86 protein-coding genes are annotated in these 87,406 nt (G+C 50.3%); 51 read left to right on the top strand and 35 right to left on the bottom strand.

The window, feature by feature from the left end; all coding sequences use genetic code 11:
• Nucleotides 1–126: 126 nt before the first annotated feature.
• Both DMX12_RS17170 and DMX12_RS17165 read right to left on the bottom strand, forming a co-directional pair.
• On the bottom strand, nucleotides 127–1,332 hold the full coding sequence (locus DMX12_RS17170; RefSeq protein ID WP_110678891.1) for a transporter associated domain-containing protein: 1,206 nt from the start codon (nucleotides 1,330–1,332) through the stop codon (nucleotides 127–129).
• 9 nt (nucleotides 1,333–1,341) lie between these two features.
• Nucleotides 1,342–2,151 carry an inner membrane protein YpjD gene (locus DMX12_RS17165; protein WP_009683440.1) on the bottom strand — a complete coding sequence of 270 codons (810 nt, stop codon included), beginning with the start codon at nucleotides 2,149–2,151 and terminating at the stop codon, nucleotides 1,342–1,344.
• A gap of 42 nt (nucleotides 2,152–2,193) precedes the next feature.
• Between DMX12_RS17165 and DMX12_RS29325 the strand changes: the two genes are divergently transcribed.
• The 13 genes from DMX12_RS29325 (at nucleotide 2,194) to DMX12_RS17105 (ending at nucleotide 12,441) form a co-directional block, all read left to right on the top strand.
• Nucleotides 2,194–2,355 (top strand): hypothetical protein, encoded by a 162-nt coding sequence (locus DMX12_RS29325; RefSeq protein WP_156089071.1) that lies wholly within the window; start codon nucleotides 2,194–2,196, stop codon nucleotides 2,353–2,355.
• Between the two features lie 170 nt (nucleotides 2,356–2,525).
• Complete coding sequence (ffh, locus tag DMX12_RS17160) at nucleotides 2,526–3,902, top strand: signal recognition particle protein (protein WP_009683441.1); 1,377 nt, start codon at nucleotides 2,526–2,528, stop codon at nucleotides 3,900–3,902.
• A gap of 247 nt (nucleotides 3,903–4,149) precedes the next feature.
• The gene (gene rpsP / locus DMX12_RS17155; RefSeq protein ID WP_008094480.1) at nucleotides 4,150–4,401 is read left to right on the top strand and encodes a 30S ribosomal protein S16; all 252 of its coding nucleotides are present in this window, start codon (nucleotides 4,150–4,152) and stop codon (nucleotides 4,399–4,401) included.
• 5 nt (nucleotides 4,402–4,406) lie between these two features.
• Nucleotides 4,407–4,943: a ribosome maturation factor RimM gene (gene rimM, locus DMX12_RS17150; protein WP_009683442.1), complete on the top strand. Its 537-nt coding sequence runs from the start codon at nucleotides 4,407–4,409 to the stop codon at nucleotides 4,941–4,943.
• A gap of 3 nt (nucleotides 4,944–4,946) precedes the next feature.
• Nucleotides 4,947–5,699, top strand: a complete 753-nt coding sequence (trmD, locus tag DMX12_RS17145) for a tRNA (guanosine(37)-N1)-methyltransferase TrmD (RefSeq protein ID WP_003252146.1) — start codon at nucleotides 4,947–4,949, stop codon at nucleotides 5,697–5,699.
• Between the two features lie 42 nt (nucleotides 5,700–5,741).
• Nucleotides 5,742–6,092 carry a 50S ribosomal protein L19 gene (rplS, locus tag DMX12_RS17140; protein ID WP_003252148.1) on the top strand — a complete coding sequence of 117 codons (351 nt, stop codon included), beginning with the start codon at nucleotides 5,742–5,744 and terminating at the stop codon, nucleotides 6,090–6,092.
• 95 nt (nucleotides 6,093–6,187) lie between these two features.
• The gene (locus DMX12_RS17135; protein ID WP_009683444.1) at nucleotides 6,188–6,595 is read left to right on the top strand and encodes an acyl-CoA thioesterase; all 408 of its coding nucleotides are present in this window, start codon (nucleotides 6,188–6,190) and stop codon (nucleotides 6,593–6,595) included.
• Nucleotides 6,596–6,766: 171 nt separating this feature from the next.
• On the top strand, nucleotides 6,767–7,663 hold the full coding sequence (xerD, locus tag DMX12_RS17130) for a site-specific tyrosine recombinase XerD (protein WP_029888037.1): 897 nt from the start codon (nucleotides 6,767–6,769) through the stop codon (nucleotides 7,661–7,663).
• Between the two features lie 152 nt (nucleotides 7,664–7,815).
• Nucleotides 7,816–8,559, top strand: a complete 744-nt coding sequence (locus tag DMX12_RS17125) for a DsbC family protein (protein WP_110678889.1) — start codon at nucleotides 7,816–7,818, stop codon at nucleotides 8,557–8,559.
• Between the two features lie 82 nt (nucleotides 8,560–8,641).
• The gene (locus DMX12_RS17120) at nucleotides 8,642–9,946 is read left to right on the top strand and encodes a homoserine dehydrogenase (RefSeq protein ID WP_009683447.1); all 1,305 of its coding nucleotides are present in this window, start codon (nucleotides 8,642–8,644) and stop codon (nucleotides 9,944–9,946) included.
• Nucleotides 9,947–10,114: 168 nt separating this feature from the next.
• The gene (thrC, locus tag DMX12_RS17115) at nucleotides 10,115–11,524 is read left to right on the top strand and encodes a threonine synthase (protein ID WP_110678888.1); all 1,410 of its coding nucleotides are present in this window, start codon (nucleotides 10,115–10,117) and stop codon (nucleotides 11,522–11,524) included.
• 177 nt (nucleotides 11,525–11,701) lie between these two features.
• A complete protein-coding gene (locus DMX12_RS17110) occupies nucleotides 11,702–12,091 on the top strand; it encodes a response regulator transcription factor (protein WP_110678886.1) in 390 nt (129 codons plus the stop codon).
• A 68-nt stretch (nucleotides 12,092–12,159) separates the two neighbouring features.
• Entirely contained in the window at nucleotides 12,160–12,441 is a 282-nt protein-coding gene (locus DMX12_RS17105) for a DUF3509 domain-containing protein (RefSeq protein WP_110678884.1), read from the top strand.
• Nucleotides 12,442–12,793: 352 nt separating this feature from the next.
• On the opposite strand, the gene DMX12_RS17095 is transcribed toward DMX12_RS17105, so the two are convergent.
• Nucleotides 12,794–13,669, bottom strand: a complete 876-nt coding sequence (locus tag DMX12_RS17095) for a TIGR02285 family protein (RefSeq protein WP_110678880.1) — start codon at nucleotides 13,667–13,669, stop codon at nucleotides 12,794–12,796.
• Between the two features lie 20 nt (nucleotides 13,670–13,689).
• Nucleotides 13,690–14,889: a CaiB/BaiF CoA-transferase family protein gene (locus DMX12_RS17090; protein WP_110678878.1), complete on the bottom strand. Its 1,200-nt coding sequence runs from the start codon at nucleotides 14,887–14,889 to the stop codon at nucleotides 13,690–13,692.
• 131 nt (nucleotides 14,890–15,020) lie between these two features.
• Between DMX12_RS17090 and DMX12_RS17085 the strand changes: the two genes are divergently transcribed.
• The 3 genes from DMX12_RS17085 (at nucleotide 15,021) to DMX12_RS17075 (ending at nucleotide 18,746) form a co-directional block, all read left to right on the top strand.
• On the top strand, nucleotides 15,021–15,563 hold the full coding sequence (locus DMX12_RS17085; protein ID WP_009683453.1) for a YaeQ family protein: 543 nt from the start codon (nucleotides 15,021–15,023) through the stop codon (nucleotides 15,561–15,563).
• A gap of 8 nt (nucleotides 15,564–15,571) precedes the next feature.
• The gene (recJ, locus tag DMX12_RS17080; protein ID WP_110678876.1) at nucleotides 15,572–17,281 is read left to right on the top strand and encodes a single-stranded-DNA-specific exonuclease RecJ; all 1,710 of its coding nucleotides are present in this window, start codon (nucleotides 15,572–15,574) and stop codon (nucleotides 17,279–17,281) included.
• 358 nt (nucleotides 17,282–17,639) lie between these two features.
• On the top strand, nucleotides 17,640–18,746 hold the full coding sequence (locus DMX12_RS17075; protein WP_110678874.1) for an NADH:flavin oxidoreductase/NADH oxidase: 1,107 nt from the start codon (nucleotides 17,640–17,642) through the stop codon (nucleotides 18,744–18,746).
• 193 nt (nucleotides 18,747–18,939) lie between these two features.
• Here the strand turns inward: DMX12_RS17075 and DMX12_RS17065 are convergent, their stop codons facing one another.
• The 5 genes from DMX12_RS17065 to ydcS all read right to left on the bottom strand — a co-directional run bounded on the left by DMX12_RS17065 (nucleotide 18,940) and on the right by ydcS (nucleotide 24,425).
• A complete protein-coding gene (locus tag DMX12_RS17065) occupies nucleotides 18,940–20,364 on the bottom strand; it encodes a gamma-aminobutyraldehyde dehydrogenase (protein ID WP_110678872.1) in 1,425 nt (474 codons plus the stop codon).
• 17 nt (nucleotides 20,365–20,381) lie between these two features.
• Nucleotides 20,382–21,188 (bottom strand): ABC transporter permease, encoded by an 807-nt coding sequence (locus DMX12_RS17060; RefSeq protein ID WP_110678870.1) that lies wholly within the window; start codon nucleotides 21,186–21,188, stop codon nucleotides 20,382–20,384.
• On the bottom strand, nucleotides 21,178–22,089 hold the full coding sequence (locus DMX12_RS17055) for an ABC transporter permease (protein ID WP_110678868.1): 912 nt from the start codon (nucleotides 22,087–22,089) through the stop codon (nucleotides 21,178–21,180). Before DMX12_RS17055 ends, DMX12_RS17060 begins: the two co-directional genes overlap by 11 nt.
• Nucleotides 22,086–23,123 (bottom strand): ABC transporter ATP-binding protein, encoded by a 1,038-nt coding sequence (locus DMX12_RS17050; RefSeq protein WP_054881187.1) that lies wholly within the window; start codon nucleotides 23,121–23,123, stop codon nucleotides 22,086–22,088. Before DMX12_RS17050 ends, DMX12_RS17055 begins: the two co-directional genes overlap by 4 nt.
• 150 nt (nucleotides 23,124–23,273) lie before the next feature.
• Nucleotides 23,274–24,425: a putative ABC transporter substrate-binding protein YdcS gene (gene ydcS / locus DMX12_RS17045; protein WP_009683462.1), complete on the bottom strand. Its 1,152-nt coding sequence runs from the start codon at nucleotides 24,423–24,425 to the stop codon at nucleotides 23,274–23,276.
• Nucleotides 24,426–24,582: 157 nt separating this feature from the next.
• Here ydcS and DMX12_RS17040 point away from each other — a divergent pair, with 157 nt between their 5' ends.
• The 15 genes from DMX12_RS17040 (at nucleotide 24,583) to DMX12_RS16970 (ending at nucleotide 40,893) form a co-directional block, all read left to right on the top strand.
• Nucleotides 24,583–25,266, top strand: coding sequence for a tellurite resistance TerB family protein (locus DMX12_RS17040; protein WP_054890355.1), 684 nt, complete (start codon nucleotides 24,583–24,585; stop codon nucleotides 25,264–25,266).
• Between the two features lie 272 nt (nucleotides 25,267–25,538).
• Nucleotides 25,539–27,161, top strand: a complete 1,623-nt coding sequence (locus DMX12_RS17035) for a methyl-accepting chemotaxis protein (protein ID WP_110678866.1) — start codon at nucleotides 25,539–25,541, stop codon at nucleotides 27,159–27,161.
• Nucleotides 27,162–27,166: 5 nt separating this feature from the next.
• Nucleotides 27,167–27,673, top strand: a complete 507-nt coding sequence (locus DMX12_RS17030) for a chemotaxis protein CheW (RefSeq protein WP_009683465.1) — start codon at nucleotides 27,167–27,169, stop codon at nucleotides 27,671–27,673.
• The gene (locus tag DMX12_RS17025; protein WP_110678864.1) at nucleotides 27,670–28,944 is read left to right on the top strand and encodes a protein-glutamate O-methyltransferase CheR; all 1,275 of its coding nucleotides are present in this window, start codon (nucleotides 27,670–27,672) and stop codon (nucleotides 28,942–28,944) included. Before DMX12_RS17030 ends, DMX12_RS17025 begins: the two co-directional genes overlap by 4 nt.
• Complete coding sequence (locus DMX12_RS17020) at nucleotides 28,941–29,606, top strand: chemotaxis protein CheW (RefSeq protein ID WP_054890352.1); 666 nt, start codon at nucleotides 28,941–28,943, stop codon at nucleotides 29,604–29,606. Before DMX12_RS17025 ends, DMX12_RS17020 begins: the two co-directional genes overlap by 4 nt.
• Nucleotides 29,603–31,933, top strand: a complete 2,331-nt coding sequence (locus DMX12_RS17015) for a hybrid sensor histidine kinase/response regulator (protein WP_110678862.1) — start codon at nucleotides 29,603–29,605, stop codon at nucleotides 31,931–31,933. Before DMX12_RS17020 ends, DMX12_RS17015 begins: the two co-directional genes overlap by 4 nt.
• A complete protein-coding gene (locus tag DMX12_RS17010; RefSeq protein WP_110678860.1) occupies nucleotides 31,930–32,943 on the top strand; it encodes a chemotaxis response regulator protein-glutamate methylesterase in 1,014 nt (337 codons plus the stop codon). Before DMX12_RS17015 ends, DMX12_RS17010 begins: the two co-directional genes overlap by 4 nt.
• 51 nt (nucleotides 32,944–32,994) lie before the next feature.
• Nucleotides 32,995–33,999, top strand: coding sequence for a Wsp signal transduction system regulator diguanylate cyclase WspR (wspR, locus tag DMX12_RS17005; RefSeq protein WP_054890349.1), 1,005 nt, complete (start codon nucleotides 32,995–32,997; stop codon nucleotides 33,997–33,999).
• Nucleotides 34,000–34,127: 128 nt separating this feature from the next.
• Nucleotides 34,128–35,223, top strand: a protein-coding gene (gene prfB / locus DMX12_RS17000; RefSeq protein ID WP_110678858.1) for a peptide chain release factor 2 whose coding sequence is annotated in 2 segments (ribosomal slippage) — nucleotides 34,128–34,199 and nucleotides 34,201–35,223 — 1,095 coding nt in all. Because the reading frame shifts where the segments join, the coding sequence is not laid out codon by codon here.
• Between the two features lie 92 nt (nucleotides 35,224–35,315).
• On the top strand, nucleotides 35,316–36,818 hold the full coding sequence (lysS, locus tag DMX12_RS16995; RefSeq protein ID WP_009686998.1) for a lysine--tRNA ligase: 1,503 nt from the start codon (nucleotides 35,316–35,318) through the stop codon (nucleotides 36,816–36,818).
• Nucleotides 36,819–36,968: 150 nt separating this feature from the next.
• A complete protein-coding gene (locus DMX12_RS16990; RefSeq protein WP_009686997.1) occupies nucleotides 36,969–37,685 on the top strand; it encodes a TetR/AcrR family transcriptional regulator in 717 nt (238 codons plus the stop codon).
• A gap of 28 nt (nucleotides 37,686–37,713) precedes the next feature.
• Nucleotides 37,714–38,262 carry a hypothetical protein gene (locus DMX12_RS16985; RefSeq protein WP_029888050.1) on the top strand — a complete coding sequence of 183 codons (549 nt, stop codon included), beginning with the start codon at nucleotides 37,714–37,716 and terminating at the stop codon, nucleotides 38,260–38,262.
• 93 nt (nucleotides 38,263–38,355) lie between these two features.
• A complete protein-coding gene (locus tag DMX12_RS16980) occupies nucleotides 38,356–39,675 on the top strand; it encodes a flavohemoglobin expression-modulating QEGLA motif protein (protein ID WP_154211460.1) in 1,320 nt (439 codons plus the stop codon).
• A complete protein-coding gene (locus DMX12_RS16975) occupies nucleotides 39,647–40,570 on the top strand; it encodes an alpha/beta hydrolase (protein ID WP_110678857.1) in 924 nt (307 codons plus the stop codon). Before DMX12_RS16980 ends, DMX12_RS16975 begins: the two co-directional genes overlap by 29 nt.
• Nucleotides 40,567–40,893, top strand: a complete 327-nt coding sequence (locus DMX12_RS16970; protein WP_009686993.1) for a hypothetical protein — start codon at nucleotides 40,567–40,569, stop codon at nucleotides 40,891–40,893. Before DMX12_RS16975 ends, DMX12_RS16970 begins: the two co-directional genes overlap by 4 nt.
• 64 nt (nucleotides 40,894–40,957) lie before the next feature.
• On the opposite strand, the gene DMX12_RS16965 is transcribed toward DMX12_RS16970, so the two are convergent.
• Both DMX12_RS16965 and DMX12_RS16960 read right to left on the bottom strand, forming a co-directional pair.
• A complete protein-coding gene (locus tag DMX12_RS16965) occupies nucleotides 40,958–41,749 on the bottom strand; it encodes an OmpA family protein (RefSeq protein ID WP_009686992.1) in 792 nt (263 codons plus the stop codon).
• Between the two features lie 50 nt (nucleotides 41,750–41,799).
• On the bottom strand, nucleotides 41,800–42,213 hold the full coding sequence (locus DMX12_RS16960; protein WP_009686991.1) for a DUF4398 domain-containing protein: 414 nt from the start codon (nucleotides 42,211–42,213) through the stop codon (nucleotides 41,800–41,802).
• 448 nt (nucleotides 42,214–42,661) lie between these two features.
• Here DMX12_RS16960 and DMX12_RS16950 point away from each other — a divergent pair, with 448 nt between their 5' ends.
• From DMX12_RS16950 to DMX12_RS16940, 3 genes are all read left to right on the top strand, one after another.
• Nucleotides 42,662–44,572, top strand: a complete 1,911-nt coding sequence (locus tag DMX12_RS16950) for a recombinase family protein (protein ID WP_110678855.1) — start codon at nucleotides 42,662–42,664, stop codon at nucleotides 44,570–44,572.
• A gap of 436 nt (nucleotides 44,573–45,008) precedes the next feature.
• Nucleotides 45,009–45,857 (top strand): AAA family ATPase, encoded by an 849-nt coding sequence (locus DMX12_RS16945; protein ID WP_110678853.1) that lies wholly within the window; start codon nucleotides 45,009–45,011, stop codon nucleotides 45,855–45,857.
• A gap of 14 nt (nucleotides 45,858–45,871) precedes the next feature.
• Entirely contained in the window at nucleotides 45,872–46,264 is a 393-nt protein-coding gene (locus tag DMX12_RS16940) for a hypothetical protein (protein WP_110678851.1), read from the top strand.
• A gap of 66 nt (nucleotides 46,265–46,330) precedes the next feature.
• Here the strand turns inward: DMX12_RS16940 and DMX12_RS16935 are convergent, their stop codons facing one another.
• Nucleotides 46,331–46,750 carry a hypothetical protein gene (locus tag DMX12_RS16935; protein WP_146226847.1) on the bottom strand — a complete coding sequence of 140 codons (420 nt, stop codon included), beginning with the start codon at nucleotides 46,748–46,750 and terminating at the stop codon, nucleotides 46,331–46,333.
• 248 nt (nucleotides 46,751–46,998) lie between these two features.
• On the opposite strand from DMX12_RS16935, the gene DMX12_RS29320 reads away from it, so the two are divergent.
• Nucleotides 46,999–47,286, top strand: coding sequence for a hypothetical protein (locus DMX12_RS29320; protein ID WP_156089070.1), 288 nt, complete (start codon nucleotides 46,999–47,001; stop codon nucleotides 47,284–47,286).
• A gap of 496 nt (nucleotides 47,287–47,782) precedes the next feature.
• Here the strand turns inward: DMX12_RS29320 and DMX12_RS29140 are convergent, their stop codons facing one another.
• The 9 genes from DMX12_RS29140 to DMX12_RS29115 form a co-directional block, all read right to left on the bottom strand.
• Nucleotides 47,783–48,604 (bottom strand): hypothetical protein, encoded by an 822-nt coding sequence (locus DMX12_RS29140; protein WP_014860551.1) that lies wholly within the window; start codon nucleotides 48,602–48,604, stop codon nucleotides 47,783–47,785.
• A gap of 92 nt (nucleotides 48,605–48,696) precedes the next feature.
• A complete protein-coding gene (locus tag DMX12_RS29135; protein ID WP_146226846.1) occupies nucleotides 48,697–49,830 on the bottom strand; it encodes a hypothetical protein in 1,134 nt (377 codons plus the stop codon).
• Nucleotides 49,831–49,843: 13 nt separating this feature from the next.
• Entirely contained in the window at nucleotides 49,844–50,458 is a 615-nt protein-coding gene (locus DMX12_RS16920) for a hypothetical protein (protein WP_110678845.1), read from the bottom strand.
• A 13-nt stretch (nucleotides 50,459–50,471) separates the two neighbouring features.
• A complete protein-coding gene (locus DMX12_RS29130; protein WP_135007159.1) occupies nucleotides 50,472–51,053 on the bottom strand; it encodes a hypothetical protein in 582 nt (193 codons plus the stop codon).
• A gap of 98 nt (nucleotides 51,054–51,151) precedes the next feature.
• Nucleotides 51,152–51,808, bottom strand: coding sequence for a hypothetical protein (locus DMX12_RS29125; RefSeq protein WP_014860553.1), 657 nt, complete (start codon nucleotides 51,806–51,808; stop codon nucleotides 51,152–51,154).
• Nucleotides 51,809–51,937: 129 nt separating this feature from the next.
• Nucleotides 51,938–52,105 carry a hypothetical protein gene (locus tag DMX12_RS29315; protein ID WP_156089069.1) on the bottom strand — a complete coding sequence of 56 codons (168 nt, stop codon included), beginning with the start codon at nucleotides 52,103–52,105 and terminating at the stop codon, nucleotides 51,938–51,940.
• Nucleotides 52,102–53,886, bottom strand: coding sequence for a zincin-like metallopeptidase domain-containing protein (locus tag DMX12_RS16915; protein WP_014860554.1), 1,785 nt, complete (start codon nucleotides 53,884–53,886; stop codon nucleotides 52,102–52,104). The genes DMX12_RS29315 and DMX12_RS16915 overlap by 4 nt, the downstream gene beginning before the upstream one ends.
• A gap of 160 nt (nucleotides 53,887–54,046) precedes the next feature.
• Nucleotides 54,047–54,400 carry a hypothetical protein gene (locus DMX12_RS29120; RefSeq protein WP_128573685.1) on the bottom strand — a complete coding sequence of 118 codons (354 nt, stop codon included), beginning with the start codon at nucleotides 54,398–54,400 and terminating at the stop codon, nucleotides 54,047–54,049.
• A gap of 188 nt (nucleotides 54,401–54,588) precedes the next feature.
• Nucleotides 54,589–56,994, bottom strand: coding sequence for a hypothetical protein (locus DMX12_RS29115; protein ID WP_135007160.1), 2,406 nt, complete (start codon nucleotides 56,992–56,994; stop codon nucleotides 54,589–54,591).
• A gap of 416 nt (nucleotides 56,995–57,410) precedes the next feature.
• On the opposite strand from DMX12_RS29115, the gene DMX12_RS16910 reads away from it, so the two are divergent.
• From DMX12_RS16910 to DMX12_RS16890, 6 genes are all read left to right on the top strand, one after another.
• Nucleotides 57,411–57,944 carry a hypothetical protein gene (locus tag DMX12_RS16910; RefSeq protein WP_014860556.1) on the top strand — a complete coding sequence of 178 codons (534 nt, stop codon included), beginning with the start codon at nucleotides 57,411–57,413 and terminating at the stop codon, nucleotides 57,942–57,944.
• 105 nt (nucleotides 57,945–58,049) lie between these two features.
• Nucleotides 58,050–58,745 carry a hypothetical protein gene (locus DMX12_RS29110; RefSeq protein WP_135007161.1) on the top strand — a complete coding sequence of 232 codons (696 nt, stop codon included), beginning with the start codon at nucleotides 58,050–58,052 and terminating at the stop codon, nucleotides 58,743–58,745.
• Nucleotides 58,746–58,779: 34 nt separating this feature from the next.
• Nucleotides 58,780–59,307 (top strand): hypothetical protein, encoded by a 528-nt coding sequence (locus tag DMX12_RS16905; protein WP_110678843.1) that lies wholly within the window; start codon nucleotides 58,780–58,782, stop codon nucleotides 59,305–59,307.
• Entirely contained in the window at nucleotides 59,304–60,089 is a 786-nt protein-coding gene (locus tag DMX12_RS16900) for a hypothetical protein (protein ID WP_014860558.1), read from the top strand. The genes DMX12_RS16905 and DMX12_RS16900 overlap by 4 nt, the downstream gene beginning before the upstream one ends.
• Nucleotides 60,090–60,122: 33 nt before the next feature.
• Nucleotides 60,123–60,899: an N-6 DNA methylase gene (locus DMX12_RS16895; RefSeq protein ID WP_014860559.1), complete on the top strand. Its 777-nt coding sequence runs from the start codon at nucleotides 60,123–60,125 to the stop codon at nucleotides 60,897–60,899.
• Between the two features lie 96 nt (nucleotides 60,900–60,995).
• On the top strand, nucleotides 60,996–61,367 hold the full coding sequence (locus DMX12_RS16890; RefSeq protein WP_014860560.1) for a hypothetical protein: 372 nt from the start codon (nucleotides 60,996–60,998) through the stop codon (nucleotides 61,365–61,367).
• Nucleotides 61,368–61,409: 42 nt separating this feature from the next.
• Here DMX12_RS16890 and DMX12_RS16885 read toward each other — a convergent pair whose 3' ends face one another.
• Nucleotides 61,410–63,995 (bottom strand): hypothetical protein, encoded by a 2,586-nt coding sequence (locus tag DMX12_RS16885; RefSeq protein WP_146226845.1) that lies wholly within the window; start codon nucleotides 63,993–63,995, stop codon nucleotides 61,410–61,412.
• A 215-nt stretch (nucleotides 63,996–64,210) separates the two neighbouring features.
• On the opposite strand from DMX12_RS16885, the gene DMX12_RS29105 reads away from it, so the two are divergent.
• Nucleotides 64,211–64,597: a hypothetical protein gene (locus DMX12_RS29105; RefSeq protein WP_135007163.1), complete on the top strand. Its 387-nt coding sequence runs from the start codon at nucleotides 64,211–64,213 to the stop codon at nucleotides 64,595–64,597.
• A 51-nt stretch (nucleotides 64,598–64,648) separates the two neighbouring features.
• Here the strand turns inward: DMX12_RS29105 and DMX12_RS16875 are convergent, their stop codons facing one another.
• Together DMX12_RS16875 and DMX12_RS29100 are read right to left on the bottom strand one after the other, a co-directional pair.
• Nucleotides 64,649–65,383: a hypothetical protein gene (locus DMX12_RS16875; RefSeq protein ID WP_014860563.1), complete on the bottom strand. Its 735-nt coding sequence runs from the start codon at nucleotides 65,381–65,383 to the stop codon at nucleotides 64,649–64,651.
• A gap of 418 nt (nucleotides 65,384–65,801) precedes the next feature.
• The gene (locus DMX12_RS29100; RefSeq protein WP_135007164.1) at nucleotides 65,802–66,176 is read right to left on the bottom strand and encodes a hypothetical protein; all 375 of its coding nucleotides are present in this window, start codon (nucleotides 66,174–66,176) and stop codon (nucleotides 65,802–65,804) included.
• 219 nt (nucleotides 66,177–66,395) lie between these two features.
• Here DMX12_RS29100 and DMX12_RS29095 point away from each other — a divergent pair, with 219 nt between their 5' ends.
• On the top strand, nucleotides 66,396–68,516 hold the full coding sequence (locus DMX12_RS29095; protein ID WP_177411272.1) for a hypothetical protein: 2,121 nt from the start codon (nucleotides 66,396–66,398) through the stop codon (nucleotides 68,514–68,516).
• Nucleotides 68,517–68,525: 9 nt separating this feature from the next.
• Nucleotides 68,526–69,044: a hypothetical protein gene (locus DMX12_RS16865; protein ID WP_110678833.1), complete on the top strand. Its 519-nt coding sequence runs from the start codon at nucleotides 68,526–68,528 to the stop codon at nucleotides 69,042–69,044.
• Nucleotides 69,045–69,052: 8 nt separating this feature from the next.
• Here DMX12_RS16865 and DMX12_RS16860 read toward each other — a convergent pair whose 3' ends face one another.
• The 4 genes from DMX12_RS16860 to DMX12_RS29090 are packed head-to-tail and all read right to left on the bottom strand — an operon-like array spanning nucleotide 69,053 to nucleotide 71,274.
• A complete protein-coding gene (locus tag DMX12_RS16860) occupies nucleotides 69,053–69,739 on the bottom strand; it encodes a hypothetical protein (protein ID WP_014860565.1) in 687 nt (228 codons plus the stop codon).
• Nucleotides 69,720–69,875: a hypothetical protein gene (locus DMX12_RS29310; RefSeq protein ID WP_156089068.1), complete on the bottom strand. Its 156-nt coding sequence runs from the start codon at nucleotides 69,873–69,875 to the stop codon at nucleotides 69,720–69,722. The genes DMX12_RS16860 and DMX12_RS29310 overlap by 20 nt, the downstream gene beginning before the upstream one ends.
• Nucleotides 69,872–70,702 carry a hypothetical protein gene (locus tag DMX12_RS16855; RefSeq protein WP_014860566.1) on the bottom strand — a complete coding sequence of 277 codons (831 nt, stop codon included), beginning with the start codon at nucleotides 70,700–70,702 and terminating at the stop codon, nucleotides 69,872–69,874. The genes DMX12_RS29310 and DMX12_RS16855 overlap by 4 nt, the downstream gene beginning before the upstream one ends.
• Nucleotides 70,699–71,274: a hypothetical protein gene (locus DMX12_RS29090; RefSeq protein ID WP_128573687.1), complete on the bottom strand. Its 576-nt coding sequence runs from the start codon at nucleotides 71,272–71,274 to the stop codon at nucleotides 70,699–70,701. The genes DMX12_RS16855 and DMX12_RS29090 overlap by 4 nt, the downstream gene beginning before the upstream one ends.
• Nucleotides 71,275–71,531: 257 nt before the next feature.
• Here DMX12_RS29090 and DMX12_RS29305 point away from each other — a divergent pair, with 257 nt between their 5' ends.
• Entirely contained in the window at nucleotides 71,532–71,708 is a 177-nt protein-coding gene (locus DMX12_RS29305; protein ID WP_156089067.1) for a hypothetical protein, read from the top strand.
• Between the two features lie 22 nt (nucleotides 71,709–71,730).
• Here the strand turns inward: DMX12_RS29305 and DMX12_RS16850 are convergent, their stop codons facing one another.
• The 3 genes from DMX12_RS16850 to DMX12_RS16845 are packed head-to-tail and all read right to left on the bottom strand — an operon-like array spanning nucleotide 71,731 to nucleotide 75,609.
• On the bottom strand, nucleotides 71,731–74,325 hold the full coding sequence (locus DMX12_RS16850; protein ID WP_014860568.1) for a relaxase/mobilization nuclease domain-containing protein: 2,595 nt from the start codon (nucleotides 74,323–74,325) through the stop codon (nucleotides 71,731–71,733).
• Nucleotides 74,322–75,215, bottom strand: a complete 894-nt coding sequence (locus tag DMX12_RS29085) for a hypothetical protein (protein WP_014860569.1) — start codon at nucleotides 75,213–75,215, stop codon at nucleotides 74,322–74,324. Before DMX12_RS29085 ends, DMX12_RS16850 begins: the two co-directional genes overlap by 4 nt.
• A gap of 7 nt (nucleotides 75,216–75,222) precedes the next feature.
• Nucleotides 75,223–75,609 carry a hypothetical protein gene (locus DMX12_RS16845; protein WP_110678826.1) on the bottom strand — a complete coding sequence of 129 codons (387 nt, stop codon included), beginning with the start codon at nucleotides 75,607–75,609 and terminating at the stop codon, nucleotides 75,223–75,225.
• 642 nt (nucleotides 75,610–76,251) lie between these two features.
• Between DMX12_RS16845 and DMX12_RS29080 the strand changes: the two genes are divergently transcribed.
• The 5 genes from DMX12_RS29080 (at nucleotide 76,252) to DMX12_RS16830 (ending at nucleotide 83,642) form a co-directional block, all read left to right on the top strand.
• A complete protein-coding gene (locus DMX12_RS29080; RefSeq protein WP_128573690.1) occupies nucleotides 76,252–76,593 on the top strand; it encodes a hypothetical protein in 342 nt (113 codons plus the stop codon).
• Nucleotides 76,590–79,601 carry a hypothetical protein gene (locus DMX12_RS29075; protein WP_146226843.1) on the top strand — a complete coding sequence of 1,004 codons (3,012 nt, stop codon included), beginning with the start codon at nucleotides 76,590–76,592 and terminating at the stop codon, nucleotides 79,599–79,601. The genes DMX12_RS29080 and DMX12_RS29075 overlap by 4 nt, the downstream gene beginning before the upstream one ends.
• 178 nt (nucleotides 79,602–79,779) lie before the next feature.
• Nucleotides 79,780–80,502: a hypothetical protein gene (locus DMX12_RS29070; protein WP_146226842.1), complete on the top strand. Its 723-nt coding sequence runs from the start codon at nucleotides 79,780–79,782 to the stop codon at nucleotides 80,500–80,502.
• A gap of 66 nt (nucleotides 80,503–80,568) precedes the next feature.
• Nucleotides 80,569–82,863: an SdpI family protein gene (locus tag DMX12_RS29065; protein WP_146226841.1), complete on the top strand. Its 2,295-nt coding sequence runs from the start codon at nucleotides 80,569–80,571 to the stop codon at nucleotides 82,861–82,863.
• A gap of 401 nt (nucleotides 82,864–83,264) precedes the next feature.
• Nucleotides 83,265–83,642 (top strand): hypothetical protein, encoded by a 378-nt coding sequence (locus DMX12_RS16830; RefSeq protein WP_110678819.1) that lies wholly within the window; start codon nucleotides 83,265–83,267, stop codon nucleotides 83,640–83,642.
• Here the strand turns inward: DMX12_RS16830 and DMX12_RS16825 are convergent.
• From DMX12_RS16825 to DMX12_RS29050, 4 genes are all read right to left on the bottom strand, one after another.
• Nucleotides 83,639–84,385 (bottom strand): hypothetical protein, encoded by a 747-nt coding sequence (locus tag DMX12_RS16825; protein WP_146226840.1) that lies wholly within the window; start codon nucleotides 84,383–84,385, stop codon nucleotides 83,639–83,641. The genes DMX12_RS16830 and DMX12_RS16825 overlap by 4 nt on opposite strands.
• A 184-nt stretch (nucleotides 84,386–84,569) precedes the next feature.
• Nucleotides 84,570–85,010 carry a hypothetical protein gene (locus tag DMX12_RS29060; protein ID WP_146226839.1) on the bottom strand — a complete coding sequence of 147 codons (441 nt, stop codon included), beginning with the start codon at nucleotides 85,008–85,010 and terminating at the stop codon, nucleotides 84,570–84,572.
• Between the two features lie 139 nt (nucleotides 85,011–85,149).
• Nucleotides 85,150–85,773 (bottom strand): hypothetical protein, encoded by a 624-nt coding sequence (locus DMX12_RS29055; protein WP_146226838.1) that lies wholly within the window; start codon nucleotides 85,771–85,773, stop codon nucleotides 85,150–85,152.
• Between the two features lie 325 nt (nucleotides 85,774–86,098).
• On the bottom strand, nucleotides 86,099–86,527 hold the full coding sequence (locus DMX12_RS29050; RefSeq protein ID WP_146226837.1) for a hypothetical protein: 429 nt from the start codon (nucleotides 86,525–86,527) through the stop codon (nucleotides 86,099–86,101).
• Nucleotides 86,528–87,046: 519 nt separating this feature from the next.
• Here DMX12_RS29050 and DMX12_RS29045 point away from each other — a divergent pair.
• Nucleotides 87,047–87,301, top strand: coding sequence for a hypothetical protein (locus DMX12_RS29045; RefSeq protein WP_146226836.1), 255 nt, complete (start codon nucleotides 87,047–87,049; stop codon nucleotides 87,299–87,301).
• Nucleotides 87,302–87,406: the final 105 nt, after the last annotated feature.

The raw sequence follows: 87,406 nt of genomic DNA, 5'->3' as shown, positions 1-87,406 counted from the left end.
GGCGGGCACTGTTCAGGGTGTGGAAGCAGGACCGCGGGGCGTGTCAGTGGGGCGGACTGGCCGTGAAACGCCGGGTGCGGGTAGCAGGCGTGGCGGCGGGGCTGGGTAAGCGTGGGGCGAGTATAGCTAGCGCGCCAGGGTCCACACCAGTACCTTGCTGGCACAATTGTCCTCGGTTTCGAGGATCTCCAGGCGATAGCGGCCGATCTTCAGGCAAACGGCACTTTCGGGAATGCTTTCCAGTGCTTCGGTCACCAGGCCGTTCAGGGTTTTCGGCCCACCGTCGCAGGGCAGGTGCCAGCCCAGGCTGCGGTTGATTTCACGCAGCGAGGCAGTGCCATCGATGACGAATGTGCCATCGGGCTGCGGATGCACGTGCGGGTTTTCCAGGCTCTGTTCGTCTTCGAACTCGCCGACGATTTCTTCGAGAATGTCTTCCAGGGTGACGATACCCAGCACTTCGCCGTACTCGTCCACCACCACACCCAGGCGCCGTTGCTGTTTGTGGAAGTTCAGCAGTTGCATTTGCAGCGGTGTGCTTTCGGGCACGAAATACGGCTCGTAGCAGGCCCCGTGCAGCGCCTCCAGGGTCAACTCGGCCTTGGGCAGCAAATGGCTGATCAGCTTGGTGTTGAGGATCGCCTCAACCTGGTTGATGTCGTTGTGGTACACCGGCAGGCGGGTGTGGCGGCTGACGATCAGCTGTTCGATGATGCGCTCGATCGGCTCGTCGAGGTTGATGCCGTCCACTTCGCTGCGCGGCACCAGGATGTCGTTGACGGTGACCTTGTCCAGCGCCTGCAGGCCGTCGAGCAGGCCGTTGCGGGGCGCTTCGTGGCGCTCGTTCTCATCCGGGTCGTCATCTTCCTGCGGGTGCAGGGGCACTGCCGCTGGTTGCGCGCGGAACGGGCGCAAGATCAGTTTGGCGCAGCCGTCGAGCAGGCAGGCGAACGGCTGCAGCAGCGTGAGCGGCGCTTTCAGCAGGCTTACGCCCAGGCCGGCCAGTGCTTGCGGGTTGCGCCGCGCCAGGCGCCGCGGCAGGAACTCGGCAAACACGAGCAAGGCCACGGCAGCGGCCAGCCCGGCCAGCCAGAAACCGTGCTCGCCGTCGTAGCGCTGCCCGACCAGGCACGCCAGGCCCAGGACCAGCAGTTTGCCGAGGCTGGCGCACAGCACCAGCGCCTGGGCGGGCAACGCTGGCTGGCCATCATCGCCACTGCGTAGCGCGCTAGTGAGTTGCAGGCGCGCAACGTCCACAGCGGTGAACAGCGCTGCCCAGAGCAGCGCCAATGCCAGCGTGACCAGTAGCGGTGCGTACGGCAGGGTGTCCATGGGTGGCCGTCAGATATGCAGAATGAATTCGCGAACCAGCTTGCTGCCGAAATAGGCCAGCATCAGCAGGCAGAAACCGGCCAGCGTCCAGCGAATGGCCTTGTGGCCGCGCCAACCCAGGCGGGTTCGCCCCCACAGCAGCACGCTGAATACGACCCAGGCAACGCAGGCCAGCAAGGTCTTGTGCACCAGGTGCTGGGCGAACAGGTTTTCGAGGAACAGCCAGCCGGAGATCAGCGACAGCGACAGCAGGCACCAGCCGGCCCAGAGGAAGCCGAACAACAGGCTTTCCATGGTTTGCAGCGGCGGGAAGTTGCGGATCAGCCCGGACGGGTGCTTGTTCTTCAGCTGCCGGTCCTGCAGCAGCAGCAGCAGCGACTGGAACACGGCAATGGTGAACAGCCCGTAGGCCAGGATCGACAACAGGATGTGCGCAAGAATGCCCGGCTCCTCGTCGATCAGTGGCACCGTGCCGGGTGGCGCGAACTGCGCCAGCAAGGCCGTTACTGCGCCCAGCGGGAACAGCAGCACCAGCAGGTTTTCCACCGGTATGCGCAGGCAGGCGAGCAGGGTCAGGGCAATCACTGCCACGGCGATCAGGCTGGCTGCGCTGAAGAAGTCCAGGCTCAGGCCCAGTGGGGTGATCAACTGGAAGAACAGTGCGCCGGCCTGGGCCAGCACCGCAACGGCACCGAGCAGGCCGAGCAGGCGCTTGTCGGCCTTGCGGCCCTGGGCGAGGTATGAGCCCTGGTAGATGGCCGCTGCTATATAAAGGCCGGCGGCGATCAGGTTGGGGATGAGGCTGGGTGAGGAGAACATAAGTCCTGATTGGCGAGCCTTAAAGAGACGGAGTTTGGCATAGTGAGCTGCAAGCTGGAAGCTGCAAGCCTGAAGCGGGGGGCTTTAAGCGGCAAGCTTCAAGCGGCAAGCTTCAAGCTTCAAGCTTCAAGCTTCAAGCTTCAAGCGGCAAGCTTCAAGAAAAAGCAGCCATTCCGCGCATCGGCTCTTGCTTGTAGCTTGTAGCTTGTAGCTTGTAGCTTGTAGCTTGCCGCTTGCCGCTTGCCGCTCGGAAGCCAAGGTGGGCGCCGCCGCCGCACTTCGCTATAATCGCCGCCTTGCTGTGCCTGGCGGGTATGCTTTTCCCTGCAGGCGCCTGACAAACCTCGGCTTTTACTGGGCCTGAAAGGATCACCATGTTCGAAAACCTGACCGACCGCCTGTCACAGACGCTGCGCCACGTCACCGGCAAGGCCAAGCTGACTGAAGACAACATCAAGGACACGCTGCGCGAAGTGCGCATGGCCCTGCTCGAGGCCGACGTCGCCCTGCCGGTGGTCAAGGATTTCGTCAACAGCGTCAAGGACCGTGCGGTCGGCACCGAAGTGTCGCGCAGCCTCACCCCGGGCCAGGCGTTCGTCAAGATCGTGCAGGCCGAGCTGGAAAGCCTCATGGGCGCGGCCAACGAAGACCTGGCGCTCAATGCCGCCCCGCCTGCCGTGGTACTGATGGCCGGCTTGCAGGGCGCCGGCAAGACCACCACCGCTGGCAAGTTGGCGCGCTTCCTCAAGGAGCGCAAGAAAAAGAGCGTGATGGTGGTGTCCGCCGACGTCTATCGCCCGGCGGCGATCAAGCAGCTGGAAACCCTGGCCAACGACATCGGTGTCACCTTCTTCCCGTCCGACATCAGCCAGAAGCCGGTGGCCATTGCCGAAGCGGCCATCCGCGAAGCCAAGCTCAAGTTCATCGACGTGGTCATCGTCGACACCGCCGGCCGCCTGCACATCGATGCCGACATGATGGCCGAGATCAAGGCGCTGCACGCTGCGGTCAAGCCGATCGAAACCCTGTTCGTGGTCGACGCCATGACCGGCCAGGACGCCGCCAACACCGCCAAGGCCTTTGGCGAGGCGCTGCCGTTGACCGGCGTGGTACTGACCAAGGTCGACGGTGACGCCCGTGGCGGTGCTGCGCTGTCGGTGCGTGCCATCACCGGCAAGCCGATCAAGTTCATCGGTATGGGTGAAAAAACCGAGGCCCTCGAGCCGTTCCACCCCGACCGCGTGGCCTCGCGCATCCTGGGCATGGGCGATGTGCTCAGCCTGATCGAGCAGGCCGAGCAGACCATCGACAAGGCCAAGGCCGACAAGCTGGCCAAGAAGCTGAAGAAGGGCAAGGGCTTCGACCTCGAAGACTTCCGCGACCAGCTGCAGCAAATGAAGAACATGGGCGGCCTGGGTGGCCTGATGGACAAGCTGCCGAGCATCGGCGGGGTCAACCTGTCGCAGATGGGCAACGCCCAGGGCGCGGCCGAGAAGCAGTTCAAGCAGATGGAAGCGATCATCAACTCCATGACCCCGGCCGAGCGCCGCGACCCTGACCTGATCAGCGGTTCGCGCAAGCGCCGTATCGCCCTGGGTTCCGGTACCCAGGTGCAGGACATCGGCCGGCTGATCAAGCAGCACAAGCAGATGCAGAAGATGATGAAGAAGTTCTCTGCCAAGGGCGGCATGGCCAAGATGATGCGCGGCCTGGGCGGTATGCTCCCGGGCGGCGGCATGCCCAAGCTGTAACACATATTCCGGGTGCCTGCCTTTCGTCGGGCAGGCGCCCAGAACCCCCGCCATGGCGGGGCAACGGCCGCGAATTTCGCGGCGCAACCGGCAAATCTGGACGGCGGGGCGGTGCCTTGCCGAAAAAGTCATTTGCAAATGTCCGTGTATTCCCCGAGAATATGCGGCCTTTTGGGCACCCGTGTGCCTATTTGGCATTCAGATTTGCAGTAAAAACTGCAACACCGACTATAGGAACGATGTTCACATGGTAACCATTCGTCTGGCCCGTGGCGGCTCGAAAAAGCGCCCATTCTACCACCTGACCGTGACCAACTCGCGTAACGCCCGTGACGGCCGTTTCGTTGAGCGCGTTGGCTTCTTCAACCCGATCGCATCGGGCGCCGAAGTCAAGCTGTCGGTCAACCAGGAGCGCGTCACCTACTGGCTGAGCCAGGGCGCACAGCCGTCTGAGCGCGTTGCTCAGCTGCTGAAGGACGCTGCCAAGGCCGCTGCCTGAAACGTATGAACGCGACGCCAGAAAAGGCTGACGACCTCATCGTCGTTGGCAAGATTTTTTCGGTTCACGGCGTTCGCGGCGAGGTGAAGGTGTATTCCTTTACCGATCCGATTGAAAACCTGTTGGATTATCCGCGCTGGACGCTTCGGCACGAAGGCAAGGTAAAGCAGGTCGAGCTGGTCAGCGGTCGTGGCTCCCAAAAGGGCCTGGTCGTGAAACTGAAAGGCCTCGATGATCGTGATGAAGCCCGGCTTCTGAGTGGTTACGAAATCTGCATTGCGCGGAGCCTTTTGCCCAACCTGGCTGCCGACGAGTACTACTGGTACCAGTTGGTGGGTCTGAAGGTCATCAACCAGGACGAACACCTGTTCGGCAAGGTCGATCACCTGTTGGAGACTGGCGCGAACGATGTAATGGTGGTCAAGCCCTGTGCGGGCAGCCTGGATGATCGCGAGCGGCTGTTGCCCTATACGGAGCAATGCGTGCTGGCAATCGACCTGGAAGCAGGCACGATGCGGGTTGAGTGGGACGCGGATTTCTAAACGATGGGTAACCTTCGCGTAGATGTCATCACGTTGTTCCCCGAGATGTTCTCGGCCATCACGGAGTACGGCATTACCAGCCGCGCGGTGAAACAAGGGTTGCTTCAGGTGACTTGCTGGAACCCGCGGGACTACACCACAGATCGTCACCACACGGTAGATGATCGGCCGTTTGGCGGTGGTCCGGGCATGGTGATGAAAATCAAGCCTCTGGAAGATGCACTGGTTAGCGCCAGGCAGGCAACCGGAGCTGCGGCGAAGGTGATCTACCTTTCGCCACAAGGCCGCAAGCTGACTCAGCAAGCGGTCAAAGGCCTGGCCGAACAGGAGTCGTTGATCCTGATCGCCGGTCGTTATGAGGGCATCGACGAGCGCTTTATCGAGGCTCATGTCGATGAGGAGTGGTCGATTGGTGACTATGTGCTTTCCGGTGGCGAGCTGCCGGCCATGGTACTGATCGATGCGGTTACGCGGCTGCTGCCCGGAGCTTTAGGGCATGTGGACTCGGCGGAAGAGGATTCCTTTACCGACGGTCTGCTTGATTGCCCGCACTACACCCGGCCTGAGGTGTATGCGGATCAGCGTGTTCCCGACGTGTTGCTAAGTGGCAACCATGCACACATCCGGCGTTGGAGGATGAAGCAGTCCCTTGGTAGGACCTTCGAACGACGCGCCGATCTTCTGGAAAGTCGCTCGCTTTCTGGAGAAGAGAAGAAGCTGCTCGAGGAATATCTCCGCGAGCGGGACGATAGTTAAACGTATCGATGGTGGATCGCGTATCCATCTTAGGAGCACAGCATGACCAACAAGATCATCCAGCAGCTCGAAGCCGAGCAGATGAGCAAGGAAATCCCGACCTTCGCGCCAGGCGACACCGTTGTCGTTCAGGTTAAAGTGAAGGAAGGTGAGCGTTCCCGTCTGCAGGCGTTCGAAGGCGTCGTTATCGCCAAGCGTAACCGCGGTCTGAACAGCGCCTTCACCGTGCGCAAGATCTCCAGCGGCGTTGGCGTAGAACGTACCTTCCAGACCTACAGCCCGCAAATCGACAGCCTGGCCGTGAAACGTCGTGGTGACGTGCGTAAAGCCAAGCTGTACTACCTGCGCGACCTGTCCGGCAAAGCCGCTCGCATCAAGGAAAAACTGTCCTGAGTACAGTTTGCCCGGTGGCCGAGGCCGCCTAGCGAGAGAAAAGCAGCCTTCGGGCTGCTTTTTTGCTTTTTCAACCTTCAGAAGATGGAATTGCGATGACTACCCGAGACCAGGAAATTCAGCGCCGCACCGAACTGTCGGTTACCCGCGTGACCAAGGCGGTGTTCCCCAACACCACCAACCACCACAACACCCTGTTCGGCGGTACTGCGCTGGCCTGGATGGACGAGGTGTCGTTCATCGCTGCCACGCGCTTCTGCCGCCTGCCGCTGGTGACCGTGTCCACCGACCGCATCGACTTCAAGCACCCGATCCCGGCCGGCTCGATCGTCGAGTTGGTGGGCACGGTGATCAAGGTCGGCAACACCAGTTTGCAGGTGCAAGTGGATGTGTTCGTAGAAAACATGTACCTGGACGGCCGTGAGCGTGCGATCCATGGGGTGTTCAGCTTTGTCGCCATCGACGAGGACAAGCGCCCGGTGCCGGTTTTGCCCCAGGCCTGAGTTCTTCTGCACTGGCCCTTTCGCCGGCGCGCTCGCTTCTACAAGCCATGCAAAGCATTCAAAGCCTGTGCAGGCCCTGTGGGAGCGGGCGTGCCCGCGAAGAGGCCGGTACAGACAACCCCCAGGCTGCTGTGAAACACTAGCCCCATCTCCAACACCCAGCAGCCCTGAATGCCCGCCCTAGACCACCCCCTGATCGACCAGTTCCTCGACGCCCTGTGGCTTGAGAAAGGCCTGTCCGACAACACCCGCGTGTCCTACCGCAGTGACCTGGCCCTGTTCAACGGCTGGCTGCATGAGCGCTCCGTGGCGCTGCCCGACGCTGGCCGCGACCTGATCCTCGACCACCTGGCCTGGCGCCTGGAGCAGGGCTACAAGCCGCGCTCCACGGCACGTTTCATCTCCGGCCTGCGCGGCTTCTTCCGTTACCTGTTGCGGGAAAAGCTGGTGGCCATCGACCCGACCTTGCAGGTCGACATGCCGCAACTGGGCAAGCCTTTACCCAAGTCGCTGTCCGAAGCGGACGTCGAAGCCCTGCTGCAGGCCCCGGACCTGGGCGAGGCCATCGGCCAGCGTGATCGCGCCATGCTCGAAGTGCTGTACGCTTGTGGTCTGCGCGTCACCGAACTGGTCAGCCTGGCCCTCGACCAGGTCAACCTGCGCCAGGGCGTGCTGCGGGTCATGGGCAAAGGCAGCAAAGAGCGCCTGGTTCCCATGGGCGAAGAAGCCGTGGTATGGCTGGAGCGCTACCTGCGCGGTGGCCGTGCCGAACTGCTCAATGGCCGCCCCAGTGATGTACTGTTCCCCAGCCTTCGCGGCGAGCAGATGACCCGCCAGACCTTCTGGCACCGCATCAAGCACCATGCCCGCGTGGCCGGTATCGACAAGCCGCTGTCCCCGCATACGCTGCGCCATGCCTTTGCCACCCATTTGCTCAACCATGGCGCCGACCTGCGCGTGGTGCAGATGCTGCTGGGCCACAGCGACCTGTCGACCACGCAGATCTACACCCATGTGGCCAAGGCTCGCCTGCAACAGTTGCACGCCCAGCACCACCCGCGTGGATGAATGTTTTTCATGTTCCGCCGACCGGTCCTTGCCAGGCCCTTCACCAGCAGCGTGATGTGGTAGGCTTGGGCGGTTTGCACCAAGGGCCGCACGCTCACCGCTCTTTTTCGCCGGTGGCGCCCTCCGGTCCCTGTCCGCCTTCAGGAGTTCCCATGCGCGTGACCCAGTTTTTCGCCGCCGCCGCGTTGGCGCTGGCCAGTACCTTTGCGCTTGCCGCGGCAACCGACAGCAATGCCGGTGCCGAGCAGGCCATCCGTAAATCACTGCAAAACCTCGAGCTGGAAGTACCCGTGGAAAGCGTGGCCAGCAGCCCGCTGAACGGCCTGTACGAAGTCACGCTCCAGGGCGGCCGGGTGCTCTACGCCAGCGCCGATGGCCAGTTCGTGATGCAGGGGTATCTGTTCCAGATCCAGAACGGCAAGCCGGTCAACCTTACCGAAAAAACCGAACGCCAAGGCGTGGCCAAGCTCATCAACGGCATTCCAGCCGCCGAGATGGTGGTTTATCCTGCCAAGGGCGAAACCAAGTCGCATATCACCGTTTTCACCGACACCACCTGCCCGTACTGCCACAAGCTGCACGCCGAAGTGCCTGAACTGAACCGCCGCGGTATCGAAGTGCGCTATGTCGCCTTCCCGCGCCAGGGCCTCGGTTCGCCGGGTGACCAGCAATTGCAGGCGGTGTGGTGCTCCAGCGACCGCCGCGCGGCGATGGACAAAATGGTCGAAGGCGAGGAAATCAAGGCGGCCAAGTGCGCCAACCCGGTCGGCAAGCAGTTCCAGCTGGGCCAGTCGATCGGTGTCAACGGCACGCCGGCCATCGTGCTGGAAAGCGGCCAGGTCATTCCGGGCTACCAGCCGGCACCACAGGTCGCCAAGCTGGCACTGGCCAAGTAATCCAATTCAGTACGCCGTCGTCATGGGGTGACGGCATGTTTCACGGTCGGCAAGGTGCCGGCCGTTCAATGGGGAGTTCACAGTGAAACCGGTCAAAGTAGGCATCTGTGGGTTGGGGACCGTCGGTGGCGGAACCTTCAATGTACTTCAGCGCAACGCCGAGGAGATTGCCCGTCGTGCCGGGCGCGGTATTGAAGTGGCACAGATCGCCATGCGCTCGCAGAACCCGAACTGCCAGATTACCGGTACCCCCATTACCGCTGATGTGTTCGACGTTGCGAGCAACCCCGAGATCGACATCGTCATCGAGCTGATCGGCGGCTACACCATCGCCCGCGACCTGGTGCTAAAGGCCATCGAGAACGGCAAGCACGTGGTCACCGCCAACAAGGCGCTGATCGCCGTGCACGGCAACGAAATCTTTGCCAAGGCCCGCGAAAAAGGCGTGATCGTCGCCTTCGAAGCGGCCGTGGCCGGCGGCATCCCGGTGATCAAGGCCATCCGTGAAGGCCTGTCAGCCAACCGCATCAACTGGCTGGCCGGCATCATCAACGGTACCGGCAACTTCATCCTCACCGAAATGCGCGAGAAGGGCCGGGCCTTCCCCGATGTGCTGGCCGAAGCGCAGGCGCTGGGCTACGCCGAAGCCGACCCTACCTTCGACGTCGAAGGCATCGATGCTGCGCACAAGCTGACCATCCTCGCCTCCATCGCGTTCGGCATTCCGCTGCAGTTCGACAAGGCCTACACCGAAGGCATCACCCAGCTGACCACCGCTGACGTGAACTACGCCGAGGCCCTCGGCTACCGCATCAAGCACCTGGGCGTGGCCCGGCGCACCGCGGAAGGCATCGAGTTGCGCGTGCACCCGACCTTGATCCCCGCCGACCGCCTGATCGCCAACGTCAACGGCGTGATGAACGCCGTGATGGTCAACGGTGACGCCGCAGGTTCGACCCTGTACTACGGTGCCGGTGCCGGCATGGAGCCAACCGCCTCGTCGGTGGTTGGCGACCTGGTCGACGTGGTCCGTGCCATGACCTCCGACCCGGAAAACCGCGTACCGCACCTGGCCTTCCAGCCCGATTCGCTGTCGGCCCACCCGATCCTGCCGATCGAAGCCTGCGAGAGCGCCTACTACCTGCGTATCCAGGCCAAGGATCACCCAGGCGTGCTGGCCCAGGTGGCCAGCATCCTTTCCGAGCGTGGTATCAACATCGAGTCGATCATGCAGAAGGAAGCCGAGGAACAGGACGGCCTGGTACCGATGATCCTGGTCACCCACGGCGTGGTCGAGCAGCGCATCAATGATGCCATCGTCGCCCTGGAAGCCCTGCAGGACGTGGTCGGCAAGGTTGTGCGCATTCGCGTCGAGCAGCTCAACTAAGCGGCAAGCCTCAAGCTGCAAGCTGCAAGAAAGGCAGTGCAGTGTTGAGGCTTCGAATAGAGTTAATTCGCGGCAAGGGCGAGACGCAAGGCACAAGAGCAACGCCGTTCGGCTTTTTCTTGTCGCTTGCAGCTCGAAGCTTGCCGCTCAAACCAAAGGTTTGCACCCATGCGCTATATCAGTACCCGCGGCCAGGCACCGGCCCTGAATTTCGAAGACGTGCTGCTGGCTGGCCTGGCCAGTGACGGCGGCCTGTATGTGCCGGAAAACCTGCCACGTTTCACCCAGGAAGAAATCGCTTCGTGGGCCGGCCTGCCGTACCACGAACTGGCCTTCCGGGTCATGCGCCCGTTCGTTGAAGGCAGCATCGCCGACGCCGACTTCAAGAAGATCCTCGAAGAAACCTACGGCGAGTTCGCCCACGCAGCGGTGGCCCCGCTGCGCCAGTTGAACGGCAACGAATGGGTACTCGAGCTGTTCCACGGCCCAACCCTGGCGTTCAAGGACTTTGCCTTGCAACTGCTCGGGCGCCTGCTCGACCACGTGCTGGCCAAGCGCAACGAGCGCGTGGTGATCATCGGCGCCACCAGTGGTGACACCGGCTCCGCGGCCATCGAAGGCTGCCGCCGTTGCGACAACGTCGACATCTTCATCCTGCACCCGCACCAGCGCGTGTCGGAAGTACAGCGGCGGCAGATGACCACCATTTTCGGTGACAACATCCACAACATCGCCATCGAAGGCAACTTCGACGATTGCCAGGAAATGGTCAAGGCCAGCTTCGCCGACCAGTCGTTCCTCAAGGGCACCCGCCTGGTGGCCGTGAACTCGATCAACTGGGCGCGCATCATGGCCCAGATCGTCTACTACTTCCATGCCGCCCTGCAGTTGGGTGGGCCGTCGCGTTCCGTGGCGTTCTCGGTGCCGACCGGCAACTTTGGCGACATTTTTGCCGGCTACCTGGCGCGCAACATGGGCCTGCCGGTCAGCCAGCTGATCGTGGCCACCAACCGCAACGACATCCTGCACCGCTTCATGAGCGGCAACCAGTACGTCAAGGAAACCCTGCACGCCACCTTGTCGCCGTCGATGGACATCATGGTGTCGTCCAACTTCGAGCGCCTGCTGTTCGACCTGCACGGCCGCAACGGTGGCGCAATTGCCGAACTGATGGCCAACTTCAAGCAGGGTGGCGGCTTCAGCGTCGAGCAGGACCGCTGGACCGAAGCCCGCAAGCTGTTCGATTCGTTGGCCGTCAGCGACGAACAGACCTGCGAGACCATCGCCGAGGTGTTCGCTGCCACTGGCGAGGTCCTCGACCCGCACACCGCGATCGGCGTCAAGGCCGCCCGTGAGTGCCGCCGCAACCTGGACACGCCGATGGTGGTGCTGGGTACCGCGCACCCGGTCAAGTTCCCTGAAGCGGTAGAAAAGGCCGGTGTGGGCAAGGCACTCGAGCTGCCGGCGCACCTCAGCGACCTGTTCAGCCGTGAGGAGCGTTGCACGGTGCTGGCCAATGACCTGAAAGCGGTACAGGGCTTTGTCAGCCAGCATGGCAACCGCGGCAAGCCATTGTAATGGCTGTGCCTGGGGCTGCTGCGCAGCCCCGTCGCGATACAAGGCCGCTCCTGCAGGCAACCGCGTTGGCTTCAGCTGACGCGGTATAGCCAGTTCCCGCAGCTTAATCAGAATCATCCTATTCAGGCGGCATTCACCAGCGCCTAAATTAGCCGGTCCTCCCATCAGGAGCGGCTCATGCACCAGACCGTCGTGTTGATTCATCAGGCACGCCCATCGCACCAGATCCTGCTGCACCAGGCCCTCAACGCGCAGGGCGTGTTCGCTGTGCGCATCAGCGCGACCACCGCTGAACTGGATGCCCGCCTTGGCGCCGAACGCCGCCCAGACCTGCTGATTCTCGACCACGCCATGCCAACCAGGGCCGGCCGTGCCCTGCTCGCACGTCTGGCCCAGGCCCGTGCCCTGTTGTTCGTCGGCCAGCCTGCGCCGCAGCGTTTCGACCTGGCCCAAGAGGCGCGCAATCAAGGCCTGTGGGTACTCGCCGAGCTGCCCTGGCCGTTGTCGATGCCGCGCCTGCAGCGCGCCCTGCAGACGCTGCAGGCGCGGCATCGACAAGGGCCATAGCAAGGCGAACTTTCCGCTGTGCCCGCGGGTCAGTTGCTCTATATCCCACCACGCAGCGAGTGAACCGGATGGAAAGAATCTGCAGCCTGCTCAACGATGCACTGAGCCCTTATCAGACCCACCTCGGCGTTGCCGATGCCAACGGTAATCGCCAACTCACGGTTCAAGGCGGCCTCACGGGGGTGACCTTGCAGCGCACTGTCAGTGAGCGCCAGTTACAGGAACACCGCCTGTTGATCGACCTGGTGGATGGTTTGCACCGTGACCTGCAGATAGCCGAGGGGCGGCTGCAGCCTTGCGTGATCGCTGCGCTGCAACAATGCCAGCAACCGCAGGGAACCTTTGCCTAAAGGATTCATCTGACACAGTAGGGGCAGCCAGCCAGCGCTTTGCTCCGGCGCTGGCAAAACTGCCACGGGAAGTCCTCAAGGGCTTTCGCTTGACCCCGGGCGTCCTTCCCCAGCGCCCGGGGTTTCTTTTTTCTGGGTTCTCTACCGGCCCTGTCGCGCCGCGGACTCAATTCGTAAGCGCGACGCGGCCTGTGTGGGAGCGGGCGTGCCCGCGAACAACGGCGTAGCCGGTGCCAGCCACCGCGCTGGATTTTTCGCGGGCATGCCCGCTCCCACAAAGTCCCCGCTAAATCAATAAGTTATGCAATTTTCTCTGGAGCTGGCTTGCCCGCGACAGGGCCGGTGCAGGCATTTAATGTGCTTCGAAGAAACGCTTGCTTTCTTCCAGGTAGTTTCTGCGCGAGACCGGATCCAGCCAGTGGGCATACAGCCCAGGCAGCACGTCCCGTCGCAACGCAAGCAGCAACTGGTCGATATGCGCCACTGCCGCGCGCCCCAGTTCGCTGTCCGAGCACCCCACGTGCAGAAACTGGTAGCGCTCCACCCCCTGCACTGGATAAAACTGATAATCGGCCAGCGCGGCGCCTTGCTGCTGGATCAGGTAACGCACCTCAGGCCAGTAGCCGAGCACCAGGCGCAGGCGCCCCAACTGCTGCATCTGCAGCAGGTTGGCGGTGGCTTCGTTACCGTAATGGCGGCTGAGCACAGTGTCTGGCAGCTGGCGCAAAATGCTGTCGATCTGCAGGCCATAACTGCGTTCGGCAACGACCCCGAGTTTCAGTGCGGTTTTGCTCAGCAGGCCATGCAGGTCTACCTGCTGGCCCTGCAGATAGGGGGCCACCAGTGCCTGGCTTTCCTTGCGGCCCACCAGGCCGCCACTGAGCACGCCCAGGGAGGGCAGGGAGAACTGCACATATTCCTCACGTTGGGGTGTCCACAGCAGCGTCGGGTCGCAGGTGAAGGTGTTGCGGTCCTGCAGCATCTGGATTCCGCGGGCACGGGTGACGCGCTGGATGGCGTGGTCGTACTCGGGCATCTGCGCAATCAACAGGGGCAGCAGTTGGTCGATTACCCCTCGGCCTTGCTCCGGGCCGTCGAAAATGGTGAATGGTGGCAGGTCACGCACCAGCCAGAACAGGCGTTCCTTGGCAATGGCAGGGTGCAGCAGCAATGCGGCCATCAGCCCGCAAAGCAGGACCAGCGGGCGTAGGCGGCGGGCGGCGCGCATGCGGCCGGGCTGCGCCTGGTTCAGACCGTGCCTGCGGCGCGCAAGCTGGCGATGGCCGCCGCGTCATAGCCAAGGCTGGCCAGCAGTGCCTCGGTGTGCTCGCCAAGGGCCGGGCCCACCCATTCGCTCGAACCTGGGGTTTCCGACAGCTTGGGCACGATGCCAGGCATCTTGAATGGCTTGCCGTCGGGCAGCTTGGCCTGGAGGAACATTTTCCGAGCCAGGTACTGCGGGTCGCTGAACATGTCCTCGGCGGAGTAGATCCGGCTGGCCGGGACCTCGGCGGCGGTCAGCACCTGCATCAGCGTTTCCAGCGGCAGGCTGTTGGCCCAGCGGTCGATCACCCCGTACAGCTCATCCCGGCGAAGGTCGCGGCCATCGTTGCTGGCCAGGCTTGGGTCGTCAGCCAGGTCGGCACGCCCGATGGCCTGCATGAAGCGCTTGAAGATCGCATCGCCGTTGGCGCCGATCTGTACATGCTTGCCGTCGGCGCTGGTGTGGATGGAGGAGGGGGTAATGCCGGGCATGATGTTGCCGGTGCGTTCACGGATAAAACCGAATACATCGAATTCCGGGACCATGCTTTCCATCATGGCGAAGATGGCTTCGTACAGCGCTACGTCCACCACCTGGCCCTGGCCGCCGTTGACCTCCCTGTGGCGCAGCGCCATCAGCGCGCCGATAACGCCCCACAAGGCGGCGATCGAGTCGCCGATCGAAATGCCGGTGCGCACCGGTGGCCGGTCGTCGAAGCCGGTGATGTAGCGCAGGCCGCCCATCGACTCGCCTACGGCACCAAAACCTGGTTGGTCCTTCATTGGCCCGGTCTGGCCAAAGCCCGACAGGCGCACCATGACCAGCCCAGGGTTGAGCGCATGCAGCACATCCCAGCCCAGGCCAAGCTTTTCGAGCACGCCCGGGCGGAAGTTCTCGATCAGGATGTCGGCGTCGGCCAGCAGCCTTTGCAATACCTCGCGGCCTTCGGGGTGTTTCAGGTTGAGGGTCAGCGACTGCTTGTTGCGCGCCTGCACGAACCACCACAGGGAGGTGCCTTCGTACAGCTTGCGCCACTTGCGCAGCGGGTCGCCGCCATCGGGCGACTCGACCTTGACCACCTCGGCACCGAATTCGGCGCAGATGCGCGAGGCGAATGGCCCGGCGATCAGTGTGCCGAGTTCGACAACTTTGAGGCCGGCGAGGGGTTTGCTGGGCGTCGACATGGGGCATCCGTGGCAGTTGGGCAGAGCGGTGGTTTTATCACACGGCGGTTGCGCCGGGTACTGCCGCGGCGCATGGCGAGTGCGGATGGGTTAGACTGTGCGACTTTTCTTTTGCACGAAGCCCGTCGACCATGGCCCAGCCGTCCACCACCTACAAGTTCGAACTGAATCTCACCGATCTTGACCGTAACGTCTACCAAAGCGTCAAGCAGACCATCGCGCGCCACCCTTCGGAAACCGAAGAGCGCATGGCGGTGCGGTTGTTGGCCTACGCGCTCTGGTACAACGAGAACCTGTCGTTCGGCCGTGGCCTGTCGGATGTAGATGAGCCGGCACTGTGGGAAAAGAGCCTGGACGACCGCGTGCTGCACTGGATCGAAGTGGGCCAACCCGATGCCGAGCGCCTGACCTGGTGCTCGCGGCGCACCGAACGCACCAGCCTGCTGGCCTATGGCAGCCTGCGCGTGTGGGAAGGCAAGGTGGTCAGCGCGGTCAAGAACCTCAAGAACCTGAACATCGCCGCAGTGCCGCAGGAGGTGCTGGAAACCCTGGCCGCCGACATGCCGCGCGCCATCAAGTGGGATGTGATGATCAGCGAAGGTACGGTCTTCGTTACCGACGACCGTGGCCAGCACGAAGTGCAACTGCAGTGGCTACTGGGTGAGCGTGGCTGAAGCAACCCATGCGTATCGAACCTCGCCCCCTGCCTGCGACCCTGCCTTTTCTGGGTAACCTGCCACCCTTGCTCACCCGTTTGTATGCCGCACGCGGCGTGCAAAGCGAGGCCGAACTGGACAAAAGCCTTGCGCGGCTGCTGCCGTATCAGCAGCTCAAGGGCATCGAGGCCGGCGTCGACCTGCTGGTCGCTGCCATAGACCAGCGCCAGCGCATTCTCATTGTCGGCGACTTCGACGCCGACGGTGCCACCGCAAGTACGGTTGGGGTGCTGGGCTTGCGTTTGTTGGGGGCAGCCCATGTCGATTACCTGGTGCCCAACCGTTTTGAATACGGTTACGGCCTGACGCCTGAAATCGTCGAAGTTGCCTTGCAGCGCCAGCCGCAGTTGCTGATTACCGTGGACAACGGCATTTCCAGCGTCGACGGGGTGGCCGCTGCCAAGGCCGCTGGGCTGAGAGTGCTGGTGACCGACCATCACTTGCCAGGCGAACAACTGCCCGATGCCGACGCCATCATCAACCCCAACCAGCCGGGTTGCAGCTTCCCGAGCAAGGCGCTGGCCGGGGTCGGTGTCATCTTCTATGTGCTGATGGCCCTGCGCGCGCGGTTGCGCAGCCTGGGCCGCTACGCGACACAACCCCAGCCGAACATCGGTGAACTGCTCGACCTGGTCGCCCTGGGCAGCGTGGCCGATGTGGTGCCGCTGGATGCCAACAACCGCATCCTGGTGCACCAGGGCCTGGAGCGCATCCGTGCCGGCCGTGCCCGCCCGGGCTTGAAGGCCATTCTTGAGGTGGCCCGCCGCGATCACCGGCGCATCACCTCCACCGACCTGGGTTTCATTCTTGGCCCACGCCTGAATGCTGCCGGGCGCCTGGACGACATGAGCCTGGGCATCGAATGCCTGCTGTGCGAAGACCCGGCGCTGGCCCAGGACATGGCGCAGCAGTTGGATGACCTGAACCAGGACCGCAAGTCCATCGAGCAAGGCATGCAGCGCGAGGCGCTGGCCCAGCTCAAGGACCTGCCGGTCGAGTCGATGCCTTACGGCTTGTGCCTGTTCGATGCCGACTGGCACCAGGGCGTGATCGGTATTCTGGCGTCGCGGCTGAAGGAGCGTTACCACCGGCCGACCATTGCCTTCGCCGATGCAGGCGCTGGCATGCTGAAGGGCTCGGCGCGTTCTGTGCCAGGGTTCCATATTCGCGATGCGCTGGATGCCGTGGCGGCGCGCCACCCGCAATTGATCAGCAAGTTCGGCGGCCACGCCATGGCCGCTGGCTTGTCGTTGCCAGAGGCAAATTTCCCGGCCTTTGCCGAGGCTTTCGACGAAGAGGTACGGCGCCAGCTGCGTGAAGACGACCTGACCGGGCGCCTGCTGTCCGACGGCAGCCTGGCGGTGGAAGAATTCCACCTCGATCTGGCCAAGGCGCTACGCAATGCCGGGCCATGGGGCCAGCATTTCCCTGAGCCGCTGTTTCATGGCGTATTCCAGTTGGTGGAGCAGCGCGTGGTGGGCGAGCGGCACTTGAAGGTGGTACTGAAGAGCGAGTGTGGCTCGGTGCGGCTGGATGGCATTGCCTTCGGCATCGACCGCGACGTATGGCCGAACCCGACGGTGCGCTGGGTCGAGTTGGCGTACAAGCTGGATGTGAACGAGTTTCGGGGCAATGAAAGTGTGCAGTTGATGATTGCCCACATGGAGCCGCGTTGACCCTGTAGGAGCGGCCTTGTGTCGCGATGGGCTGCAAAGCAGCCCCAGGTTGTCAGCATATATGCACAAGTCCAGGCTTTCAGCACAGCTGCAAAAACCCAGGCTTTCAGCACATTTACACAAATTGTCGGGGCTGCCTTGCAGCCCATCGCGACACAAGGCCGCTCCTACAAGGCCCATGTGCCAATGAAGGCGGCAGCGGCCGGCCACAGGCGTCTGTAAACAACTTGCCCAAAATCCCATGGAACCTTCCCCCCAGGCATTCTGGTCTAGTCTGAAGTATGACCGGACCCAGGCCAGGGACGTGCTATTGAGTGTCCGGGCCGGATCACCATTGGAGTTCTTGGGAGGTGCCCTCATGAGCCTGCTGCTCGAGCCTTACACCCTGCGTCAACTGACGTTGCCCAACCGCATCGCCGTTTCGCCGATGTGCCAGTATTCTGCAGCCGATGGCCTGGCCAACGACTGGCACCTCGTCCACCTGGGCAGCCGCGCGGTGGGTGGCGCGGGCCTGGTGATCACCGAGGCCGTGGCGGTTACCGCCGATGGCCGCATCACCGCCGAAGACCTTGGGTTGTGGGCGGACGCACAGATCGCCCCGTTGCAACGCATCACCCGCTTCATCACCGCCCAAGGCGCCGTGCCCGGCATCCAGCTGGCGCACGCCGGGCGCAAGGCCAGTACCTACCGCCCCTGGCTGGGCAAGCACGGTAGCGTCAAAACCGAGGAGGGTGGCTGGCAGCCGGTCGGGCCCTCGAAGATTGCCTTCGACCCGCAACATACAACGCCACGCGAGCTGACCTTGGGCGACATCCAGGAGGTGGTCGGTGCCTTCGTTGCCTCGGCCGAGCGCGCGTTGCAGGCCGGCTTCAAAGTGCTCGAGGTTCACGCCGCCCATGGCTACCTGCTGCACCAGTTCCTGTCACCGCTGAGCAACCAGCGGCGTGACGAATACGGCAGTTGCTTCGAAAACCGCATCCGCCTGACCCTGCAGGTGGTGGAAGCGGTGCGCAAGGTATGGCCTGCCGAATTGCCCCTGTTCGTGCGGGTATCGGCAACCGATTGGGTGGAAGACGGCTGGAACCCGGATGAAACCGTCGAACTGGCCCGGCGCCTGCGTAACCTGGGCGTCGATTTGATCGACGTGTCCTCTGGCGGCACTTCGGTCAACGCCGAAATACCCACCGGCCCCGGCTACCAGACCCGTTTCGCCGAGCGCGTGCGCAAAGAGTCTGAAATTGCCACCGGCACCGTGGGCATGATCACCGAACCTGCGCAGGCCGAGCATATCCTGCGTACCGGCCAGGCCGACCTCATCTTCCTTGCCCGCGAACTGCTGCGCGACCCTTACTGGCCGCTGCATGCCGACGACGACCTGGGCGGTAACAAGGCCACCTGGCCGGCGCAGTACCAGCGCGCTACCAGCCGGGCCAACCCGATTCATGAGTCGGATCTGCGCGACTGATTCTGAAGGCGCGGCCTTGTGGGAGCGGGCGTGCCCGCGAACACCGGCGCAGCCGGTGCCAGACACCGCGTCGCCTGCTTCGCGGGCAAGCCCGCTCCCACAATGAATCGCGCAGGCTTTTCAGATTTTGGGAAAGACAGTTGCTCCTACCTTGAACGCGGTTGAGCGGACCCAGCGTGACCGAGCAAGATAATCAATGCTTGATCATCACATGCCGCACACAGGTGTAGTCCTCCACCCCATATATCGACATGTCCTTGCCATACCCCGAGTGTTTCTGCCCGCCGTGGGGCATTTCACTGACCAGCATGAAATGGGTGTTCACCCAGGTGCAGCCATATTGCAGGCGTGCGGCCAGGCGGTGGGCGCGGCCGGTGTCGCGGGTCCAGACCGAGGAGGCCAGGCCGTAGTTGGAGTCGTTGGCCCATTCCAGCGCCTGCGCTTCGTCGCTGAAACGGGTTACCGACACCACCGGGCCGAACACTTCGTTGCGCACGATCTCATCATCCTGCAGGGCGTCGGCCAGCACCGTCGGCTCGAAAAAGTACCCATCGCCCTCGATTGCCTTGCCACCGGTCACCAGGCGAATGTGCGGCTGGGCGATGGCGCGCTGTACCAGGCCGGCGACCTTGTCGCGGTGCTGGGCGCTGATCAGCGGCCCCAGCTCGGTGCCCTCGGCTTCCTGCAGGCCGGGCTTGATGCTGGCTACCGCTTCCCCCAGGCGCTCGACGAAGCGCTCATAGATACCGGCCTGCACATACAGGCGGCAAGCCGCCGTGCAGTCCTGGCCGGCGTTGTAGAAACCGAAGGTGCGAATACCCTCGATCGCGGCATCGATGTCGGCATCATCGAACACCAGGACTGGCGCCTTGCCGCCCAGCTCCATGTGCATGCGCTTCACGCTGTCGGCGGTGGCGCTGATGATATGGGCGCCGGTGGGGATCGAGCCTGTCAGCGACACCATGCGGACCTTGGGGTGCGTAACCAGTGGGTTGCCGACCGTCTGGCCACGGCCAAACAGAATGTTGAGCACCCCGGCCGGCAGCAGGTCCTTGGCCAGTTCCCCCAGGCGCAAGGCGGTCAACGGGGTCAGCTCGGAGGGTTTGATCACCACCGTGTTGCCGGCCGCCAGGGCCGGGGCGATCTTCCAGGCCAGCATCATCAGCGGGTAGTTCCACGGTGCAATCGAGGCCACCACGCCCAAGGGGTCGCGACGGATCATCGACGTGTGGCCCGGCAGGTATTCACCTGCCGCCGAGCCGCCCAGGCAGCGCGCCGCACCGGCGAAAAAACGAAACACGTCGGCAATCGCCGGAATTTCGTCGTTGCGCGCGGCACTCAAGGGTTTGCCGCAGTTCTGCGATTCCAGCCGAGCCAGTTCATCGCCATGCGCCTCAATGGTGTCTGCCAGGTTCAACAACGCCTGGGCGCGGTCCTTGGGGCTGGTTTGCGACCAACTGTCGAACGCATGGTCAGCGGCACGCACGGCGCTGTCCACCTGGGCTTCGCTGGCTTCGTTGATCTGCGCCAGGGCGGTGCCCAGCGCCGGGTCGAGCACGGTCCAGGTCGGGCCTTGGCCGGCGACCAGTTGGCCATTGATCAGCATCTGCGTTTGCATCGGGTACTCCTCCAGGGTCATTTGCCAATGCCCGCAACGCTGTCGCCGCCACGGGTCAGGTAATAGGCGCCAAGGATCGGCAGCATGGTCACCAACATCACCAGCATGGCTACCACATTGGTCACCGGCACGTCGCGCGGCCGGCTGAGCTGGTTGAGCAGCCAGATCGGCAGGGTGCGTTCGTGGCCCGCGGTGAAGGTCGTGACAATGATCTCATCGAACGACAGGGCAAAGGCCAGCATACCGCCGGCCAGCAGTGCCGAGCCGAGGTTGGGCAGGATGATGTAGCGAAAGGTCTGCCAGCCATCGGCACCCAGGTCCATGGAGGCCTCGATCAGGCTGTGCGAGGTGCGCCGCAGGCGGGCGATCACATTGTTGTAGACGATCACCACGCAGAATGTGGCATGGCCGACCACGACGGTGAACACCCCGGGTTCCACGCCCAAGGTCTTGAACTCCGAGAGCAGGGCGATGCCGGTGATGATGCCGGGCAGGGCGATGGGCAGGATCAGCATCAGCGATATGGCCTCTTTGCCGAAAAAGCTGCGCCGGTACAGTGCGGCCGATGCCAGTGTGCCGAGCACCAGGGCGATCAGGGTCGCCAGGCAGGCGACCTGCAACGACAGCTTGATCGCGTCCAGCACATCGGTGCGGGCGAAGGCCACGGCAAACCACTTCAGGGTAAACCCCGTGGGCGGGAAGCTGAATGCTGCGTCTTCGGTGTTGAAGGCGTACAGGAAGATGATCAGGATCGGGAAATGCAGGAACAACAGCCCGCCCCAGGCCGCCAGGCGCAACCCTACAGAGGCTTGTTCAGAGTGCATCGAAGGCCCCCAGGCGCTTGACGATCGACAGGTACAGCGCAATCAGCACGATCGGCACCAAGGTAAATGCCGCCGCCATCGGCATGTTGCCAATCGCTCCTTGCTGGGCATAGACCATGCTGCCGATGAAGTAGCCGGGTGGGCCCACCAGCTGCGGCACGATGAAGTCGCCAAGGGTAAGCGAGAAGGTGAAGATCGAGCCGGCGCCGATACCGGGGATCGACAGCGGCAGTATCACCTGCATGAAGGTTTGCCCGGGGCGTGCGCCAAGGTCTGCCGAGGCCTGCAACAGCGACGGCGGCAAGCGCTCCAGCGAGGCCTGGATCGGCAGGATCATGAACGGTAGCCAGATGTACACGAACACCATGAAGCGCCCCAGGTGCGAGGTCGACAGCGTGCTGCCGCCCACGCCTGGCACCGTCAGCACGGCTTGCAGCAGCGCATCCAGGTGCAGCTGGTGGACGAACCACTGGGCCACCCCTCCCTTGGCCAGCAGCAGGGTCCAGGCGTAGGTCTTGACGATGTAGCTGGCCCACATGGGCATCATCACGGCGATATAGAAAAATGCCTTGGTCTTGCCGTGGGTGTAGCGCGCCATGTAGTAGGCGATGGGAAACGCCAGTACCGCGCTGGCCAGTGACACCGCCACCGCCATGCACAGGGTACGCAGGATGATGTCGAAGTTCGACGGGTTGAACAGCGCGGCGAAGTTGCCCAGGGTCAGGTCCGGGGTGACCGCCATGGTGAAGTCGTCGAAGGTGTAGAAACCCTGCCACAACAGGTTCAGCAACGAGCCCAGGTAGATGGCGCCGAACCAGGTCAGTGGCGGGATCAGCAGCAGGGCCAGGTACAGGTTGGGGCGCCGGTACAACACATCGGCCAGGCCTCGGAGCGCGCTCATGGCAATGGCCCAGCGCTTTCCTGCAGCACGGTCATCGCTTCGCGCGGCCAGTGCGCCTGCACCCGCTGCCCGGGCTGCCAGGCCTGGGGCTGTGCCTGCCAGCGGTCGTTGGCCTGGGTTACCGCCAACAGTTGGCCATTGTCCAGTTGCAACTCGTAACGAGTGGCGCTGCCCTGGTACTGCACATCGCGCAGCAGGCCGCTGACCTGGACCTCGTGGCTGGTGACCACCGGGTCGCCCAGGCGGATGTGCTCAGGGCGGATGGAAAACGGCGCCGGGTGGCCGTTGAGCGCCCTCGCCAATTCGCCACGCATCACGTTGGACGTGCCGACAAATTCGGCGACGAAGGTGGTGGCGGGTTTCATGTAAAGATTGCGCGGGGTGTCGACCTGTTCGATGCGGCCGCGGTTGAACACCGCGACCCGGTCCGACATCGACAGTGCCTCGGTCTGGTCATGGGTGACGAAGATGAAGGTGATGCCTAGCTGGCGTTGCAGCTTTTTCAGCTCGCCCTGCATCTGTTCGCGCAGCTTGAGGTCCAACGCGCCCAGCGGCTCGTCCAGCAGCAGCACGCGGGGCCGGTTGACCAGTGCCCGCGCCAGGGCCACACGCTGGCGCTGGCCACCCGAAAGCTGCGCCGGCTTGCGCGCGCCGTAGCCGGCCAAGGCGACCATGGCCAGGGCTTGCTCGGCACGGCTGTGGCGTTCGGCCTTGGCCACGCCTTTCACTTTCAAGCCATAGGCGATGTTGTCGAGCACGTTCATGTGCGGGAACAACGCGTAGTCCTGGAACACGGTATTGACGTCACGCTGGTAGGGCGGCACGCCGGCAGCTTCCAGGCCGTGGATACGGATCGAGCCGCTGCTTGGCTGCTCGAAGCCGGCGATCAGGCGCAGGCAGGTGGTCTTGCCGGAGCCGGACGGGCCGAGCATGGAGAAGAACTCCCCATCGCTGATGTCGATGCTGACCTGGTCTACGGCCTTGACCTCGCCGAAGCTACGGGAAACCTGAGTGAACTGGACGGCTAGGGGCATGCGTGGGCTCCGGGCATCAGTGTTTCTCCTGTGCCGGCCTCTTCGCGGGCGCGCCCGCTCCCACAGGTATTGCACAGCCCTCGAGGCCGGTGCCCTACCTGTGGGAGCGGGCATGCCCGCGAAGAGGCCGGCACAGGAATTCAGGCAACCTCAGCGCCCACCCATGATCGCAATGTAATCTTGAGTCCAGCGGCTATACGGCACGAACTTGCCACCCTGGGCCTGCGGGGTTTTCCAGAAGGCGATCTTGTCGAAGTTGTCGAAGCCGTTGGTCTTGCAACCCTCGGCGCCGAGCAACTCGCTGCCACTGCAGGCTGCCGGCACCGCCGGCAACGAGCCGAACCAGGCGGCCACGTCACCCTGGACCTTCGGCTGCAGCGACCAGTCCATCCATTGGTAGGCGCAGTTGGGGTGCTTGGCATCGGTGTGCAGCATGGTGGTATCGGCCCAGCCGGTAGCGCCCTCCTTGGGGATGGTCGACGCCACGGGCTGGTGCTCGGCCTTCAGGCCATTGACCATGTAGCCCCACGAACTGGAGGCGACCACGCCTTCGTTCTTCACGTCGCTCATCTGCACTGTGGCGTCGTGCCAGTAGCGGTGGATCAGCGGTTGCTGTTGGCGCAGCAGTTCGAGCACCGCCTGGTATTGCGTCTCGGTCAGTTCATACGGGTCCTGGATGCCCAGTTCGGGCTTGGCCGACTTCAGGTACAGCGCCGCGTCCGCGATGTAGATCGGCCCGTCATACGCCTGTACGCGGCCTTTGTTCGGCTTGCCATCGGGCAGGTCCTGCGGCACGAACACCACGCCCCAGCTGGTCGGTGCCTGCTTGAACGTGTTGGTGTTGTACAGCAGCACGTTCGGCCCCCACTGGTACGGGGTGCCATAAACCTGTTTGTCGACCACATACCAGCCACCGTTCTGCAGGCGCGGGTCGATGTTTTTCCAGTTGGGGATCAAGGCGGTGTTGATCGGTTGCACCCGTTTGCCGGCGATCAGCCGTAACGAGGCATCGCCCGAGGCGGTAACCAGGTCGTAGCCCCCCTTGGCCATCAGGCTGACCATTTCGTCCGAGGTGGCAGCGGTTTTCACGCTGACCTTGCAGCCGGTTTGCTGTTCGAAGCCGGTCACCCAGTCATACGCCTTGTCGCTTTCACCGCGCTCGATGTAGCCGGGCCAGGCGACGATGTCCAGGCGCCCTTCGCCAGGCCCCAGGGCCTTGGGCGGTTCGGCGGCCAGCAGGCCGGTACTGGCCAGCACGGCACAGGTGGTGGCGCCGAGCAATGCGGTCTTGTGCACGGGCATGGGTGTTCCCTCTTGTTGGAGATTGTGGTCGCGGCAGTGGTCGAGTCTAGTTGGCTTTTTGCCAGTCAATGCAACATCCAGAAGCAAATCCGCGCATGGTCCTTTACCGGGCAGGCCTTACTCTGGCGGATGACTTCCCATGCCTGGAGACTTGCACATGAACACCCGTGGCTTGCTGGACCAACTGCTCAAATCTGGCCAGGAGTTGCTGAACAAATCCTCTGCTTCCGGCAAACCCGGCGCTGGCGCCAGCGGGCTGGGCGGCCTGTTGTCCGGGGCCGGTGGTGGCTTGCTGGGCGGTGGCGCACTGGGCGTGCTGCTGGGCAACAAGAAGGCGCGCAAATATGGGGGCAAGGCCCTGACCTATGGTGGCCTCGCGGCCCTCGGGGTGCTGGCCTACAAGGCCTACGGCAACTGGCAGGCGCGCCAGCAGGTGGCTGCCAGCGAGCCGCAGACGGTCGACCGCTTGCCGCCGGCCCAGGTCGAGCAGCACAGCCAGGCGGTGTTGCGGGCGCTGGTGGCTGCGGCCAAGTCCGACGGCCATATCGACGAACGCGAACGGGCGCTGATCGAAGGTGAGTTCACCCGCCTGGACAGCGACCGCGAGTTGCAGCATTGGCTGCACGCCGAACTGAACAAGCCGCTGGACCCGGCTGAAGTCGCCCGCGCCGCACAGACGCCCGAGATGGCTGCCGAGATGTACCTGGCCAGCATGATGATGGTCGACCAGGAAAACTTCATGGAGCGCGCCTACCTCGATGAGCTGGCCCGCCAGTTGCGTCTGGACCCGGGTTTGCGCCAGGAGTTGGAGAGCCAGGTGCGGTTAGCCGCAGGCCAGTAAGCGACGCGGTCCTTGTGGGAGCGGCCTTGTGTCGCGAAAGGGCTGCGCAGCAGCCCCAAAGATTTTAGCTTCGCCGCATGAAATGCCGGGGCCGCTGCGCGGCCCTTTCGCGACACAAGGCCGCTCCCACAAACGAAGCGACTTTTCCATGATGGGCTCCGTCCATTAGCGGGGATGCCAGGTTACCCCACATTTCACCCGCAAAAGCGTAAGGCCTCTAGGCTATACTTCGGCGATTTTCCCCGCTCGTTGTGAATTCCTGAGGGCTGAATGTGAAGAACTGGACGTTGCGCCAACGGATCCTGGCAAGTTTCGCCGTGATCATCGCCATCATGCTGCTGATGATCGTGGCCGCCTACTCGCGGTTGGCCGCCATCGAAACCGCCGAAGCCGCCGTAGGTACAGACAGCATTCCCGGGGTCTACTACAGCTCGATGATCCGCAGCGCCTGGGTCGACAGCTACGTCACCAGCCAACAGTTGGTCGGGCTGTCCAACCACCGGGAAATCACCTCGGCCGACATGGAACTGTTCAAGAGTTTCGAAGACCGGCTGAAGCAATTCATGGCCAGTTACCAGAGCACCATTCAGGGCCATGACGACCAGGCCCGCTTCGACAGCTTCGTGCAGCTTGAAGAAAACTACATGAAGATTGTCGGCCAGGTGCTGGATGCCTACCGTCAGCGCAACTACGCCGAAGCCCAGCGCCTGATCAACGACGTACTCACGCCCGCCTGGGTCGACGGTCGCAAGCACCTGAACGATGTCATCGAGAACAACCGCGCCTCCGCTGATGCCGCCACCCGCGATATCGTCAGTGCCGTGACCACCGCCAAGGGCAGCATGATCGTCTCGCTGTTGCTGGCCATTGTCGCAGCCGGGGTGTGCGGGCTGTTGCTGATGCGCGCCATCACCGCGCCCATGCAGCGTATCGTCCAAGCCCTCGACAAGCTGCGTTCGGGTGACCTGAGCGTGCGCCTGAGCCTGGAACGCAAGGATGAGTTCGGCGCCATCGAGAGCGGCTTCAACGAAATGGCCGAAGCGCTGGCGAACCTGGTGGCCCAGGCGCAGCGCTCGTCGGTGCAGGTCACCACGTCGGTTACCGAGATCGCCGCCACGTCCAAGCAGCAGCAGGCCACTGCCACCGAAACCGCAGCCACCACCACGGAAATCGGCGCCACCTCGCGGGAAATTGCCGCCACTTCGCGTGACCTGGTGCGCACCATGACTGAAGTCACTTCGGCCGCCGACCAGGCCTCCAGCCTGGCCGGCTCCGGCCAGCAGGGCCTGGCCCGCATGGAAGAGACCATGCACCAGGTGATGGGCGCCGCCGACCTGGTCAACGCCAAGCTGGGCATCCTCAACGAGAAAGCCAGCAACATTACCCAGATGGTGGTGACGATCGTCAAGGTGGCCGACCAGACCAACCTGTTGTCGCTCAACGCCGCCATCGAGGCGGAAAAGGCTGGTGAGTATGGCCGTGGCTTTGCCGTGGTGGCCACCGAGGTGCGGCGCCTGGCCGACCAGACCGCCGTGGCCACTTACGATATCGAGCAGATGGTGCGCGAGATCCAGTCGGCGGTGTCGGCCGGGGTCATGGGCATGGACAAGTTTTCCGAAGAAGTGCGCCGGGGCATGTTCGAAGTGCAGCAGGTCGGCGAGCAACTGAGCCAGATCATTCACCAGGTACAGGCCTTGGCACCGCGCGTGCTGATGGTCAACGAAGGCATGCAGGCCCAGGCCACCGGTGCCGAGCAGATCAACCAGGCGTTGGCCCAGCTCAGTGATGCCAGCACCCAGACCGTCGAGTCGCTGCGCCAGGCCAGCTTTGCCATCGATGAGCTTAGCCAGGTGGCCGCAGGCTTGCGTGGCGGCGTGTCGCGTTTCAAAGTCTGACCGCGATGACCGACACGCAAGCGCCGGCCGCACAGCCGGGCAACGCCAAGGGGGCGCTGTACCTGCAGTTCCGTATCAGGGAACAACGCTTTGCCCTGAGCGTGCACGAGGTGATCGAAGTGCTGCCACTTCGGCCACTCAAGCCGATTGCCCGGGCGCCAGCCTGGGTGGCGGGTATTCTGGCCCACCGTGGCCTGCTCATACCCGTCATCGACCTGGCCGCGCTCAGCTTCGGCCAGCCGGCGGCGCAGCGCACCAGCACCCGGCTGGTACTGGTGCACTACCGGGCTGGGCTGCAGCTGGGGCTGGTGCTGGAGCAGGCAACCGAGACCCTGCGCTGCCAGCCCGATGAGTTCCAGCCCTATGGTGTAGACACGGGCGAAGCCCCTTACCTGGGGCCGGTGCGTCAGGATGCCCTTGGCATGCTGCAGCGCATCGAAGTCAATGACCTGCTGCCCGACGCCGTGCACGCATTGCTGTACACGCAGGGCCCGACCGGGGGGCCGACATGACCGAACAGCGTTTTTTCCGTTTCTTGCGTGAGCGTATTGGCCTGGATGTGGAGTCTGTCGGCACGCCGATGGTCGAGCGTGCACTGCGCCAGCGCAGCGTAGCGGTGGGCGCTGCCGATCTGGACGACTACTGGCTGCGCCTGCAGCAGTCCGGTGAAGAGCAACAGGCACTGATCGAAGCGGTGATCGTGCCAGAGACCTGGTTCTTCCGGTACCCCGAGTCCTTCACCGCGCTGGCGGCCCTGGCGCACAAGCGCCGTGCCGAACTGGACGGCGCGCGGCCGCTGCGGTTGCTCAGCCTGCCGTGCTCGACGGGCGAGGAGCCCTATTCGCTGGCCATGGCGTTGTTTGATGCCGGTATGGCGCCGGGGGCGTTTCTGGTCGATGGCATGGACATCAGCCCCAGCTCGGTGGCCAAGGCCGGGCAGGCCGTGTATGGCCGCAATGCCTTTCGCGGCAGCGAGCTGGGTTTTCGCGAGCGTTACTTCGATGTGGTCGACGAAGGCCACCGCCTGCACGAGCGGGTACGCCAGCAAGTCAGCCTGCAGGTAGGCAATGTGCTCGACCCGCTGCTGGCCAGCCGCGATGGCCTGTATGACTTCGTGTTCTGTCGCAACCTGCTGATCTACTTCGACGTGCCGACCCAGCAACGCGTCTTCGAAGTGCTCAAGCGCCTGCTGCACCCACAGGGGGTGCTGTTCATCGGTCCGGCCGAGGGCAGCCTGTTGGCGCGTCTGGGCATGCGCCCGCTGGGGATCGCCCAGTCGTTTGCCTACGTACGAGACCCAGGCAGCAGCACGCCTGCGCCGGCGGCAGCGGCAGCACCTGCCAGGCGCAGTTGGCCGGGGCCCGGACCTGCCGGGTATTCGCAGCCGGCCTTGCCGGTGCCGCGGCCGCAGCGTGCGCTGCCGGTGGTGGCCCGGCCAGCGCCGGCCCGCGAGGCTGCGGGTGAGGGCCCCAGCGAACTGCTGGCCGGCATCGCCCGGCTGGCCAATGCCGGCGCCAGCGCACAGGCTCGCCACGAATGCCAGCGCTACCTGGGCCAATACCCGCCGTCGGCGCAGGTGTATTACTGGCTGGGGCTGCTCAGCGATACAGAGGGCGACGCACAGCAAGCGCTGACCCACTACCGCAAAGCGCTGTATCTGGAGCCACAACACCCCGAGGCGTTGCTGCACCTGGCGGCCCTGCTTGCGGCCCAGGGTGACCTGGCCGGGGCCAGGCGCCTGCAGGAGCGGGCGGCGCGGGCTGGGCGGGAGTCTGAACGGTGAACGGTGAATCCGCGATGCAACTGCTGGCCGATGACGATGCGCTCATCGACGACTGCTGGAACCGCATTGGTGTACATGGCAACAAGCAATGCCCGCTACTGGAGCGGCACGTGCATTGCCGCAACTGCGAAGTCTACGCCGCTGCGGCTACCCGCCTGCTTGACCGCTATGCATTGGCGCAGGAGCACTCGGCGGCCGAGCGTGAGCCGCTGCAAGAGCACACCGGTCGCTCCATGTTGCTGTTCCGTCTGGGTGAAGAATGGCTGGCGCTGGCGACCGCCTGCCTGGCCGAAATCGCCCCGTTGCAGGCCGTGCATTCGTTGCCGCACCAGCGCTCGCGGGTGTTGCAGGGGGTCGCCAATGTGCGTGGGGCGCTGGTGCCATGCCTGTCATTGGCCGACTTGCTGGGGGTTCAGGCGGGTGCTGCCGAGCAGCGCAGCGGCCGGGCGATGCCACGCATGCTGATCCTGGCCAGCGAGGGCGGCCCGGTGGTGGTGGCGGTCGAGGAAATCGACGGCATCCACCGGCTCGACCCGCTGTTGCTGGGCAGTGGCCAGGACGCCACCCGCTATACCGCGGCGGTGCTGCAATGGCGCGGGCGCAGCGTGCGGGTACTGGACGATCAACACTTACTGGCTGCCGTGCAGCGGAGCTTGTCATGACCCCAGAGCAAATGCGCGACGCCTCGTTGCTCGAACTGTTCAGCCTGGAGGCCGAAGCGCAGACCCAGGTGCTCAGCGCCGGCCTGATGGCACTCGAGCGCAACCCTACCCAGGCTGACCAGCTCGAGGCGTGCATGCGCGCGGCCCACTCGCTCAAGGGCGCCGCCCGTATCGTTGGCGTGGACGCGGGCGTCAGCGTCGCGCATGTCATGGAGGATTGCCTGGTAGCCGCCCAGGAGGGGCGCCTGCGGTTGAATGCCGAGCATATCGATGCGCTGTTGCAGGGGACCGACTTGCTGATGCGCATTGCCACACCGGGCGACAGTGCGGCGCAGGCGACCCTGCCGGTGTTTCTTGCGCAGATGGCCAGCCTGCTCGACCCGGGCGGCGCCGGCGTGCCGCCGCTGCCCGTGGCGGCAGGGGCCGTATCGCCGTCGTCGCCGTCGGTCAGCCCGCCGCCGGCACCGTTGGTGCTGCCCAGTGAGCTGTCAGAGCCCGACGCCGAGCCTGAGCCCGAGCGCGAGCCCGAGCCCGAGCCAGCGCTGCGGCGCAAGGTGGGCAAGCGCGTCGGCGATGCAGGCGAACGGGTGTTACGGGTCACTGCCGACCGCCTGAACAGCCTGCTCGACCTGTCCAGCAAGTCGTTGGTGGAAACCCAGCGCCTGAAGCCTTACCTGGCCACCCTGCAGCGCCTCAAACGCATGCACGGCCAAGGGATGCAGGCGCTCGACGGCGTGCGCATGCAGCTGGAAGACAGCGGCCACAACAGTGAAGTGCTCGAAGCCTTGGCGCAAACCCAGCGCCTGCTGGTCGAGACCCAGCAGATCCTGCAACAGCAGGCCGCCGACCTCGATGAGTTCGGCTGGCAGGCCAGTCAGCGTGCGCAGTTGCTGTACGACACGGCCCTGGCCTGCCGCATGCGGCCATTCGCCGATGTGCTGGCCGGGCAGAGTCGCATGGTCCGAGACCTCGGCCGCTCGCTGGGCAAGCCGGTACGGCTGGTGGTGGAGGGCGAAAAAACCCAGGTCGACCGTGATGTGCTGGAAAAGCTTGAAGCGCCATTGACCCACCTGTTGCGCAATGCCGTGGACCACGGCATCGAACTTCCGGAACGGCGCCTGCTGGCGGGCAAGCCAGCGGAAGGGCTGGTGCGCCTGCGTGCCTCGCACCAGGCTGGCATGCTCAGCCTGGAGCTGATCGACGATGGCGCCGGTATCGACCTGGAGCGCCTGCGCGGCAGTATCGTCGAGCGCGCCCTGTCGCCGGCCGACACCGTGGCGCGCATGAGCGAAGCGGAACTGCTGACATTCCTGTTCCTGCCCGGCTTCAGCCTGCGCGACAAGGTGACCGAAGTGTCCGGGCGCGGCGTGGGGCTGGATGCGGTGCAACACATGATTCGCGAACTGCGCGGCTCGATCGAGCTGAGCCAGCAGCCAGGGCAGGGCTGCCGCTTCCATCTGCAGGTGCCGTTGACCCTGTCCGTGGTGCGTAGCCTGGTCGTCGAGGTCGGTGGCGAGGCTTACGCTTTTCCGCTGGCGCATATCGAGCGCACCCTGGACGTCACCGCCGAGCAGATCGTGCAGATCGAAGGCCGCCAGCACTTCTGGCACGAGGGCCGGCACATCGGCCTGGTGGCGGCCAGCCAGTTGCTCAACCGCCCGCTGGGGCAAAGCGACGGCAGCAGCCTGCGGGTCGTGGTGATCCGTGAGCGCGAGCAACTGTACGGTGTGGCCGTGGAGCGCCTGGTAGGCGAACGCGTGCTGGTGGTGATGCCGCTCGACCCACGGCTGGGCAAGGTGCAGGACATTTCTTCGGGGGCCTTGCTCGATGATGGTTCAGTGGTGCTGATCGTCGATGTCGAAGACCTGCTGCGCTCGGTGGATAAACTGCTGAGCACCGGCAGCCTGGAGCGTATCGAACGCGGCAGCGGCGGCACCCGTGGGGTGGCGCACAAACGCATCCTGGTGGTCGACGACTCACTGACCGTGCGCGAGCTGCAGCGCAAGCTGCTCAGCCACCGTGGCTACGACGTGGCGGTAGCGGTAGACGGCATGGACGGCTGGAACGCCTTGCGCAGTGAAGACTTCGATTTGCTGATCACCGATATCGACATGCCCCGCATGGACGGTATCGAACTGGTCACCCTGGTGCGGCGCGACCAGCGCCTGCAAGGCTTGCCAGTGATGGTGGTGTCCTACAAAGACCGTGAGGAAGACCGGCGGCGTGGCCTGGACGCCGGCGCCGACTACTATTTGGCAAAGGCCAGTTTCCACGACGACGCGTTGCTGGATGCTGTGGTGGAACTGATCGGGGGGGCTCAGGGATGAAGATCGCCATCGTCAATGACATGCCCATGGCGGTCGAGGCCCTACGCCGCGCAGTCGCCCTTGAGCCCGCGCACGAGCTGGTGTGGGTGGCCAGCAATGGCGCCGAGGCAGTGCAGCGTTGTACCGAGCAGCTTCCGGACCTGATCCTCATGGACCTGATCATGCCGGTGATGGACGGCGTGGAGGCGACCCGGCGGATCATGGCCGAAACCCCATGTGCCATCGTCGTCGTCACGGTCGACCGCAAGCAGAACGTGCACCGGGTGTTCGAGGCCATGGGCCATGGCGCGCTCGATGTGGTGGACACCCCAGCGCTGGGCGCGGGTGATCCCCGCGAAGCGGCGGCCCCGCTGCTGCGCAAGATCCTCAATATCGGCTGGCTGATTGGCCAGCAGCGTGCACCGGTTGCGCGCCCGGTTGAGCTGCCGCTGCGCGAAGCTTCACAGCGTCGCGGCCTGGTGGCGATTGGTTCGTCGGCCGGTGGCCCGGCAGCCCTGGAAGTGTTGCTCAAAGGCTTGCCGCCGGCGTTTCCGGCGGCCATCGTGCTGGTCCAGCATGTGGACCAGGTATTTGCCGCAGGCATGGCCGAGTGGCTCGGCAATGCCGCCAACCGGCAGGTGCGGCTGGCCCGTGAAGGCGAGCCGCCGCAGCCGGGCGTGGTGCTGCTAGCCGGCACCAATCACCATATCCGCCTGCTAAAGAACGGCCAACTGGCCTACACTCCCGAGCCTGTGAACGAAATCTACCGGCCCTCGATCAATGTGTTTTTCGAGAGCGTGGCCCAATACTGGCACGGCGATGCGGTGGGGGTATTGCTCACCGGCATGGGCCGCGACGGTGCCCAAGGCCTGAAGCTGATGCGTCAGCAGGGTTTCCTGACCATTGCCCAGGACCAGGCCAGCAGCGCGGTGTACGGCATGCCCAAGGCCGCCGCAGCCATTGATGCTGCCGTGGAAATTCGCCCGCTGGACCGCATCGCCGGGCGCTTGACGGAAATTTTTGGAAAATGACGACACGTATTGAATCACGCCGCCACGCCGGTAGTGATCGGGTGACCATGTATGGATGATTTACCGATCGAAGGTTTCGCGACCACCAACGAAAACTCGGCGATGGTACTGCTGGTCGACGATCAGGCCATGATCGGCGAGGCCGTGCGGCGAGGGTTGGCCAACCAGGACAACATCGACTTCCACTTCTGTGCCGACCCCCACCAGGCGGTGGCCCAGGCCATGCGCATCAAGCCCACGGTCATCCTTCAGGACCTGATCATGCCGGGCCTGGACGGCTTGACCCTGGTGCGTGAGTACCGCAACAACCCGGTGACCCAGGACATTCCGATCATCGTGCTCTCCACCAAGGAAGACCCTCTGGTCAAGAGCGCGGCGTTCGCGGCCGGGGCCAATGATTACCTGGTCAAGCTGCCGGACACCATCGAACTGGTGGCGCGTATTCGCTACCACTCGCGCTCCTACCTGACCCTGCTGCAGCGCGACGAGGCCTACCGCGCCCTGCGCGTCAGCCAGCAGCAGTTGCTGGATTCCAACCTGATGCTGCAGCGGCTGATGAACTCCGATGGCCTGACCGGGCTGTCCAACCGCCGGCACTTCGACGAATACCTGGAACTGGAGTGGCGCCGGGCCATGCGCGAGCAGCAACAACTGTCGCTGCTGATGATCGACGTGGACTACTTCAAGGCCTTCAACGACAGCTTCGGCCACCTGGCCGGTGACGAGGCGCTGCGCCAGGTGGCCGAGTCGATCCGCGGCTCGTGCTCGCGGCCCAGTGACCTGCCCGCGCGTTACGGCGGCGAGGAATTCGCCCTGGTGCTGCCCAACACCTCGCCTGGCGGGGCACGGCTGGTGGCCGAAAAGCTGCGCCAGACCGTGCATGGCCTGGGGATCCCGCACACTGCACCGGCGGCTGATGCGTTCCTGACCGTGAGCATCGGCCTGGCCACCCAGACCCCGAGTATCGGCAGCCATTGCCGGCAACTGATCTCGGCGGCCGACAAGGGCCTGTACCTGGCCAAGAATGGCGGGCGCAACCAGGTCGGCATTGCCTGACGCGCCGATAACAGCACCGGCCCTCGTGGTAGCTCATGTGCAGGCTACCGCCCGGCGGGTCTGCCGCCCTGCGGCGGACTCGGTTATACTCGCAGGCTTTTCACCGAATTCGTGCGAGTAGCCAGCCCATGGAAATCCAACCGATCCTGAACACCATCAAGGACCTCACCGAGCGTTCCCAGTCAATTCGGGGGTATCTTTGACTACGATCACAAGCATGACCGCCTGATCGAAGTCAACCGCGAGCTGGAAGACCCCAACGTCTGGAACAAGCCCGAGTACGCGCAGGCCCTGGGCCGCGAGCGTGCCATGCTGGCACAGGTGGTCGAGACCCTGGACAAGCTGTCCAACGGCCTGGGCGACTGCCAGGACTTGCTCGACATGGCTGTCGAGGAAAATGACGAAGGCGCCGTCGGCGACGTCGTGACCGAGCTGGAAGGCCTGGAAGAAAACCTGGCTCAGCTTGAGTTCCGTCGCATGTTCAGCGGCGAAATGGACATGAACAACGCCTACCTGGATATCCAGGCCGGCTCTGGCGGTACCGAGGCGCAGGACTGGGCCAACATCCTGCTGCGCATGTACCTGCGCTGGGCCGACAAGCGTGGTTTCGACGCCACCATCATCGAACTGTCCGAAGGTGAAGTAGCCGGTATCAAGGGCGCCACCGTGCACATCAAGGGCGAGTACGCCTTTGGCTGGCTGCGCACCGAAATCGGCGTGCACCGCCTGGTGCGCAAGAGCCCGTTCGACTCCGGCGCCCGTCGCCACACCTCGTTCTCGGCGGTGTTCGTTTCGCCAGAAATCGACGACAAGGTCGAAATCGAGATCAACCCGTCCGACCTGCGCATCGACACCTACCGTTCCTCCGGTGCCGGTGGCCAGCACGTCAACACCACCGACTCGGCCGTACGTATCACCCACGTACCGACCAACACCGTGGTGGCGTGCCAGAACGAACGTTCGCAGCACGCCAACAAGGACACCGCCATGAAAATGCTGCGGGCCAAGTTGTACGAGCTGGAAATGCAAAAGCGCAACGCCGCCTCGCAGGCGTTGGAAGACAGCAAGTCGGACATCGGCTGGGGCCACCAGATCCGCTCCTACGTGCTGGATGACTCGCGTATCAAGGACCTGCGTACCGGCGTGGAACGCAGCGACTGCCAGAAGGTGCTGGACGGCGACCTCGACCAGTACCTGGAAGCAAGCCTGAAGCAGGGCCTGTAAGCCGTACTCCACCGCCGCGCCATCGGCCAACCGCCGCTGGCGCGTGCCCTGCCCGAAAAGGGCAACGAATACCTGATGGAAAAAATGACCAGATGAGCGACCTCAAGACCGAATCGCAAGACCTGCAACAGGAAGAGAATGCCCTGATCGCCCTGCGCAAGGAAAAACTTGCCGCCGAGCGTGCCAAGGGCAATGCCTTCCCCAATGACTTCCGTCGCGACAGCTACTGCAACGACCTGCAGAAGCAGTACGCGGACAAGACCAAGGAAGAGCTGGAAGCAGCCGCGATTCCGGTCAAGGTGGCGGGCCGCATCATGCTCAACCGTGGCTCGTTCATGGTGATCCAGGACATGACCGGCCGCATTCAGGTCTACGTCAACCGCAAGACCCTGCCGGAAGAAACCCTGGCCGCAGTCAAAACCTGGGACCTGGGCGACATCATCAGCGCCGAAGGCACCCTGGCCCGCTCTGGCAAAGGCGACCTGTACGTCGAAATGACCAACGTGCGCCTGCTGACCAAGTCGCTGCGCCCGCTGCCCGACAAGCACCACGGCCTGACCGATACCGAGCAGCGCTACCGCCAGCGCTACGTCGACCTGATGGTCAACGAAGAAACCCGCCACACCTTCCGTGTGCGCTCGCAGGTGATCTCGCACATTCGCAAGTTCCTCATCGAGCGTGACTTCCTCGAAGTCGAAACACCCATGCTGCAAACCATCCCGGGTGGTGCTGCGGCCAAGCCGTTCGAAACCCACCACAACGCCCTGGACATGGCCATGTTCCTGCGCATTGCGCCGGAGCTGTACCTCAAGCGGCTTGTCGTGGGTGGGTTCGAGAAGGTGTTCGAGATCAACCGCAATTTCCGTAACGAAGGTGTTTCGACCCGGCACAACCCGGAATTCACCATGCTCGAGTTCTACCAGGCCTACGCCGACTACCGCGACAACATGGACCTCACCGAGGAACTGTTCCGCGAGCTGGCGCAGCTGGTTCTGGGCAGCACCGACGTACCGTACGGCGACAAGGTGTTCCACTTCGGCGAGCCGTTCGCCCGCCTGTCGGTGTTCGACTCGATCCTCAAGTACAACCCGGAGCTGACCGCTGCCGACCTGCAGGACGTCGACCGCGCCCGTGACATCGCCAAGAAGGCCGGTGCCAAGGTGCTGGGCCACGAAGGCCTGGGCAAGCTGCAGGTGATGATTTTCGAGGAGCTGGTCGAGCACAAGCTGGAGCAGCCCCACTTCATCACCGAGTACCCGTTCGAGGTGTCGCCGCTGGCCCGTCGCAACGACGACAACCCGGCCGTGACCGACCGTTTCGAGCTGTTCATCGGTGGCCGCGAAATCGCCAACGCCTACTCCGAGCTCAACGATGCCGAAGACCAGGCCGAGCGCTTCCTGGCCCAGGTAGCCGAGAAAGACGCCGGTGACGACGAAGCCATGCACTACGACGCCGACTTCGTTCGCGCGCTGGAGTACGGCATGCCGCCGACCGCGGGTGAAGGCATTGGTATCGACCGCCTGGTGATGCTGCTGACCAACTCGCCGTCGATCCGCGATGTGATCCTGTTCCCGCACATGCGCCCACAGGCCTGAGTGAGCTGAACGAGCCGCCTTTTCAGGCGGCTTTTCTTTGCGAGCGGCAAGCCATAAGCGGCAAGCTACAAGAAACGGCAGTCCGCGTGCATTCCGCTTTTTCTGGTGGCTTGCCGCTTGTAGCTTGCCGCTTCTTCCGTGAGGTCCCCTATGACACCCGCCACCCCTCACCAGGGCGCCGCCGGCATCGCCACCGCCGTCGCCGAAAGCGTGCAATACCAAGGCCGCAAAGCTGCCCGCCAGGGCAGCGAACAGCGTCGCCAGCAGATTCTCGATGCCGCCATGCGCATCGTCGTGCGCGATGGCGTTCGCGGTGTGCGTCACCGGGCGGTGGCTGCCGAGGCCGGTGTGCCTTTGTCGGCCACCACCTACTATTTCAAGGACATCGAGGACCTGCTCACCGATACCTTCGCCCAGTACGTCGAACGCAGCGCCGCCTACATGGCCAAACTGTGGGCCAACACCGAAGTTGTGCTGCGCCAGCTGCTGGCCCAAGGGGATGGCAGCCCGCAGGCGCGGGCACGGCTGGCTGACGAAGTGGCACGCATGACCGCCGACTACGTGCAGCGCCAACTGCTGAACCGCCGCGACTTCCTGATGGCCGAACAGGCGTTCCGCCAAGAGGCGCTGCTGTGCCCGCGCCTGGCCGAACTGGTCTGTGCGCACGAGCAGATCCTGCTGCACGGCACCCGCCAATTGCTGCAGGTGGTCGGTTCGCGGCAGCCGGAACAGGACGCCCAAATGTTGACGGCGATTATCGAGCAGATGGAATATCAGGGCCTGCTCAAGGATGCCAGCGCGCAAGCCGATGGGCAGATGCTCGCTATGCTTACCCGATACCTGCAACTGGTGCTGGCATCGGCCTGAGCGAGACCGACTTTTCAAGGAGAACCTGATGAAAGCCTGGCGTGTGGTGTTGTTGACTTTGTCATTCCTGCTGCTGGGCGGTTGTCTGGTGACCTTCCATGAGCCATTGCCCAGCAATCAGGCCGCGCCCAAGGCCTTGCTCGGCAAGTGGAGCAGCAAGGACGCCTGGGGTGAGCCGTTGAAGCTCACCATCACCCGCAGCAGTGGCAATGCCTACAAGGCGGTCGCCACGGCCAAAGGCAAGGCACCGGAAGCCTACATGTTCACGGTGTCGCGCCACGGTAACCGCTGGTACCTGTCGGCCGGTGTGCCCAAGCGCCTGGGCGGCAATTTCCTGATTGGCGGCTTCGATATCGTCGATGGCAAGGAACTGGTGCTGTACAACCTGGATGTCGAGCAAGTGCAGCAGGCAGTGGACAAACAGGAACTGACCGGGCGCAGTACCGAGGTGCCGGAAGGCAACGGCGATGGTGTGTTGATCGATAGCCCGTCGGCGCGGGTGCTGGCGTACCTGGACGACCCGGCCAACTCGGACCTGTTCGTTGAAGTGGCCCGGTTCCAGCGGTCCGGCAAATGACCGTGCTGGCTTCATCGCCGGCAAGCCAGCTCCCACAGGTACAGCACAGGGCCCCAAGGCAGTGATGAACCTGTGGGAGCTGGCTTGTCGGCGATGAGGCCGGTACAGGTTTTCTGTACTAGAAAGGAGTCCCCGGTGGACGAATACCAGCAGACCATCCGCGCCCTGTCCGACCGCATCGTCGCGGCGCAAACACCGATTCGGGTGCTGGATGCGGTGAAGTGGGACGACAGCATTCGGCAGGGCTTCCTGCAGGGCAAGGGCAAGGAGCCGCCAGCGGTCGACCGCGCCTATTACCAGTCGCGGCCCCTGTCGTTCGACTCCAGCGCCGTCAAGGCCGAGTTTCAGGGGATCGAGCGCGACATCATTCGCCAGCTAGGCCAGTTCAACCCCGTTGGGCAGATCATGAAGCGCATGTGCCGCGAGTACCGCATGGTAGTGCGCATGCTCGAAGCCCGTGGCACCGAGGAGTTCGGCCTGATCTCCCAGGAGTTGTATGGCGCCGCTTCCGACGCCTTTCATGCCGGTGACCCGACCTTGGCCGACCTCGGCCTGATGCTGTCGGACTACCTGAACAACATCGATGGCCGCGGCGACCTGAAGGACGAACCGAAGAACCTGACCGCCAAAGAGGCTGTCGATACCCTACAGCGGCGCTTGAACACGGTGTTCGGTGAAGCCGAAGGCACCATCCGTGTGTTCGAGTCCGACGGCATTGTCGCTGACGCCGCCGCCGGCGCCGACTATATCAAGGTGCGCGCCGATGCCATGTTCAATGCCCGTGACGTGCGGGCGCTGGAAGTGCACGAAGGGCTGGTGCACGTCGGCACCACGCTCAATGGCCTGAACCAGCCGATCTGCACCTTCCTGGCCAAGGGCCCGCCCTCGTCGACGGTGACCCAGGAAGGCCTGGCCATCCTCATGGAGGTGATTGCCTTTGCCTCCTACCCCAGCCGCCTGCGCAAGCTCACCAACCGCACCCGTGCCATCCACATGGTCGAGGAGGGCGCCGACTTCATGCAGGTGTACGGCTTCTTCCGCGAGCAGGGCTTCGAGATGGGGCAAAGCTACAGCAACGCCAGCCGGGTATTCCGCGGCTCGGTGCCCAACGGCCTGCCATTTACCAAGGACTTGTCCTACCTCAAGGGCTTCATCATGGTTTACAACTACATTCAGTTGGCTGTGAAGAAGGGCAAGCTCGAACAGATACCGCTGCTGTTCTGCGGCAAGACCACCCTGGAAGACATGCGCACTTTGCGTCAACTGGTCGAGGAGGGGCTGGTCGAACCGCCCAAGTACTTGCCCGAACAGTTCCGTGACCTCAACGCGCTGTCGGCCTGGATGTGCTTTTCCAACTTCCTCAACCACCTGAGCCTGGATCGCATTGAAGCCGACTACGCGAATATTCTCTGAGTACTGCCGCCCGCTGCTGCTGGGGCTGGTGCTGCTGGCCCTGGGCGGCTGCAGCAGCCTGCTGTTCTACCCCGAGCGCGGACAGGCGTTCACCCCTGAACGCGCCAAGCTGGCGTACCGTGATGTCACCCTGACCACTGCCGATGGCGTTCGCCTGCACGGCTGGTGGCTGCCGGCCAAGCCGGGTGTCGAGGTCAAGGGTACGGTGCTGCACCTGCACGGCAACGGCGGCAACCTGCCTGGGCACCTGGGTGGGAGCTACTGGCTGCCGGAGCAGGGTTACCAGGTGCTGATGGTCGACTACCGCGGCTATGGCCTGTCTGAGGGCAAACCGAGCCTGCCACAGGTATACCAGGACATCGCCGCGGCCATGGCCTGGCTGGACCAGGCGCCCGAGGCCAAGGGCAAGCCGCTGGTGTTGCTGGGGCAGAGCCTGGGCGGCGCCATGGCGATTCATTACCTGGCAGGCCACCCGGAGCAGCGTCAGCGTTTCGCTGCCCTGGTTTTCGACGGGGTGCCGGCCAGCTACCGGGCGGTGGGGCGCTATGCCCTCAGTACCTCGTGGATGACCTGGCCATTGCAGGTGCCACTGTCGTGGCTGGTGCCCGACGGCGACAGCGCGATCCGCTCGATCGAGCAACTGCGCAGCCCGCCCAAGCTGTTCTTCCAGAGCATCGATGACGACCTGGTGCCGCTGGAAAACGGTATCCGCCTGTATCAGCACGCGCCACCGCCGCGGGTGCTGCAACTGACCCGAGGTGGCCATGTGCAGACCTTCGCCGACCCTACATGGCGCCAGGTGATGTTGCGCTTCCTCGATGACCCTAGCCATTTCAACGGCCTGCGGCGGCTCGCCGAAGTGCCTGATTACCCTGACGAGAAGAACACCCAATGAGTGAAGAACGCAACGCCATCCCGCTGATCCTGACGGGTGTGGGCAGCATCATCGTGACGGTGGGCGCCTTGTGGTACTACGGCTACCTGCATTTCGCCAAACCCGAGGATGCCCTGTTGTTGCAGGATTACACCATGCTCAAGACCGTCCCCGGCGAGGATTACAAGGTTTCGCTGGACCCGGCACCGCAAGTGGCGCAGTGCGTGGACGGGGTACTGGTGCTGTTCGATACCCAGCAGAAGGGCCTGACGGGCGTGCTGGTGGACAACCGCAAGCGTGCAGTGCGCTGCATGGGTGAGGAAACGCCGCAGCAGGTACAGTGAGCGGCAGCGAAGCAAAAAAAAGCCCCGCGTCGATCGCGGGGCTTTCTCTGTCAGCTGGCCAGTATTACTGCTTGGCCTGGCTCATGGAGCGCGGCTGCACCGGCTGGTTGTCGTTGGAGATGGTCACCTCCACACGACGGTTCTGTGCACGCCCGGAGTTGCTGGAGTTGTCCGCAACCGGGTACTCCTTGCCGTAGCCTTGGGCCACGATGCGCGCTGGGTCTACACCGGCGCGCACCAGCGCCATGCGTACGCTGTTGGCGCGGCGCTCGGACAGGCTCTGGTTGTAGCTGGCGGAGCCGACGCTGTCGGTGTAGCCCTCTACGATCACCTTGCGCTCAGGGTTTTCCTGAAGGAACTGGGCCAGTTTGGTGATGTTCGGGTAGGCGTTGCTTTTCAGCTCGGCCTTGTTGAAGTCGAACAGCACGTCACCGAAGGTCACCAGCGTACCGCGGTCGGTCTGCTTGGCGTTCAGGCTATTCTGCAGCTTGGCGATCTGGGCATCGCGGGCATCCAGCTTGGCCTGGGCACGCTGGGCGGCTGCGTTCTTCAGCTCACCCTCGGCAGTACGCAGGGCAATGGTCTGCTTGGCCACTTCGACGCGCTGGTTGGTCAGGTAGGCCAGTTGGTCGACTTTCTTCTCGTCTTCACGGTCCATGTAGGCCTTGTCGGCCTTGTTCAGCCAATCCTGGGCATCCTTGGTTTCCAGCGCGGCGACTTTGCTCGCCTGTGGATCGCTCTGCAGGGCCGAGAAGTTGGTGCGGGCTGCTTCCAGGTTGGCGTTAGGGTCGTGCGAGCACGCAGCAAGACCGACGCTCAGGGCCAGCAGGGCGGGAATCATGACGTAATTGCGCATAGTGTTCATCCTTTGATCGTGTGCGAAGGCTAAGGTTGGCGGGGCAGGGCTCACTGAGCGCTGCGCAGGCCTTCCTCACGTACGTCCTGAACGCCCTGGCGGGCATCCTGCACGGCCTTCTGAGCCTTGGCCGCCTGGGCCTTGCGTTCGGCCAGGCGTGCGTCCCATTCGGCCTGTTCGGCCAGGCGCTTGGCTTCGTCGTACTTCTTGTCGTGCATGGCGATTTCAGCCTGCTTGAACTTGTCTTGCGCGGCTTTCATTTCCACGGCGGCGAACTCGGTGCCGCCAGCGCTGACAGCGGAATTCACGGCGGACTGGGTAACCGCATATTGCTCGGTAGGCGGGTTGCCCGCACAGCCGGCCAGGACCAGGCTACTGCCCAGGGCCAGCGCGGCCAGCTTGAACCCGCGCACATGAGTGGATGACGGTTTGCTAGTGCGGGTTTTCATGGTGGTCAGCTCCATTGGATCACTCCTGATAACGATGTCCGTAGCAGTCCATCGCTCATTCCCTGACAAGTCCGCGCGCTTGGGATCAACGGTGCACAACGGCAGGTGTGCAGGGTTTTAGCGTGATGGCTATTAGCTGTGACTCAGAGTTTTTTTGGATAGTTCCGAAAAATTTCTGACCCGGCGGAGGGTTTTTGCAGAGTGCCCGAGGCAATTGAAGCGGGTGGCGGACGGCGCGGCCAATGTTCTTCTCGGCGCGTTTGCTGCCCGAGGTCAGGCGCCGCGCGGGCGGCGCCAGATCGCTCAAGGCTGCGCAAGGCCTACGCCCCTGGCTCTTCACTGCCCTCGGTGGTAAGGCTGTGCAGATGCTGCTTCGACAGCGACAAAAACCGCGGTGTCGGCCCCACATCCTCCTATAGCGGTGCTATGATAGAGAAAAATCGGATCACGGTAGATTCTCCAAATGGCCAGCATTTCCAACCTTCCAGCCGTAGACGTTCAAGCCGATCAGCCGGTACAGGCTGATGCTCCAAAGCGTCTAGCTTACTCATACGTTCGCTACTCGTCTGAGCAGCAAATGACCAAAAAAAACGGGGAGGTTGGTGACTCTGTACGTCGCCAGATGGAGAACCAGCGTAAGGCCGTAGAGACGTACAACCTACATGTGGTTGACGTTTTTGAAGACCTTGGCAAGTCGGCCTTCCGGGGCAAACACCGGCTGAAAGGTGCCTTGTCTCTGTTTCTTGCCAGTCTGGATGAAGGCAAGATTCCTACGGGTGCTTACCTGCTAATTGAGTCTTTTGACCGCCTGAGCCGGGAACGTATGACAGATGGTTTGACGGTCGTTCTTACGATTCTCAGGAAGGGAATCAAAATCATCACTACTGATGATTTGAAGCTTTATGACCTGTCTATCAAGGGTAAAGACCTTGAACAGACCATCATGATTACTGTCCTGCTGGAACGTGCCAACAACGAAAGCACGACCAAATCTGACCGCCAGAAAGCCAAATGGGATGGTCGGCGTGAACGCATCATCAAGGGTGAGAAGAAATTCTTGAATAAGAACGTTCCTTGGTGGATTAGCTTGAATGAATCCACTGGCGAATATTCTTTGATTCCTGAGCGTGTTGCTGAGCTGAAAACCATCTATGAATTGTTGATGGTCAAAAACCTTGGCTTGCGTGCTGCAGCAGCTCACATCAACGAAAACAACCCTATCAAAGTAGCCTTTGGGAAAAACCCTAAAAGCTCTGGTTGGACTGCTCGGGGTATCAAACGCATGATTGATACACCTTCCCTTTACGGGAGTTTAGAGCTGTGTGAATACATCTATGACAATGGTAAGTCTGTACCTGACAGGAAAACCGTTCAGGTCATGGATAATTTCTATCCAGCGGCTTTTACAAAGCATGAAGTGGATTTGCTCAAGGCAAAAATTGCTAGTCGTATGACAAGCAAGGAGAAGCCAACTCGCCGTGACCTTCAATACTATAACATCTATCATGGGTTGATTAAATGTGCTTTTTGTGGCGGGAACGTTCGTTTCTCCCAAAAGCAAAAGTATTCCTACCTTGTGTGTCGGAATTCTGAAATCAAGCTGTGCAAGTATCCTAAGACCCTGAGTATACAATATGAACGCTTCCATGAAGTGTTCTTCAAGTATGCTGAGCACTACAATTTTGAACTACTGATTCAGTCAGGTGGCAATGATAATGACGTTGTGGTGAAAGAAATCAATGAGCTTGAAGAAACCATTGTGTCTGAAAAGCACAAAGCTCAGAAATTTACTGAAAAGCTCCTTGACATGTTTGATGGTGATATTCCAGAAGAACAAGAAGCTGCTTTGTTGACCAGAACCAAGAAAATCAAGGCACTTGAGGCAAAGGTAAAAGCTCTCCGTGCCAAAATCGTCTATGTAGATACTGACGCTGAAACCATATCAGATGCTGTGCAATACGCTGAAAAACTTGTTGAAACTAAGGATGGTCGCCTTGAGCTGAGCAATTACTTGACCAAATTGATTGACAAGATGGTTGTGGATTTTGGCAAAGCCCATGGTCGTGATAATGATTACGTGAAGGTTCTGTTCAGGAACAAGGATTTCTCACATCATTTCTTGTTTAATAAAACTGATGCTCATAGCTATGACAGTGATGGTGAGCTTTTCTTAGATACTCTAAGCGGTGTACGCCGTGATGAAGGCTACTATCTTGAAGCTGGTGAAATTCCTGTATGGGAAGGTGTAGAAATTCCTGATTTCACTGATGAAGAAATTCAATCTGATATTGAAGCCAACAAAACGAATCCTCCAATGCCAGAAGGTTTTGTTGTTGAGCATTATGAATATCAAGATGATGAAGAGATTCAATAATTCCCATTTAGCACTGATGCGAATTTACGGTTTCATAAATGTTAGTAAGGTTTAGTAACGTTTATTAAATCTTACTAAGGTAGGTCGTTTATTAAGACCTATTAAGGGTTAGTAAGAGTTACTAAGTTTTAGTAAGTAATGTTTACTAAGCCTTACTAAAATGTTTACTAAAACCTAGTAAGCTATTTACTAAATTCTACTAAACTGACTTACTAAAACTTAGTAAGTTATGTTAAGCCACGCTTACTAAAAGCTACTAAAGTCATTTACTAAGCTTTACTAAAACCTAGTAAATATGGGTTTATCCAGTGTTTACGGGCTTTGTCATTTACTTAATAGATTTTACTAAAACTTAGTAAGTTCTATTGACTTAGTAAATGTGCGTGCTAAATTGATATTATCAAATGTAAAAAATTAACCAATAGGAGTTACATAAATGAAAGTCGAAACCAACAAATTAGCAACAGCAATCACCACAATCGTTACAGGTAAAACTGCAAACGTTGTTCTTATCATGAGCGGTAAAGGTGGTGTTTTGAAAACCACAATCAGCCAAAACACTGCTGCAGCAATGGCTAAGAAAGGTAAAAAGGTTGCCATCGTGGACCTTGACCCACAAAAGACAAATTTGTACTGGGGTGTGATTCGTAAGAACTACATCACAAAAGAAACCCAAAAAGTAACTGCTGATTACCAAGAATTGAAAAAGCAGGTTGCAGAAAATGGGAAGGTATACAACGAACGTGCTGCAAAACAGGTTGCAAAACGTGCTGCAAAATTGAAAGAAATCAAGAATGTCGATGTGGTTCATATGGACATTACAAATATGGACTGGAAAGCAATAGAAGCTTTGAGAAGCCAGTATGATGAAATTGTTTTTGACACACCGGGTCACTCTGAGTTTGTTGGTGTCATCAAAGACCTTATCAAAATCGCTAATACTGTTTTGATTCCATTCCATAACTCAATTGACGATTTGAACGTCAGGAAAGACGTTGAAAAAACCATTAAAAGCTGTGGTGAAGTAGAAGCAAGAATTTTCTCATTGATTATTGATATGAACGAAAGACAAGGCAAAAACGGGGTTCCAGAAAAGCTTTTGGCGAATGTGATTGCCACTATGCCTATCGCCCCTGTAAGGCTCTACAAGCGTACAAGCTGGCTTGGGCCTAAGATGAATGGCTTGGCTGTAGTAGAAGCTAGCAAAGACAAGATAGCCATTGCTCAGTTCGATGCTTTGGCCGACTTGCTAATCAACCAATCAACAGTCGCTGAAGCGGCTTAATAGGAGAAAATAAGATGACTGCATTTAATTTAGACGACATTGGTTCAATGCTAGATGATGAGCTTGAACAGAACTCCGCAAGAATAGGAGTGAATGAAGTAAAAGAAGCTAACAAAGCAATAGTTCAACAAGAAGAATCTTCGATTGAGACTAAAATTGAAGAAATCACATTGGCAATGAAATCAGCTTCTACAAAATGGACAAAGGTTAGCAACATCAACGTATGTGAGAAATCGGCCTTAGCGGCTGAGCGTGGAATGTTGATGTTCCAACTGGATGACAGAAGCGTAAAATTTGCACCAATGGCAAAATACTTCATGATGTTGGGTGAAGAACTCTTTTACCTTGCAAGCAAAAATCCTGAAATTGCACAGCTTGTTAAAAACCTTGGCATACCAAAGCCATGATTTTAGATAAACCTAAAAGCCCCGTAACAGGGGTTTTTTAATGTCTTAAATATCGTTTACCAGCGGCTAATTGAAGCTGATGTTGAATTTCTGACCTGCCGAGTATTTTAACCCGTTGTAGCCAGTTGTAGAGCAACCAAAGATGCTTTGATTGAAGGTTGAAACGTAACTCACATCGTAGATGGTGCATGGCAATGAATCGCCATTGATTACTAGGTTGATGACTTTGGCGTTGTCAATCAAGTCTTGATGATTCCCTAGCAGATATATTAAGTGGTCGTTGTATTGCTTGAACAATGCTCGTTGAATCCACATGCTCTGAATGTTCGTTGTGTCAATGTAGCCAGCGGAATCTACTGAATCAATGGTACCATTCCCTGTAAATTCAGAAAAATCAAATGTTGGTTCTACTGGTTCAACAGGCTCTGGCTCATCATCAGTAGAGCTGTTTATGAACCTGATAGGTTCATTGATTTGAACGTTCATGCGAAATTCAGCATGAGCTGATTGAATGAGTAATGCTGATATAAATATTGTGGTGTGGATTTTCCTCATAATAATGTCCGATGTTACTATTTACATAATACCTCCATCTTAACAAAAAGGAAGGCCAGCAATATTGGATGGATTTAGGTAATATAAAAATGAAAATAAAACAGAATAATGGGGGTTGTTTTCTTGCTATTGATTAATTAAATGATACAATGTAATTATACTAACAATTACGGATAATCATGAGATTAACAATATTAGCAGCCGCATTATTAACAACTTTTACAGCTCAAGCTGAATTCGTCTACAAACTACCACTTGAAGCCAAGCTAGGTGGGCATCTAGCAGATGGCTCAATTTCATTCACGAACAAGCCAGCTCCTGTTGAGCCAACCTTACCTGTAGAGCCTTCTGAGCCTGAAACACCAGTAGAGCCAACAGAACCATCTGAACCTGTCGTTGTAGACCCATTTGAGCCTGAAACCCTGACTGTGACCCTCTTGCTCAAGAATACCCAGCTAATAGCATAGGTAAAGAACATGACTTTGCAGCAGGTTGGATTGATGAAAATGGTGTTCGATACGCAGCATGCAAATTAAAATCAGAGCCAGAAGACAAGCTATTAGTAAAATTCGTTGATGGTTTTAGCCTTGGAAGTGATTATTGCAATCCATCCAATCAAGCAAATACTCTTTCTTCAGCAAGCTGCATTGTTAGTTCTAATTATTTCAGTTTTACTTTTAAACCAGCATTCAGTGAGGGCGGCTATAATTATTCTTACACACGAACGATAGTCGAAATACCAAGTGGTAAAGGATTTACATTTGAAGAGATTGGCAAGATTGAAATTGATGGTAAAGAATGCTCAAACCCAAGGTCAGTAAATATTACTCCAATGTGGAAAGCTAAAGTTTGTGACTTAGGTTTGTCTTACGAGCAATTGAAAGAAAAAACGTACAAGCCATATATAGTTAAAATTTACTCAAAATAAATCCAAGTGAAATGAAAGAAACCCCATCAGGGGTTTTATTTATTCTTGGTTTTGGTCGAAGCTAAAGCTAATTTTACTTCCTGTTGAAAATCAATCGTCCTAAGAGAATCGCCAAAATACTTCATTTCTTCATTGGTCACGCCGTCATGAGTCATTAAAAACTCATGCCCTTTAACTGTAATAGAAATATTATCGGAAACCTTGACGCAATGGCATTCACCATTAGCAATCAACATGCAATCGTTTCCAGAAAGTATGAATGTGACTTTCATATAATCATCAGTGAAAAAATGAATAATTTTCTGAATTTTTGTTAGATTTATACAAGGATTGTATTTTTTTTGAATGTGTTGCAAGTAGTCTTTAGGGGAACCATCGCTTAAAAGTGAAAAAACAGTGTTAATGGCTTCTAGAGGCTTGGTTGTTCTTCTTGCCTTGGTGTTATACATGTTTAAACCCCACAATGCGAGTGTGTGAATCGTTGCATTAATTACCTTTGGTAGTGATGAAAGGAAATCTTGTGTGTTGTAATCATAATTATGATTTGCAACAGCCAAGAAAAGGTGGTGAACCAATGGTCTGAGTTTGTAGCTGGTTTGGTATTGACGCTGGCTTTGTGGTGCCTTGGAACGGGGTACATAATAGGCATAATCGCTGGTTGAAGCTTTATATCTGCCTTTTCCTTTCAAGGTACTTTGGCTTTCAAAAACGCTGAGCAATGGCTTTGGAATGAATCCGATTCCATCAGGGTTGTCGTTAAGCTTTCGGTCCATGTCTAAGACGATGGCTTTGATTTCAGATAATAGTAATGCTTCTGTTGACTTAATGTATTTTTTTGAGTTGGTTTGCTCTTTCATATTAAATTAAAATGGTTGTGTATCTATATTTTACCAATGAATAACAAATATGCAATTACCAGACAATAAAAAAGCCCTTTATGGGGCTTATTTCATTTGGTATTGAATTGTGTCTTAATGACATGCTCAATATAGTCTTGAAGCTCATTGCGTTTATCAAATAGCATGTCCCCTTTTTTAACAAGGTCGTCAAACTGCGATTGAAATTTATTTTTCTGCTCAAGAACTCTTTGAGACTCCTTGAACGTTTCATAAATTTCTTTCTCAAGTTCAATCATTTTTGTTATCAATAATTCTGAATGATGGTCAAAATCAAAATTTGCAGGAAACACTTTTTCAATTGAATGTTCATTAGTATCAATTTCAGGGTCATCTTCAAACTCGTCAAAATTGAATTCATCATTTAGACGCTCAGGAGAATCTAAGCTTTCATCACAGTTAAAATCTTTGCTTAATACATCGTCATCAAAATCAAAATCATCAGTAGGAACAGATATGTTTTCATCGGTTGAGTTTTTAGCCGGAACATTCAGCGGCTCCCCTGTTGGTCTACCTCTAAAGTCTTCATAAATTGAATTACACTGGTGTTTGCCCGCACAAACCCATTCAAACCTGTTTTCGTTTTTCTTCTCAACACGCAACAATCCAGATTTGCACTGAGGGCATGAATAAGTGCAAGAAGCGTCTTCATCTAATTCATCGAAATTGAAATCATCTGCGTTTTTATTGCAAACAAAACCGCTGAGTATAGGTATGTCTTCAGAATCATGCTGGATATCTAATTCAGAGAAATCAAAATCTTCTTGTGCAACTTCAATTGCTTGAGGTTTTTTTGTTTGTTTTGAATTAGATACAATTAGGTCTTTCATCCAATCCCATTCACCTTCATTTTTTCGATAGTCTGAAGGAATTGTGTGATTTTGACTATTACCTAGATTTCTACTATTCTCATGTTTTTCTCTGATTGCTCGACATAATCGTTTGTGGACAGTGGTAACTAAAGCACGTTTTTGAACGTGAGTTAGCTTATCTATAATTGCATTGCGGTTTTTATCCAATTGATTTATCCCAGACTCTGACTGGAATGAATAGTTTAAGATTATATTGTCATAAAACTGAATATATTCTGGTTTGCTTTTTACAAATATAACTGTCGTATAAAAGCTATGCTTGTGTTTTGTCACATTGAATTCAAAATGATTCAGATTAATTTGTGATTTATCCATATTTCTCCTTTTGTTATTGGTTTATTAAATTTACCGCCTCTATTTCTAATGCAGTAATGGTTTCGACTCGACCACCAGCGACCACAAATTGTTGTAGTGAATTGTCGTAGGTTACATCTGAGCACCTGATTGACCCTTGGAATGGTGGGTTAGGGCTGATGATGTAGGCCATGATTACAGCCCCATTGAGCGTGTTAACGCCCGTACTGGTGATGTAGTCCATATCTCTACCATTCTTCGTCAGAACCGCTTTACCAGCGTTGTAGCCGGGGCCGGGGCCATCGTTTATGGTTTCGGTCATAGGCAGGTCTGAACGAGCTGCAAACGGGCAATAAACGTATGGCTTCTTGAGCGGGTTAAGGGTCTTCATCATCACCGCTGGTAGCCTGTGATAGTCACCTTGATTGATACCTGCAGGAAGGGCAGGGTAGCGAATGGTGCTGTCATCTACCGTCTCTTCATAGACAGTGGATAGGGCAAGTAATGACTTTTTGATCATCGTTAAATCAGCTTCAAATGACACTGATTGCTGATGGAGGTTCTGTGATTTATTCAAGTCATATGCTGCAAGACTCACAACAGAAATGGCTATAAATGCTAAATAGATGTAAATTATGGTAGCTATCATTTTCTGATAGCCATTATTTAAATGTGAACTTCAATTTCATATCTGCTGGGCGATTCATCACAAGGTTAGGAAGAATACCATCACATGACCAACCTGCTGAATACATCGCGGGCCTTCCTGTATATGGAATGTTCAACCCAACGCTACCTGTACAATTCAATGAAACGCCACCTGATTCAACGACTAATTTTGTAGGTAACTCAAAATCTATAAATTCATAGCCATACTGCTCATTTGTATAACCTTGGAATTTATAACTAATACCAGATTTTCCATTGCTCACACTATGGTCAAATCCGCCAGCAATGATATTAAATCCAGAATCATTAAATGTTTCTTTGTATTTGTATTGGTCAGCATGGAAATACTTAGTCTTTTGGATTAGCTCAACATTCCAGACTACAATAGGTTCTTCTGGTTCAGTGGGGGTCGTTGGTTCTTCTGTTGCTGAAACAAACTGAATTGAACCATCAGGAAGTGAGCCACCTAATTTAACCTCAGTAGGAATGTACACTACATAAGCGGCTTGGGTTAAGCTGAAAGCACTAATAATTAATGTCAATGCAGTAATTTTTGTTAAGAATTCCTTTTTCATATTGATAAACGATGTTGTATTAATTATTATAATACTAGATTTAAAATCAATATCAATGGTGTGGGCACAAAAAAACCGCTCTTAGGCGGTTAATTTATTTATTTGCTATCTTTGTTTACGCATTGTTCGCCAACAACTCGACACAGCCCAGCTAACGCTGTAAAGAAAATCTCCAAACCTTTAGCACCATCTATTAAATGTTTGGCTATTTCAGCATCTAATTCATCATCATTGTCTTTTGCTTGAGGTTCATCCGTAGGCTGCTTTGTTTTAATACCAAAATCTATTTCATTATCAATGTCTAGCTCATCAAAGTTAAAATCATCAGTAGGTACAGAAATCTCTTCATTGTGCTCTGGAGTAGAGTAAGCGGATGGAGAATCGTCAAAGTCAAAGTCATTCGTATGACGTAAATTGGTTATGCCTTTTCTAACGCTATCAGTATATTCTTTGTTTTCCTTGATTATTTTATCAAGTGCTCGGACAGCTCTTTTCGTAAACTTGATGATAGTGGCTTTGTCAGTTGATTTGAGCGGGATATAAACAAAATTCGCAAGCCATAGTTCTAAATCATAAATTGTTGAATAGTGATAATCTAGGTCTGCAATCGCTAGCTTGTCTCCCATAGTATTGAGTAAACCAGAACGCATTGGGCTTAACTCGTTATGTGTGTAACTTTTGCTTTGAACATCAAACTCAAAAATTATCTTTGCTTTTTTGACTCGCTTATGTGTTATTTGAACTATATTGCTCATGTGATTTCCTATATATAAATTGTTTTAAGGCTCCTGTCAGTTAATGATTACGCCTACAATAATAAAGAATACATTATAATAATGAATAATCAAGTCGCAAAAAAACCAGCGGAGTGCTGGTTGTTTTATTTACTCAATTTTGCGGGGCTTCCCTGTGATTTCATATTGTAAAGCTTCATAGTATTCATCTGAACCTTCCTCTATTGCTATTTTTTCAAGCTCTACGGATTCAAGATATTCTTTTACAGTCATGCCATATAGCTTTGGTAAATCCATTTCTGTGTAGTGTGTTTTCATGCTGTCACCTTTTGTTTGTATGTTGATTTGTTTGACCTGTTGTAATCCTTCTTAGCCACTTGGGTTTTCGGCTCCATACCTTCAAACTCCACATCATTCTTCGTGAATAGATGAAGGACGTTCTTTTGCTCAAGCTTGGCATCAATAGCTTGTTGCAGTGATTTAAAACCGAATTCAGCATTACCGATGGTATCGAGTAATGACAAAGGATTTTTCTCATAAGCACGCTTAGCCCATCCTAAATCATAGACAAGGTTATTGGCTTCATAACTGTCTTTAAGTTCAGATTCATGCAAGCCATATTTTTCTATGACTAGAGCACAAATACGGTTAGCTGTTAATTCTTCTTCACCTCTATTAGCAATATCATCATGGTAGGTATAGAGCTTTTCCCTGTTGTTTCTAGATTTATGACCCGAGGCATGAGCCATTTCATGGAGCATGGTGTGTAGGAATCTGAGGTCATTCCTGAACTGATTTCTGTTTTTCATATGAACTTCATCATTGTGAACGTCATAACAATTTGATGATTGACCAAATTTCACTTTGACGTAATCCAGTTCAAGCATGGCATCAATGAATATTTCTAGCTTTTCCTGATTACAAGGTTTTCTCTCAGTCCCTTTTCTATACTGTTCCTTCCATTTTATTCTTGGGTCTGGTTTATCTTTGTGAGTCCATTTAAGCTCATCAATATTCATCATGTTGACATAGCCAATAGTGAAGAATTTGAATTTCTGTGGTGTACCATCCTCGTTGAGCTTATTTTGCTTAACACCATTCACTATCTCAGTAGCATTAAGCTCAACCGCGTAGCGTTGAGTGAATACCTGAGTCTTTGCACCAGCGATAGAAAAACCACGCTCCATAGCCTGCTTAGCTGAGATATAGCAACCCGTTTCGTAGTTACATTCTTCACTATACATTTCAGCGAATGCTTGGTTTTCACTGCTATACGCATTTCCAGTGACAACGTTGTAGGCACTGAAAGGAATCGTTGCAGTAATCCATTTCTTGGAGTCGTTTAGGTCTGGATTGTTGAGACGTTCAAGAAGCCTTTCAATACTTTGAGTTAATTTGTTCTTAATCGAATTCCTCGTTTCGTCAGTTTTACCAGCGAAATTACGCTTACGAACAGGGAAATCATGCAAAGGTGTTTCACTATTGCTGATGATAATGTCGTCGTGTGGATTCGATGGATTAGCGTTGTCTTCAAGGATTCGATGTAGTTCAAGCTCTAAGGCTGTCTTAGGTCTGGTCAGTTCAATCGCGTCCTTAACAAGGCCAGCCGCTTGATTCTGAATGAGACGTTCTGTGTTGAAGATGAAAACACTGTTGAAATCCTCAACAGGTAGGTAGTCACTGAGACTGACCATGCTTACCGTGTGTCTGCCACCATAGTAGTGTTCAGCTATATTCGCTACGTTGGGTAGGCTGTCACGGTAGCTCTGAATACCCTCCATAAAGCTCTTATGGACGTTTTCAGGCGTTAAGCCTTGCAGGGTATCAGATGTGAGGTAATGGGCTGTATCATCACCATAGCTGCCCACAAACTCTACGCTTTTCCACTGGTCATCAGGAATATCACCTAGGAAGCGTTCAAAGGCTTTTACATTCCCAAGATACTTATCAGATGCGAAATTCTGAGCGAGTATCATAATGTCTAACGGCACTGCTGGAATGCCTGCAGGGTTGTTTGAAAACGCCGCTGGGTTCTGATTTATAAGGTCAACCATGAAACGTGTTTCACGTTCTATTTCCTTTAAGTCTAAGTCATTCATTTTATCCTCATGTTAAATTAAGTTAGTTTTGTTCTGCATGATGGTGAAAATAATCCATCATAATACAAGTATTATAATGCTAAAATATTGATAATCAAATTTAGGGCATAAAAAAACCACCTATGAAGGTGGCTTTAAAAGGAAAAGGAGAAGAAATTAGTTATACGGTTGTTTTCTTGCTTGAAGCTAAGCTAACAACCCATGGGATGAAACGGATGATGCCCGGTAAAATTTGTGGAACCAGAATCCAAACCAATAAGAACATTGTAGCTTCCAACCAGCTATTATTAGGTTGAAACCCAAAGTAAACACCATAAGCAGTAACGGCACTGGCAATCAATACAGAAATACCAACTGCTGAACGTGCATTTTTGGCGATAAAGTAAACCAACCCAATCACAAAGAATGACAACAAAGCTATGTCATCAACATGATAGTTAGAATACTTGAAACCACTAGCAAACCACTTAACAGGTAATGCAGCAATGCAGAATAAAAATATAATGTTTTGCATAAATTCCTCCTTTTCCTAATCTAATTATAACTCTAGTTTAAATTAAATCAACCCCCTTTATTCGCACATACGCAAATATATATCTATCGGAGTTAATTGACCTATAGCAATATATATATCAACACATATGTTACTGGATGAATAATTACGATGATTAAACACCCATTTATTACACTGTCCAACCCGTTTTACTGCAAGCCTTTACCAGTCATTGATTTAGCATAACGACCTAATTCAGCAGCATTTTGGAACTTACCATCAGAAGCTGTAACTACACCGTCTCTATGCTCCACTGAAGCAATATAGTTCACCCACATCATAACGCAAGCCGTGAATGAGATATAAATTGTCAACAGGGCAACGATTGAAGCCACAACCTTAGCAACAAATAAGTCATCTAAGCTTATGGATAAGATAGATGATGCAAATTCATAAGGATTACCAATGTATATCAAAGAGAAAATCAAGAAGAATATATTTGATAAATAAAATCCAGTTACAAATGCTAGTGGTTTAAGCCATGTATTTTCCATATCAATAATTGAATCATGCTTATCTATGTCATTTCTGGCTTGGTCAGAACCATACTTGATAGCGTATCTTGGGCCTGCCAAGGTTCCTTTTGCGTAAATGAACGCAAAATATCCAGTTAAAATAGTGATGAAGGCTAATAAGTAACCCAATGGAATGACAAAGTTGAAGACAACAGATGCTGCATAAAGAATGCTTGCTATGGTGTCGATGGTTCTTGAGCATGCATCAGATAACAATGAACATGTCATTGCAGCATAATATTCACTTCTTTGACCCATAATTCTCTGATAGTTTTCTTCAAACACATCTTCAAATACTGGCAATCCTTCACTGTAAATGAATGGTAAGAATCCTGCAGCGACCTTTTTAGAAATACCTACAACACTGATGCCACCTTTGATTGCTGAATAGGCAACCTCTTCTGCTTTTTCTTTCTTTCGGGCATCACTCTTTTTCATGAGTTTATTACCCAAGGTAAGCATTGAAGCACTAGCCCAAAATGTATTACCCAGAATTTTCGATTCGCTTGGGAAGTCTTGGCAATTATGGTATTCAGGTGTGATGCTGTATGGTTGGTTGTAGCAAGCAAAGAACTTATCTAAACCGAATAAACCACCATTGCCGGGGTCGAGCTGAGAAATCAAATTGCTGACTGAGAAATTTTGCTTATGTTTCTCACTGTAGAATAAATCACTTCTAGTATAAAAATTCTGCGTTTGTTCGTATGTCATACGTCCATAGGCACTGGATGAAGGGAATGAAGCAATAGGCATTCCGTTCTGCTTACGTGGCTTTACCTCTTCATCCATAGTGAATTTTACAGAAATGGTCCCTAATATCATTTTCGCTGAGTTATAATTTATTGGCTTTTCATAGAAACCAGTGGTAGGGATAGTCAATAAATCAGCTTCTTCATCAGGAAAAACTGAATTGTATTTTGCAAGGGCTACGCCACACGCATAGCTTGAACCTGAGCCATTACAATTTTGAGTAACACAAGCTTGGTATTTAGCTCTTATTCCAGCTAAATCTGTTCCGGTTTGCTTCACAAATTCACCAGAACACATGAAGACATTACGGCCTTTAGTCTTAGCTTCAAGGTTATCTATTTCCTTCTCAGTCATTCCGCTGTATTTAGACATGTTAAAAACAAAGTCACGACTGACACATTCAAGGGTTTTCATAACTACATTGTGTGTGTCTTCCGGCTCCATTCCTGAAAACTGGGTAGGAAGGTTTTCACATGTCAAGAAATCGGGAACGCTTCTACGGATGACTTCACCTTCTGCTGCGGCTACTCTCGTTGCTAGAACATCAGTTGCAGCAATCAATTTAGCAAGATTTTCTCTGACCTGTCTTTCTTGCAACGTCTCAAAATCAAGCAATGAATATCTTCTAGCAATCTCATTCCCTAGCCTATCAACGGCAAAACCGCCGTCGAGTTGGCAATTCATGTAAGCCCCTTTTAGCTCATAACCATATCCGATTTTACTTATTCTTATGGCTGCATCTTCATTACTTTGTGGGATTGTGTTTGATTTGATGCAAAGCTGATATTCAAAAATATTAAGAGCTAAGCCAGTTTTGATTGAAAAATTCGGAATTTTGATTGGTGCTTCACGGTAGACTTTCTGCTCAAGGATTTCATTTTGAGCATTCTTGGAAATCATTAAGCCAAATATTGCAAGGAAAACTAATATAGAAACCATCTTGAACCTTACAATTAAATTGAAGGCGTTTTCTAAGATGAAAATGAATACGTTTGTTTTAATGCCATTGTTGCCAGTGGATTTATTCTGAATAACTACAAGGATTCCCAAAAGTAAAAAAGGAACCATTATCACCTTAACCACAGTTTGAATGATATTTTCGCCTTTTTCCCTAGGTTCATTTACTGAGGTGAATGTGTTGTTGTCACCTTGACAGTTATATTTAGCCTTCCCTGTGTCAGACACTCCACGTTGAGCACGTTCAACGCTGTCTTGCACAACGTCACAACCATACTGAGCCTCAAAGGCGTTAAGCACCATGTTCTTGTCAAGGCTGTTGTCATTAGACATACGTTCGGCTGCTCTATGAACGCTGTCACCCTCACAGCCAGCTAGAAATGTTAAAAAAATGAATAGTGCTAGAAGCTTTCTCATGTGCTGAATTATAGTTATACATAATTATTATAATACTAGATTTAAAAAAGTAAATGACGCCAGATAAGTTAATTGTTCAATTTATTTAGTTTGTGATGAAATCAAAAATGAGGTTTTTACATAAATACTACCGTTCGTCGGAATCAATAAATCTAAGTTTTGTTTTTGGTGCTCTGTAAGCCACGAAACTAAAGGCTTGTATAAACAATCTTATTTTTGATTTTGATGGTCATTAAATCTTTGCTGTAGACAAAATCAAAACCAAACTATATATTCGCTGCAACTTAACCAATCAAGGTTTTGCTTATGACAAAATAGTAGGGGATTAGATAATGCCGAATTCAAAAGAATTGCTTAAAGACTATCTGAAAAAATCAGAAGTCAAACTTAAAGAAAAACTTAAAACACCCGTAGATATTGAGACAATCAAACAGTTGTTCAATGTCTCCTTGCTACGTGCAATAGAGCTTATGGTGACAATTGGTGATTATCGGGGCGATGACTTATACATCAGCGTATCATCAGCAGCATACTTGGAATATGACCTTGATTTTGATACGTCAAATGTTTTGATTGATAGCTGCCGTCATATAGATGAACGCCGTGATTATGATTATGCGAGAGCGGTAACTGACTATTTCTTTGATACTTTGATTAGTGACTATCATTATGTTGAAGATTCAATTGCTTTCTTAGCAATGGAGCTTCCCGATTATTATATTCCGCGAAATGACTTGCCTAATTTCGATGCATACACCATTGCAGGCTTGTTGAAGAAAGCATTAGAAATGGAAGATGTAGAAGGATGGAAGTATCTGACTAAGAAGAAAGCAAAAGAGATAGAAGAATTCTTGAAAGCCTTCTAGTGCTCCGTTGTTTTTTTGTTATTAATTCTAACTAAAGAGAATAATTCATGTAAGCGTTCTCTGAGGGGTGCGTGTATGTGTTTAAAATAATACAAGAGGTAATATATGAATAATGATGATGAAAACGTTGTTAAAATGCCAAGTGCTCCAAGTGATGCCAATATTGCATATGAGGTTGATGGCTATAAGGAGCTTTATGATTATGCTTGTAGAGTAGTCAGGTCAGATAGACCAAACGCTGATAAATGCTGGTTTATGGAAAGGGTTATCTGCTGGATGAATCCACTTTGGACATTAGCATTTGATGGAAGCTTTTCCAAGGTGGAAATATTCAATAGAGCAAATCAATCTGTTGGAGAACAAACATTCATCGAGTTGGTTGATGACTTCATGAGTGATGGAATGAAGTCTCTGGTTGATAAAAATCATTCGCCTGAACAGCTAAATTTTATGAGTATGGTTGGTCAAATTATGAATTATCGTACTCTGTATTGGACTGTTAAAGAAGAAGCATCCAGTCTTTGTGAAGATGATGCATTTGAGCTTATAGAATTGCTCATTTGTTCAATGTGTCCGTCTGTCACAATGATTCTAGATGAAGGCACTGTTGAAGTTTTTCAGAGTTCAGAGCTTTGGTTAATGGCGGGTGACTTCTCTGATTTATTGAAATGTGTGCTAGGACCAGAATTTTATGAGCTGGTTGAAGGTGAAAAAGATTTCACTACTGATGATGTATTGGGTGTCATGGAGCAATATTTTGAATCATCAGGTGGTTGTGAAGTGTTCATGATTCGTAATTGATTGTATAGTTTTGTATAAATAAAAGGAGAATTCTATGTTTGATTGTGCAGGTGAGATTGAAGAATTTTATGATAACTCAAAAATGATAGATGTGTGGTTTGAGTGGGATGGTTGCAAGGGTTTGGTTGTTCATTATAACTGTCATGCTAAGGCGTTTTGTTATGATGATAATGAGTTGGTGAAAATCGTCCGCACCTTAGATGTTGATACAACAGATGGTGAATTTCTGGAAGCATTAGGTGTATATGACCATAAAGAGGTTTGCACGACTTACCAAAACATAAGTCTGTTATCTGAATCAAAACCAATAAAGTGCTTATTGCCAATAATTCAGGAAATGTTTAATAGCATAGGCATTGGTTTTAATGCTAGTGGTGATAGCGTTTATTTTGATTTCAAAGGCGGTAGGATTTTGAAACTGGAATACACTGACTTTGAATTCCTGTTTGAGTTGCATATAGGTCTGATGATTGGGGTTTACCCTGAAAGGGATATGTATGTTGAGTTGAAAAAATGGCAAAAAGAATTAGTGGCTAGAAGACAACAAAGGAGTCGTGTATGAATTCACAAGAAAGACAGAATCTACTGAGTAAATTTAAGAATGAATTATTAAATGTTTCAAGCTACCTGAAAGGTAGTGAAAAGGGCAAATTATCTGAAAGCTATAAATTGTTCATTGAATATAGTTTTCAAATGATTTGTTATGCTTGGATTGATAAGAATATGGATCGTCGTCTTGACAATGGTGCATGGTTCTATGTCTGCCAAGATGCTAAGGTGGATTATGAGGTATTCCAAGATAATCATGCTATTGGTGATGCATTGCTTAGCTACTTTGATCTGGTAGCCGCTCATGAGCCATTCACTGACCTTCTGACGATGGTTCATGAAGATTTGCTTCTGTCTGGTAAAGGCGGGGAGGGGATAGGTCAGTTCCTAACACCACCAGACCTTTCATACCTGCTGGCTGAGCTGGCCTTTGCTGGGGGTTGCTTCCGTGATTCGATTCAATCCGATGATTGTTGTGGTGCTGGAAGTCTCACACTGGGCTTGTTGAAGCGTCGATTCAATGCTGATCCTGCGTCATTCAAGACACTATCAGTCGAAATGGCTGATATTGATGAGCTGGCTTGCAAGGCGGCATTCATTCAAGTAGCAACGTCCATACTGAGCCATAACATCAAAATGAATAGAGTCCGTGTGTTCAACGGCAACGTTCTGACTGAATACGGTGAGAGACGTAGATTGCTGGTTGAACTGCAAAGCCCATGCATTGATGTTGGTAGCTCCAACAAGGCTGGTCTGTTCAAAGCATTCGATAAGGTCTGTGAGTTGTGTAATTGAGGAATGAGAAATTTTAATAAGAGAGGAATGACTATGGATATGAAAGCACTAAAAAAGAAGATATTTAAAGTAACCGAATCATTGCCCATGAGTGAGCGTGAATCGCAAGAATTGGCTTTGAAAATTTTCGTAGACTATTGCTATGGATCAGCCATGCTAGCTTGGCGTCAGATGAATCCTAGGGCGTCTATGTTCACTATGAGCAACATCCAATGTGAAATGCCCTATGATTCTGATGAGGTGGCTCTGAAAGAAGCCTTTGATATGTATGTTGCAATGGTGTCAAAGTCAAAACCATTTGCTGATATTTTCTCTAATCTTACAGAAGAGATTATTCTTTCAGGCCGTAATGGAAAGAGTAGAGGTAAAGGTTTAGGGCAATTCTTTACACCAGAAGCGGTTGCCTATGTGTTGCCTGAGCTGACTTTTCCTGACCCTGATGAAATTAAGGCTTGGGATTCAATAAAATTAGTTGGTGAGATTTGTTGTGGTGCTGGAAGCTTGATACTTGCCTTCTTGTCTCACGTTCATGATGTTGACCCTTATAAGTTGAACATGCTCGGTTTGATACTCAATGACATTGATGAGTTTGCTTGTAAAGCTACACTGGTTCAAATTCTGTCAACGCTGATGCTTCATCATTTGCGGATTGATCACATAAAAATGTTTAATGCTAATGCTATAACAGAATTTTTGAAAGAAGGACATTTGTATTTCTGGCACCAATCCCCTGATGAGTCTGAAATTCAGTTTGATGTATGTGTGATGGTAGATGATGAATCTGATGTGAATAATCACTGTAATCTGTAAAAAAGCCTCTGAAGGGGCTTGTACTCTGGTTCGATTCGATCAACTCTAGCAACAGAAGGATTCACTAAAAGACAGAAATACTAAGGAGATAAATCTATGTCTATGTTCTACGCTGAAATAAAACACAAGCTTATCGAAGCAAAATCCCCTGATTATCTAAATATTATTACCAACGATGAATATCTATCATCGTGTGCTTCTGCTGCTCTGAAAATGGTAAAAGATACTGGATTTAAAATGGTTGGTTATGCTGATCTGAATGAAAAGAAGTATTTCATAATCAGCAAGATTAGCCACGCTGGTGATATGCTAGAAATTCCCATATCTACTACTGTGCTGGAATTCTACAAGAATGCACATGATGCTGACATTCCTAAGCATCGAATGAAGAAAGCTTTGAAACGTGAAGACTGTTCAAAATTTATGATTGAAATGGAAAGGTTCTTGCACTCACGTTCCTATGTCTAGAACAGAAAAGCAAAAAGACCGTTGAGGTCTTTTGCTGTTTATTTATTTCTTTCTCATAGTGAATAGGTGCAGCAACAAACCAACAAATGGGACAGACCATTTCACTACAAACATTGATATGTTCAATGCGTGTTCAGCAATTGATGGTGTTTCATCTAGTCCAAACATTTCTTTCATAATTGTTTGATAGCAAATAATTGATGTAGCTAAAATAGCTTGGGTAACTACACCAATGGTTGCCACAAAGTTAAAGATAAATGCTATTGAATCCATTAGTGTATGGGTTTGTGTTTTCATTAACTGTGTTGAGGTGTATGCTAACCCTTCACCTTCAAATACCATCACCATGCAATATAAACCGTATAAAATAACTGGTGTAAATACTATGTAACCGAATGAATTGAAAAGCTTGTTGAGGTGATGTGCAAAGTTATCTCTATCATCCAATCTTGCCATTTTCACCAGCGTCAATGCACCATTCATCAAATGGACCTGAAATTGTGCTGCATAGTTAAATGCTAAGAAGATGAATATTAATTTCGGCAATGCGAAGTATATTAAGCCCATTAAGCTAGTCAAGCCAACAATCAATCCGGGCATTGTCATTGATGACATTAGTTTTACGAATTTGCTTGTTAACCAGTTAACCTTACCTGTGCCTTTACCTGAGTAACCAATATCAGTTTTTTTAGATTGGTCCTTGTTCATTTCCATTACGTTATCAATGCCTGTGGCAACGGTTCCGCTCATAAACATTGTTGTGCCAATGGATACCCCTTTTACAAACATCTTCTGAACGCCAGCTTTCACCTTCATTGGGTCCGGCTTATCCGTATCCATACCCACATAAGCTTTAAGAGTCTCAATAGGGGATGTGAACATGTTCACAATTGACTCTATTCCAGTTGCTTTTTCATCGTAGGAATCAGCCATAGCTCTTAGATAGGCTTCTTGTGATACCTGACCTTGTGTAACTTTGACTGATACAGTTTTGAAAAGTCTTTCAATATATGGGTCAAAATCATCATTCATGGCTGGGCTATATTTGTACCAGTCATCACCCTTACGGCTTTCAGTATCAATGTAATGGTCGAACCCGACAGATTCTGCGATAAATGAATTTGTGATGTAATCGCTATATTCAGCTTGCAAGCTGTTTGCATAGACACATTTATCAGTATAGAGAATTGCACCTCTCAAACCGCCAACTCTAGCTTTCTTACAGTATTCTGCTGTGTCTTCATTGACCGTAATGTCTTTCGTGGCTCCTACAATTGACACAAGGTATTCATAACCACGGTCTATTAAGTCCTTATATTTCTTGTCTACTTCTGCTTCAACAGTAGGGTAAGGTCTAATTCCGTATGAAATGTATTTGCTGCCGTTTTGACCTATGCAACGGTTTATCATATTAGGTTCAAAGAATTTCTTGGCAGCAATGTTTTTTATAAACGTTTCGTTGAGGAATTTCGTTTCGGTGTTCAGTGGTGTTTGCGTACAGAATAACTCTTCAACAAGCCTTGTAATCTCGTTTACGGCTGGTTGTTCCTTTTTCATGTAGGTTTCTACAAGGTAAGGCATCGAGCTTAAAACGCCCGATATGATGGCTCTGTTGATAGCTTCAGGGTTCTTCCTGATTTCTTCACCATGGATGGACACCATGCCGTCAATCATGGCTTTGGCCTTAGCAGGAATCTCGCTAGGCTGTGTTGAAATGTAGGTGGTAGGTGAGCCAGCAATTAGGCTATCTGCGTCTCTACTGGTGATACCAGCTCTGTTGAATGTGACCTTACCTGAGTAGCTGAGTAGGCTACGGGCCTTGACCTGTTTCTGAGCTTCGTCTTTGACGGTGTAACGCTTCAATTCAATCTTGTCACCAGTACGGAAGATATATGGTTCTGAGTCGCTATGCTCAACTGGAAGCACGTATTGACCGCCTTGCATGATAGCTTCGTGGTATTCAAGCTTGGCTGTGCGATTGTCCCTGAGCTTACCTTTTATGGTCATGTTATTGAGTGCCCAGCTAGACCAATAAACGCTGGAATATTGTCTTGTGTCTTGGCTTAATGGCGTGCTTTCAGTTTCTCCTTGCTGCTCTCCAGCAGATATGGTGCTAATGGTGAAAGCAAAGTTCTCTTGACCAATTTTATAAGACGTTCCATAAAAATACCTGTTGAAGAAAGAGTTTCCATCCATTCCAATAGGAATTATAAAGACAAATAGTAGAGCAAATTTACAATAGTTCCAGCCTAGAATCTTGAATGAATACCTTTCCTCTGTCTGTTCTAGGTGTTGTAGTGACATTCTGGATAATTCAAATAATGTTTGAAATACAGAATAAATCAGGTATAGAGCAATCATCCACAACGCAACGTCTGTGATGGTGGTTTGTAATTTTTTGAAGATGAAAGACAAATACTGGTTGTATATTGATAATGCTTCATCTTTTTTATATAAAGCTGGAATGCCGGTTTTGGCTTCGTTGGTATCGTTAATCAAATCAACGGTGAAGTCTGGGTTGGTCATGTAAAGCGATTGATATTCTGAGTTCTCAGAACATATCTGGCTGTTGTAACCCATAACCTTTTGACCATCAGCTTTCATGCCACACTGATAGTTAGGGTTCATGGTTCCACGGTCACAGCCACTTAAAAGTAATAGAAATGATGTGGCGATTAATATTCGGAAAATCTTCATTGAATGAATTGAAGTTATTACTTATTATTATAATACTACATTTAAAAATTACAAGGATGATAACCAATAATTAACCGTTGGTATTGATATTTGTTAAAGTTATGAAAAAATAGAAGGAGGGATATTATAATACTGGAGATAAAATAATGGCTGCAAATAGTAAGTATATATGTGATGTAAGTCAGAGCTTAAAGGTTCTAGATTCACTTCATGACAATAATCACACCAGATATGATTACAGCGTTGCTTCAAAGAAACCAGCATACCAACAGATAGTTGGACGTATGATGATTAAAGAATTCATTGAAAGCAAAAAGATAACTGACGTTAAGGAAAGTCAGTTCAGATACGAGCTAGGCAAGATTAAAAAAAGAATGTTGGCTGAAAACATTGAATTGACAAATTTACTGACAATAGGTCGTATTCAAAAGAACATGAAGACAAACGACAGGGTTTATCTATTCAACGTCGAAGTTTTGAAAATGCTGTATAGAATGCTGAAAGCAAAGGGTAGAAGAAAAAAGAAATCATGAATTCCAGATACAAAAAAGCCCCCAGAGTAGGGGGCTTCGTGCATTCAGAGATTAAGCGGTTGGCTTAATTTCTTTGCAGTCGTAATCCTCAAACATCTTGACGCCGCCAGTTTCCATAGCTTTCACGATGGAAGCCCGAGCTGCTTTAATCTTTTCGCCTGTGGAAGTAACAAATTCTGCTGGTTCAAGAACAGACTTTTTACCATCAGCAGATGGGACAAGCTTGAAGCCCAAGAATTCAAAAGCTTCTTTGTCCTGATCCAACCCTGCAGGGCCAGCACGCAGGATGAAATCAATGCTCTTACCGTCTTTCGTGATTTTGTAAACCTTCGGTGGACGATCACCTTTTGGAGCTTGAACCCCATCTGCAGACTTGTTGCGGCCTCGGGTGCCTTTGGTATTACCCGATTGTTCAACAGCGATGTGAGCCGACTTCATTGCTTCCAGAGCTGCTTCATATTTCAGCTCAGAAAATTCAGCACTGTACGCTTGCAGAATGTCAGAGAAGGTGAATTTGTTCTTGTAGTCATTCAGAGCTTTTTCGTGGTTCTGGCGGTTGTGCTGAATGTCGTTCAGCTTTTTAGACAGTGCCAAAACCTGTTTTACATCACCAACTTTGGAAGCTTCGGTAATTTGCTTCAACGTCTCTTCGTATTCGCTAGCAATTGCTGTGGTATTGAATACGTCAAGAACTCGTTCAGCAACGTTGATACCCTGCTGATTGTAAAGACCAGTCTTGAGGGCTTCATCGTATTCAGCTTTTTGACTTTTGACTTCAGTAGTCATGCGAAACTCCAATTGTCTTGATGATGATGGTTTATCAAGGCTTATGTATTGTGCCTTGTTGGATAGGATAATAGATTATTGGATTACCTCCAGCAAGCATTATTTTTGCAAAAACTATAGATTTATGATGATTCGATGTGATAGGTGAACGAAAAGGCTATCTATTCATTCATGATAGGTGAGCTGATTGGTTCTTGTGGCTAGTCATGTGTTAGGGGAGGGGGTATACTTCGCGGCTTCTTGCTTAACATACAGATTTATTGATGATGATTTAGGCCCTAATTGGGCCTTTTTTTTCTGGTGTTTTTATCTCTTTTGCCTGTGGTGCATCTTACTTCTGTCTTGTAGATAGAGCGTAAACGAGTTTTCAAACGTTCCAGACATGGCAAGTTCCCATACGGGCTGTTTAATGAGCAATTTAATAAAATAGAGCGGCGGCGATTGCTATAACTAATAATGTGAAAACTATTTTGACGGATTTTTTAACTCTTGGTTTGTCATAGTCATGAGTTGTCGTTGTAATACGTACACAGTTATTAGCATCTGGCTCGTCTTTTTCTATGATTTCTTCAAAATTATCCGTTATCGCTTGCTTGTCAATACACCATTCGCATATCAGATTTTTGTTCTGCTCGAGCGTACTAATGTCATCTAAGCCAAGCTCTTCAAGACATTGATTGCATAGTCGCTCTTTGACTGGTAGCGGTAAAGGTGAAACATCATTAATTGGTTTAGGCTCTATACTTGAATCATTTGAATCTGTTGTTTTATCTGGTGGTGTATTTATGTTCATTATAATTCCTCTCTTTGATAATGGTTGATTTTGATGAGTGAATAATCACGGCATCTAAAGTTAATCATTTCATAAAAATATAATTTATCAAGTATTATAATCCTGCATTCAAAAAATATCCCTGAAATTCCATCTGTATATTATTGAATTAATCTAAAAATATATTATAATGCTTGTATTAACATCTATAAGGAAACTATGGGTATAAATAATAAGAACATGTTGGTTGCTGGTGACTTCTATGAGCAGAGTATAAATCTAATACCAGACGTAACATTTGAAGAAAGCAAGATTGAGCAGTCAATAGCTAGATATAAAGGCTTCACTGAGCAAATATCAGCAATAAATCCATCTTTCACATTCGACTATTCCCGTCACCCAGCACTTACCATCATGGATGGTGAGAACGTGCTAGCCATTGCTGTTAGCCCTGAGTTGAGACATTCACACCTAGGCACTTATGCCTGTGCTTCTGCTATCTTCAATTCAGCATTTGCTGATAAGAAAACGTTTGACGATGTTGCAAAGTCATTGTCTTTGATGGGCGGTGATATTCAACAATTTTCAGTGCGTAAAGATTTAGGTGATGAGAATATAGCGGTAGCAAATAACATGTTTACTGCTGTGAAGAATGGCACGCAAAATTCTCAGAAATTCAATTTTCTTAATGAGCTATATATTGAGCCTGATGTGTTGATGAGAAATCACTTGAGAATTCGTGATGAAGAAACAGAAGCATACCTAGCAAGAACCAAAGCGATTGCTGAAAATATCAGTTATGGTGGTGAGCCAAATCTTGCTGAGGCTGAATTGAAGCGTGAGCATGACAAAGCCATAGCTGAGAATAAAGAAGCTACTAGGGAAATGGTTCAGAATACCGACCCAGATTTAGCTGAGGAATTAAACGCTAATTTGGCACAGGCTAAATCACATTTAGTAGACATGACTAATAAGGTGAAGAAGCATCTTGAAGAAAGAAATGAAGTAGGTAAAGAAGATGTGTATTGGTTAGACAAGGCTATCAAAGAAAATAAAATGCTTAAAAAGGTTTCTGATAAGCCAGTCTTTGGTGATGGATTCCCTTACATTCGTGATTATGTCGTAGCAGATGCGAACATGAATGAATTGTTTAGGGTGAAAACTGGTTTAGATAGTCGAGTCGTAATGACTCATAATGGATTGATGAACCCTGCCGCTAGAGCGATTGCACAGGAATACGCTATTAGAAAAGGATTTGACCCAATCCACATTAGATTACCTAAGCTAGATAGTCACCAGTTTTCAAATACTGAACTTGTGACATTCATGAAAAATTCAGTTATTGAGTTCCATGAAAATTTCAATGTGCCATTCGACAAAATAGCCGTACCTAAGCAATACCAGAAGCTTTTTGATGAGCACGTTGCTGAATACCTCAAGAACAAGACTGAGATTGGCTTTGCTGGAACATCTGGGCCTGAGATTCCTGTTAGCGTTGGTTCTCCTGCAATGGATGATGCCTTATCTGACAAGAAGGACGATCCAGCTCCTGCAGAGCCTGCTCAAGCTCCTAGTCAACCTAGCAAGCCAGATGTAGCACCAGAAGCCCCTGAACCTGCACCAAAAGCCGTAGAGCTACCAGATGTGCCTGTACAGCCTGCTCCTGTCGTATCAGAGCCACCATCACCTTCTGAACCAGCTCCAGTAGTGGATGCTTCAGAGCCAGCTAAGCAATCTCCTGATGCTAGTCCGGTTCCTGTTGGTCAGTCGGAACCTAAGCAGGCTCTGGATGCTGAGCCTAAGAAAGAACCCTTAGCGATTGCTGTATCTAGTGGAATGTTCATGCTCCCAAGCAAGAAGAATGAAGGTAAATTCATTCTATGGGGTAAAGAGAATGTAGTGGATAACTTATCTCCAAAAGACATACAAACTGGGATATCAAGATTATGTGAGCATCACAATGTTAAACCTTGGGATTTGATAGGTTTCTGGAAAACAAATAACAAGGTGTCTCCTACACCAGCGAAAACTGGTGATTTCCTTGAAGCTAAGGAATTGGTCAAGCTTATGTTGCCTGAGCCTGAAAAAGAATATGTTGTGAATAGCCCTGACCAGTTCGATAGTAAATCACTTGCTGATAAAGAAAAGGCCATAGCACATGCTTTGGATACACCAAACGTTCTTGATACCCCAGCTCAAAAGGAAAGAGAAGCCATTTTCAACGGTACAGTTGGTCATCCATCAGAATTGGATTTAGATGCTGCTTTAGCAGGTCTGAAAGGTATTGAGAAAGAATCAAATAACAAACCAAAATTGTTTAATGACCAAAAGGTTGAAGACAACAAGAAATTAAAATTTTAAGGAGAATTTATGAGAAAAGTATTTGCAAGTGCATTGGTTCAAAAGATTGAATATACGTTAGGTGAAAAAAATAAAGCCATGATTGAATCATGGCATGAAGCTAACAATGATTTTGAGTTTGAAGGTAAGGTTTTTAAGCCATTTAGTGAGTTTTACCTTTCCATGTTGCTATTGGAGCTTCCAAAAGAAATATATTGGTTGATAGAGGATTCTACAAAGACAAAATATTGCAAGGAGCGTGCATATAAATACGGATTGAATGAAGATGAATACAAGGCAGTATATGATAGCTTTGGAATTGATTTACAATTTGAGTTTAACTATGATAACAGGAATGGCGTTAATAGGGCGATTAGGTTAAATGATTACTTGAGTAACTTTATTGCGAATATCCTAACGTCTGATACCTTCATTGAAAAAAAGGTTGAGACAATCAAAATAGAAGTTCTGACCCTAAATCATGCTTTCTATCAAGCATTCATAGAAAGGACAAAGAAATATGATGACTTCACAAAGAATCCGCTCTAAGCGGATTTTTATTTGAAATTCAATGATGATTTAGAACTTGATTCATCTTCAGAGTCACTTAGGAAATCATCTTCTGGTGGTGTGTCTGGAATAATTTTTAATTTCTTGTACTCATCAAATATAGCTACCTCAACCAGTTTTAGCTTTGCAACGACAGTTGGATAGCTTTTATTCTTTCTTGTTTGCCATTCATTTGTGAAATATAGGTCAATGTCTTCCATAGAATTTGCGATGATATTTTTAGCTTTCATTGATTTAATCATTAGGAATGATTCGTCTTTGAAGTTCTCCATTGAATACAGTACGAATTTGGCTTTTTCTCTTTCAAAAATGCAGGTTGCTTGATGGTGAATAGTCTCTGCCAACATTATGTCATGCTCATGGGTAGCTTCTTTGATTTCGTCATGCTTTGCAGCAATGATGAATCTGATATTCATAAGCTCCGAGTCAAAAAGTAAATTGTAGAATTTCTTTTCAAAGGTATTGGCATTGTGCCTGTTCAAGTCGATTTTAGTTGAGTAGTAAATCATTTCATCAATGTCAAAAACCTCTTTGTCTTTCGACATGAGGATTCCAACATTGTTATTTACAACGTCGCCAAAATCATCATCATCTTCAATTTCAGGTTCGGGAACCTGAGTATTATTCGCCTTAGATGTGATAAGCTCTTTAAGTTTACTTAGAAGTCTCTTCATCTAATTTCCTTGTTATTAAACGCTTAATCCCCTTGCGTAACTCAATTTTCTTTTGGTCTGGTGATTGGTAGTTTCCACTCTTTTTGAGCTTTGCAGCAGCGTCATTGTAAAATTCTTCATTGTTTTCAGTAATCATATTTTCTCCTTATTTATATAATTTGCATCTATGTCGTACTCAATGATTTCAATAATATCCTGTTCAGTGATTCTTATTGATTCCATTATGTTGTTTGTGAAAATTGGTATGATTTCAGCTTCTTTCTTGAAAGTTTTACCATCAGCTCTGTTGGTATTTATTATTATTCTATCATGCTTAAAATCAATTGATACCCTAAAGCCATTGGTGTATCTCTGTGAGATATTCAAGAAGTTAAATTTGAAGACATAATAAGCCAGATATTTAATTGTCTCTAATGTGGTTCGCTTCTTATCAACAAAACGTTGTAAGCCAATGTTCATAGTGTAAAGTAGGGGGATTCCATTGTTAGCTAGCTGTAACTGCTCTGATTTACATTCATCAATCACTTTTTTGTATTTTTCCGCTGTTGCTGGATTTAGCAAATAGCTCAAATCGGCACCAATGAAGCCATAGGTTGGCTCTGTGCTCAAAACGTCATAACCCGCTTTTAATTGAGCGTTAATCATACGATTATGAATAACCACATGTTTATTTAGGATATTGATTAACTCTTCTATCTGTTTGAACCTAGCATTAGGTTTCTCTTTGATATTCAATCTGGCTTCGAGCTTTTTGTAGATTAGCTTTCTTATATATTTAGCCAAATCTTCATGTATGAAGCGGTGGTGTGATTCCAATGTCATGTTTTTAACAAATGAATCAAGAGATTTAGTGAAATCTTGATTTGCACCCAGTCTACTTACGATTGAAGCGGCATCGGTAAGCTTTGCTGAGCTAGCCCTAAATTCAGCAAGCTCTGTTGCTATGAGGTCTTTTTTACTCATGGCACCCTCACATCAGGCTTAATATCGTCCTGATTACTTGGGGTAGGGTCTATTGGCTTAGGTGTTCGTTTCAATGCTGCTTTTTGAATTTGGGATATTTCGTCGCCATATTTTTCAATGAACTGCTTACGCAACCCAGACGTTAATAGTAAATAGTCGTCTTGTGTTTCTTTAACAGGTTTTTTCTGTAATCTAGCCAATTCATAAACAGATATTGTGTGAATTTCTGATTTAATATTGTTCTCGTCATATTCACTATTAGCGTAAAGGAATGTAGCTATTCTGAGCTTTTTGGATGTTCGCTCTTTAAGCTGGTCACGCTTCGTTTCATACGATAGGTTTTTGTATTCTTGAATATCCTTCATTGCTTTTTCATAGATTTTTTCAGTCAAGCCTGTCAATTTAATTAAATCATTGCGTTGAAGGTTTGATTCAAAAATCAAGTTATTTAAGCTTTCAATCATTCCTAGCTGAACTGTTCTATACAGATGATTTAAATAGTGGTCCGCAGGCTTTGGAGCTGTCGCAATAGCTTTTTTGATTATTTTGTCGTATTTTCTTTCAATGCCCATAATAATAAAATAATGTTGTTCAATTATTATAATACTAGGTTAAATTATTTTGTAAAGACTATTGACTTATTATTGTTTAATGATTTAATTAATCATGTAACCTTAATGCTGTTTGATAGGTTTACTTTTATAGTTTATAACTCATTGCCAATACACGGATGTATCATAAAAGCCAACTAGGGATAGTTGGTTTTTATTGTACGCTTGAAAATGAATTTGACTATGGTAGATTGTTACTATCAACCATAGGAAAAAATATGAGCAATCAAAAACATAAGTTTAAAGAATTTACTGAGAAAGACTTACAGGAATGTATAATAGCTATGGAGAAATTTGTCTTTGACGACGATTATCCACAAGGATTGAAATTTGAAGAACCTTGCACGTCTGAAACGATGAATCAGCAATTATGGGATGACAACCCAGTAGAATAAAAGAAACCCCTGATGGGGTTTTTTACTTTTTCTTTTTCGCATCTTCTTTTGCTTTTTCCAATGCTGCTTGCCTCCTGATTTCTTCCTGTCTCAATTTTTCGTCATAACCAGTTCTTTCGTTGAAATCCCTCACAATGTCATTGACGGTAGGGTTAGCTACTGGCTGTGCTGCATGTGGGTTTGATGGTGCTGCTGGTTGAGCCTCAACCACTGGAGCTGTTGATTGAGCTGGTACCTGCTGAACTGGAGGTGTGACCACCTTGATAGGTTTAGCAGGGCCGTAGGCTTCCAGATGCTGCTTTGCCTTAGCTAGATGCTGTGGGCACTCATGCAGGGTGGTTTTGAGGATGAGCTGATACATTTCCTTCAAGTCATCGTCCGTGGCCTTGTTTTGACCCTTTCTAGGCGGGTTGAGCACCATCATAGGATTGAGGCCAGCTTTCAACAGGTCTACGAATGCAAACGCTACTGGGGTTCGGTCGATGCTACCCCACTGGTTAGACGCTACCTTAATGTCAAACGGCTTGCGTTGGGCCTTGTAGTCGTTGATAGCTTCAAGGTTCTTGGCTCTGGCCTGCTCGATCTTAGGCTGAACCTTCTCCTTCAACCATGCAATGTCTGCTGGGGTAGGGGTGTAACCCTCGACCTTCAAGCCTAGCAACGAGCCTTCACGCCATAAGTTTCGAGCTGCAATGTCACTACCAGCACTGGTGATTCTGAAACCTGTGTACCCTGAGTCTAGGTAGAGCTGGGCAACGGCTCGGGCTGTCATAACGTCTGTGCTGCTGACCGACGTTTTCAGGTTGTTAGCATCGTTCTGAGTAATACGGAATGTCTCAACGTTGTTTCTGTAAAAACGGTGGTCCCTGAATGTGAATCTAGTTTTCAATGCAATTTGAAATTTACCGCCATTGTCTTGCATGTAAGCTAGAAGGGAAGGGTAGTCATTAACCCTTTTTCTTTTCCTGAAAAGTGGACGCATGTTACCCATTGCATCAATAATCATGGCTTCATTACCAATCATGATTATTTCTTCTTCTTTTCCAGTCTTAACGTTGGTAACGAGAATTTTGCTGTATTTCTCTTTAAGGGCAACAGCCTGTTCTGGGTTAGGTTTTATCTTCCTTCTGTCCATACCATATTTGCCAAGGGAAATAGAGTGGTTAACATCTAAAAGCACAAGGCCATAACCTTGAACCTCTCCATTATTCACATGGCAATTGAGGCCGTATCCACTGCGATTCAATACCTTGTCAATCTCGTTTAAAGGTTTGTCTCTGTTCTGCTCAAGAATGATTCTGGCTTTGTGGAACTCACTACGAACATCAACAGTAGGGTTTTTGGTTCTTACAGTTGCCAATCCATTGATAATAGATGCCTGCTCAGTGCTATTTTGAAGCTCCTTCTTAGTAATTCCCAAGGTTGAGAATTTCACTGATTCATTAATGTCTTCAAGATAGAGTGAGTAACCTTGAACGAAACCTGCCTTAGTCATGGTGACTTCTAAACCAAAACCAGCTTTGTGCAATATCGAATCTAAATCATCCAGCGTTGAGCTTCTGTGAGTTTTGATGAGATTGATTGCAGTGTGAAGCTTCTGACCTAGATTGTATCTCGGGTGCTTCTCGTCAAGCTCTTTCAATTCAAGATATCGAGATAAACCAATCTGAATTTCTTTTGACAGACCTTTACTATTAATTTGCTTCTTACCTTTCTGCTTTATCATGACCTTTTGTAGTTTGTTCTTGAAATGTCTAGGGTCAAGAATGATGTTGTGTTCAGCAAGATTGGCTTTTGTTTCTAAATAGTTAAGAGTATTTTTAGAAAAACAGGAATTAAGTAATTGTTCGGTGTTTTGACGTTCTTCCTTGTTAGGGAATTCATTTTTTTCACGCTTAGCAGTGACTACCTGTTTTAGATATTTTCCATACTTAGGGTGAGATTCCATCCTTGCTATAAAGTCTTGGAACCTTTGATAATTGTTATGTAAGCTCAATCGTTTTCCATCAAAATCATATGAGGAAATCATGAACTGTTCATGTGGGTTATCTGTGTCAAATTGAATTACACCAAAGTATTTATGATTTAATGTTTGGCAACCTGTAAAGTCCTTGTAGAATTCATGTTGCATTTCAGATATTAAAGCAGCTTTTTCAGGTCTTGATAATCCAGCCATTTCATCGGGGTGGAATGCCATTACCAATTCATAAGCATAGAATGACCTCAAGGCTTTGGCTCTTTCTTCTTCTGTTATGCCACTCATGTTTTTAATGGCATTGAAGTTTTTAAGTTCCTGTGGTGTTGCGTGTTTCAAGAAATGTTGCATGAACTCATCATCAATACTTTTAGCTTGTTTATCGACCTCTGCTGCATGTGCTGGGGTGCCAGCAAGCATAGTTGGATTAGTGAAGCTACAGTTTGTCTTAATGTATGTAGCTCTGTCTTTAACACTTTGAATTTTGTCCTTGTCTTTCTTCTTTGCTTCCAACAGATATTTGACAGACTTGTAAACTGAATTGAGTTTGAAATGTATTGAGCGGCTATTGTTTTTAACCTCCACTGATACACCATCTATCATTCTTCTTACTAACGAACCATCGTATTCATTCATTATCATTGGGCTACCTCATTTTTATATTTCTCCAATTTCCTATTGAGTGTTATGAGGTATTCATAAATCTCTGTAAGTCCAGTTTTGTATTTGAACTTGTTTGCGTTAAATTCTGATAGCCTTTCATCGAATTCAAAAATGAAATCCATTAGAAATTTAATGTGTGTTCTATTGTAGGTTTCAATTATGAAATGTGTGTTGTGGATTAATACTTGCTCCAGCACTCTCCTATTTTCACCAGAGTTTTGTTTGCCTGATAAGCCACCAAAATATCTATGGTCAGTTTCAATGTTAAGTCTATAAGCTATATTTCTATGAGTCGGTAGATTAGCTGTTATATCCCCATTGCGGAAAAGCTCCCTGATTGATTCGATTTCAGGTGAATCATCGTCAATGTGAGATTTGTCTATCTTTAGAATGTTCTCTATATTTTCTGTCAATGATGTAAGCTGAGCATGAAATAATTCGGACAATTTTTTACTATTGTTCGTTGAGTATTTTTTAGCAAGTGCAATGACCTCTTCCCTTGTTTCGGGAATCTTATCTTTGGTAGCTAGATTTATATAGAATTCATAAAGCTGTTCACATTGCGTCTTGTAACCCGTCATGTGTGAATTGATGCTACTAACCTGCTTATCACTTTCGCTTTTGGTGAAAGATTTATTTTCAAAGATATGTTCTACGACTGCTGATTTTGTAGTTAATCCATTACGCCTGTTTCTGTACTTGTAAAGTATCTTGATGATGGCTGCTTCATAATCTGGATTTATTTTAGCTTCACGTTTCTTGCGGTTCGGATTATTAACGTACTTAGGTTTAGCAGGAAACCCACTATCAAATTCTGATGGTGAGCTGCTGTCTAAGTCGATTGTTGGTTGTAGGTTCTGGTCAATCATTTCATCCTCATACTGATTGTTTAATCATGTCTTCTACGGCTTTAAGTGAAAGCTTGTTGTGTTTCTTCAAGACCTTCTTAATCTGCGTCCAAACGTGGATTTCACTGAGCCTAGCTGTTGCTGATTTGATGTAGCTAATCTCTTCTGTGATAGCCTTCTGCTTAGCTTCTAGGGCCGTGATTTGTGCTTCTATTGCTGGTAATGCTTCGTGGTCGTTTCTGGCCTTATAACCGGCCATGCTGAGCGTGTTGATGGATGCTTCTGACTCTCCTAGCTCCTTGTTTAATGCAACACCTTTATCAGTAAAGGTTTTGATAGCCTTAGATACTTCATGTTCAGTTTTTGCTGAGTATGAAAGAATCAAATCATTCAATTCTTGCTCTCTTGTTTTCATCTTAATTTTCTCCTGTGTTGTTTATCGAAGGAAGTATTTTAATACTGCCCTATGAATAAATTAACACACAATAATACTAAATCAATGATTCGCTCATAATTACAATCATTGCATTAGTCATTATTGTTAGGAGTAGGTTAAATTAGGTTGATTATTCAACCAATCAAGTGAAACGCGATAGACACTGGTTTGTTGTAGACAAAACCATATATCTTGCTTAATTGCTTTCTCGCTTCTCTAATAGTGTTTTCTCTATAAATGTCTACAAGGCTTTTTTCAGGATTGTCTACAACGTGGGTGAATTCACAATTCAATTTTGTCTACAACAGGATATCAATGCTTTCTCATTTCTAGCTGGAATGTTTTTCCTCCTGCTGGAAATATAATTCATATCAAAATTAATTCACCATATATGAGCTTGTATATTGATTTAATATATTATAGTGCTATATTTATTAGTAATAACATCATTTATCAAAATGAATAGATTAAGTGGTCTGTATGTTCCTGTTTTCATTTTGCTCATTACTTATTCGTTAACGTGTGGTAATTCGGCACAAGCTGAGCAGGCTCCTATATCAAATGTTCTCTCTATTCTCTTGTATGGTGATGTGCCAACAACCAACAAGAATGAGGGAAGCAATGAACGAAAATAAATCACAAACAAGCATGACTGATGATGTGTCAATACCATCGTTGGTGAATGCGATAAAACAAAATAGAGAATTGGTAAAGCATGTAATGATTTGGCATTGCATGTTCCCATCTGTTATCTCAATTGGCCTCTGGGCTATAACATACGGGCATTCAAATGCACTTAGAGAATTTCTTGTGTTTTTCGCTAGTCAAATCGTCTTTGGGGTATTGAGCTTTTCAGGGATTAACTTCAGTAAAAAATTGAAAGAAGAATTTCTTGAAAATGAACCAAAGGAGAATCAGCCGGAATGGTTCAATGAAGGTGTAAGCAACAGGGAGGAAATATGAAATGGATGAAATCGTTTCTACTATTAGTCGTTTTATCAACGGCTAATTTTGCATATGCTGACAAAATCAGCATGTGTGAAATTGCAAAACAAGCTGCTGAAGGTACGTTGATGGATTTTGACCCTGAGCAGGTTGATGTAAACGTTATCTGTAATGAAGATATTCAAATTAATAAATTAAAGATGATGGACCCGGATGCCTTCGATACATCAATTGCAAAATGGCAATTAAAGATGAGGGGGTATACTGACGAAACAAAATTTCGTGGATTCAATTTAAGTCGAATTACTGACGTTGGGTTAGTTCCTCTAGTTTGGCTTATCATCTTATTCTTTGCTTCAATAAGAACTGGATTACATTTGAGAAGTGTTGCCGCTGCTGTAACTGCTAGAAACCAGAAAATGCAGCTATTAAGTTTCTCATCATACGTTGTTGTTTTGCTAATCGGTTTTCTTCTTTTGACAGTCTATAGAGACGTTAGAGCCACGGTAGCTATTCAAGGCACGGTACCCGCAAACGGTGTTCACAACGTGACACTTCTTTCTATGGCCTCACAAGCACAGCTCAACGCTGATGTTTCAACAGTAGAGTCACTTAATGCCTACGTGCGTAATATGGACGAAAGCTCTAAGAATTTACTAAGAAACGCATTCAAAGAAGAGAATACAAAATACAATTGCTTGAGAATGAATGCCAATAATTTGGCCCGTAGTGATTATCTATCCTTCAAAAATACAACATCTACGATGGGTGAGATTTTCAATAACTTTGAAAATAACCTAAAGTATAAATTGGTACCTGAAAAAGACCAAGGCAATACATATCAATATAATGCTGAATGGAATCATGATTTCGATGATTACATTGAAGATAAGTATTGCTCACAATCAACAGGTTTCCAAATAAATGCTCCTAGTTTCCCTTTGAGTTTGAGTGATGTTGATAATGATGAGCTAGGGCAAAAAATCATTAATCAAGCTATCAAAGACGCTCAGGAGTTCATGACTCCCGAAAGGATTACACAGACCTTAAATAAATTTGAAACTGAAGCATATAACGCTGTAAAAAATTCAACCATCAAAACCCAGATGAAGACTTCTGATGATTTGGTTAAGACAATACAGTCTAATGTAGATTCAGGTTTGAAGAATGTAGAAGAAATAATTTCTAAGGAGAAGATAAACGCTGCTCAAAATGGGTATTACATCAACGCTTATGTTGCTGCATATACAGCCGCTATCAAAGGTGTTAACAACAACCAAAATGCAATAGAAGCTAAGTTTACATTTGCAAGAAGACATGCTGTCTTTGCCAAAGCTTGGAACTGTTCAAATAGAAAAGCAATATCTACTGAGACTGTCAATCTTGTTACTAAGTTGAATGGTAAATCTGGTGAGAATTTTGCGAACGTCTCTGATGATATTGTGAAAATGAACTGGCAATGCCTCACATTGCAAAAAGGTAAAATTCTATATCTCGGTACTGATGACGCTACCAAAACGAACGAATTGCAAGTCAGAGCTTTGGCATCTGCTGCTGCATTAGTGATGTTTGATAGTAGAGTGCAAGAGGGCGTTGATAGAGGGGCAAACAGCTTCAAACCAAAGGTTGATGTGTACCGTAATGAAATCTTGTCCTATGGCTTGTATGGCCGTGCTGCGTTGGGTCAAGCTGCTGAGCCTTTCACTATGCTTACTCGCCAAAAAAATAAGCTCAATTACTCAATAAAGAATAGTATGGAGGTTTCATATTCAGGTGAAATGAGTAATGAAAACTACCTTGACATGGTAATGTTAATGGGTGCTGAGAAAGATGCGAAAGAATTAGAACAAAACCCATATTACAGAAATATATTGTCCAATATGAACGCAATGTATTTAGAATCATTAATAGACGTTAATAAAGGTCGTGATAATTTATCTTTTGAATCAGCAAAGATAAAGGAAAATGATTCTGGATTTATGGAAAAGGCTAAGAGTTTCATTGAAGGTTTCTTTGACTATAACGTTTCAATGAAGCATAACCTTGGCATGAATCCTAACAAGTCGTTCTCTGCTGGATACGCTGAATGTAAAGCCAATAGAGCATTGTGTGATTCAAGATACAGCGGGACATTGAATGACATAGTGGCAGGTTCTGGTCAAGATATGTTTAGTGCTGCTTTCAAATTCTACATTGTCCTTGAATTGATGGAAGTCGCTAAGATGGTTGGCGACATGGGTTCATTAGTAGATATCGGCTTTGGCGGTAAGGGTGGGTTGTCTGGATTAATGTCAACAGCATTATCCTTTGTTGGTAAAGGTGCTGCTATATTTGTGACCTTGCTTTACTCATTGTTGGTTGGATTCAGAGGATTGATTGACCTAGCAATGACAGTGGGCTTCATAACTGGTTGGATAATACCAATGTTCACTGTCATCATTGGCTACATGCACACAATCAATACCTTGTTTGCATTCCACATCGGTTTCATTATCTTTCTTTACAAGCTTACCAAAGCGTATAAAGACGATAACGTATTGCTCTTGATAGATGCGGGTAAGGTATTTGTGGGAATCACATTGGTTCAAATATTCTCCACTGCCGGTTTGGCATTTGTAATCTGGGCTACGTCTGTAATGACGATAGGTCATGAATTGAGAGCATTGTTAGGCATTACATCCGACATAATGCTTATAGGTTCATTAGCTGGAACGATTTCAATTCAGGTGGTTGGTTTGATTCTCTACTACCACATTTATAGCTTGTCTTCAAAAGCTGGTGCAATTGGTGAGCAAGTTTCCGGTTCAAGCATGAACTTGTCTGATACCCATAGTCAAAACAAAGATGTTGAAGGTTTCATCTTGGGTGCTTCTACTCGATTAACTGCTGTAAATATCTCGGAATCAGTCAAGAATAGAGTAGCTGAACATCAGAAGAAGAGAAAAGAAAAAGAAGCAAAAGCAATTGCTGATAGTCGTGAAGCTGGTAGAGAAGCTGCTAAGTCTTCACAGACCGAAGGTATATGATTATTCCGGCATTAATAAAAACTCCCAATAGGGGGTTTTTGTTTTCTTGCGTATTTTAATATTCGTTGTAAAATGTTATTAACCAACAATATTACTATGTATGAAATTCAACATACTTGACTTTAATCTAAATTTCTATTTAGGGGAAAAACTAAGCAGCTACAAAAATGAAGACATAATGAAAAAACAAGAAGCGGATTTAGATAAGCCCGAAATGCAACATTTGATTGATTCTATGGATGCAAAGATTCAGTCAATTAATTGTTTTTTCACCTTCTTTGTCATTAATGAGCATAAGCTGATTGTAGATAAGCTTCACCACAACGAGACTTTCAGAATGGCCTATTCTGGCTATTGTGATGACGAAACAAAAAAAATATTGTTTCCGGGTTATCAAAACAAAGAGTTTTATGAGTTTTGTAAGTTTGTTACTGAGCATAATCTTTGGGCTGATGAAACTGATATTAAGAACAGGATAATACAATCGAGAGGATTTATTTCACGAAACTTTGTCAATTTTTCACGTAAAGCTGTTCATGTAGTTAGTAGGGGTAAGTATTGCAAACCATATGATAAATCTGTATTCAAACCTATTCGCGGATACAGAAATATCATAGAGGAACTTAACAAAGCTGGAAGACAAGACTTGATTGATGTATGCATACATAATTCAAAGTCACAACTAAAAGAGTCAATATTTCCAATGGTTTTAAGAACCATAGCAGATATCGGACCTGAGCATTTAATGAATATTGGTGCTGAGAACTCAATAAAGCTTGCAATGGATATATACTATAAAGATAGATATAGATTCGGATTTACTAAAAGGCTTGTTAGGGTTTATATACCTAAAATGGTTGGGGTTGCGTTAGTCTTTTCAAGGTTGTTTAAAGGCAAATAATTGTTGAGTTAGCTTTACTTTTTTTAATGTAGCATTATAATATTTTATAATAACATCGCTAACATTATGAAAAAGCTATTATTGCTACTGGTTTTTTTTACTTCAATTGTAGTTGCCGACAATCAAATTGATTCGCAAGCTAATTGCACACAGCTTGCTGATGGCGACAAAATGTCATTAGGGAACTGTTTCAACGCTCAGAAAGATGCTCAATCTGCTTTTAGAATTGGTGCTAAGTTCATTGAGAAACAGGGATGGGACAATGCCGCTTATCTCTTAAGTCCAGTAGCTGACATTAATACTGATGGAATTCCTGAAACCTCAAATAACCAAATCCCAAAAAACGTTTCTGCTTACATAACTCTAACCGTTATTAAGTGGTTCGGTTATTCAATGATTGCTATTTTCGTTTGGGGCTTGTTGACCCAATCTAGAACTGGTGAAGTGTTCAGTATGCAAAACCTTTATCTCTTCGCTTGGTTATTTATTGGCGGTGGGGGAATGATTTATTTCTTCTGGATTATAGCTATGACATTAGGTGCCTTGGGAATTTCTATCCTCCTAATTTTCTTGGCGGTCGTTGTTCCTATCATTGCTGGATTGCAGGTGAAAGACGTTAAGCCTATCAATAATGAGCTTATGGTTTCATCCCAAGCAAAGGCTGAGGAAATTATTGATGATTTGAATAAGGTTAACGTAACCGATTTCAGAAACAGGAAAGTCATTCTTTTTAATAATTCCAACGAATCTGACCATCGTGGATTAAAAATTGAAGATAGGGATTTCATAAATTGCCTTCGTAAATCCAACGTTCAAGATGCTGGTGACGCTGCAATGTTTACCCAATTGGATATTTTAAATACGTCATATTGTGCTACTACGGTATACGGATATGAAGAATATCAGGTTGGGTATATATCAAATGGATTTGTGACTGATGAAACAACAGAGATTATGGAAAAGCTCAAAAGCATTTCTGATAGAGAAAGGCGTGGGTATTCTTATCTTGTTGAACGTAACAACTGTTCCTACGCTTATCAGTTCAATCAAGGTAGGTCAAAAGAATCATATGCAGCTTGTATGGATATGGACGTTGACGGTAATGTCAAATTCTCACAAGAAAGATATTTAAAAGTCGTATCTGATACCCCTATGTCTGGTGATGCCTTAAAAGAAATTAGACAAGCTTTGGTGAACCAGCTTGCGGTTGACATATATACAGCAGCATTGAAAGCTTCAGCTAAGGTGACTCCAAATAAATTCACCAGCGGCATAGGTGGTGTATGGGATATGGTCAACGCTAACAATGAATACAAGATGAATTACCGTGCTGCAGGTTTAGAGGTCATCAGTGCCATCACAGTGAATACCGAGGTTCGTGTTAGAAAAACCATGATTCAGTCTGCTCTAGACTATTCCGCCGATTTCTTCAAATCATCTACGGTTGTTAAGTCTGATGAAGGGGCGAACAATGATTATGACCTTCAAGGCTATGCTACGTCTTTAGGGGTCAGTGGTGAGCCTGTCAATATCTTCAATTCTATTAACGTTGTAACTGGAGGTGCTGCTTCGCTCACAGGCTTCAATTACACTGACTGTTTGAACAAATCGAATTGTGCAATCGGTTCAATGGATATCGCAGGTAGACTTACTGATGCAACCGTTTCGGTAGTCGCTCCAGCTTTCTCTGGTTACTTGATACTTACAGTGGCTTCATCCGTGGGCAAGTCTGAAAATAACAAAATTGTTGGAACCAATAAAGGTGTTGGTTCAATTGAAAAACCAGCAAAAATGGGTGCAAGTATTCTCTATGGTATTGCATTAGTAATCGGGTTCTTCTACCTAAAATTCTGCTATGAATTATTCGGTAGACAGCTTTTTAAAATCCTTGATTGGCTATTCATGGTTTTAATTATCGTCTTCACCATGTTATTTGCCATTTTCGGTTTGGTAATTTCGGTTATTATGAAAAGAAAAATTGATATGAGCTATTTCGACTTCATCAGAGTTGGTGGTACCCATGATATAGCGTGGAGGCCATTAATTATGGGCGTATCATGGGTAGGCATTTTGCTCGTAATGTATGTGATGATGGGTATTTGCTCAATTTTGATTTATACAAACTTGCAAGAATACGTCTCTATGTATTCAATGAATAGCTATAGTGCTGATTATTTGATGCAGGGCGTATTCCATGCATTGTATGTATTTTTATTCATCTATACTGCAAGTACATCAGTCAAGGTCGTGATGGATACATTTGACAGAGAAGAAAATTCCATGTTCTCTGGCACGCAAAACGCTTTAACATCAGTAGATTCTGTATTTAGTAAGATAAAAGGTTTGGCTAGTGCCAAGTAATCAAAGCCAGCATTATGCTGGTTTTGCTTTTTTATTTATGATTAAAAAAGTGAATAAAGGGGGTTGATGGTTCTCTAATGTCATTAATTTACAATTTGCATTTTTCAAATCTAGTATTATAATAATTAACAACAACCTATTATTTTACTATGAAAAACAATCAAGATAATCTACAAAAATTAATTGTTGCTTCTGCATTTGTCGTTTTCCTTAGCCTAAACCTTACATTTGGATTGCCAGTTGCAGCTTTAATAACATCTTCATATCTAGCTGGCCTAATGGGTATTTTCCTTAAATTCAATTGGAAAATCATCAGGAATGGAACGCCTTTAACAGAATATTTCCAGAAGCTCACATTAGGCTTAAGGAAAAGATTTGGTAAATCTGTGTGAGAGGTCGATATGTTTAGTATCGTTCTTAAATCACCAGTAGCTGATGTTAAATTCAAAATTGAAGTGAATGACTCAGTATCAAAATTTTTCAGGGAAGTGATATTGGCTGAGCATTACTTATACAGCCATGCATTGCAGCACCTTCAGTCAGTTAATCAAGGTAAAGATTGGAAAGCTCAAATTGAATATGCGGTAAATGTGGATTGTGAAAAGCTTTCTGGTTTTGTTTATCGTTCAGATAGATTCAGCCGTAATTTTGAAATGTTGGATACTGACCAGTTCAAGCTTTATTACATACCTATCTCAAATACCTTTTATTTGATGAATTTTAGCGATAGTAGCTATCGCTTTGACTTTATAGATATTGAGCAGTCAATGACTGCTTAAATATATCTATTCAAGTCATCATCATCAATTTCTTCATATTCATCATCTTTGTCATTATCATCTGGCAAAGCACCATCAAGGTAATCTTGGTCTTCATGGTTGCTTTCATCTGAATCTTCATAGCCCCAGTCATCAGCTTCAAAAGCATCTGGTTCGACGGTTTCAAGCTCGATCCCAGTTTCGACAACGGTTTGTTCAAGGGTATGCTCGGGAACGTCAGAAATGGCCTCTGGTTGAGCCATGAGGGGTTTGTCTAAGCCAAGCAAGGCATAACGCTCAGATTCCTCAAATGGCCTTTTATAAAGCGTTTGGTGCTGAAAGCACCTGCGGGTTTCAACCGCATTGAAGAAGGTACCGGGCTTACCAGCGTATTTGGTGAACTCCCCAAGCTCTTCAGTGCCATCCATACGCTTGCTGTTAGGGTCAAAGTCAATGAGCATGGCCTGAGCCACTGATACAGCTTCACAAGCTGTCATCTGAGTGATGTGGAGGATATCCACGCCAACAAGCTTAGGGTAATAGTGATTCGAGATAGCCAGTGCCAAATCGTCTCTGTCATACCTCTGGATAGCCTTCAAGAATGGATATTCTTTGAGATATGCTTTTGCGATTTGCCCCGATTGTTTATGTTTGAATTCCCCTTGTCTGATTAATGAGTCGAGTATGTCGCTGGTAAATTCAGCCCTTTTTGATTCAAGGTTTTTGAAATCTGATTTTATTAAGATTGAATCAGCTTCAACCATTCTGATTATTAAGTAAAACTGTTTTGCTGATATTTGGTTGTTGTTACCTTTCCACATAATTTTATTAGATGTTGTTTCAATTATTATAATGCTAGGTTTAAATCATTGCAAATTGCAGACGCAAAAAAACTAGCTCTAAGCTAGTCAATTTGTTATACCTGAAATATTATTTGATATGAATGGTTTAATTTGAATCTGACATTATTAGGTTTGATACAACTAATGCATCAATAACATGCTTTTCCAAGCCTTGATTCTTAACATTGTTGTATATCTTAGAATATGTAATTGTTGCTCTTAATGAATCGCGGTTCATTTCTTCACTGCCATGCTTTAATTTGTGGCATAAAGAAACGAATTTGAATTCAGGCAAGCTAACTGAGCATTGTAAGAATTTAACCGCTGAAACAGTAGATTTGTCTGCATCCCAAGCATCAGATAAAGAAACTGATGCTAGCCCGTTTGATTCCATACCTAAAAAATCATTGGTTTTGTCTTTTATAACTGCTGAGGTTATTTCATGATTGTTTGAAAATACTGTTGCTGCTGAAAATGTTGCTGCTGATAGTGCCGCTATAGCTAATGATGCGATTGCTATTTTTGTTTTTAATTTGGATGTTGTCATTTTTGGACCTATAAATGTTGTTTGGTTAATAATACAATTAGCATAATAAAATTATTTATCAACCCCCTTTATTCACTTTTTTTGAATATTTTTTCAAATAACAGAAAAACCAGCGTGGGCTGGTTCTGTTTTTTCGATGTTACTTCACTATTCGTAATGTAGGCTTTGTATCTTTCACCAGATATTGCGTTTTTTCTTTTCGTAAAACTTCCATGTACTGGTCAACGCTTGTCGCGTATAAATCTAAAACCTCATTAGGTAAGTTCTTAAATTTTTCCTTACCATTCAAAAAATCATCAATTGCATTGACTGTTTCCGGCTTACCAAATTTTTCGTGATATTCCTTAATAAATCTAACGATTGTGCAACCTTTAGCAGCTACTACTGGATTAGATGATTCTGGGTCCAATGTTTCGCTTTTCTTCAGAAGATGATTCTTAAGAGTTGATTCGACACGGGACATGATAAACTGTCCTTTCAAACCCAGTGCTTTTTGGATGTAGGATTTTCCATCAGTGGTATTACCTAGACCAACAGCCAAAAGCTTAGCTGGTGTAATGCTTTGCTTGTTCAACTCAATGAGTGTCACGTTTAGTTTCAAGTCTGATAGAGCTTGTGCGTAATCTGGTGATTCAGCTTTTACTTGATTACCTGCTTCATCAAGTGCCGTAAATTTGTGAATATTATTTTTGAAGCTATTGTGTATTATGTATCCCAATTCATAGAGATAATCGGGTGTGTTTTTGATGTGTTTTAAGTTCATAATAATTTGCGTTGTTGTTTATTACATATTACCTCTTTGATTTTTTAAATCAAATATTTGAAATAGATTTTATTGCGGATATATTGAATGTATCAATAATGGATATCCGGCGTGAAATTGTTTTATAGGTTTTGTTTAATCGCAATGTTTGTAGGGCTATTTTTAGCTTACGTGAAATGTGTGTCTGTTGGCGGGTGGTCATCCCTTTTCAATAGCGACTTGTTAATGCTTTGTTTCGTATACGCCTTTAAAACTCAGTGGCTGTCCATTTTTGCAGCGTCTTTGTGTTTCTCAGGGTGCTTGTATGGGTTTAACAAAAGAAGGGCTAATAGCCCCTTTTCTTGATGTGATTATGAATCATCCTAACGTGTTCGATAGGCATAGATTTTGTAATGCGTATCGGGCACTCATTTTCTAACCCAGCAAATATTTCTTCAAGCTTTTGCACTGCTGCCACTTGAAAACCTTTTCTTGTTGTATTTCCCAATAACTCAGTTTCGGTTGGTGGTTGTCCACAAATCAAATTGTATTTGTAATTTTTTGTTGGGAGTAATTCACTATGTCTTCTAGAAAAAGTTTTTGAATATTCACCAATGCAAGAATTTGCTATCCAGAACAATGGTGATTTTTTTGTAATAGACAAATAATTGCTGTTGAGTGAGTTTTCATCTATTCCAGCGGCATAGATTTCTCTTCGTATCATTTCCCTAATTTCATTTAGAGCTGTTTTTTTATCTTCGTATCGAATAGTCATATCGTCCTTTCTCATGTCAGTTAATAGTACAATTATCACAACTCAAATTATTATCAACCCCCTTTATTCTTTTTTTTGATAATTTCCTTTCAATCGCTTTAAACATTCAGATGGTTTTGGTTTTGTTATTTAGTGATTATGGGGAGTGGTTGGACGAATTTATCAACCCCCTTTATTCGCATTTTAAGGTTATGTAAAAAATGATTGGTACAAAACAAAATAATATGGATATAGGAAAGTAATATAATATATACCAGTACTAGTAATGTAAGGGGTGTTCAGTCAAGCCCTTATATTTCAAGGCTTGTAGGCAATTTGAAAATTGGTAAGGAGTGTCGTACTCGGCGTTAAGGAGTGTTCAACTCGGCGTTAAGGAGTGTTGAACTCGCAATGGATTTTTAGGGAACAGCAATTATTTATTAATTGGTCCATTACTATTAATTTTAAAAAAAGTGAATAAAGGGGGTTGATAAACATTTCCTATATGGTATTTGTATATTATAACAAGAGGAAATTAATATGGAGAACATTCAAACTCATCAGCTCAGTGCTTTCACTACTGAATACAACAAGGCTAAAGTTAAAGTCCGTGAAACACTTTGGTCAAAAGCTTTAATGACTTCACCTCTATTTTCGTCAAGCTCAAATCTTTCTGATGTTAGCGTTGAATCTGATTTAGCTAATGCATTGATTCAGGCAGAACAAATTAAAGATATTTATAATTTCAAAGAGGTTACATTCAGCAAGAATGCTGAATCGCCCCTGGTTTCGTAGACACCTCCAAGCCTCATAATGAGGCCCAAATAGGAGGTGCCATGAGTCGTCAGCGTTACCCCGAAGAATTCAAGATCGAAGCGGTCAAGCAAGTGACCGAGAAAG

This window comes from Pseudomonas sp. MB-090624, from assembly GCF_003205245.1.
In the GTDB taxonomy this organism is placed as follows: domain Bacteria; phylum Pseudomonadota; class Gammaproteobacteria; order Pseudomonadales; family Pseudomonadaceae; genus Aquipseudomonas; species Aquipseudomonas juntendi.
This window is presented reverse-complemented; position numbering and strand designations above follow the sequence as displayed.

What these genes read in the sequence shown, in the direction of transcription:
- DMX12_RS17170 (WP_110678891.1), bottom strand. Translation starts at nt 1,332, where the DNA reads ATGGACACCCTGCCGTACGCACCGCTACTGGTCACGCTGGCATTGGCG.
- DMX12_RS17165 (WP_009683440.1), bottom strand. Translation starts at nt 2,151, where the DNA reads ATGTTCTCCTCACCCAGCCTCATCCCCAACCTGATCGCCGCCGGCCTT.
- ffh (WP_009683441.1), top strand. Translation starts at nt 2,526, where the DNA reads ATGTTCGAAAACCTGACCGACCGCCTGTCACAGACGCTGCGCCACGTC.
- rpsP (WP_008094480.1), top strand. Translation starts at nt 4,150, where the DNA reads ATGGTAACCATTCGTCTGGCCCGTGGCGGCTCGAAAAAGCGCCCATTC.
- rimM (WP_009683442.1), top strand. Translation starts at nt 4,407, where the DNA reads ATGAACGCGACGCCAGAAAAGGCTGACGACCTCATCGTCGTTGGCAAG.
- trmD (WP_003252146.1), top strand. Translation starts at nt 4,947, where the DNA reads ATGGGTAACCTTCGCGTAGATGTCATCACGTTGTTCCCCGAGATGTTC.
- rplS (WP_003252148.1), top strand. Translation starts at nt 5,742, where the DNA reads ATGACCAACAAGATCATCCAGCAGCTCGAAGCCGAGCAGATGAGCAAG.
- DMX12_RS17135 (WP_009683444.1), top strand. Translation starts at nt 6,188, where the DNA reads ATGACTACCCGAGACCAGGAAATTCAGCGCCGCACCGAACTGTCGGTT.
- xerD (WP_029888037.1), top strand. Translation starts at nt 6,767, where the DNA reads ATGCCCGCCCTAGACCACCCCCTGATCGACCAGTTCCTCGACGCCCTG.
- DMX12_RS17125 (WP_110678889.1), top strand. Translation starts at nt 7,816, where the DNA reads ATGCGCGTGACCCAGTTTTTCGCCGCCGCCGCGTTGGCGCTGGCCAGT.
- thrC (WP_110678888.1), top strand. Translation starts at nt 10,115, where the DNA reads ATGCGCTATATCAGTACCCGCGGCCAGGCACCGGCCCTGAATTTCGAA.
- DMX12_RS17110 (WP_110678886.1), top strand. Translation starts at nt 11,702, where the DNA reads ATGCACCAGACCGTCGTGTTGATTCATCAGGCACGCCCATCGCACCAG.
- DMX12_RS17105 (WP_110678884.1), top strand. Translation starts at nt 12,160, where the DNA reads ATGGAAAGAATCTGCAGCCTGCTCAACGATGCACTGAGCCCTTATCAG.
- DMX12_RS17095 (WP_110678880.1), bottom strand. Translation starts at nt 13,669, where the DNA reads ATGCGCGCCGCCCGCCGCCTACGCCCGCTGGTCCTGCTTTGCGGGCTG.
- DMX12_RS17090 (WP_110678878.1), bottom strand. Translation starts at nt 14,889, where the DNA reads ATGTCGACGCCCAGCAAACCCCTCGCCGGCCTCAAAGTTGTCGAACTC.
- DMX12_RS17085 (WP_009683453.1), top strand. Translation starts at nt 15,021, where the DNA reads ATGGCCCAGCCGTCCACCACCTACAAGTTCGAACTGAATCTCACCGAT.
- recJ (WP_110678876.1), top strand. Translation starts at nt 15,572, where the DNA reads ATGCGTATCGAACCTCGCCCCCTGCCTGCGACCCTGCCTTTTCTGGGT.
- DMX12_RS17075 (WP_110678874.1), top strand. Translation starts at nt 17,640, where the DNA reads ATGAGCCTGCTGCTCGAGCCTTACACCCTGCGTCAACTGACGTTGCCC.
- DMX12_RS17065 (WP_110678872.1), bottom strand. Translation starts at nt 20,364, where the DNA reads ATGCAAACGCAGATGCTGATCAATGGCCAACTGGTCGCCGGCCAAGGC.
- DMX12_RS17060 (WP_110678870.1), bottom strand. Translation starts at nt 21,188, where the DNA reads ATGCACTCTGAACAAGCCTCTGTAGGGTTGCGCCTGGCGGCCTGGGGC.
- DMX12_RS17055 (WP_110678868.1), bottom strand. Translation starts at nt 22,089, where the DNA reads ATGAGCGCGCTCCGAGGCCTGGCCGATGTGTTGTACCGGCGCCCCAAC.
- DMX12_RS17050 (WP_054881187.1), bottom strand. Translation starts at nt 23,123, where the DNA reads ATGCCCCTAGCCGTCCAGTTCACTCAGGTTTCCCGTAGCTTCGGCGAG.
- ydcS (WP_009683462.1), bottom strand. Translation starts at nt 24,425, where the DNA reads ATGCCCGTGCACAAGACCGCATTGCTCGGCGCCACCACCTGTGCCGTG.
- DMX12_RS17040 (WP_054890355.1), top strand. Translation starts at nt 24,583, where the DNA reads ATGAACACCCGTGGCTTGCTGGACCAACTGCTCAAATCTGGCCAGGAG.
- DMX12_RS17030 (WP_009683465.1), top strand. Translation starts at nt 27,167, where the DNA reads ATGACCGACACGCAAGCGCCGGCCGCACAGCCGGGCAACGCCAAGGGG.
- DMX12_RS17025 (WP_110678864.1), top strand. Translation starts at nt 27,670, where the DNA reads ATGACCGAACAGCGTTTTTTCCGTTTCTTGCGTGAGCGTATTGGCCTG.
- DMX12_RS17015 (WP_110678862.1), top strand. Translation starts at nt 29,603, where the DNA reads ATGACCCCAGAGCAAATGCGCGACGCCTCGTTGCTCGAACTGTTCAGC.
- DMX12_RS17010 (WP_110678860.1), top strand. Translation starts at nt 31,930, where the DNA reads ATGAAGATCGCCATCGTCAATGACATGCCCATGGCGGTCGAGGCCCTA.
- wspR (WP_054890349.1), top strand. Translation starts at nt 32,995, where the DNA reads ATGGATGATTTACCGATCGAAGGTTTCGCGACCACCAACGAAAACTCG.
- lysS (WP_009686998.1), top strand. Translation starts at nt 35,316, where the DNA reads ATGAGCGACCTCAAGACCGAATCGCAAGACCTGCAACAGGAAGAGAAT.
- DMX12_RS16990 (WP_009686997.1), top strand. Translation starts at nt 36,969, where the DNA reads ATGACACCCGCCACCCCTCACCAGGGCGCCGCCGGCATCGCCACCGCC.
- DMX12_RS16985 (WP_029888050.1), top strand. Translation starts at nt 37,714, where the DNA reads ATGAAAGCCTGGCGTGTGGTGTTGTTGACTTTGTCATTCCTGCTGCTG.
- DMX12_RS16980 (WP_154211460.1), top strand. Translation starts at nt 38,356, where the DNA reads ATGAGGCCGGTACAGGTTTTCTGTACTAGAAAGGAGTCCCCGGTGGAC.
- DMX12_RS16970 (WP_009686993.1), top strand. Translation starts at nt 40,567, where the DNA reads ATGAGTGAAGAACGCAACGCCATCCCGCTGATCCTGACGGGTGTGGGC.
- DMX12_RS16965 (WP_009686992.1), bottom strand. Translation starts at nt 41,749, where the DNA reads ATGCGCAATTACGTCATGATTCCCGCCCTGCTGGCCCTGAGCGTCGGT.
- DMX12_RS16960 (WP_009686991.1), bottom strand. Translation starts at nt 42,213, where the DNA reads ATGGAGCTGACCACCATGAAAACCCGCACTAGCAAACCGTCATCCACT.
- DMX12_RS16950 (WP_110678855.1), top strand. Translation starts at nt 42,662, where the DNA reads ATGGCCAGCATTTCCAACCTTCCAGCCGTAGACGTTCAAGCCGATCAG.
- DMX12_RS16945 (WP_110678853.1), top strand. Translation starts at nt 45,009, where the DNA reads ATGAAAGTCGAAACCAACAAATTAGCAACAGCAATCACCACAATCGTT.
- DMX12_RS16940 (WP_110678851.1), top strand. Translation starts at nt 45,872, where the DNA reads ATGACTGCATTTAATTTAGACGACATTGGTTCAATGCTAGATGATGAG.
- DMX12_RS16935 (WP_146226847.1), bottom strand. Translation starts at nt 46,750, where the DNA reads ATGAACGTTCAAATCAATGAACCTATCAGGTTCATAAACAGCTCTACT.
- DMX12_RS29320 (WP_156089070.1), top strand. Translation starts at nt 46,999, where the DNA reads ATGAGATTAACAATATTAGCAGCCGCATTATTAACAACTTTTACAGCT.
- DMX12_RS29140 (WP_014860551.1), bottom strand. Translation starts at nt 48,604, where the DNA reads ATGAAAGAGCAAACCAACTCAAAAAAATACATTAAGTCAACAGAAGCA.
- DMX12_RS29135 (WP_146226846.1), bottom strand. Translation starts at nt 49,830, where the DNA reads ATGGATAAATCACAAATTAATCTGAATCATTTTGAATTCAATGTGACA.
- DMX12_RS16920 (WP_110678845.1), bottom strand. Translation starts at nt 50,458, where the DNA reads ATGATAGCTACCATAATTTACATCTATTTAGCATTTATAGCCATTTCT.
- DMX12_RS29130 (WP_135007159.1), bottom strand. Translation starts at nt 51,053, where the DNA reads ATGAAAAAGGAATTCTTAACAAAAATTACTGCATTGACATTAATTATT.
- DMX12_RS29125 (WP_014860553.1), bottom strand. Translation starts at nt 51,808, where the DNA reads ATGAGCAATATAGTTCAAATAACACATAAGCGAGTCAAAAAAGCAAAG.
- DMX12_RS29315 (WP_156089069.1), bottom strand. Translation starts at nt 52,105, where the DNA reads ATGAAAACACACTACACAGAAATGGATTTACCAAAGCTATATGGCATG.
- DMX12_RS16915 (WP_014860554.1), bottom strand. Translation starts at nt 53,886, where the DNA reads ATGAATGACTTAGACTTAAAGGAAATAGAACGTGAAACACGTTTCATG.
- DMX12_RS29120 (WP_128573685.1), bottom strand. Translation starts at nt 54,400, where the DNA reads ATGCAAAACATTATATTTTTATTCTGCATTGCTGCATTACCTGTTAAG.
- DMX12_RS29115 (WP_135007160.1), bottom strand. Translation starts at nt 56,994, where the DNA reads ATGTCTAATGACAACAGCCTTGACAAGAACATGGTGCTTAACGCCTTT.
- DMX12_RS16910 (WP_014860556.1), top strand. Translation starts at nt 57,411, where the DNA reads ATGCCGAATTCAAAAGAATTGCTTAAAGACTATCTGAAAAAATCAGAA.
- DMX12_RS29110 (WP_135007161.1), top strand. Translation starts at nt 58,050, where the DNA reads ATGAATAATGATGATGAAAACGTTGTTAAAATGCCAAGTGCTCCAAGT.
- DMX12_RS16905 (WP_110678843.1), top strand. Translation starts at nt 58,780, where the DNA reads ATGTTTGATTGTGCAGGTGAGATTGAAGAATTTTATGATAACTCAAAA.
- DMX12_RS16900 (WP_014860558.1), top strand. Translation starts at nt 59,304, where the DNA reads ATGAATTCACAAGAAAGACAGAATCTACTGAGTAAATTTAAGAATGAA.
- DMX12_RS16895 (WP_014860559.1), top strand. Translation starts at nt 60,123, where the DNA reads ATGGATATGAAAGCACTAAAAAAGAAGATATTTAAAGTAACCGAATCA.
- DMX12_RS16890 (WP_014860560.1), top strand. Translation starts at nt 60,996, where the DNA reads ATGTCTATGTTCTACGCTGAAATAAAACACAAGCTTATCGAAGCAAAA.
- DMX12_RS16885 (WP_146226845.1), bottom strand. Translation starts at nt 63,995, where the DNA reads ATGAACCCTAACTATCAGTGTGGCATGAAAGCTGATGGTCAAAAGGTT.
- DMX12_RS29105 (WP_135007163.1), top strand. Translation starts at nt 64,211, where the DNA reads ATGGCTGCAAATAGTAAGTATATATGTGATGTAAGTCAGAGCTTAAAG.
- DMX12_RS16875 (WP_014860563.1), bottom strand. Translation starts at nt 65,383, where the DNA reads ATGACTACTGAAGTCAAAAGTCAAAAAGCTGAATACGATGAAGCCCTC.
- DMX12_RS29100 (WP_135007164.1), bottom strand. Translation starts at nt 66,176, where the DNA reads ATGAACATAAATACACCACCAGATAAAACAACAGATTCAAATGATTCA.
- DMX12_RS29095 (WP_177411272.1), top strand. Translation starts at nt 66,396, where the DNA reads ATGTTGGTTGCTGGTGACTTCTATGAGCAGAGTATAAATCTAATACCA.
- DMX12_RS16865 (WP_110678833.1), top strand. Translation starts at nt 68,526, where the DNA reads ATGAGAAAAGTATTTGCAAGTGCATTGGTTCAAAAGATTGAATATACG.
- DMX12_RS16860 (WP_014860565.1), bottom strand. Translation starts at nt 69,739, where the DNA reads ATGAAGAGACTTCTAAGTAAACTTAAAGAGCTTATCACATCTAAGGCG.
- DMX12_RS29310 (WP_156089068.1), bottom strand. Translation starts at nt 69,875, where the DNA reads ATGATTACTGAAAACAATGAAGAATTTTACAATGACGCTGCTGCAAAG.
- DMX12_RS16855 (WP_014860566.1), bottom strand. Translation starts at nt 70,702, where the DNA reads ATGAGTAAAAAAGACCTCATAGCAACAGAGCTTGCTGAATTTAGGGCT.
- DMX12_RS29090 (WP_128573687.1), bottom strand. Translation starts at nt 71,274, where the DNA reads ATGGGCATTGAAAGAAAATACGACAAAATAATCAAAAAAGCTATTGCG.
- DMX12_RS29305 (WP_156089067.1), top strand. Translation starts at nt 71,532, where the DNA reads ATGAGCAATCAAAAACATAAGTTTAAAGAATTTACTGAGAAAGACTTA.
- DMX12_RS16850 (WP_014860568.1), bottom strand. Translation starts at nt 74,325, where the DNA reads ATGATAATGAATGAATACGATGGTTCGTTAGTAAGAAGAATGATAGAT.
- DMX12_RS29085 (WP_014860569.1), bottom strand. Translation starts at nt 75,215, where the DNA reads ATGATTGACCAGAACCTACAACCAACAATCGACTTAGACAGCAGCTCA.
- DMX12_RS16845 (WP_110678826.1), bottom strand. Translation starts at nt 75,609, where the DNA reads ATGAAAACAAGAGAGCAAGAATTGAATGATTTGATTCTTTCATACTCA.
- DMX12_RS29080 (WP_128573690.1), top strand. Translation starts at nt 76,252, where the DNA reads ATGAACGAAAATAAATCACAAACAAGCATGACTGATGATGTGTCAATA.
- DMX12_RS29075 (WP_146226843.1), top strand. Translation starts at nt 76,590, where the DNA reads ATGAAATGGATGAAATCGTTTCTACTATTAGTCGTTTTATCAACGGCT.
- DMX12_RS29070 (WP_146226842.1), top strand. Translation starts at nt 79,780, where the DNA reads ATGAAAAAACAAGAAGCGGATTTAGATAAGCCCGAAATGCAACATTTG.
- DMX12_RS29065 (WP_146226841.1), top strand. Translation starts at nt 80,569, where the DNA reads ATGAAAAAGCTATTATTGCTACTGGTTTTTTTTACTTCAATTGTAGTT.
- DMX12_RS16830 (WP_110678819.1), top strand. Translation starts at nt 83,265, where the DNA reads ATGTTTAGTATCGTTCTTAAATCACCAGTAGCTGATGTTAAATTCAAA.
- DMX12_RS16825 (WP_146226840.1), bottom strand. Translation starts at nt 84,385, where the DNA reads ATGGTTGAAGCTGATTCAATCTTAATAAAATCAGATTTCAAAAACCTT.
- DMX12_RS29060 (WP_146226839.1), bottom strand. Translation starts at nt 85,010, where the DNA reads ATGACAACATCCAAATTAAAAACAAAAATAGCAATCGCATCATTAGCT.
- DMX12_RS29055 (WP_146226838.1), bottom strand. Translation starts at nt 85,773, where the DNA reads ATGAACTTAAAACACATCAAAAACACACCCGATTATCTCTATGAATTG.
- DMX12_RS29050 (WP_146226837.1), bottom strand. Translation starts at nt 86,527, where the DNA reads ATGACTATTCGATACGAAGATAAAAAAACAGCTCTAAATGAAATTAGG.
- DMX12_RS29045 (WP_146226836.1), top strand. Translation starts at nt 87,047, where the DNA reads ATGGAGAACATTCAAACTCATCAGCTCAGTGCTTTCACTACTGAATAC.